The sequence below is a fragment of the Ideonella aquatica genome (genome assembly GCF_018069755.1).
Lineage (GTDB): Bacteria > Pseudomonadota > Gammaproteobacteria > Burkholderiales > Burkholderiaceae_C > Ideonella > Ideonella aquatica.
This window is the reverse complement of record NZ_JAGQDE010000002.1, coordinates 113,447-225,046: the sequence shown is the minus strand read 5'-3', so window position 1 is coordinate 225,046 and position 111,600 is coordinate 113,447. Positions and strand designations below refer to the sequence as shown.

The window sequence follows — 111,600 nt, the reverse complement described above, 5'->3', positions numbered from 1 at the left end:
CCCGTCGTCCAGGCGCACGCCGCACACCCGTCCGGCGCGCAGCATGATGCGCTCGACCGAGGCGTTCGACAGCACGGTGCCGCCACGTTCCTCGACGGCTTCGGCCAGGGCGTCGGGCAGACGGCCGGTACCGCCTTCGGGGTAATAGCCGCCGACGAAGTAGAAGCGGAACAGGTCGGCGGCACGGGCCACGCTGAGCGTGTCGCGGTTCTCCGTCAGGTAGTGCGACAGGCGCAGCAGCAGCGCCGCCACCTGCGGGCGCGTCACGTGTCGCGCCAGCAGTTCGGTGACCGGTCGGTCCTTCCACTGGTGGGCGAAGGCGTGCCGCTCGGCGAAGCTGCGCAGCTCGGCCTCGCCACGCGGCTGGCGCGGGACGCCACCGTTGTGGGGCGCCAGGCTATGGCGGGCGTCGGCGACCAGGCGCATGGCATCGAAGAAGCCGCGGATGCCCTCGGCCTCTTCAGGGAACTGGCCGCACAGCGTGTCCTGCCATTCACGCCAGTCGTGCGGCACATCCAGCGACAGACGGCCCTGACGGTAGGTGTGCTCCAGCGGCCGCCAGCGCACTTTGTCGTCGGCGCCCACGCGTTGCAACACCGCGCGGATGGTGCCGCCCGGGTGGGCGCCGGAGAAGTCCATCGCGCCGGCATCGAAGCGAAAGCGCTTCATCTCGCCCTGGTGGCGGACCTTCCGGTACCAGCTGTGGCAAAAGCCGCCCAGCACAGGCTGGCGCTCGACCACCAGCACGCGCGCACCGGCCTCGGCCAGCAGCGCGGCCGAGGTCAGGCCACCGACGCCTGCGCCGACAACGACCACGTCGTAGCTGGCAGCCAGCCGGTCGCGGTGTCGCCGCGAGGCGCTGGCTTGCGGAAGGTCCGCCGCGCTCACGCCGACGCTCCCTTGGCGGTGCGGGTGACGAACATCGGCGCCGATACCGCGCGCGCCACGGCCTGGCCGTCGGCAGTGCGGGCGACGAAGGACACGCCGACCCAGCCGAACTCCGGCTCGATGTAGGCCACGCCCACCGACCGACCCAGCGTGTGCGAGAACTGGACGCTGGCCAGCACACCGACGTCGCGCTCGCCGATGTACAGGCGGCTGTTCGCCGCCGGTGCCGGCGAGCCCTCGTCGAACATCACGGACACGCAGCGCGCACGCGGTGCCTGACGGGCCACGGTCAGCGCCTCGGCGGCAGCCAGATGCGCCTTGCCGAAGTGGACCATCCAATGCAGCCCCGCCTCGATGGGCGAGTAGCCCGCAGGGATGTCCCGCGCGACCAGCGAGCGCATCTCCAACTGAAGCGCGTCGAGCACCTCGGCGCCGACGCGGGCGATGCCGAACGGGCGGCCGGCCGCCTCCAGTGCCGACCAGGCGGCCTCGGCATGCTCGGCGGGCACCAGCACGCGGTACTCGAACTCACCGGTGCTGCCCATGCGGAAGATGGTGCCGCGCAGCAGCGCGTTGGCCTCGGCCGACAGGTAGGGCAATCCGACGATGTCGTCGCTGGCGGCGCTGATCATCACGTCCTGGGCCACCGGGCCGAGCGTGGCGATCCACGCGTGGCTGCGCCGCTGGTCGACCAGGGTGGCGCCGCGCGCCGCCAAGGCCTGGGCCAGGTGGTCGTGGAGGCGTTCGGCCGCCGCGGCTTCGGTGAAGACCTGGAAGCCGCCATCGACGCGAAAGACGGTGGCGATGGCCACGATCGAGGCGTCCTCGGCCAGGAACAGCGCCGAGATGCCGCGCCACGGGCGCAGGCGCGAGAGGTCCACGCTGACCAGCTCATCCAGCGCAGCCTGGGCGGTGGCGCCGGTCACCAGGAAGCGACCCTCGGTGTCGAGGTCGATCAGCGCAGCCGATTCGCGGCACAGGTCGTAGCTGCTCTTCATGCCGCCACCTCCGCCGCCTGGGTGCGCTGTTCGACCAGGTCGACCAGCGTGTTGATGGAGCGGAACGATGCCAGCTCGTCATCCGACACGGGCACGTCGAACTCCAGCTCGATCAGGATCGCGATCTCCAGCGCGTCGACCGAGTCCAGGCCCAGGCCGGTGCCGAACAGCGGGCTGTCGTCGGCGATCTCGTCAGGCGTCAGCTGCAGTGACAGCCGCTCGATCAGGGCCTGCTTCATGCGGGCCGTCAGGCCGCGTCGGCGCTCGGCGATCTCGCCGGCTTCCTCAAGGGTCAGTTGGTGACTCATATGTAAGCTCCTCCGCTCACGTTGATTTCCGTTGCAGTCAAATAGGACGACATCTCCGAAGCCAGGAACAGGCAGACGTCGGCCACCTCACGCGGCTGTCCCACCCGCTGCAGCGGGACCATGGCAGCGATCTCTTCCAGGGTGTCCCTGGGAATCTGACGGGTCATCCGCGTGTCGACGAGGCCCACCACGGCGGTATTGACCAGCACGTTGTAGGGCGCCACCTCGCGTGCCAGCGACTTGGCGAAGCCGATCAGGCCGGCCTTGGCGGCGCTGTAGTTGGCCTGGCCGGGGCGGCCCGAGAGGGCCGAGATGGACGACACATTGATGATCCGGCCCCAGCGGCGCTTCATCATGCCCTTCACGAAGGCCTTGCTGCAGTGGAAGGCGCCGTCCAGCGAGACGCCGAGCACTTCGCGCCACTCCTCCTCCTTCATGAAGGCCAGCGGCTTGTCGCGGATCACGCCGGCGTTGTTGACCAGGATGTCCACGCCACCGAAGCGTTCCTGCGCTGCCGCCGCCAGGCGAGCCACGTAGGCGGCGTCGCTGACGTCGCCGACGCTGGCCAGCACCGGGGCACCCAGCGCGCTGATCTCCTCGATGGTCTGCGCCAGCTCGGCGCTGTCGGTGCGCGCGTTGACCACCAGCTGCGCACCGTGTCGTGCCAGATTGACGGCGATGGCGGCACCGATGCCGCGCGCGCCGCCGGTGACCAGGGCAGTCCGGCCCCGGCACAGGTCACTTGTCCAATTCACGCTCAGTCCCTCCCTTGTCAATGGATGTCGGCCACCGCGGCGGCCGGTTCGCTGGACTGGCCCTGCTGCAGCAGCGCCAGCAGATCCGCGCGGCGCAGCTTGCCGGCCGCGTTGCGCGGCAGGCTGTCAGCAACGATCAGCGGACGCGGCAGGAAGACGTCGTCGACCGTGCCGCGCAGCGCGTCGAGCACCTCCTGCGGCGCATGGCCGGGCCTGAGCACGACCACCGCCGCAGGCCGGTCGGCCTCGGCGCGCTCACCGGGCTCGGGCATGAAGTAGGCCGCGTCGGCGACCATCGGCAGCGCCGACAGCTTCTGGTTGAGCGCGGCCAGCGAGTGGCGCTTGCCGAACACCTTGAGCAGGTCACCTTGGCGGCCGATGATGTGGAAGCCGTCGCCGCAGGGCTCCAGCAGGTCTGCCAGCGGCACCGGCCCGGGCAGGTGCGGGGCGACGAAGGCATGCCCTTCACCCTGCGGCAGCACACACCCGCCTGGCAGCGGTTGCCAGGGCGGCATCACCTGTTCGTCGACATGGCGCTGGCGGAAGGCGATGCTGCCGGTTTCGGTGCTGCCATAGCATTCGGTGATGGGTACGCCAAAGCAGTGCGCGGCCGCGCGCGCCAGTTCGCTCGACAGCGGGCTGGTGGCGCTCACCACCCCGGCCACGTTGGCCACGCGCAAGCCCAGCTCGACGCAGCTCTTCATGTGCACCGGCGTGGTGATCAGCCACAGCGGCCTGTCGCTGTCCTGGCCCAGCCGGCGCAAGCGCGCCGGCGTGACAACGCGCTCGGGCACGCACTCGGCGCCGGCCAGGCGCGGCAGCCAATAGGCGAAGCTGTAGCCGAAGGTGTGCTCCAGCGGCAGCGTGGTGACAAAGCGCGCACCGTTCAGGCTGGGGCCCAGCACCTCGATCACCGCCGCCAGCTCGGTGCGCAGGCGTTCGAGCGTCTTGGCCTGTGCGCTGGGTGCGCCGGTGCTGCCGCTGGTGAACAGCAGGGCCAGCGGCTGCGGCGCGGCGGTCGGCCAGTCCGCTGCCTCGGGCAGGCTCGCAACATCGATCGGTGACCACGCCGCCAGGCGCGGATCCTCAGGCCGGTCGGTGAGCACCACCACGTCGGGCTGGTCGCGCAGCAGCGTGGCCAGCTGCTGCCAGTCACCGGCAGGGATCAGCCAGGCACTGCGGCCCTGGTTGCTCGCCCACCGGTGGGCGCGGTCGAATGCGGTGTGGGTGGTGCAGCACAGCGCCGCGGCGCGGAGGGTGTCAGGCATGGAGGGAGTCCTCGAGCGAATCCAGGGCGGCGACCTGCGCCGCGGTGAAGGTGCGCTGCCAGGTGGCGCTCTGATCGACGCGGTAGGTCCAGGCCCGCTCGCCCTGCGCGCTGAGTGCACGCGCGTCGGCCAGCCATCCGGCGGCGGCGCACAGGCGCTCGACGAGGGGGCCGGGCTCGGCGCGCAGGTCGTCGAAGCGGACCCGGTGCAGGTCGGCGGACGGCGCCAGGCGCGCCCATTGGCGCGCCTGCTCGGCCAGGATCGGGGCGTAGACCTCGCACACCAGGGCGGCGACGCGCGCCGGGTCATCCAGCCGGATCAGGCGCGATCGGCCGTCGAGCAGGAACTGCACCAGCGAGTTGGCGACCGATTTCAGGTCGCGCTGCAGGTAGCCCACCTGCAGCCCACGCGCGCGCGCCCAGGCCATGACCTGGGCAGGCGGCAGCAGGTCGTCGTGGGTGGGTTGCACGATGAAGCGCGCGAAGCTGCGCAGGCCGTGATCGGCGACCAGGCGCGGCGCCTCGGCGCCACCCTCGCGGTGCCGCGCCAGGTACTGGCCGTAGCGCTGGGCCAGCAGCCTGTGCGACGGGCTGTCGGCGCTCAGCAGCTCCTGCACCCGCGGATGCCAGCCGCTGGCCTGCAGCTGCGCCAGCAGTTCTGCCGGCCCCGGGTGTTCAATGCCGAACACCGCATGCAGGCCGCTGGCCCGCTCCAGGCAGCGGGTCAGAAACATCGTGCCCGACTTCGGGCTTGACACCACCAGCAGGCCGGTGCTGCGCACGCCCGGCCTGGACAGAGGTTCGCGCAGGGCATTCATCGCAGGCGCTCTCAGCAGGCACCGGCCAGGTCGGCCGCGCTGGCGGGGCTCAGCGCGCCGCTGCGCAGCAGGCCGCCGACATCCTTCAGGCCGCTGCCGGTGACCACCACGACGGCGGTCTCGTCGCGCTCGTGGGCGCCGTAGCGCTTCGCGCCGGCATAGGCGGCCGCGGCGCCCGGTTCGGCGAAGACGCCCGAGAGCCGCGCCAGCTCGAGCAGGGCCGTGAAGATCTCGTCGTCGCTGACGCGCAGGAACTCGCCCTGGCTGTCCTCGATCGCCCGCAGGGCCTTGATGCGATCGCGCGGCAGCGCCACGCTGATGCTGCTGGCGGCGGTCTTGCAGGGGCGCCGCTCGGCCCGGTGCGGGCCGGCGCCTTCGCGCCAGGCGCGGTACATGTAGTCGCTGCCCTCGGCCTGCACGCCCATGATGTGCGGCACGCGATCGGTCAGGCCCATTCGACGCAACTCGTCGAAGCCCTTGTAGACCGCGCCGACGATGCAGCCGTTGCCCACCGGCACGAAGACCCGATCGGGCAGCGTCCAACCCATCTGCTCAAAGATCTCGAAGGCCACCGTCTTCTTGCCTTCGGTCATGTACGAGTTGATGCCGGTGCTGCGGTTGTACCAACCGTTGTCGCGGCAGGCGGCGTGGCAGGCAGCGAAGGCTTCGTCGTAGCCGCCCTCGACCTCGATCACCTCGACGCCGTAGGCGCGAATCTGCGCGAGCTTTTCTCGTGCGGCGCTGGTCGGCGCAAAGATCACGCAGCGCAGGTCACTGCCGGCAGCCATGCAGGCCAGCGCCGCGGCGGCGTTGCCGGTGCTGGCGGCCGCCACGGTGCGCACGCCCATGTCGCGCGCCAGTGCCACGGCCAGCGCGCTGGCGCGGTCCTTCAATGAGCCGCTGGGGTTGCGGCTGTCGTCCTTGACCAGCACCCGGCCGATGCCGCGTGCCGGAAGGCGGTACAGCGGACTGCCGCCGGTGTGGGCCGGTGGCAACTGCGCGCCGCGGACCGGCAGCAGGGCGCGGTAGCGCCACATGTCGAAGCCCGGATGCGACAGCACCTCGTCCTTGAATCCGCGGCCGATGGCACGGTAGTCGTACTCGACATCGAGCGCGCCGTCGAGGTCGCAGTGCGGGCAGCTGTAGCCGATCTGGTCCGTGAAGAAGCGCGCCTCGCAGCGCAGGCAGCGCATCGTGGCTTGGCTGGCATGACTCATCGTGATTCCTGTCCTTCAGGTGGGCTGGCCTGACCATCGACGCAGGCTGGCGCTGCAGGGCCGTCTGGAACGGCCCCGGCGGTCGGGTCGAAGGGGGCGTGGGGCGGGGCCCCGCGGCTCAGCGGGGGGCGGCCATGATGGCGTCGATCGCCACCAGCGTGCCGCGTGCCAGCGTGGCCGCACCGACGGTGGTGCGTGCCGGGTAGGGCTGCGGGAAGTACTCGGCCATGATCGCGTTCATGGTCTGGAACTTCGAGATGTCGGTGATGTAGACGGTGACCTGGACCACGTCTGCCAGCGTGCCGCCGCAGGCCTCGGCCATGGTGCGCAGGTTGCGGAAGGTCTGGTGCACCTGGCCCTCGAAGCCGCCTTCGGCGATGTCGTTGGTGCCGGGGACCACCGGGGTCTGTGCCGCCAGGAAGATGATGTTGCCGACTTTCACGCCTTGCGAGTAGGTGCCCAGCGGCACCGGCGCCTTGTCGGTGTAGATGATGCTGCGCTCGTCATCGGCGCGGCGGGCGGCTTGCTCGACGGCGTCGAGTTCGGTGGTGCGTGCGATCTGGTTCATGAGTTTCCCTGAGCAGTTGAAGTGTCGAAGGACCGTCTGCGCGGCCTCGTCAACGGTGATGGCGGTATTCCCTCGTTATTCCAGTTCGGCGACCGCGACCACCTTCTGGTCGCGGGCCTTGTCCATGCGTTCGGGCGCCACGTCGGCGCGGTCGATGCCAGCCAGGTCGTCCGGCAGCGCCGAGCCAGTGGCCAGCGCCGCACACAGGCGGGCCATGGCCGGTGCGGTCTGGATGCCGTAGCCCCCCAGCGCGGCGCACCAGATGAATTCGGGGCGCTGCGCGTCGGGCCCGATCACCGGCGAGCGGTCGGGGGCGAACACGCGCAGGCCGGCCCAGCGGTTGAGCACGCGACGCGGGCGCAGCGTCGTGGCGCGCTCCAGGCGGTCCATCGTGATGGCCACGCCGAGCTCGTCGGGCAGGGCGTCGCAAGGCTCGCTGGGCGTTTCGTCGCAGGGCGACACCAGCAGACGGCCGACGTCGGGCTTGATGAAGACCTGCTCGTCGACGGTGCCGATATAGGGGCAGCGGCTGACGTCTTGCTGCGGGTCCACCACCACCACGGTGCGCAGCAGCGGTCGGATGCCCAGCGGCGCCACGCCGCTGCGGCGGGCCAGCTCGTCGGCCCAGGCGCCGCCGGCGTTGACGATGCGCCCGGCGTGGACGCGCTCGCCGTTGTCCAGCGTGATGCACCAGCCGCTGCCCTGCCATTGCGCGGCGACGATGCCGGCACCGGTGCGCACCATGCCGCCGCGTTGGCGCAGACCGCGCAGGAAGGCGGTGTGGATGGCGTGCACGTCGAGATCGAAAGCGCTGGGCTCGTGGATGCCGGCCACCCAGCGCGGGTCGAGGAAGGGAACCAGCTCGGTCATCGCCGCCCGGTCCAGCCATTGGGCGCTGGGCACCTGGGCCCGCACGGCCTGGTAGCGTGCCTGCAGCTGGCCCCAGTGCTCGGCGTCGCCAACGATCAGTGCGCCGCGCGGCGCCTTCAGCGCCTGCGAGGTCCACTCGGCCGGCGGCTGCTCATAGAACGGCCGAGAGGCGCAGGTCAGCTGGCGGATCAGCGCATTGCCGTAGCTTTCCATCGAGATGGCCGCCGAGCGACCGGTGGTGTGGTAAGCCATGCTGGTCTCGCGCTCGAGCAGCAGGACGCGGCTGTGGCGGGCCAACTCGGCGCCGACGGCGACGCCGGCAATGCCGCCGCCGATGACGGCGAAATCGATGGGTCCTTGCATGGTGTGGTCTCTTGGGTCAGGTTGCGAGCGGGGGCTCAGGCCTTGTTCAGGCTGGCTGGCGGCGCCAGCGGCGCGGCCTGCCAGGGCCGGTGCAGCACCAGGTAGGCGAGGCCGCCGATGACCAGGCCCCAGAACGCGGCACCCAGGCCCAGGAAGCTCATGCCCGAAGCGGTCACCAGGAAGGTGATCACACTGGCGTCGCGGTGCTTGTCGTCCTGCACGATGCCGGTCAGGCCGGTGGTGATGGCGCCGATCAGGGCCAGGCCGGCCAGCGCGGCAATCATTTCGGCGGGCAGCGATCGGAACAGCAGGGCCAGCGCACCGCCGAACAGTCCGATGACGATGTAGATCAGACCGCAGGCGATGCCGGCGATGTAACGCTTGTCTGGGTCCTCATGGGCTTCCTTGCCCGTGCAGATGGCAGCGGTGATCGCCGCCAGGTTGACGCCGTGCGAGCCGAAGGGCGCCAGCAGCAGCGAGCACAGACCGGTCAGCGCGATGATGCCGCGGGCGGGCACCGTGTAGCCCGAGGTGCGCAGCACCGCCATGCCTGGCACGTACTGGCCGGTCAGCGTGACCAGCGCCAGCGGCAGGCCCAGGCTGAGCACGGCGTGCCACGACCACTGCGGCGCCACGAACACCGGGGCGACCAGGGTCAGCTCCAGCTGCGACAGGTGGGTGCTGCCCGCGGCCATGGCGATCGCGATGCCGATCGCCATCACTGCGGCGATGGCATAGCGGGCCCAGACGCGCTTGAACACGACGAAGGTGGCCAGCATCGCCAGCACCAGCAGCGGGCTGCTGCCGACCGAGGCGAAGACCTGGGTGCCAAAGCGCAACAGGATGCCCGCCAGCAGCGCCGCAGCGATGCCCTTGGGAATGCGCTCGATGAAGCGGTCAAAGGCACCCGACAGGCCGATCGCGGTGACCAGCAAGGAGCTGACCACGTAGGTGCCGATCGCCTGCGGCAGCGGCAGGCCCGGCAGCATCACCACCAGCAGCGCAGCGCCGGGCGTGGACCAGGCGGTGATCACCGGCGTACGCAGGTGCCAGCTCAGCAGCAGGCCCGAGATGCCGCTGCCGATCGAGATGGCCCAGATCCACGACGAGGTCTGCTCGGTGCTCAGGTGCGCCAGACTGGCGGCCTGGAACACCACCACCAGCGGTCCGGCATAGGAGATCAGCACGGCCAGCAGGCCGGCCACGATGGCGGACAGTGAAGCGTCTGCGCGCCATTGACGCAAGGTGTTGTGCATGATGTTCAGCGGTAGACGGGAAAGCGGTCGCACAGGGTCTGGACCGCCGCGCGCACGCGCTGGCGCACGGCCTCGTCCTGCGGCGCCTGGACGATGTCGGCCACCAGGTGGGCCACCTGGCGCGACTCCTCGATGCCGAAACCGCGGGTGGTCATCGCCGGGCTGCCCAGGCGAATGCCGCTGGTGACCATCGGCTTGTTCGGGTCCTTGGGGATCGAGTTCTTGTTGCAGGTGATGCAGACCGCGCCCAGCGCCTGCTCGGCGTCGCGGCCGGTGATGCCCTGGGCCTGCAGGTCGACCAGCATCAGGTGGCTCTCGGTGCGGCCGGAGACGATGCGCAGACCGCGCGCCGTCAGGGTCTGCGCCATGGCACGGGCGTTGTCCAGCACCTGTTGCTGGTGGCGTCGGAACTCGGGCCTGGCGGCCAGCTGGAAGGCGACCGCCTTGCCAGCCACCACATGCACCAGCGGACCGCCCTGGATCCCAGGGAAGATGGCCGAGTTGATCGCACGCTCGTGCTCGGCCTTCATCATGATGACGCCGCCCCGCGGGCCGCGCAGGCCCTTGTGCGTGGTGGTGGTGACGAAGTCCGCGTGCGGCACCGGATTGGGGTACACGCCGCCAGCCACCAGGCCGGAGTAATGCGCCATGTCGACCATCAGGTAGGCGCCGATCTCACGAGCCACCCGGGCAAAGCGCTCAAAGTCGATGCGCAGCGCGTAGGCCGAGGCGCCGGCGATGATCATCTTCGGGCGCAGCTGGCGCGCCGTGCGCTCCATGGCGTCGTAGTCGATCTCTTCGCGCGGATCCAGACCGTAGCTGGCGACCTTGAACCACTTCCCGCTGATGTTCAGCGGCATGCCGTGGGTCAGGTGGCCGCCCTCGGCGAGGCTCATGCCCAGGATGGTGTCGCCCGGCTGCAGCGCGGCGAAGAACACCGCCTGGTTGGCCTGCGAGCCCGAATGCGGCTGCACGTTGGCGGCCTCGGCGCCGAAAAGTGCCTTGAGGCGATCGATGGCCAGGCGTTCGGCCTCGTCGATCACTTCGCAACCACCGTAATAGCGCTTGCCGGGGTAACCCTCGGCGTACTTGTTGGTCAGCTGCGAGCCCACGGCCTGCATCACCGCCGGCGAGGTGTAGTTCTCGGAGGCGATCAGTTCAATGTGTTCTTCCTGGCGGCGGCACTCGCGGCGAACGATCTCCCAGATCGCCGGATCGGTGCGCTCCAGGCTGTCCCGGCGCATGTCGTACATCGGTCTCTCCCTATTGCATCGATGCAAATTGATCTAATGAATCAAACGCATCGATGTGAACTCTATTTGAATCGATTCAATCGGTCAACATGTCCGACCATTAACCTGTGGCATTGGCCTCATCGGTGCACCAAAGGTGTGAATAACCGGGGATCCAGCGAGGTCGACACATTGCACTGTTTCAAATAAACTACGAATCTGCTAACATTGCATCAGTGCAAGGAGCCCAGAACCCCATTTGGTCGCCGAACATCCAGAACCTTGACGGAGCCATCTACGAACGCATCGCGGCGGCCCTTGAGCGCGACATCCGCGCCGGCGTGCTGCGGCCGGGCAATCGACTGCCGACCCTGAAGGAGTTGGCTGCGCTGGTCGGCGTGACGCCAGGCACCGTGAATCGGGCCTACGAACTGGCCCAGCGCCGCGGGCTGGTGGAAGGGGAAGTCGGTCGCGGCACCTTTGTCCTCGACAGCGTCCAGGCGCCGGCCTACCCGGCGCCCTCGCCAGCGCCGGCGCCCACACCGCTGTCAGAGATCGGTCAGGAACTGGTGGATCTGTCGATCGTGAAGCCCAATCTGTTGCTGCAGGAGCCCCATGTGCGTGCGGCACTGGGCGAGCTGGCGCGGTCCTCGTCCCTGCCCGACATGCTGGACTACACCCCCGACGGCGGCCACCCGCTGCACCGCCAGGCCGGAGCGGCCTGGATGCACACCGGCGGCTTTCCAGCGCGTCCTGAGCAGGTGCTGCTGACGGCCGGGGCGCAGCACGGCCTGTGGGTGGCTGTGAACGCACTGACCCAGCCGGGCGACCTGGTGCTCTGCGAGTCGCTGTGCTATCCGGGCGTGGCCTCGGTCGTGCTGAGCCTGGGACGGCGTGTGCGCGGCGTGCCGCTGGACGCCGAAGGCATGCGGCCGGACGCCCTGCGCGAGCTGTGCCAGCAAGAGCGCCCGGCCATGGTGATCGTGATCGCCAACTACCAGAACCCGACCACTTCGGTGATGTCGGTCGCCCGGCGCCATGACATCGCGCAGCTGGCCCGCGAGTTCGACACGATCCTGCTGGACGACGACCTGTATGGCTTCCTGTCGCCCACACCGGTGGTGCCGCTGGCCACGTTCGCCCCCGAGCGCACCGTCTACCTCACCAGCCTGTCGAAGTCGGTGGCCTCGACCATTCGCCTGGGCTACATGCACTGTCCGCCAGAGTGGCTCTCGCGCATGACGGCTGCGGTGCGGACCAGCGTCTGGATGGTGTCACCGCTGGCCGCACAGCTGGCCACCAACCTGATCAACAGCGGTCGCGCGGCCGAGATGGCCCGCGCGCAGCGTGAGGAGGCGCGGGCACGCCAGCTGATGGCGCGCGAGGTGCTGGGCCAGTTCGAATACCGCGCGCAACCCACCGCGTTCCACATCTGGCTCCGATTGCCTCCGCGCTGGTCCAGCGGCGAGCAGTTTGCCGCGCTGGCTCGTGGTCATCAGCTGCTGATCGCGGGTGGCGATGCCTTCGCCGTCAATCGCGACGACGAGGCGCGCCACCATGTGCGTGTGGCCATCATGGCGTCCACCCGAGACCGCATGCGTTTCGTGCTGACCAAGCTGGCCGGCCTGGTGGACACCCCGGAGTCCACCTGGCTCTGAGGCAGGGCGCGGACCGCTTCGCAGGCGCTGGCGCGGCCGCGCTCGGCGGACACCGGGTTGGTACAGCCTGCAGTCCTGCCCTGCCAGCGGCCCATGGCGCTCGTCACGCCATCGACACGCCAGGTCGCGACGATGCACAGCGTCGTCACCATCTCCGCAAGGATCAAGACATGACCATCAAGACCTGTGCATGGGCCGCTGCGATGCTGCTGGCCTGTGGCGCGCACGCGCAGACCTTGACCGGCTGGGCGCTGATGCCCGCCGCCACCTTTGCCGATGGCCCCACCTCGGGCCAGTTTGCGGCGCCCAACCCCTACGGCACCCACCTGCCGCCCTATCTGGACCAGCAGCCGGTGCAGGGCTTGTCGGGCGTGCTGCCGGGGCCGCGGCGCCACAGCTTCCTGTTCCTGGTGGACAACGGCTTTGGCGCCCAGGCCAACTCGGCCGATGCGGTGCTGCGCGCCTACACGCTGAAGATCGACTGGAAGACGGCGCGCGGCGGCAGCGGCAGCGTCAGCCCGGCCGACCTGGCGTCGGACCGCCCGCGCGATGCCTTTGATGCCCGCACCCGCCTGGAATTCAACGACGCCCAGCACCAGGTGCCCTGGGCCATCCAGGCTGATTTTGAGCATTACTACAACGACCCAGCCAAGCCGGAAGTGGATGCCGCGGTGCGCGAGCGCCGGCTGCTGACCGGCGCTGATTTCGACATCGAGTCGATCCGCCGCGACCACAACGGCCACTACTGGCTGGGCGATGAGTTTGGCCCCTACCTGCTGAAGACCGACGCCCAGGGCACGCTGCTGCGCGCGCCGATCGCGCTGCCGGGCGTCTACGCGCCCGAGAACCACGAGGTGCTCAGCGGCCAGGCCAACGCCAACCTGCCGGGCAGCGGTGGCTTTGAGGGCATGGCGCTCAACGCCAGCGGCACCCAGCTCTACACGCTGCTGGAGAAGACCGTGGCGGGAGACCCGGCCAAGACGCTGCGCATGGACCAGTTCGACCTGGTCAACGAGGCCTACACCGGTGTGCGCTTCCACTATGTGCTGGAGGCCGCGGGCACCAACATCGGCGACATGGTGGCCGTCGATGACCAGCGCTTCATCGTGATCGAACGCAACGGCGCCACCAACACCGGTGGCGGCACGCCCTTCAAGAAGCTCTTTATGGTGGACCTGAACGGCGTGGCGCCGGGCGGCACCGTGCAGAAGACCGAGCTGGTCGACCTGATGAACCTGGCCGATCCGCATGACCTGAACGGCGACGGCAGCCAGGTCTTCACGCTGCCCTATGTGACGATCGAGAACGTCACGGTGATCGACGACCGCACGCTGCTGGTGGCCAACGACAACAACTTCCCCTACGGCGGTGGCCGCGCGCTGGCGGCCGATGACACCGAGTTCCTGCGGATCAAGCTGCCGGTGTCGCTGAGCGGGCGCTGATGCCCACGCACGGCGGGCCGGCGCACCGGTCCGCCGTGACCCATCTGACAAATGCCCCGGCAAGAGGGCTCAATTCCAGCCGCCAGCTGCCGACAAAGTGGCGATCATCGATCGCCCCTTTCTCGCCCGCATCGCATCCCAAGCGAGCAGCCGGGCCATTCCCAAGACCTGGAAACGGCGCTGGAGACACGCATGCTGAACAACCTGAAGATCACGACGCGCCTGACCGCGACCTTGGCGCTGCTGGTGGCGCTGCTGATGGCCCTGTCAGGCCTGGCGCTGTGGCAGATGGGCGCGATGCGCGCCTCCACGCACGAGATCACCGCCAACTGGCTGCCCAGCGTCTCGCGGGTGAACGCCATGAACACCAACACCTCGGACTTCCGCCTGGGCGAGGTGCGGCATGTGCTGAGCACCGACGACGCCGAGATGGCGCGCCTGGAACAGGAAATCGCCGCCGTCAAGGCCGACTTCGACAAGAACCGCGACGCCTATGTGGCGCTGATCAGCAGCGCGCAAGAGCGCCAGCTCTACGACAGCTTCGCCGCCGACTGGAAGACTTACCTGGCGATGCACGACACGCTGCTGGCGGCTTCCCGCAAGAACGATACCGACACCGCCCGCAGGCTGCTGGAGACCGAGAGCCGGCAGGTCTACGACCGCGCCAGCGCCACGCTGCTGAAGCTGATCGAGCTGAACAACGCGGGAGCCGCCACTGAAAGCGCCAAGGCTGAAGCGGCCTACTCCGAGGCCCGCTGGTCGCTGGCGACAGGTGTGCTGGTGTCACTGTCCGTGGCGGTGGTGGCCGGCCTGTGGCTGGTGCGCTCCATCGCCCGGCCGCTGGCACGCGCCGTGGAGGCCGCCGACCGGGTGGCCGCGGGCGACTTCAGTCAACCCATCCAGGCCGATGGCGAGGACGAGGCCGCGCGCGTGCTGCAGGCCTTGGTACGCATGCAGAACAACCTCTCGACAGTGGTGTCCGGCGTGCGCGCCAACTCCGAGAGCGTGGCCACCGCCAGCGCGCAGATCGCCCAGGGCAATGCCGACCTGAGCCAGCGCACCGAGGAACAGGCCAGCGCGCTGGAGCAAACCGCGGCCACGATGGAACAGCTCGGCTCCACGGTGCGCAACAACGCCGAGAACGCCAAGCAGGCCAACCAGCTGGCGCAGGGCGCCTCCAGCATCGCCGCTCAGGGCGGCGAGGTGGTGGGCCGGGTGGTGAGCACGATGCAGGGCATCAGCGACAGCAGCCGCAAGATCGGCGACATCATCGGCGTGATCGATGGCATCGCCTTCCAGACCAACATCCTGGCGCTGAACGCGGCGGTGGAAGCCGCGCGCGCCGGCGAGCAGGGCCGCGGCTTTGCCGTGGTGGCCAGCGAGGTGCGCTCGCTGGCGCAGCGCAGCGCCGACGCCGCCAAGGAGATCAAGAGCCTGATCGGCCGCAGTGTCGAGCAGGTGGAGCAGGGCACGGTGCTGGTCGACCAGGCCGGCAAGACGATGGACGAGATCGTCGGCTCGATCCGCCGCGTCAGCGACATCGTGGCCGAGATCTCGTCGGCCACGGTCGAGCAGAGCTCGGGCATCGCCCAGGTGGGCAATGCAGTGGGCCAGATGGACCAGGTCACGCAGCAGAACGCCGCGCTGGTCGAGGAAAGCGCCGCCGCCGCTGAAAGCCTGAAGACACAGGCACAGCAGCTGGTGGAGACGGTGTCAGTGTTCAAGCTGTCGCACGACGCAGCCCGGCCCGCGGTCAGCCCGCGCGCCATGCCGGCGCCGGTGGCAAAGCGCCCGGCCGCGCCACGCGCGGCAGCCGTCCGCGCCCCAGCCGCCACACCCGCCGAGGCCGTTGCCACTGCCCACGCAGACGACGACTGGGCCTCGTTCTGACACCCATGAAAAAGGGGCGCCTCGCGGCGCCCCTTGTGCGTTGTGGTGACCCGAAGGATCAGCGCACCACGGCGATCTGGTCGCGGTTGCCACCCTTGTAGGTGTAGAGCGTCAGCGCGCCGTTCTTGACGTCACCCTTCTCGTCGAACGAGATGGTGCCGGTCACGCCCTTGTAGCCCGAGGTCGCGGCCAGCGCCGGCAGGTACTTGGCCGGATCGGCCGAGCCGGCCTTGACCATGGCCGCCACCAGCACGTTGGTGGCGTCGTACACGTAGGGCGCGTAGACCTGCACGTCGGCGTTGAACTTCTTCTTGAAGTCGGTGCGGAACTTCTCCATGCCCGCCTTCTGCTCGCCCTCGACACCACCGGCCTCGGCGCACACCACCTGGCCGTCGGCCATCGCGCCGGCGGCCAGCTTGGGCAGCTCGCTCGAGCAGATGCCGTCGCCGCCCATGAACTTGGCGTTGATGCCCAGCTGCTTCATCTGGCGGATCATCGGGCCGGCCACGGCGTCCATGCCGCCGAAGAAGACCACGTCCGGCTTGACGGCCTTGATGTTTGTCAGGATGGCGGTGAAGTCGGTGGCCTTGTCGTTGGTGAACTCGCGCTTGGCAATCGCGCCGCCCTTGCCCTTGACGCCCTTTTCGAACTCATCGGCCACGCCTTGGCCGTAGGCGGTGCGGTCGTCGATCACGGCGATGACCTTGCCCTTGAGCTGGTCCACCGCGTAGCGACCCAGCGTGCCACCCAGGTGCACGTCATCGGCCACGACGCGGAAGGTGGTCTTGTAGCCCTGGCGGGTGAACTTGGGGTTGGTGGCCGACGGGCTGATCTGCGGGATGCCGGCGTCGGAGTAGACCTTGGAGGCGGGGATCGAGGTGCCCGAGTTCAGGTGGCCCACCACGCCGTTGACCTTGCTGTCGACCAGCTTCTGCGCGGCGGCGGTGCCTTGCTTGGGGTCACCCGCGTCGTCTTCAGCCAGCAGCTCGAACTTGGCCTTCTTGCCGCCGATCATCACGCCCTTGGCATTGAGCTCGTCGATCGCCATGCGCGCGCCGTTCTCGTTGTCCTTGCCCAGGTGGGCGATGGCGCCGCTGGTGGGGCCCACGTGGCCGATCTTGACCACCATGTCCTGGGCGAAGGCCACGCCCACCGAGACCATCAGCAGCGCACCAGCGCTCAGCTTCCATTGCGACTTCATCAGCTGTCTACTCCTGCATAGGAAGCCACCCACCCTGCGCCGGCTGGCTCGCTGCGGTGCAGGGCACGCCCCACACCGCAGCAAACCGCCGGACCGGGGTGCGCGGGCGGCTCACCCCAGGACAGGCAGCGGGAAACCCGCTCAGTCAAGCATCTTGTGGGCTCATTCGCCCAGATAGGCCTCGCGCACGCGCGGGTCGTGCAGCAGGGCCTTGGCCTCGCCACTCATCGTGACCAGGCCCGAATCCATCACATAGCCGCGGTCAGCCAGGCTCAGCGCGCGGCTGGCGTTCTGCTCCACCAGCAGCATGGTCACACCCTGCTGGTGGATGGTCTCGACCACCTCGAAGATCTTGTCCACCATGATGGGCGACAGGCCCATGCTGGGCTCGTCGAGCAGCAGCACCTTGGGGCGGGCCATCAGCGCGCGGCCCATGGCCAGCATCTGCTGCTCGCCGCCGCTCATCGTGCCGGCCAGCTGTTCGGCGCGCTCCTTCAGGCGGGGGAAGATGCCGAAGACCTTCTCGATGTCGGCATCGATCTCGTCGTCGTCGCGGTTGTACGCGCCCATCTGCAGGTTCTCGACGATGGTCATGCGGGTGAAGGTGCCGCGGCCCTCGGGGATCATCACCAGGCCCTGGCGCGCCAGGTCCCAGGCGCCCTGCCCCTTGATGGGCTTGCCGAGGTATTCGATGTCGCCCATCGCCACCGGCTGCAGACCGGTCACCGCCTTCAGCGTGGTGGTCTTGCCGGCGCCGTTGGCGCCGATCAGGCTGACCAGCTCGCCCTCATGCACTTCGAAGTCGATGCCCTTGACGGCCTGGATGCCGCCATAGGCGACCTTGAGACCGCGGACCTTGAGCAGAGTTGCTGCCATGTTCGTGTTGCTCCTGCTCAATGCTGACCGGCGCCGAGGTAGGCCTCGATCACCTTCTCGTTCTTCTGCACCTCGGCCGGCGTGCCTTCGGCGATCTGCTTGCCGTAGTCCAGCACGGTCACGCGGTCGCACAGGCCCATCACCAGCTTCACGTCGTGCTCGATCAGCAAGATGGTGCGGCCGTCCTTGCGGATGCGGTCGATCAGCTCGCGCAGCACCACCTTCTCGGTGGCGTTCATGCCGGCGGCGGGCTCGTCCAGCGCGATCAGCTTGGGGTCGGTGGCCAGCGCGCGGGCGATCTCCAGGCGGCGCTGGTCGCCGTAGCTGAGGGTGCGCGCCTTGTACTCGGCGTAGCGGCCAATGCCCACGTAGTCCAGCAGCTGCTGGGCGCGGTCACGGATGGCGGCTTCCTCGGCCTTGAAGCCGGGGGTGCGGAACACCGCGCCCAGCAGGCCCGAGCCGGTGCGCACATGGCGGCCCACCATCACGTTCTCGATGGCGGTCATCTCGGCGAACAGGCGGATGTTCTGGAAGGTGCGGGCAATGCCCTGCTTGGCCACCTCGTGAACCGCGGTGGGGCTGTAGGGCGTGCCACCCAGCTCGAAGCTGCCGCCATCGGGCGTGTACAGGCCGGTGATGACGTTGAAGAAGGTGGTCTTGCCGGCGCCGTTCGGACCGATCAGGCCATACACCTGGCCGGCGTTGATCTGCATGTTCACGTCGGACAGCGCCTGCAGACCGCCGAATCGCTTGGAGGCCCCCTGGACCTTGAGTACCGTCGTCATGGGTGGGTGCTCCTTACTTGGTGACCTGCGGCGCGGCCTTGCCGTGCTCGGGGCTGGGCCACAGACCGCGCGGGCGCATCAGCATGATGGTGATCATCGCCAGCGCCACCAGCAGCTGGCGCAGGATGGCGGCGTCCAGGCGGCCGTCGGTCATCTGCTGCAGCGGGCCGGCCACATAGCGCAGCACCTCGGGCAAGGCGGCCAGCAGCAGCGCGCCCAGGATCACGCCGGGGATGTGGCCCAGGCCACCCAGCACGATCATCGCGACGATCATCACCGACTCCATCAGCGTGAACGACTCGGGCGAGACGAAGCCCTGGAAGGACGCAAACATCGCGCCCGACACACCGCCAAAGGTGGCGCCCATGCCGAAGGCCAGCAGCTTCAGGTTGCGGGTGTTCAGGCCCATGGCCTTGGCGGCGATCTCGTCCTCGCGGATGGCCATCCAGGCGCGGCCGATGCGCGAATCCGCCAGGCGCAGGCAGATCAGCACCGAGCCCACCACCAGCGCCAGGAACAGCCAGTAGTACAGCGTCACCGACGGAAAGGTGTGGCCGAACAGCTCCAGCGGCTTGCCGAAGTCGACCGGACCGATCTTGATCGGGTCGATCTGGCTCAGGCCGCGCGGGCCGTTGGTGATGTTGATCGGGTGCTCCATGTTGTTCATGAAGACGCGGATGATCTCGCCGAAGCCCAGCGTCACGATCGCCAGGTAGTCGCCGCGCAGCTTCAGCGTGGGCGCGCCCAGGATCACGCCGGCCAGACCGGCCAGCAGCGCGGCCAGCGGAATGACCAGCCAGATCGGCGTGTGCAGGCCGTTGGGGAAGGTGTTGCGGAACCACTCGAAGTTCTCGGCCAGGTGCGGGCTGGCCATCAGCGCGTACAGGTAGGCACCCACCGCGTAGAAGGCCACGTAGCCCAGGTCGAGCAGGCCGGCATAGCCCACCACGATGTTCAGGCCCAGCGCCAGCAGCACATACAGCAGGGCCAGCGCCATGATGCGCACCCAGCCCTGGCCGAACGGGGCCACGAACATCGGCAGCGCGATCAGCAGCGCTCCCGCCACCAGGAACAGCACCAGCTTGGTCTGTTTGCTCATGTCATCGAACATGTTGTCTCCCTTGGTCAGGCGCGGTCAGCGACGCGTTCGCCCATCAGGCCGGACGGCCGCAGCGTCAGCACCAGGATCAGCACCAGGAAGGCGAAGATCTCCACGTAGTGGCTGCCGAACACGCCGCCGGTCAGGTCACCCAGGTAGCCGGCGCCCAGCGCCTCGATCAGACCCAGCAGCACGCCGCCCACCATGGCACCGGTGAGGTTGCCAATGCCGCCGAACACCGCGGCGGTGAAGGCCTTCAGGCCGGGCAGGAAGCCCATGGAGTGCTGCACCGTGCCGTAGTTCAGCGCCCACATGATGCCGGCCAGCGCGGCCAGCGTGGCACCGATCACGAAGGTGGCCGAGATCACGAAGTCGGGCTTCACGCCCATCAGGCTGGCCACCTTGGGGTTCTCGGCGGTGGCGCGCATCGCGCGGCCGAGCTTGGTCTTGTTGACCAGCCACAGCAGGCCGGCCAGCACCACCACCGTGGTCACCAGGATCAGGATCTGGGTGATGGTGATCACCGGACCGTCGGCCCAGAGGAAGAAGACCTCGGTGGGCAGCAGCGGCGGGAAGGGCTTGGGGTTCGGCTTCCAGATGATCATGGCCAGCGTCTGCAACAGCAGGCTCATGCCCATGGCGGTGATCAGCGGTGCCAGCCGCGGCGCATTGCGCAGCGGCCGGTAGGCGACCTTCTCGATCACGAAGTTCAGCGCCGACGCCACCAGCACCGCGCAGGGCAGCGAGATGAGCAGCAGCGCCCAGCCCGGCAGCCCCGAGTCGGCCAGCAGCGTGACCACGGTCCAGGACACCATGGCCCCGACCATCAGGATCTCGCCATGGGCGAAGTTGATCAGCGAGATGATCCCGTACACCATCGTGTAGCCCAGCGCGACCAGGGCATACATGCTGCCCAGCACCAGACCGTTGATGATTTGTTGAACGAAGATGTCCATCGGACCCCTTGATGCGCCACGGCGCCGGTTTGCGATGGCGTGATTGATTGCACGGGCCGTGCCAGTCAGGCCGCGCACCGGGATGGTTCAGGGAAAGCCCCGAGGGTTTGGAGGTGAAGCGGACCGCGATCGACCCCGCCAGCCCTGCGCCGGTGCGGCCATGCCCCCCCGGGGTGCGGGCCGAGGGCGGAAATCCGCACTCATCCCCAGGACCCCAGTGCGGAGGTCCGCACTCGAAGGGCAGGTCGCCGCAAGGCACACTAGCGGGCGATGCCCGGCCTCAGCGACCTGCCCCCTCCATCCGCCACGCGCTGGCTGCGCCCCCTGGTATGGGCCCTGCTGCTGGCTGCACCCATGGGCCTGGGCAGCCTGCTGGCCTTCAACCTGAACGAGCGGGCCGGCCTGGCGCAATTGGTGGCGGTCAGCAACGAGCGGCTGGAGCTGTACGCGGCGACGCTGGACGCCGAGCTGCGCCGCTGCGCCTTCGTGCCTGGCCTGGTGGCGGGTGACGGTGACGTGCGCGCGCTGCTGGCCGCACCGCAGGACGAGGACCTGCGCCGACGCGCGTCCAGCACGCTGGCGCGCATTGGCGTGCGCTCCGGCGCCAGCCTGGTGGTGGTGGCCGACGCCGCCGGCCGCCCGCTGGCCAGCAGCCAGGGCGCCAGCGCGCCGCTGCCGGCCACCGCGCTGCGGGCGCTGCAGGACGAGGCCAGCGACTACTTCGTGGCCAACCCGCAGGACGGCTCCACCGACTTCGTCTACCTGCTGCCGGTGTCGCCCGGCGGCGAGGCCCTGGGCCGGGTGCTGGTGGTGCTGAACCTGGCGCCACTGGAAGCCACCTGGATCGACCTGGGCCTGCGCTCGCAGAGCGAGCGACTGCTGGTGGTGGATGAACGCCAGGTGGCCGTGTTGTCCTCGGTGCCGGCCTGGAAGTACCGGCGCATGGACGACGCCGAGGTGGCCGACGCCGCGCGCTATCCCGGCGCGGCGCTGGAGTCGCTGCGCCTGCCGGTGCAGCGCCTGCTGGAGGCCGGGGCCACACTGGTGCGCGCCCCCGACCCCGCCAACCCGCGGCGCGAAACGCCCTTCGTGGCCCAGGAGCGGCCGATCGTGCCGCTGGCCGCCCGCCTGCTGGCGCTGTCCGACCCGTCGGAGGTGTGGCGCCAGGCGCGCCAGGCGGCCTGGGCCGGTGCCGCGGTGGGCGCCTTGCTGGGCGGCCTGGTGCTCTACCTGCTGCAGCGCCGCCGCGCCATGCGCCAGCTGCTGCAGGCGCGCAATGCACTGCAGTCGGCCCACGACCAGCTGGAGCAGCAGGTGGACGAGCGCACCGCCGAGCTGCTGAGCGCCAACGACGAGCTCAAGCGCCAGATCGCCCAGCGCGAGCTGGCCGAGGACGAGCTGATGCAGGCCGGCAAGATGGCGGTGCTGGGCCAGATGTCGGCCGGCATCTCGCACGAGATCAACCAGCCGCTGACCGCGCTGCGCGCGCTGTCGCGCAATGCGTTGCGGCTGCTGGAGGGCGGGCGCCAGCAGGCCGTGTCCGACAACCTGCGCAGCATCGATGAGATGGCCGAGCGCATGGGCCGCATCGTCAACCAGCTCAAGTCCTTCGCCCGCAAGGACAGTCTGCACGCCCAGCCAGTGCCGCTGGAGCGCGCCGCCCGCAATGTGCTGCTGATGCTGGAGCACCGCCTGCACCACGAGCCGGTGACGGTGGACCTGGACGTGCCCGACGGCCTGCAACTGCGCGCCGACGCCACCCGGCTGGAGCAGGTGCTGCTGAACCTGTGCGGCAACGCGCTGGACGCGCTGGCCGGCCGGCCCGAGGCCCGCATGACGGTACTCGGTCGGCCGCTGGGCGACCGTGTCCTGGTGCAGGTGATCGACAACGGCCCCGGCGTGGACGAGGCAGCGATGGCGCGCCTGTTCGAGCCCTTCCACACCACCAAGCCCGCGGGCGAAGGCCTGGGCCTGGGCCTGGTGATCTCGTCGAAAATCGTCGGTGAGATGGGCGGCTCGCTGCGTGCGCACCGGGGTGCAGCGGGCGGCATGGTGTTCGAGTTTGATCTGCCCGCGATGGAAGACAGTCATGTTTGAAGGCTTCAAGGTCCTCTTCGTCGAGGACGACCCGCCGGTGCGTGCCAGCCTGGTGCAGACGCTGGAGCTCTCGGGCCTGGAGGTGCAGGCCTTCGGCACCGCCGAGCAACTGCTGCCGCAGCTGGCCGCTGGCCTGCCGGCCATCGTCATCACCGACGTGCGCCTGCCCGGCATGGACGGCCTCACGCTGCTCGACCGCATCAAGGCGATCGACCCCGAGATGCCGGTGGTGGTGGTGACCGCGCACGGCGATGTGTCGATGGCGGTGCGGGCGATGCGCTCGGGCGCCTACGACTTCATCGAGAAGCCCTTCTCGCCCGAGCGCTTCGTGGAAACCGCCACCCGCGCGCTGGAGCGGCGCATGATGCGCGTGGCGCTCGATGAGCTGCGCGAGCAGCTGGCCGAGCGCAGCGGGATTGAGTCGGTGCTGCTGGGCCAGTCGGCGGCGATGCAGGAGGTCAAGCGCATGATCCTGCGCCTGGCCGCCACCTCGGCCGACGTGATGATCCACGGCGAGACCGGCACCGGCAAGGAGGTGGTGGCGCGCTGTCTGCACGACCACAGCCCGCGCCGCGACCGCCACTTCGTGGCGATCAACTGCGGCGGCCTGCCCGACACCCTGCTCGACAGCGAGCTCTTCGGCCACGAGGCCGGCGCCTTCACCTCGGCGGCCAAGCGACGCATCGGCCGCATCGAGCATGCCAACGGCGGCACGCTGCTGCTCGACGAGATTGAATCGATGCCGATGCCCATGCAGATCAAGCTGCTGCGCATCCTGCAGGAGCGCCGCCTGGCGCGCCTGGGCTCGAACGAGGAGCTGCCGGTCAACCTTCGCGTGGTGGCCGCCACCAAGTACGACCTGCTGACGCTGTCCGAGCAGGGGCGTTTTCGCGCCGACCTCTACTACCGGCTGAACGTGGCGGTGCTGCGCCTGCCGCCGCTGCGCGAGCGGCGCGAGGACATCCCGCTGCTGTTCACCCACTTCGTGCGGGCTGCCGCCGAGCGCTACGGCCTGCCGCCGCCCGAGCCCAGCGCCGAGCGCCTGCGCGAGCTGATGGCGCACGACTGGCCCGGCAATGTGCGCGAGGTGCGCAACGCGGCCGACCGTTTCGTGCTGGAGGGCGAGGCCTCACCCCTGCCCGGCGCCGACGAGCGCACGCCGGTGGTGCCGCTGGCGCAGCAGATGGAGCGTGTGGAAAAGGCGCTGATCGAGCAGGCGCTGCGGCGCTGCCAGGGCCGGATGCAGGACGTGATGCAGCAGCTGGGCACGCCCAAGAAGACGCTCTACGACAAGCTGCACCGCCACGGGATCGACCCCGAGCGCTTCCGCTGATCAGGAGGCCGCGCGTTGCAGCGCCTGGCGCGCGGCCTGCTCGGCCGCCAGCGCGGCGTCCAGCGGATGCCGGCACAGGCCCGCGTGCTCGTAGTGGCTGTTCTCGTACAGGTCACTCAGCACCGGGAAGGCGTGCAGCAAGCTGTCCAGCGCCGGGCCGGGCGTGGCCCCGTCCAGCAGGGTGCGCGCCTGCTGGGCCAGCGCGCGGTACTGCTGCGGCGCCATCGGCTGCCCGCCCGCCTCGAAGCGCTGCAGCAGCGCGGCGGTGACCACCAGCGGCTGCCATTCGATCGGCAGCCGCAGAACCTGGGAGGAAGAGGTGTCGGCCATGATGTTGCCGCAGGTGGCGGCAGCCCGGCCGGTTTTCAAGAGGCGGCGGAGGCCGGTGCGGAGGCCGCTGCAGCCGCCGGGGCCGAGGCCGCGCGGGCCGGCGCGGCCATGGGCGGCGGCTCGATCAATGGCGCCGGGGCGCTTTCCTCGGACGCATCCTCGAGGTAGCGCTGCATCAGGCCGAAGAAGCGGTCGTAGAAGGGGCCGGCAGGGATGGTCTCGCTGGCCACCTTGACCAGCGAATCGTCGGTGGCCGCCACCGGGATCGACAGGCTGCCCAGCGCGCCCACGCCCAGGCTGGCCGAGTTGGAGTTCTTCTTCAGCGCGTAGCGGTCCTGGATCGCGCTGACGAAGGCGGTGGCGATGCGCCCGCCACGGCCCTCGGGCAGGCAGACGATGTTGAAGGTGATCTGCATGTGCACCTCGCCATCGGGCTGGAAGCTCTTGCTGCCAGCCACGCTGTCGGGCCGCTGGCTGCCGATCAGGTAGCCCTGACTCAGCAGCGCGCGGCGCGCGGCCTCGCAGGTCACGGCCACCGGAGCATCGAACAGGCGCGAGTAGGTTTCCGTGGTCTCGAAGCCCTCGCGCTGGTAGACCGAGACCTTCTTGGCCTCGCGGGTCGCACAGCCGGCCAGGGCGGCCAGCGTCAGCACAGCGATCAGGGGAGTCAGGCGCATGCGGTGGGACACAGGTTTCATCATCACCGGGCTCAACGCCGCACAGGCGCGGCCGGCGGACCGGGCGTGCCATTATCCCTGCGTGAACGCTTCCGAACGCCTGCCCCACGCCAGCCGCCGCGCGGTCTGCGCACGCTGCCTGCGTCCGCAAGCCACGTGCCTGTGCGATCTGATCCGCCCCACGCCGCACCGCAGCGAGGTGCTGGTGCTGCAGCATCCGCAGGAGCAGCGCCAGGCGAAGAACAGCGTGGCGCTGCTGCGCCTGTCACTGACCGACTGCGAGGTGGTGGTGGGCGAGCGCTTTGACGCCGTGACGCTGGCCGCGCTGCTGCACCGTCCGGGCCGCGTGACGCGCCTGCTGTACCCGGATGTGCCGGCCGCGCCAGCGCCGCTGGAGGGGCCTCGGGTGACCGAGGCGCCCACCCGCCTGGTGGTGATCGACGCCACCTGGCGCAAGAGCCTGCGCCTGCTGCTGGAGCACCCAGCGCTGCAAGCGCTGCCTCGGCTGGCGCTGGCCGCGCCGCCGCCCACCCGCTACCGGGCGATCCGTGCGGCGCGGCGCGTCGACCAGATCTCGACGCTGGAGGCCACGGTGCAGGCGCTGGGGCAGCTCGACGGCGCAGCCTTCGACGGCGCGCCGCTGCTGCAGGCCTTTGGCGTCTTCGTCGAACGTGTGGCGGCGCGGCACCTGGGCGGGGCGCTGCCACGCAGTTAGCATCGGCCACCATGCACCCGACCCAGGCCGCCCTGCGCGACGCGCTGCTGACCGCGCGACGCCAGCAGCGCGCGCTGGAGCCTGCCAGCCATTGGACGCTGGCCCTGCCCGACGCCGAAGCCGCTTACGCGCTGCAGCAGGCCGTGGGCGTGGCGCTGGGCGAATGGTCCGCCGACGAGCTGCCGCGCTGCTGGAAAAGCGGCAGCGCCGCCTGCGATGTGCCGTTGACGCACGCGCCGCTGCTGCCCTCGGGCGTCCACGGCGATGGCGCCGACCTGCGCTCGCAGTCCTGGCTGCTGCAGCCGGTGCTGGTGGAAGCCGAGATCGCACTGCGCCTGGGCCGGTCGGTCGATCCCGCCACCGCCCAGGGCCTGCACCCCGACGAGGCACCGGCACTGGTCGATGCGCTGGCGGTGGCGATCGAGGTGGTCGACAGCCGCTGGCGCGAGCTGACCCACACGCCGCCGCTGCTGAAGCTGGCCGACTTTCAGGTGCATGGCGCACTGGTCCTGGGGCCCTGGCGGCCCTGGTGCGCGGTGGACTGGACGGCGCAGGCCGGCCGCCTGCGGGTGGGCGGCGATGCACCGATCGGGTTCCGTGGCAGTCACCCCTTGGGCGCGCCCACCTGGCTGCTGCCGGGCTGGCTGCGCCACCTCACACGGCATGGTGCCACCGTGCCTGCCGGCACCGTGGTCAGCACCGGCGCCTGGTGCGGCGGCGTGCCGGTGTCGCGCGGCCAGCGGGTGCAGGCGCAGTTCGATGGGCTGGGGGAGGTGGGACTGTGGCTGTGAACCGCTGCGTGTATGGGATGCTGGCCCTGCTGATGCTGGCCGCCGGCCCGGCCTGGGCCGCCGAGCCCCAGGAGCTGCGCCTGTTCAACCGCCCGGTGGTCGAGCTGCGCGCGCCGCAAGGCGGGCTGGATCCGGCCGAGCGCGTCACCCGGGCGCAGCGCCGATTCCAGACGCTGGACGAGGCGGCGCTGGCCGGCGAGGTCCAGGTCCGCCCGGTGCCGCAGGCCGATCCGCCAGCGGTGCTGCTGACTGTTGGCGAGCAGCCGGTGTTCACGCTGCAGACCAGCGATCTGGACCCCGAGGAACACGCCGGCCTGATGGCCGCCGCCGAGCGCGCGCGCCACCGGCTGATCGATGCCGTGCAGGCGCGCCGCGCCCAGGCCGAGCCGGCGCTGTGGTGGCGCGGTGGCGCGGTGGTGGCCGGCGTGCTGCTGCTGTGGGGCCTGGGCGGCTGGGGCCTGGCGCGGCTGTACGGCACCTGCCACGACCGCGGCAATGCCGCGCGCCTGCGCCGCGACGGCGGCCGCAGCGCCTACCTGCGTCTGATCGGCTGGCGCCTGGGCGCCGCCGCTTGCTGGCTGTTGGCCGCCGGGGGCCTGTGGGCCGGCACGCTGGCCGCGCTGGCCGCCTTCCCCTGGACCCAGCCCTGGAGTCAGCAGGTGGCTGGCTTCGTCCAGCAACTGGGCGGTTGGGCCGTGGCCGGCATGCTGGGCGCGATCCCCGGCCTGCTGACGGTGGCCCTGGTGATGGTGCTGGCCCGCGCGGTACACGAGGGCCTGGGCCTGCTGTTCCGTCAGGTGCAGGACGGCAAGCTGCGCCTGCCCTTGCTGCACGCCGAAACCGTGGGCGCCACGCGCCGCCTGACCGCGGTGATCGTCTGGGGCCTGGCGCTGGCCGCCGCCTATCCCTACCTGCCCGGCGCCGGCACCGATGCCTTCAAGGGCCTGAGCGTACTGCTGGGCGTGATGGTCACGCTGGGCTCCAGCGGGGTGGTGACGCAGCTGATGAGCGGTCTGGTGGTGGTGTACTCGCGCAGCCTGCGCAAGGGGGACTTCGTGGCGGTGGGCAGCACCGAGGGTGTGGTCAGCGAGGTGGGCGCGCTGGCTGTCAAGCTGGTGACCATGCGCAATGAAGAGGTGACGCTGCCGCACAGCCTGCTGACCAGCCAGCCGATCCGCAACTACTCCAAGCTGGCCGGCACCCAGGGCACGCTGCTGAGCACCACCGTGTCGGTGGGCTACGACACGCCCTGGCGCCAGGTGCATGCGCTGCTCACCGAGGCCGCGCACGCCACGCCCGGCGTGCGCACCGAGCCGGCGGCCTTCGTGCACCAGCGCGCGTTGAACGACTTCTACGTGGTCTACGAGCTGTTCGCGCACATCGACCAGCCGCTGGAGCGCGTGGCCATCCTGTCGGCGCTGCACGCGGCGATCCAGGACGCCTTCAACCGGCATGGCGTGCAGATCATGTCGCCGCACTTCCTGGCACAGCCGGAGCAGCCGGTGCTGGTGCCGCCGGCCCACTGGTGGCGCGCGCCGGCGCGGCCGCCGCAGCACGAGGACATCCCCAGGTGAGCACCGAGGCCCAGGCCGCCGCCCGCGTACTGCGGCGCTTTCGTGCGGTGTTCAATGCCGTGAAGCGCCACTTCCAGCAGGTGGAGCGCGAGGCCGGCATCGGCGGCGCCCAGCTGTGGGCGCTGAGCGTGGTGCAGGCGCAGCCAGGCCTGGGCGTGGGCGAGCTGGCGCGGGCCATGGACATCCACCAGACCACCGCCAGCAACCTGGTCAAGTCGCTCTCGGCCTTGTCGCTGCTGGAGGCCCGGCGCGCCGCCAGCGACAAGCGCGCCTTGCAACTGCACCTGCTGCCCGCCGGTCAGGCGGTGCTGGCGCGCGCACCGGGTCCGTTCAGCGGCGTGCTGCCCGATGCGCTGGCCGGTCTGGATGCCGACACCCTGGCCCGCCTCGACCACGACCTGGGCCTGCTGCTAACCCGCCTGGCGCCGGCCCGCAACGCGGGGGCGATCCCGCTGGCCGACCTGGTCAGCGCGGCAGGCGCGAGCGCTGCGCCTCGGCCAGACCGGCGTACAAAGGCCGGGTGACCAGGCGCGAGACGCCGCTGGCCACCAGCGCGCAGGCCATCAGGCTGAGCACCATCTGGTGGCCGTCGACCATCTCCATGACGATGATGAAGGACGTCAGCGACGCCTGCGTGGCCGCTCAGCACCGCCACATTGCTGCCCAGCGCCGCACCGATTGCCAGCGAGGGCGCGAAGATGCCCGCCGGCACGCCCGACCAGGCGGTCCACCAGGTGGCCACGAACTTCAGCAACACATGAACCAGCGGCAGCACCCGCGTGGAGGCCTAGCCGGTGCCCCAGAGCGGCGCGTCACCCACTCGAGGCCCGCGGCCAGCGCAGGTGTCACCAGCAAGGGTAGCCACCAGGCCTGGCCAGATGACACGGCCGCCCGCAGCACCACGCCGCGCGTCCACCAGCGGCGCCAGTCCAAGGCTTCACGCTGCAGGCGGGCCAGCGGCCGGGGTGGGGGCTTGAGTCTCATCGTCGCGCGCATTGTCGCCAACGCGCGCGCTGCAGCCTCACATGTGGCCGTCGGCCAGGTAGCGTTGGTGCCAGGCCAGGGCCTCGCCCAGCAGGTGCGGCGTGTGCAGACCCGGCGCGCCGCGACAGGCGCGGTCGAAGTAGTCGTGCAGCGCGGGGCGGTAGTCGGGGTGCGCGCAGCGCTCGATGATCAGCGCGGCGCGCTTCTTCGGGCTCAGGCCGCGCAGGTCGGCCAGGCCCTGCTCGGTGACGATGACCTGCACGTCGTGCTCGGTGTGGTCGACATGGCTGACCATGGGCACGATGCAGCTGATGCGCCCGCCCTTGGCGGTGCTGGGCGTCATGAACACGCTGAGGTAGGCGTTGCGGGCAAAGTCGCCCGAGCCCCCGATGCCGTTCATGATCGAGCTGCCCATCACATGGGTGGAGTTGACGTTGCCGTAGAGGTCGGCCTCGATCATGCCGTTCATCGCGATCAGGCCCAGGCGGCGGATCAGCTCGGGGTGGTTGCTGATCTCCTGCGGGCGCAGCAGGATGCGGCCGCGGTAGGACGCCAGGTCGGCGTTCAGCCGCGCCAGCGCCTCGCTGCTGAGCGAGAAAGCGGTGGCCGAGGCGCTTGTCAGCGTGCCGCTTTCCAGCATCTCCAGCATGCCGTCCTGCAGCACCTCGGTGAAGGCGGACAGGCCCTGGAACGGGCCCTTGTTCAGCCCCGCCAGCACCGCGTTGGCGATGTTGCCCACGCCGCTCTGGATCGGCAGCAGCGCGGGCGGCAGCCGGCCGGCCTTGACCTCGTGCTGCAGGAACTCGATCAGGTGCGCGGCGATGGCCAGCGAGGTGTCATCGGGGGCGCTGAAGGCGGTCTGGCGGTCGGGGTGGTTCGTCTCCACCACCGCCACCACCTTGGCCGGATCGATGCGGAAATAGGGCTCGCCGATGCGCTGGTCGGGGCGGGTCAGCGGGATGGGCTGGCGCTGCGGCGGCAGGGCGGTGCCGTAGTAGATGTCGTGCAGGCCATCAAGCGCCGGGTTCTGCCAGGCGTTGACCTCCAGGATGATCTTGTCGGCCTGGTCCAGCCAGGTCTTGTTGTTGCCCACGCTGGACGAGGGCACCAGCCGGCCGTCCTCCAGCACGCCCGAGACCTCGACCACCGCGGTATCGAGCTTCCCGAAGAAGCCGAACCAGGCGTACTGCGCCACATGCGACAGGTGCAGGTCGATGTAGTCCATGTCGCCATGGTTGATGCGGTCGCGGCAGGCCGGGTCGCTCTGGTAGGGCAGGCGCAGGTCCACGCCGTTGGCGCGGGCCAGCGCGCCGTCCAGCTCGGGCGCCGTGGACGCACCGGTCCACATGCCGATCTTGAAGGGCTGGCCGGCGGCGTGCGCCGCGTCCATGCGCCGGGCCAGCGCCAGCGGCACGGTCTTCGGATGGCCGGCGCCGGTGAAGCCGCTCATGCCGACGTGGTCGCCGTCGTGGATCAGGGCGGCGGCCTCGTCGGCCGACATGCGCTTGTCGCGCAGCGCGCGGTTCAGAACTCGGGAAGACATCGGTGAAAGTGAACGGTCGTTCGGAAAGCTGGCGATTGTCGCCGACAGATGAGGGTTTACCCTGAATTCCAGCGACCCAATCGCAGGAACAGGCCCTCAAACCCCGCTTGCACCATCTCTGTATTTCCAGTATTCTGGAATTATGGATGAACAAGACGTGCTGCGCGCTCTGGCCGCGCTGTCCCAGCAACACCGGCTGCGGGCCTTCCGTGCGCTGGTGGTGGCCGGCCCCGCGGGCCTGAACCCCGGCCTGCTGGCCGAGGCGCTGGGCATCCCGCCCAACACCCTGTCCTTCCACCTGAAGGAGCTGTCGCAGGCCGGCCTGGTGCAGGCCACCCGCGACGGCCGCAGCCTGGTCTACCGCGCCGCCTACGAGCGCATGGACGCGCTGCTGTCCTTCCTCACCGACCACTGTTGCGCCGGCGCTGCCGCCGCCTGCTGTGAACCCGCCCCCCTCGCCCAACCGGAGACCCCATGAAGCGCTTCCACGTCCACCTGCATGTGCAGGACCTGAACGCCAGCATCGCCTTCTACTCGCGCCTGTTCGCCGCCCAGCCGGCGCGCGTCGAGCCCGACTACGCCAAGTGGATGCTCGACGACCCACGCATCAACTTCGCCATCTCCACCCGCGGCCACGCGCCCGGCATCGACCACCTGGGCTTCCAGGCCGACAGCGCCGAGGAACTGGCCGAGCTGCGCGCCCGCGCCGAGGCCGCCGATGCGCCCTTGCTGGACGAAGGCGCCACCACCTGCTGCTATGCCCGCAGCGACAAGCACTGGGTGACCGACCCGCAGGGCATCGCCTGGGAGCACTACCACACGCTGGGCGACATCCCGGTCTTCAGCGAGGCGCGTGCGGCCAGCGCCGAGTCGGCCTGCTGTGCGCCGAAGTCCGAGGCCGCGCCGGTGACGCGCGGCAAGCCGATCGGCATCCCGTTGGCTGCCGCCGGCCCGAAGTCCTCCTGCTGCTGAGCGACTCAGCGCGCCGCCAGGGCCGCCAGCGCATCGGCGCCCACCGGCGCCTCGCACTGCCAGGGCAGCAGCGCCGTGCGGCGCGCCGCGCGCTGCAGCACCTGGGCAATGAACGGCGCCTCGCGCGCGGCGCGGTCGGCCAGCACCGCGTCGGCCGTGCCGCTGGCCAGCAGGCTTTGGTTGATGACCCAGGCAAAGGGCTCGATGCCGGCGCGCCGCAGCTCGTGCTGCAGGTGCTCGGCCTCGTGCACCGGCGTGGCCTCGGGCAGGGTGACGATCAGCACCCGCGTGTAGGCCGGATCGCGCAGCCGCGGCAGCAGTTGACGCACGGCCTCGGGCAACTCGCCCTGGTTGCGCAGCACCTCGCGGTGGTAGGCCTCGGCGGCGTCCATCAGCAAGATGGTGTGGCCGGTGGGCGCGGTGTCGAGCACCACGAAGCGGCCCTGGGCCTGCGCCACCGTGGCGGCAAAGGCGTGGAAGACCGCGATCTCCTCGGTGCAGGGCGAGCGCAGGTCCTCATCGAGCAAGGCGCGGGCCGCGGCGTCCAGGCCGGCGCCGGCGCGGTCCATCACTGCCGCGCGGTAGCGCGCCACCTCGGCCGCCGGGTCGATGCGCTGCACCTGCAGGCCCGGCACCGCAGCGCCCAGCGCGCCTTCCAGGTGCGCTGCGGGGTCGGTGGTGGACAGCAGCACCGGATGGCCGCGCCGCGCCAGCGCCACCGCCAGCGCCGCCGCCACCGTGGTCTTGCCCACGCCGCCCTTGCCCATGGTCATCACCAGGCCATGGCCGCCGGCCTCGATCTCGGCCAGCAGCGGGCCCAGGCCGCCGGGCATGTCCACAGGCTCAGCGGCCGTCACTGATTCGACCTGCGCCACCGGATGCAGAAAGGCCCGCAGCGCCGCCAGTCCCACCAGGCCGCGCGGGATGAAGCCGGTCTCGCTGCGCGGCAGCGCCGCCAGGCCGGCGGGCATCGCCGCCAGCGCCGCCTGCTGGCGCGCGGCCATGGCCTGCGCCACCGCGTCGGGGCCAGGCACCTGCAGCAGGCCGTTGAGCGCCAACGCCAGCGAGCGCACACCCAGGTCGGCCAGTTCATGGCGGGTGCGCTCGGCCTCGCGCAGCGCGGCGGTGTCGGGGCGGGCCACCAGCACCAGGGTGGTCAGCGTGGGGTTGGTCAGCGCCGCCAGCGCCTGGGCGTACAGCGCGCGCTGCGCCGCCAGGCCCGACAAGGGCCCCAGGCAGGACGTGCCGCTGCGGTTGTCCTGCAGGAAACCGCTCCAGGCCGAGGGCAGGCTCAGCAGGCGCAGGGTGTGGCCGGTGGGCGCGGTGTCGAAGACCACGTGATCGAAGCCGGCTGCCGCACCCTGGCCGGCCAGCAGCGCAGCAAAGGCGTCGAAGGCAGCAATCTCGACCGTGCAGCTGCCGGAGAACTGCTCCTCCATGCTGCGCAGCGCGGCCTCGGGCAGCACCCCGCGGTAGGGGCCGACCATGCGCTCGCGGTAGGCGGCCGCAGCCGCCTCGGGGTCGATGTTGAGCGCGCTCAGGCCCGGCACCGCTGTCACCGGCGTGGGGTCGCCGCTCAGCGGAGTCTCCAGCACCTCGTCGAGGTTGGAGGCCGGGTCGGTGCTGACCAGCAGCACGCGCCGGCCAGCCTCGGCCAGCCGCCAGGCGGTGGCGCAGGCCAGCGAGGTCTTGCCGACGCCGCCCTTGCCGGTGAAGAACAGGCAGCGGGTGTCGGCCTGCGGCAGCCGCGGCGCCACGCTCAGCACTGGCCGGGCGCGCAGCCGCAGGCGCCCAGCTTGATGTGCGGTTTGTCAGCGGTGCTGATGGGCAGGCCCAGCAGGCGCATCATCTGCAACTTGCCGGGGTAGACGCCGGTGGAGGCGATGCGGCCATCGACCACGACGATCGGCAGCCGCTCCACACCGGCCTGCAGCTCGCGCAGCACCTCGGGGTGGGCCGCAAAGGCCTGCGGCGCGTGGCTCAGGCTGTGGCGCTGCACCGTCACGCCGGCCTCGGCCAGCGCCTGCAGGTCGGCGCCGAACTGGGCCAGCACCGGGTCCACGTCCACGCCGCACACCCCGCTGGGGCAGCACATCGCGGGTTCGAAAACGTCCAGTGTGCTCATCGTGTCTCCTGTGGGTAGGCCTTGATCTTGCGCCAGGCCGCGCCGCCGGGCTTGATCCGGCGCAGGTTCAGCGCGCGGCGCCGGCGGCCTCGTACCAGCCCTTGCTGCGGTTGACCCAGCGCACCACCAGCAGCATCACCGGCACCTCGATCAGCACGCCCACCACCGTCGCAAGTGCGGCGCCCGATTCAAAGCCGAACAGGCTGATCGCCGCCGCCACCGCCAACTCGAAGAAGTTGCTGGCGCCGATCAAGCAGGACGGCGCTGCCACGCAGTGGGCCTCGCCCAGCCAGCGGTTCAGGCCGTAGGCCAGGCCGGCGTTGAACAGCACCTGGATCAGGATGGGCACCGCCAGCATCGCGATCACCAGCGGCTGCGCCAGGATGGCCCGGCCCTGGAAGGCGAACAGCAGCACCAGCGTGGCCAGCAGCGCACCGATCGACCACGGGCCGATGCGCGCCAGCGCGGCGTCAAACGCGGCCTGGCCGCGCGCCAGCAGCGCCCGGCGCAGCCCCTGCGCGATCAGCACCGGCACCACGATGTACAGCCCCACCGACACCAGCAGCGTGTCCCAGGGCACGGTGATGCTGGCCAGGCCCAGCAGCAGGCCCACCAGCGGCGCGAAGGCGAACACCATGATCAGGTCGTTGAGCGCCACCTGGCTGAGCGTGAACAGCGGATGGCCATTGGTCAGCCGGCTCCACACAAAGACCATCGCGGTACACGGCGCCGCGGCCAGCAGGATCAGGCCGGCGATATAGCTGTCGAGCTGATCGGCCGGCAGCCAGGGTGCGAAGACCTGGCGCACGAACAGGCCACCCAGCAGCGCCATCGAGAAGGGCTTGACCGCCCAGTTGACGAACAGCGTGACGCCGATGCCCTTCCAGTGCTGGCGCACCTGGTGCAGCGCGCCGAAATCGATGCGCAGCAGCATCGGGATGATCATCACCCAGATCAGCGCGCCCACCGGCAGGTTGACCTTCGCGACTTCCATCGCACCGATGGCCTGCACCGGACCGGGCATCACCTGGCCCAGTGCAATGCCGGCGACGATGCACAGGAAGACCCAGACGCTGAGGTAGCGCTCGAAGAAACTCATGCAACGCTCCCGCTCAGCTGCGCGCGATGCGCTCGAAGGCCGCCTGCAGCTCGGGCCGCGGCAGTGTGGCCAACGGCAAGTCCAGCAGTTGCAGCATCTTGTAGCCGATGGCCTGGCGCGTCAGTTCGAAGGCGCGGGGCTTGTCGGCCTCGGCGGCGTTGGACGGATCGGGGTAGCCCCAGTGCACCTTCAGCGGCTGCTGGCCGGGCCCGCCGAAGAACACCGGGCAGGTCTCGGCCGCGGCGCTGTCGCACACCGTGATGACGATCGACAGCGGCGGCGCCTCGGGGCCTGTGAACTCGTCCCAGCTCTTGCTGCGGTAGCCGGCGGTATCCACCCCCGCCGCCTGCAGCGCCTGCAGCGCATACGGGTTGATGCGGCCGCTGGGCGCGCTGCCGGCGCTGTGGGCGCGCACATCAGCGCCGCGCTGGGCGGCCAGGTGGTTGAGCATGCCTTCGGACAGCACGCTGCGGGCCGAGTTGTGGGTGCACAGGATCAGGACGTGGGTGGTCATCTCAGTGTTGTCCGATGGCTCGGATCTCGTGTTGCAGGGACAGGGGGGCCAGCGAAGCGATGGGCAGGGCCAGCAGCAATTCGATGCGTCGCTTGAGCACCAGCGCCACCTCCAGGAAGCGGCGCCGCTGGCGCTGGGCGTCGTCATCGGGCGCGGCGGGGTCCTCAACGCCCCAATGCGCCGTCATCGGCTGGCCCGGCCACAGCGGGCAGGTCTCACCGGCCGCGCGGTCGCAGACGGTGAAGGTGAAGTCCAGCACCGGGGCCTGGGGCCCGGCAAACTCGTCCCAGGACTTGGAACGCAGACCCTGCTGGGGCACGCCCAGCTCGGCCAGCGTGGCCAGCGCCAGCGGGTGCACCTGGCCGGTCGGGTGACTGCCCGCCGAATGGGCGACGAAGCGGCCACCGCCCAGGTGGGCCAGCAGCGCCTCGGCCATGATGGAGCGGGCGGAGTTGCCGGTGCAGATGAACAGCACCTGGTAGGGGGCATCGGACATGGCAGGACCTCAGCAGGAACAGGAGAGGGTTGCCGCCGTGCTGAGCTCGCAGGGCTGGCCGGCACAGCAGCTGGCGGTCAGGAAGGCGAGCAGCGCGTTCATGCGGGTGAAATCAGCGCGGTAGACCAGGTGTCGGCCATCGCGCGTGGCATCGACCAGGCCGGCGTGGGTCAGCGCCTTCAGGTGAAAGGACAAGGTGGCCGGCGGCAGGCCCAGTTGTTCGGCCAGCACGCCGGGTGTCAGCCCGTCGGGCCCGGCCACCACCAGCGCACGGAACACGGCCAGCCGGTGCGGCTGGCCCAGCGCAGCCAGGAGGTGCGCGGCGTCTTTGTTTTCCATCCTTCCATTATCGTGAAAATGTTTGACGGTTCGGTGACAGCCCCCGCACCGCCACAATCGCGGGCCATGCCCCACGCCCTGCCCGGACTCGACCTGCTGCGCGCCGTGGCCATCGTCTGGGTGATGCTGTTCCATTCGTGGATCGTCGGCGGACTGGGACCGGACTGGTCCTGGCTGTCGCGCCACGGCTGGATGGGGGTGGATCTGTTCTTCGTGCTCAGCGGCTACCTGATCGGCGGGCAGGTGCTGGCGGTCCTGCAGCGCGGTGAGCGGCTGTCGCTGGCGGGCTTCTACCGGCGCCGGGCCTGGCGCATCCTGCCGGCCTACCTGGCGACGCTGCTGCTCTACTTGAGCTGGCCCGGCTGGCGCGAGGCGCCGGGCCTGGAGCCGGCCTGGAAGTTCCTGAGCTTCACCGTCAACCTGACGATCGACTACAGCGTGAACCAGGCCTTCTCGCATGCCTGGTCCTTGTGCGTGGAGGAGCATTTCTACGCCCTGTTCCCGCTGATCGCGCTGGGCCTGTGGCGCTGGGGATCGGCGCGCAGCGCGTGGGCGCTGGGCCTGGGCCTGCTGCTGGGTGCCATGGTGCTGCGCGCGGCGCTGTTCCAGCACGGCACCGCCACCGACCCGGACCTGACGCGCAACTGGTTCCTGGAGGACCTGTACTACCCCAGCTGGTGCCGGCTCGACGGCCTGCTGTGCGGCGTGGCGCTGGCCGCGGTGCAGCAATGCCGGCCGGTCTGGTGGCAGCGCGCACGGCGCTGGGCCGATCTGGCGGCGCTGGGGGGCGCGGCCGGCCTGGGCGTGGCGTTCTGGGTGCTGCAGGAGCGCGTCAGCCTGCTGGGTGTCAGCCTGGGCTGGCCGCTGCTGTCGGTGGCGCTGGCCGCACTGGTGTTTGCCGGCGCCGGGCGCGACAGCCTGATCGGTCGCTGGTGCGTTCCCGGTGCGGGCGCCTTGGCCGCGGTCTCCTACAGCCTGTACCTGGTGCACAAGCCGGCCTATCACCTGGTGCAGTGGCACTGGGGTACCGCGCTGCAGGGCCGCGGGCTGCTGGCCTTCAGTGTCTATGGCGCGGCGGCACTGGTGGCCGGCGCGGCGATGTACGCGCTGGTCGAGCGGCCCGCGCTGCGCTGGCGCGACCGGCCCGCTTGAGCCGATACTCGGCCTTCCATCTGGTGGAGCCCCCCATGCCCGACAACGCCAAGCTCAAAGGCCCAGCGTCCTACTTCCCCTCGATCGAGAAGACCTATGGACAGCCCGTCGAGCATTGGCTGGGCGTGCTGCGTGCAGCCGGCCCGATGAAGCACATGGAACTGGTGGCGCTGCTCAAGAGCCAACACGGCCTGGGCCACGGCCACGCCAATGCACTGGTGGCGCACTTCATGGCGGGGCGCTGAGATGACCCGCCCGTCACGCTGGATCGCCATGCTGCTGTGCGCTGCCACATCGGCCGCGGGAGCCTTCGATTACAGCGGCACCAAAACCCTGCTGGCGATCACCGGCGATGGCCAGCGCACCCCGATCGGCACCATCACCTTCACGCCCGCGTCAGGCGACACGCGCCAGTTCAGCATCCGCTGGCGCCACGAAGCCTTCACCGACCATTTCCTGTCGATGCGCGAGTTCAAGTGCCTGCCCGGCGGCCCCGAGATCAGCTGCCAGGTGCCCTACCCCTACGCGCAGCCCGGCACGGTGGCGCCGGGGCAGCTGGCCTGGCTGGAGCACAGCCTGCTGTTCCTGCACAAGAGCCCGGCCGAGTTTGGCGCCAAGCTGTGGAACGGCCTGTACTTCGCGTTGCGCGAGCAGGGCAACACGCTGGTGGGCACACCGCAGGCCGTGGACCTCAACGCCATCGGCGCGCCACCGACGCGGCTGGACGTGCCGCCCTTCGGCCCGGCGCAGCGCCACGAGGTGCCAGCGGGCGCGCGCTGGCTGCGGCAGTTGGTCATCGAGTGATCAGCCGGCCTCCACTGGCAGGGCCACCACCGCCTTCACTTCCTTCAGCACGATGGCCGAGCGCACATGCGCCACACCCGGCAGCTTGAACAGGGTGTCGTGCAGGAAGCGCTCGTACGAGGCCACATCGGCCACCAGCACGGTCATGATGTAGTCGCTCTGGCCGGTGGTGGCCAGGCAGCGCACGATGGCCGGGCATGCGGCCACTTCCTGCTCGAAGCGCTGCACCACGGCTTCGGCGTGTTCGCCCAGGTTGACCTCCACCACCACCGCCAGGCCCAGACCCACCTTCTCGCGGTCGACCAGCGCGGTGTAGCCGCGGATCACGCCGGCGGCTTCCATCTCCTTGACCCGTTTCCAGCAGGGCGTGGACGACAGGCCGACACGCTCGGCCAGCTGCTGCACGGTCTGGCGCGAGTCACGCTGCAGTTCGGCCAGGATGCGCAGGCTGTAGCGGTCGAGGGAGGGGGCGTTGCGGGCCACGGCGGTCTCACGATGACGATGCCCCAGTGTAGGCCCGCGCCTCACGCACGGAACTGCTGCAGCGCAAGGTCGACCATGGCCTCGGCGCAGCCGGCCTGGCGGGCGCGCTCGCGCAGGCGCTGGGCGTCGCCCTGGCCGGCCAGCACGCGTTCGATGTGGTCCAGTGCGGCCATCGCGCCCAGGTCATGGGCCTCGGTGCGCAGCCGAGCCAGGGTGTCAGCGATGTCGCTGCGCAAGGGCCGCTGGACCGCATCGCGCGGGTCGACGATCACGCCGTCCAGCCCGAAGCGGCAGGCCTGGAAGCGGTTGTAGCCGTAGACCAGGTAGTCGCTCTCGCGCGGCGGGTTTTCGCGCCGCTCCAGCAGGTGCAGGCACAGGCACTGCAGATAGGCCGCCAGCGCGGCGGCGTGCTCCACGCTCAGCGGCGTGTCGCACACCCTCAGCTCGATCGTGCCGTACTCGGGCTTGGGCCGGATGTCCCAGTAGAAGTCCTTCATGCTCGAGACAATGCCGGTGCGCTCCATCGCCGCGAAGTAGCCGTCCACAAATCCCTGCCACGACAGCTCGAAGGGCGCGCGCCCACTGAGCGGGAACGCATTCACGGCGTTCAGCCGCGACGAGTGGAACAGCGTGTCGTGCCGCTGCACGAAGGGCGACGAGGCCGACAGCGCAATGAAGTGCGGCACGTAGCGCGACAGCGCATGCAGCAGGTACAGCGCGTCGTCGCCGCTGGCGCAGCCCACGTGCACATGCTGGCCGAAGACCGTGAACTGCTTGGCCAGGTAGCCATACAGCGCCGACACCTCCAGAAAGCGCGGCTTGTCGAAGATGCGCCGCTCGCTCCACTGCTGGAACGGGTGCGTGCCGCCGCCGCAAACGCCCACATTGATGCGGTCGCCCACCGCCACCAGCCGGTCGCGGATGCGCTGCAGCTCGAGCAGCAGGCTGCCGTGCTCGTGGTGGATGCTGGTGGAGACCTCGATCATGCTTTGCGTGATCTCGGGCACCACCTGGCCCGGCGGCGGGTCCTCGCGCAGCAGCGTCAGCATGTCCGGGCTGGCGCTGACCAGGTCATGGTCGCTCAGGCTGACCAGTTGCAGCTCCAGCTCCACGCCCAGGCTCAGGGCGCGCGAGGTGGCAAAGCTTGGCAGGGGCATGGCAGGCTCCGGTTCAGCGGCCCTCGGGCGGGGCCAGTTCGTTGGCGCGCTTGAGCGCCCAGCGGGTCAGGGCCGGGCCGGCGATTTCCAGCAGCCAGGTGGCAGCCGCCAGCGGCGCCACCACGCCCAGCACGTCCAGCCCCATCACCCGTGCCTGCTCCAGCAGCAGAATCACGAAGACCGAGATCGGCGTCGACGCCACCCCGGCGAGCAGCGCCTTGTCGCGGCCCATGCCGTCACTGCGCGCGCCCACCCAGGCCACGCCCAGTTTCACGCCCAGGCGCAGGCCCACGATCAGCAGGCCGATCCACCAGCCCTGCAGCACCTGCGCGCCGTCCAGCGCCGCGCCGGCGAAGATGAACAGCAGCACCGCCATCACATCACCCAGCGCACCGAAATTGCGCTGCGCGCTGGTCAGGCCGATGCGCCGATGGCGCGCCATCAGGCCGAAAACCAGCGTGGCCAGCACGGGGGAGAGCTTCCAGGCCAGCGTCACCGAGACCAGCAGCATCACCGCGATCGCGAAGGGCAGCGTGGTGTCGGGCACCGGCGGCCCCAGGCGGTGGATCAGCCAGGGCAGGAACACGCCGAACAGCACCCCCAGCGCGGCCGAGCCGAGCAGCATCACGAAGCTGTTCCACAGCGCCTGGCCCCAGTCGCCCAGGCTGCTGAGCGTCCAGGCGCCGGCCGCCAGCTTGAACAGCAGCACCGCGATCACGCACTGCACGGCCGACGCATGCAGCGAGCGCTCGGTGACGATGCCCGAGGCGCGTCCCTCATTGACCACCCGCATCAGCCCAGCAGGCGACCCGCTGGCGGCCAGCGCTGCCACCATCCACGACACCAGCGGATCCATGCCCAGCAGCCCGCAGGCCAGCCACACCAGCAGAAAGATCAGCGCGGCCTCGACCACCACCTGCAGCGTGAAGCCCGGATTGCGCCACAGCCAGTTCAGGTTGATGCGAAAACCGAACTCGAACAGCGTCAAGCCGAAGGCCACGTGCACCAACCACAGCAGATCCGTCTGGTGCGCATCACCCAGCCAGCCCAGCTGCGTGCCACCCAGCACGAAGCCCAGCAGGCCATAGGCCGCCACGCGCGGCACGCCCCAAGCGCGGTAGACGATCTCGCCCACCACCCAGCCCAGGCCGATGGCCACCGGCCAGGCCAGCGACGACAGCACGTGCATCAGATCCATCTTCTTCCGTTCCTCCGGCGCTTGGCCGGAACGTCCCACGAGCCAATTACATTGGTACCAATGTAATTCATCACCAGACCGGGATTACCCTGAAGTCGCCGGAATCCGGAATTCAGACCCGCATCCGCCTGCAGAAGGAGAATGAGCTTCTCCATATTCGACAAGTACAGAAACAAATCAGCGATAACCCAGGGTTGATCCCGAACCAGCCAGGAAGATCATTCCCCCACCCCGGCCTCAGGATCTCGCCATGGACCGCCCGATGCCCACCCCTGCGCTTGCTCGCCCCGACTACCAGCTGCCCGACGGCCTGTGGGCCCCGAGTGGCACCGTCTTCTTCAGCGGCACCCAGGCCCTGGTGCGGCTGCTGCACATGCAGCGCCAGGCCGACGCGGCCGCTGGGCTGAACACCGCCGGTTTCATCAGCGGCTACCGCGGCTCGCCGCTGGGCATGGTCGACCAGGCGGTGTGGAAGGCCGGGCGCACGCTGCAGGACGCCGGCATCCGCTTCGTGCCGGCGATCAACGAGGAGCTGGCCGCCACCCAGGTGCTGGGCACCCAGCGCGTGCAGAGCGACCCCGAGCGCACCGTCGAGGGCGTGTTCGCGCTGTGGTACGGCAAGGGCCCCGGCGTGGACCGCGCCGCCGACGCGCTCAAGCACGGCAACGCCTATGGCAGCTCGCCGCTGGGCGGCGTGCTGGTGGTGGCCGGTGATGACCACGGCTGCGTGTCGTCGAGCATGCCGCACCAGAGCGAGCACGCGATGATCGGCTGGCAGATGCCGATCGTGGCCCCCGCCGATGTGGCCGAGATCGTCGAGTTCGGCCTGTATGGCTGGGCGCTGTCGCGCTACAGCGGCGCCTGGGTGGGGCTGACCGCGCTGTCGGAAGTGGTGGAGAGCGCCGGCACGGTGGACCTGGACCTGATCGCCGCGCGCCGCGCCGCCTGGGTGGACGCCGACACCGTGCGCGCGATGACCGGCCACCAGCCGCCGCCCGATGGCCTGCACTACCGCTGGCCCGACCTGCCCTCGCTGCGCATTGAGTCGCGCCTGGCCGACAAGCTGGCCGCGGTGGCCGCGTTCGCGCGCGTCAACACCATCGACCGCGAGGTCATCGCCAGCGTCGACGCCACCGTGGGCATCGTCACCTGCGGCAAGGCCCACCACGACCTGATGGAGGTGCTGCGCCGCCTGGAGATCAGCCCCACGATGCTGGCCGAGGCCGGCGTGCGCCTCTACAAGGTGGGCCTGTCCTGGCCGCTGGAGACCACACGCCTGCGCCACTTCGCGCGCGGTCTGAAGGAGATCCTGGTCATCGAGGAAAAGGGCGCGATCGTCGAGCAGCAGCTCAAGGAGCTGTTCTACAACGCGCCCAGCCACGCTCGGCCGGTGATCGTGGGCAAGCACGACCGCCAGGGCAAGCCGCTGGTGTCGGCGCTGGGCGAGCTGCGGCCCTCGCGCCTGATCGAGATCGTCGCGCACTGGTTTGCCGAACACTTCCCGCGCCAGGAGACCTTCCGCAACCACCTGCGCCATCTGCTGCCGCACGTCCATGACTTCACGCCGCCCGCGCTGCTGTCCAACGCGGGCGACAGCGTCAAGCGCCTGCCCTACTTCTGCGCCGGCTGCCCGCACAACACCTCGACCCGCGTGCCGGAAGGCAGCACGGCGCGCGCCGGCATCGGCTGCCACTTCATGGCCAACTGGATGGACCGCAGCACCGCCGGCCTGATCCAGATGGGCGGCGAGGGCGTGGACTGGGTCTCGCATGCGATGTTCACCAGGACACCGCACGTCTTCCAGAACCTGGGCGACGGCACCTACTACCACTCGGGCTACCTGGCGATCCGCCAGGCCGTGGCCGCCCAGGCCACGCTGACCTACAAGATCCTGTTCAACGACGCGGTGGCCATGACCGGCGGCCAGCCGGTGGACGGCATCATCACCGTGGACGCGATCGCCCGCCAGGTGGAGAGCGAGGGCGTGAAGCGCGTGGTGGTGGTCAGCGACGACATCGGCAAGTACGACGCGATCAAGGGCCGATTCCCCGCCGGCACGCAGTTTCACCCGCGCGAGGCGCTGGATGCGGTGCAGCGCGAGCTGCGCGAGGTGGCCGGCGTCACCGTGCTGATCTACGAGCAGACCTGCGCGGCCGAGAAGCGCCGACGTCGCAAGCAGGGCAAGCTGGCCGATCCGCCCAAGCGCCTGTTCATCTACGACGCGGTCTGCGAGGGCTGCGGCGACTGCACCGTGCAGAGCAACTGCGTGGCCGTGCTGCCGCACGAGACCCCGCAGGGCCGCAAACGCCGCATCGACCAGACCGCCTGCAACAAGGACTACAGCTGCGCCAAGGGCTTCTGCCCCAGCTTTGTCAGCGTCAGCGGCGGCACGCTGCGCAAACGCAGCGGGGCGATTGCGGCAGACCCCGCGGCCTTCGATGCGCGCGTGGCCGCCCTGCCCCAGCCCGCCGCCCACACCTGGACCGGCCCCTGGGACCTGCTGGTCACCGGCGTGGGCGGCACCGGTGTGGTCACGGTGGGCGCCGTCATCGCCATGGCGGCGCACCTGCAGGGCCACCGCGCCAGCGTGCTCGACTTCATGGGCTTTGCGCAGAAGGGCGGCTCGGTGCTGAGCTTCGTGCGCCTGGCCGACACGCCAGAGCGCCTGCACCAGGTGCGCATCGACACCCAACAGGCCGACGCCCTGCTGGCCTGCGACCTGGTGGTGGGCGCCAGCGCCGACGCGCTGCAAACCGTGCGCCACGGCCGCACCCGCATCCTGGCCAACACCCACCCGGTGCCGGTGGCCGAGTCGCTGCGCGTGCCCGATGCCTCACTGCAGATCGACGCGCTGCTCGAGAAGATGCGCTTTGCCGCTGGCGACGAGCGCGTCGAGACCTTTGACGCACAAAGCCTGGCCGAAGAGTTCCTGGGCGACACCATGACCAGCAACATCCTGGCCATGGGCTGGGCCTGGCAGCGCGGCCTGGTGCCGGTGAGCCTGGACGCGCTGACCCACGCCATTCGTTTGAACGGCGTGGCGGTGGAGGCCAATCTGCGCGCCTTCGGCCTGGGCCGCCTGGCCGCTGCCGATCCCGCGGCCTTGGCGGCGCTGCGCGCTGCGCCCGCCGCCGCGCCGCTGAACGAGGCGCTGGACGTGCTGCTGACCCGTCTGGAAGCGCAGCTGAGCGCCTGGCAAAACCCCGCCTGGGCCGCGCGCTTCCGCGACCGCATCGCCCGGCTGCGCGCCGCCGAAGCGGGCCTGGGCCGCGACCCCGCGCTGCCGCTGACCCGCACCGCCGCCACCAGCCTGGCCCGGCTGATGAGCTACAAGGACGAGTACGAGGTGGCGCGCCTGTACAGCGACCCCGGCTTCGAGGCCGCCCTGCGCGAGCAGTTCGACGGCGATCTGCAGCTGGCATTCCACATGGCCCCGCCGCTGCTACGCCCGCCACGCGGCGGCGTCGCGCCGCGCAAGATCGTCATGGGCCCCTGGCTGCGCAGCGCGATGCGGGTGCTGGCCGGCCTGCGCGGCCTGCGCGGCAGTGCGCTGGACGTGTTCGGCCGCACCGAGGAGCGGCGCATGGAGCGGGCGCTGATCAGCGCCTTCGAACAGCGCCTGGACGAATTGGCCGCGGGTCTGAACGCCGACCGGCTGGCGCTGGCGCAGCAGATCGCCGCGCTGCCGCAACAGGTGCGCGGCTTCGGCCATGTGAAGCTGGCCAACCTGGCGCTGGCCCGCGCCCGCGAAGCCGAGCTGATGCACCGCTGGGACCCGCAGCGCTACCCGCAGCCGCAGGGGCCGGCCGCAGCGGGCCAGATCCGCGGGATTGCGGTGGTCAGCGGCTGATCGGCCGCTTCAGGCCACGGCGACCGCTGCGTCCCGGCGTGTGGCTGGCGCGGCGAGTGCATCGGCCGGCACCGGGCGGCCAAGCAGGAAGCCCTGGCCGCAGTCGCAGCCCAGGGCGCGTACATGGTCGCGCTGGGCCTCGGTCTCGATGCCCTCGGCGATGACGCGGCAGCTCAGCGCATGCGCCATGCCGATGATGGCCCGCACGATGGCGTCGGCGCGGTGGTCGGTGCCCAGTGCGCTGACCAGCGAGCGATCCACCTTCAGAATGTCCAGCGGCAGACGCGAGAGCTGCGACAGGTTCGAGAAACCGATACCGAAATCATCCAGCGCGATCATCACGCCGGCGGCGCGCAGGCGGGCCAGGCGCGCCGCCGTGGCGGCAAAGTCGGTCATCGCCATCGACTCGGTGATCTCGATCGACAGCAGCTCGGCCGGGATGCCCGCCTGCGCGATCGCCTCGAGCACCTCGGTGCAGAAATGCGGGTCGGAAAACTGCGATGGCGACACATTGACCGCCACGTTCAGCAACCGCCCCTGCGCCTGCCATTGCGCGCACTGCGCCACCGCCATGGACAGCACCTGGCGTCCGAGCTCGCCCATCAGGCCGCAGCGCTCGGCAATGTCGATGAAGGCGCCCGGCAGCAGCAGCCCGCGGGTGGGATGCTGCCAGCGCACCAGCGCCTCAACGCCACTGAGTTGGCCATCGTGCAGCTGGAACTTGGGCTGGAAGTGCAGGCACAGCTGCCCCTGCTCCAGCGCGGTGCGCAGCTCGGCCTCGATGCGGGTGGCCTCCAGCAGGGCCTGGCGCGCCTGCTGGTCAAAGAACTGGTAGCGCGACTTGCCTGCCTGCTTGGAGCCATACATCGCCAGGTCGGCAAAGGCCAGGATCTCCTTCGGGTCGACCGAGTCGTCCGGCGTGATCGCAATGCCCAGGCTGGCGCCCACCATCACGTCCTGGCCCTGGATGCTGAAGGGCGTGGCCAGCGAGCGCACGATGCGCTCGCCGATCTGGGCCAGCGCGGCGCGATCGGTGGTGCCCGGCAGAATGGCCACGAACTCGTCGCCGGCGAAGCGGGCGAAGACGACGTCGTTGGGCAGCCGGTCGCAGGGGGTGCCAAAGGCGTCCAGGCAGGTGTCGATGGTGTGCAGGTCGCGCCCCAGGCCCTGCTGCAGCAGGCGCTCGGCGGCCTGGGCCAGCAGCGCATCGCCACCGGCATGGCCCAGCGTGTCGTTGACCCGCTTGAAGCCGTCCAGATCGATGAAGATGATCGCGGCGCGGAAGGCCTCGCGGCGCGCCGGGTCGAGCGCAAAGTTCAGCAGCCGGTCCACCACGCTGCGGTTGGGCAGACGGGTGATCGGATCGGTGTAGGCCAGCAGGTTGATGCGCAACACGTTGTCATTGAGCCGCGTGCGCATGCGCCGGAAACTGTTGGCCAGGCCACCGATCTCGCAGGCGCAGTCCACCTCCACCGGCGCCGCGAAGTCGCCGTCGGCGATCGCCTCGGTGCTGCGCTGCAGCGCATCGACCAGGCTGGTCAGCCGGCTGGCCATCCAGTAGATGGCGGCACCCACGGCCAGCGCCGCCACGCACACCACCGCCCAGATCCGCGCCGTGTCTGCCGTCGGCCCGAGCGCGAGGACGGCGCCCAGGCTGGCCAGCGCGCCCAGCAGCCCACCGGCCAGCGCAAAGCGCCAGCGGATGCTGTTGAGTCCCTGACCGGGATCGAGTAGGCCCTTGATCATGTGCAGTGCCCCCCACCACCGGGCCACGGCCGGCCAAGGTCCGCGGTGCTGGGGGATGGGCGGGATATCGACCGCTGCGGCAGACAGTTGAGCGGGCTGCGCCAGCTGATACATTCGTTGCCGTTGCACAGAGACGCCGCCCAGGCGCCCGCCACGCACAGGGAGTCACCATGCCATCTCGCCACATCGGGCGCGCCGCACTGGCCGCCAGCCTCATCCTTGCACTGGCCGGCTGCGGCAAGCAGGGCGTCGAACTGGGCCAGGGCGGCTCGATCGTCAGCGGCAGCGGCGGCCCCACGGGCTCGCAGAATGCCGCGCGCCAGCTGCAGAAGTGCGACGCCCCCATCGCCGTGGTGGCGCTGGAAGAAAACCAGAACGGCTACATCGGCATCGGCCGCGGCGGCCTGCCGGAATCGCCGCTGCCGCTGGTGCGCGTGGTGATGCAGCAAAGCGGCTGCTTTCGCATCGTCGACCGCAACGCCGGCCTGAAAGCCACCAAGCGCGAGCAGGAGCTGAAGGACGAAGGCGTGCTGCGCGCCGACGGCGACGTCAAGAAAGGCCGCGGCCTTATGGCCCAGTACAGCGTGGTGCCCAGCCTGGTCTTCTCGGAACAGGACGCCGGCCGCCAGATCGGCGGCATCCTGGCCATGATCCCGGTGCTCAACAAGCTGGCCGGCGCCGCCGAACAGGTGCGCATCAAGGAAGCCCAGGTGGTGCTGCTGCTCACCGACAACGAGACCACCGAGCAACTCTCGTCCGCCACCGGCTCAGCCCGCACCACCGACCTGGGCCTGGGCGGCCTGGTCGCCGGCCCAGGCGGCGGCATCGGCGCGCTGGGCTGGAGCAACACCAACGAGGGCAAGGTGATCGCGGCGGCGTTTCTGGACGCGCACAACGCGTTGGTGGGGCAGTTGAGGATCTTGGAGGCGAAGGACTTGCCGGCGGGGGTGAAGACGAAGTCTTGATGTCGCAGGGCGTGAGAGCTTTGGCACCTCAGCCGGCAGTCAATGTCTGCCATTGGCGGCCTGGAGTTGAGTCACCCTTATGACATGTCGCTGCCGTTGGTAATCCCGTGGCCCCCAAACCTTCGGGGATCATGCCGCGCCTGCCCGTTGAACCCCTGCCACTCGCACGTCACTCATCAGTTTGGCACTGCACCGTCGGTGGCCGCCCTGTTGAGCGCCTCCTGCAGGAATAGCCGGGTCAGCAGGTAGCTGCCAAGTAGGCCGGTAGCGAGGAAGTACACCAGAAGCGCCAGCGCCAGCGACTCGGCTGGAGCGCTGTCTTCAGCGTTCCCCATGGACTTCGCCATGAAGGCGGCGGCGGCTTGCATCTTAATCAGCAGCGTATCGGCTTCGACGAGCGAAACGCCGACGATGATCTTCGTCAGCCAGTCGGAAATCTGCTCAAGGTTGGTATTGACCGACAGTGACGATCCCGCCGCCTTGCTTCCTTTGGGTCTGAGTTCTGCCAGCCTCTGCTTGGCGTCGCTGACCTCGATCTCGGCCCTGTCGGCGGCTTCCCTGGCCGTCTTCTCGGTAGAGACCATATCGGCCTTCGCGCTCTCATCGGTGCCGGCGTTAGCCGCGATCTTGTCCTGCGCGGCTTTGTTGGCAACCTCGCGCAGGCGCTTCGCGGCGGCATCAGCTTCCTCCAAGGTCTTTGTCGCACCTTCGAGGCCGACAGCATCGGGCGTCCTGGCGGTGTCGGTTGACAGGAAGCGTGGGATGCCGAAGAGGAAGCCCAAAAACCAGCCTACCGAGCTCCAGGCGCCCGCCCACATCAGGCTGTGCCAAATTGCCTTCGAGCTGTCAGAGTGGCCGAAGTAGATCGCGGCGATACCGAATATCAACGCACCGGCCATGGTCCAGGCGACCTGCTGCGCGCCGGTATCGGGCTTGATGCGGTAGGTGATGACGCTCATGTCTTCCTCCCATTTCCGTTGGCGGCAGTTTTTCCCCGTCGGCATTGTTCGGTACGCATAACCGCTCGCCAACCACAATCTGTAGGATGTCCGCTGTAACCGCTGCATCGATTCGAATACTGTTTAGGTTCGCGCGGCGATGTCTTGCCTGTGGCTCAGCGACTGAATGCGCTACCAGCCTCGCTCCTGCGTGAGCGTCATTTGTCGCCCAATTGCAAACTGAACTTACCAACCGGCAGGCGTGCATTCGTCGGTGACGGACCCAGGAGTCAGCACTCTGACCATGGGCATGTCAGCCGGTCGGCTGCACCCGCTGCACAGCCCCCTCCTGCGACACTCCCCCCATGCACCACCGCCTCTCCGCCGGCCTTCTCATCGAACAGAACGACCAGTTGCTGATGGTCCGCCATGTCCTTCCCGGCCGCTACGACTTCTGGGTCGCGCCAGGGGGTGGCGTACAGGGCTTGGAGACGCTGGCGCAGGCGGCCGAGCGCGAGGTGCGGGAGGAGACCGGGCTCACGGCCGAGGCGGGTCGGTTGGCCTATATCGAAGAGTTCCACCAGCCTGGGTTGCGGCACTGCAAGTTCTGGTTCATCGGCCGGGTGACGGGCGGGCAGCTGTCGGCCGATGCGCCTGAGGCGGTGGCAGAGCACATCCGCGAGGCGGCCTGGTTGCCGCGCGAAGCGCTGGCCGCGTCCACCTGCTTTCCGCTGCTGCTGCGGGGCGACTACTGGGCGGATCGTGTGCAGGGGTGGGCGGCGCCGCGCTTGCTGCCGCTGCGCGCGATGGACTTCTGGTGAGGCTGTTGACACCTCACACCGGATCCGGGCGCTGCATGATGGCCCGGGTGTCCTCGAAGCCGATGGGGGTGGAGGAGTGCTCGTGGATGATGCGCAGCACATGGCCACGGGTCCGGAGGACCCAGGTGATGCGGTTCTGCATGGACCGCAGTTCCTGGCCCTGGGGCGATACCGCGGCATACCGGGCGACAGCGCTCATGCAGGCGAAGTGGGGATTGGCGACGATGCGCACGTCGTCGAAGCTGACCCGGACCGTCTCGTGGCCCAGCGAGCTGAACCAGCCCTCAACGGCCACCCGCCATGCGGCGGCGCCTTCGTAGGACCAGACTCCCCAGGTGTCGAAGACCCGGACCTCGGCGTCGTAGAGATGCATGAAGGTCTCAGCGTTCCTGGACCACACGGCGGACCGGTAGGTGTCGAGCGCTGTGCGCACCTGCTGCTCGGTGTCATTCATGGGGCCTGCGGGTGACGGTGTTTGGACGCCGCAGTATCACCGTCAACGGCGACGCAGCGTCAGCCGCAGGCGGATCAGATCCTCCTCGCGCGACGAGGGGCCCACCTGGACCTCGAAGTCGCCCGGCTCGATCACCTCGCGGCCCCGGGCGTCGACGAGCATGAAGGCCTCGGGCGGCAGCGTGATCACCACCTCGCGCGACTCGCCGGGCGCCAGCTCGACCCGGGCGCAGCCCTTGAGCGCGCGCTGCACCCAGGTCACCGAGGTGACCAGGTCGCTGACATAGGCCTGCACCACCTCCACGCCAGGGCGCTCGCCCACGTTGCGCAGCGTCACACGCAGCGTCACCGGATCACCAATCGCCAGCTCGCCGGCGTCCAGCCGCGCCCCCTGCCAGGCAAAGCGGGTGTAGCCCAGGCCATGGCCAAAGGGCCAGCGCGGGGCCTGGGTCAGGTCGGCATAGCGGTGGCCGTGCTGGCCCCGCACCTGGCTGTAGAACACCGGCTGCTGGCCCACGTGTACCGGCATCGAGATCGCCAGGCGGCCGCTGGGGTTCAGCTGGCCGAACAGCGCCTCGGCCACAGCCTGGCCGCCGCACATGCCGGGGTTGAAGGCCTGCAGGATGGCGCGCGCCTGCCCGGCTGAGCGCGGGAGCACCAGCGGCTTGCTGTTGATCAGCACCAGCACGAAGGGGCGCCCGCTGGCCGCCAGCGCATCGAGCAGCGCCACCTGTGCGCCTTGCAGCTCCAGCGTGGCGGTGGACAGGGTCTCGCCGACCAGGCTCAGGTGGTCACCCACCACCGCCACCACCACGTCGGCCTGCGCCGCCATCGCCATGGCCGCGGCCACGCCCTCGGTGCCCTCGTCGGTGATGCGGCAGCCCGGCGCGTGCAGCACCTGCAGGCCGGGCGGTGCCAGCTGGCGCAGGCCGTCCAGGACGGTGGTGATGGTCTCGCGCGGGTGCTGGCCGGCCTCGGGCGGGTGCTGGCAGGAGCCCAGCGACCAGTCGCCCAGCTGCTGCAGCGGGTCGTCGGCGTTCGGCCCGATCACCGCGATGCAGCGCAGCGCGCCGGGGTCCAGCGGCAGCAGGCCGTCGTTCTCCAGCAGCACCAGGCTCTGGCGGGCGGCGTCCAGGTTGACGGCGCGGTGGGCCGCGCAGCCGGTGCGGCGCGCGGCCTCGGCCAGGTCGGCGCGGCGCGGCTGCTCGAACAGGCCCATCGCAAACTTCAGTGCCAGCAGGCGCGCGCAGGGGGCGTCCAGGTGGGCCTGGGTGATCAGACCGCGGTCCAGCGCCTCGCGCGCGCCGTCGAAGAAGTCGGGCGTGACCATCACCACATCGTTGCCGGCCTTCAGGGCCACGGCGGCCGCTTCGGCGCGGTTGGCGCAGACCTGCTGTTCATGGACCAGGCGGCCCACGTTGTCCCAGTCGGTCACCAAGACGCCGCGAAAGCCCCATTCGTCCTTCAACACCTCGGTCAGCAGCCAGCGGTTGGCGGTGGAGGGCACGCCGTCGATCGACTGGTAGCCGGTCATGAAGCTCATCGCGCCGGCCTGCACCGCGCGGCGGAACGGGGGCAGGAAGTAGCTGCGCAGCTTGCGCGGGCTGAGGTCGGCCTCGGAGGCATCGCGCCCGCCCTGGGTCTCGGAGTAGCCGGCGTAGTGCTTGGCGGTGGCCAGGATGCCTTCGGGATCGGCCAGGCCGGCGCCCTGGTAGCCGCGGATCATCGCCGCGCCCAGCTCGCCGATCAGCCACGGGTCTTCGCCGAAGGTCTCGCCGGTGCGGCCCCAGCGCAGGTCGCGGCTCAGGCACAGCACCGGGGAGAAGGTCCAGTGGATGCCGGTGGGCACCACCTCGCGCGCGGTGACGCGGGCCACCTGCTCCAGCAGCGCCGGGTTCCAGCTGCAGGCCAGCGCCAGCTGGGTGGGGAAGATGGTGGCGCCTGGCCAGAACGAGTGGCCGTGGATGGCGTCTTCGCCGATCAGCAGCGGGATGCCCAGGCGGGTGGTCGCGGCCAGGTCCATCGCCCGGTTGGCCTTGTCGCCCAGGATGTGCAGCAGCGATCCGGCGAGGCGGTCGGTGACGAAGGACAGGTCCTCGCCGCGCGCGTCCCACATCATCAGCTGGCCGATCTTCTCGTCCACCGTCATGCGACCCAGCAGGTCGGCCACGCGCGCGCTGATGGGACGCGACGGGTCTTGGTAGGGCAGCGTGGCGCTCATGGGCGTGCCTTTCATGCCAGCGGCACGCGCCGCCCGTCCGGTCCGAAGGCGTGCAGGCGCTGGGCCGGCAGGCCGAAGCGCACGGTGTCGCCCAGCCCCACCTGGGCCGGCCCGGGCAGCAGCGCACTCCAGCGGCGGCCGGCGCTGGCAATCCACAGCAGATGCTGGCTGCCCAGCGGCTCGACCAGTTCGACCGTGCCCTGCAGCGGCTGGTCGTGGCCGACGATCAGGTCTTCCGGCCGAACGCCCAGCGTCAGGGCAGCTGCATCGGCCGTGGCCAGTGGCCAGACCAGGCCGGGGACGTCGAAGCACCCACCGTGCACGGCGCCGTCGACCAGGTTGATCGTCGGCGAACCCACGAAGGCGGCCACATGCCGCGTGGCCGGCGTGTCGTAGACCTGGGCCGGCGTGCCGATCTGCTCGATGCGGCCCTGGTTCATCACCACGATGCGCGTGGCCAGGGTCATCGCCTCGACCTGGTCGTGGGTGACGTAGACCATGGTGTTGCGCAGCTGGGTGTGCAGCAGCTTGAGCTCGCGGCGCAGCTCGGCGCGCAGCTTGGCATCGAGGTTGGACAGCGGCTCGTCGAGCAGCAGCACCTGGGCTTCGCGCACCAGCGCCCGGCCGATGGCCACGCGCTGGCGCTGGCCGCCCGAGAGCTGGCCGGGCCGGCGCTCCAGCAGGGCCTCGAGCTGCAGCATGGCTGCGGCCTTGGCCACGCGCTCGGCGATCTGCGGCTTGGGCAGACCGGCCATGCGCAGCGGAAAGCCCAGGTTGTCGCGCACGCTCAGGTGCGGGTACAGCGCATAGCTCTGGAAGACCATGCCCACGCCACGTTGGCTGGGCTCGGCATGGGTCATGTCCTGGCCGCCGATGTCGATGCGGCCGCCGCTGATGGGGTTCAGGCCGGCGATGCTGTGCAGCAGCGTGGACTTGCCGCAGCCCGAGGGCCCCAGCAGCACCAGGAACTCGCCCGGCTGGACATCCAGATCGAGCTGGGGGATGACCTCGACATCGCCATAGCGGATCTGCAGGCCTTGGATGTGGACGCGGCTCACGGGCGGACTCTCAGCGTTCCTGGTAGATGCGGACCCAGTCGACCAGCATGCGCGCCGGGAAGACCGTGCTCCCATCCGGCGGACCCGGCCAGTCACCCCCGACGGCCAGGTTCAGGATGAGGAAGAAGGGCCGCTCGAACACCCAGGGCGCACCCGGCGGCAGCGAGGCCGGCGTGAGGCGGTGGTACTCGATGCCGTCCACCTGCCAGATGATCTCGTTGGGGCGCTTGATCAGCGTGAACACGTGGAACCTGTCGGCCACCGGCGTGCCAAATGGGCGCGGCCGGCCGATGCCGCTGCCGCCGGAGTAGCCCGGGCCGTGGGCCGTGCCGTAGGTGGTGTTGGGCTCCTTGCCCACGTACTCCATGATGTCCAGCTCGCCGGCTTGCGGCCATGGCAGATGGCTGTCGCCCAGGCTCCAGAAAGCCGGCCACAGGCCCACGCCCGCCGGTACCTTGATGCGTGCCTCGACCTTGCCGTAGGTGTAGCTGACCTTGCCCCGGGTCAGGATGCGTGCCGAGGTGAAATCGCAGGGGCGGCCGTTCCAGCAGGGGCCGGGGTTGACCGCCCGTTCGGCGCGCAGCACCAGGCGGCCTTTGCCATCGTGGAAGGCGTTTCTGGGCGCGGCGGTGTAGTACTGCAGTTCGTGATTGCCCCAGCCGTTGGCCTCGGCGTTGCCCAGGTCATCGCTCCAGGTGCTCCGGTTGGGCGGGCTGCCGGCCGCCGCGTTGAACTCGTCCGACCAGACCAGCGCCCAGCGGGCCGTGGCGGCGGCCCCGGCTGACGCTGCGCCATGGGCCACGCCGCCGCCGCCGCAGCCCAGCAGGGCAAGCGCCAGCAACGTGGCGAACAGTCGATGCGCGGGCCAGGCGCTGTGGTGTGCGGGAGGCGGTGTTGTGTCGGGCATGGGTTCTCCAGGACAGGACGTTCAGGCGCGGCGGGCCCGGCACTCGCGCAGAAAGGCCTGCCACCAGCGGGCGCTGGCCTTGGGCGTGCGCGCCAGGGTCTGGTAGTCGACATGGACGATGCCAAAGCGCTTGGCATAGCCGCTGGCCCACTCGAAGTTGTCCATCAGGCTCCAGACCATGTAGCCGGCCATCGGCACGCCGCGGTCGCGCGCATCGGCCACTGCAGCGATGTGGTGGCGCAGGTAGTCAAGGCGGTCGTGGTCATGGACCGTGCCGTCGGCATCCACCGCGTCGGCAAAGGCGCCGCCGTTCTCGGTGATGTACACCGGCGGCAGCCCGGGGTAGTCGGCCTTCAGCTGCAACAGCAGATGGGTGAGGCCTGGTGGGTAGATCTCCCAGTCCATCGCCGTCACCGGCCGGCCGGCCGCCTTGACGTTGACGGGCTGGCCGCTGGCGCTGACGAGGCTGCGGGTGTAGTAGTTGACGCCCAGGTAGTCCAGGGGCTGCGCGATGGCCGCGAGGTCGCCGGGCTGCACCAGGGGCGCGTCGGGGCCCAGGTCGGCCCAGACATCCTCGGGGTAGACCCCCTTGAACAGCGGGTCGGTGTACCAGCGGCGGCCTTGCCCGTCGGCCAGACGGGCTGCCGCGCGGTCCTCGGGGCTGTCCGTGGCGGGCTCGCAGGGCGAGATGTTGAGCACGATGCCCAGCGGCTCACGGGCGCCATCGGCGCGCAAGGCCTGCAAGGCCAGGCCATGGCTGAGCAGCAGGTGGTGCGAGACCTGCATGGCCAGACGGCGGCATTTCAGGCCCGGCGCGAAAAGGCCTTGCTCGTGGCCCAGCGTGGCCATCACCCAGGGCTCGTTGTGGGTGGTCAGGCCGGCCAGACGATCGCCGAAGCGCGCCTGGATGCCACGGGCGTAGTTGACGAAGCTGTGTACCGTATCGCGCGAGCCCCAGCCGCCCTCGTCCTGCAGCGCCTGCGGGAGGTCCCAGTGGTTGAGGGTGGCAAAGGCGCGGATGCCGCGGCGGGACAGGCCGTCGATCAGGCGGTCATAGAAGTCCAGACCCGCCGGGTTCCAGGCCCCCTGCCCCAGCGGCTGCACACGGGGCCAGCTGATCGAGAAGCGGTAGCAGTCCACCCCCAGCGAGGCGATCAGGTCCAGGTCCTGTTCCAGGCGGTGGTAGTGATCACAGGCCATGTCGCCGTGGCTGCCGTCGGCGATGGCACCGGGCTGGCGGCAGAAGCGGTCCCAGATCGACGCGCCCTTGCCATCCTTCTGGGCGGCGCCTTCGATCTGGAAGCTGCTGGTGGCCACGCCCCAGAGGAAATCGGGCGGAAAGCGTTGGGCCAGGCGCTGCAGAGAGTCGGGCATCACTTCACGGCGCCAGCGGTCAGGCCGGCGATCAGTTGACGGGAGAAGACCACGAACAGGATCAGCAGCGGCACCGTGGCGATGGCCGAGCCGGCCATCAAGGCTCCCCATTCGGTGTTGACCGTGCTTTGCAGGCTGCGCAGAGCCAGCGGCAAGGTGTAGCTGTCGGCCTGGCGCAGCACCACCAGCGGCGCCATGAAGTTGTTCCACGAGCCGATGAAGGTGATCAGGCCCAGCGTGCCCAGGGCCGGGCGCATCAGCGGCAGCGCCACGTGCCAGTAGATGCCCAGCTCGCTGCAGCCGTCGATGCGCGCGGCTTTCAGCAGCTCGACCGGTACGGCCGCAGCGGTGAACTGGCGCATCAGGTAGATGCCAAAGGCGCCAGCAGCGCCGGGCACATAGAGCGCGCGGTGGGTGTCGATCCAGCCCAGCGCGTCCATCACCATGAAGTTGGGGATCATGGTCATGAAGGGCGGCACCAGCATCGTCCCCAGCACCAGCGCGAACAGGGCCTGCTTGAAGCGGAACTCCAGCATGGCGAAGGCATAGCCCGCCATCGAGCAGAACAGCAGCGTCAGGCCGGTGGACATCAGCGCCACGTACAGGCTCCAGCCCAGGTTTTTCCAGAACGGAATGCGGCCGGCCAGCACGCCGATGTTGCCCAGCAACTCGCTGCCGAACCACAGCGGCGGCGGCAGGTTGAAGATGGCGGTCTTGCTTTGCGTGGCGAACACCGCCATCAGCCAGAACGGCGCCAGCATGACGAGAGCGCCCAGCCCGACGACCAGGTAGGCCAGGCCGCGCGACAGGGCCCGCGGTGCCGGACGTGGCCTCATGTCCGCTCCCGAAAGGCCCGGTTGGTGAGCCAGGTCAGCACCGCCAGCAGCGCGAACAGCAGCCAGGACATCGCGCTGGCGGCGCCGAAGTCGCTGAAGTCGAAGGCCAGCCGGTAGACGTACATGGCCACCGTCATCACCGCCTGGTCGGCGCCGCCACGGCCGTTGGTGAGGATGAAGGGTTCCTCGAACAGCTGCATGCCGCCGATGACGCTGAGCGTGACGGCAAACAAGGCCATCGGTCGCAGCGCCGGCAGCGTGATGAAGCGGAACTGCGCCCAGGCGCCGGCGCCGTCCAGGCGCGCGGCCTGGTAGAGCTCGCGCGGGATGGTCTGCAGCGCGGCGAGGTAGAGCACCAGGTTGAAGCCGAGGTAGCGCCAGAAGACCACCATCGCCACCGCCGGCTTGAGGGTCTGGGGTTGCCACAGCCAGTTCACCGGGTCGATGCCCAGCAGCCCGAGGCCGGCGTTGACCAGGCCGTAGTCGGTCGACAGCATCGAGGTGAACATCATCGCGATGGCCACCGACGAGGTGATGTAGGGCAGGAAGTACAGCGCCGAGACCCCGTGGCCCCAGCGCCCGCAGGCGCGGTCGATGAAGACCGCCAGCGGCAAGGCCAGCAGGTGCTGCGGCAGCGCCGACACCACGGCCAGCCACAGGGTGTTGCGCAGCGCCTTCCAGAACCAGCCGTCGCCCAGCACGAAGAGGATGTTGTCCAGGCCGCTGAAGCGCATGGCCTCGAGCCCGGCGGTGGGCTCCCAGGTCTGGAAGGCCATCCACAGGCTGAACAGCAGCGGAAACAGGCCGAAGGCGGCGAACAGCACCAGGAACGGCGCCACCAGCAGGTAGGGCGCGTATCGCTGATGCCAGGGGCGGACGCTGGGCGGGCTCATGGTCAGCGCTGGGCACGGTGGCGCAACAGGGCCTGGGCATCGGCCAGGGCCTGGGCCACCGGCTTGCCGTAGATCAGCACGTTGTCCAGCTCGCCGTTGACCACCTCCTCGGCGAACTTGTGCTGGCGGTGCAGCGGACGCGGCGGGATGCGGCGTGCGGCGTCGCGCCATTGCTGGCGCGCCAGTTGACCGCCCAGGAAGGGCACGGGCTGGTCGAAGAAGGGATCGTCCTGCGCTTCAAGCAGGGCCGGAAAGGCGTCCTGGCTCTTGAAGGCCCGCAGCTGCAGGCTGCGGTCCATGGTCAGCATCTGCACCAGCGACCAGGCCAGCGCGCGGCGGGCCGGGTCGGCGCGCCGCGGCAGCGCGTAGTAGGTGCCGCCGTAGCCGATGAAGACCCCCTCGGGCAGCGGGCTGCTGCGCCACAGGCCCTGGGTCTGCGGCGCGACCCAGTTGGCCAGTTGGCCGGCCATCCAGGCGCCCGTCAGCTCGGTGGCGATGCGGCCGCGCCGCAGGTGCTCGGCCCAGTCGTTCTGCCAGGTGTCGACCACGGCATCGAGCTTGGCGCGGCGCAGCTCGCGTGCCAGTTCGAAGGCGCGCCGGAAGATCGGTCCGTCCACCCGGGGTTGGCCCTGCTGGTCAAAGTACACGCTCTGGCCGGCCGGCGCGCCGGTCAGCGCGACGATGTCCTTCAGGTAGCGCGCATGGGCCATCAGGTAGGCGCCGGTGCGGGCCTTGATGCGCTCGCCGGCGCGCACATAGTCGTCCCAGCTGCGGGTGAGTTCGGCGATGCCCACGCCGGCCTGGGCCAGTACGTCCTGGCGGTAGAACAGGCAGCCGGGGCCGATGTCGGTGGGCAGCGCCACCAGTTCGCCCTCGCGGTTGCGCGCCTGCTCGAAGGCAAAGCTGACGAAGCGCGGCTTCAAGGTCTCGCCGTCATAGGGCGACCCGGACAGCGGCTGCAGGCCGGCGCCCATTGCGAAGCGGCCCAGGTAGCTGGCCTCCAGGGCCATCACGTCGGGCAGATGGCGTGACCCGCCGTTGGCGGTGGACAGCGCGGTCGTCATGGCCGTGTGGTGGTCGTCGTACTGGCGGCTGATGACTTCCACCTCGGCGCCGGGATGGCGCGCCAGCCAGGCCGGCAGCGCGTCCTTGACGATCTGGTCGACCAGCGGATACGCCGCCACGGACAGCTTGCCCACCGCCGCCGCCTGCGCCGCCCCCCCCGCCAGCGGCCAGCCCGCGGCCAGGCCCAGGGCCTGGGCCAGGCAATGGCGGCGGGAGCGGTGAACGGAGGGCATCAGGCGGGAGGGGAAAGTCGGCGTCGATCCGCGGGCTGAAAGCGCTTTCAATGATTGTGACGGTGGTGGCCAACCGTCGTCGACCGCAAAAACCCCAGGGCTGGTGGCGGCTCTGCCCGGGAGGTCACCCGGGGCATGGCGTCGCTTTTTCACCAAGACTGGGCGCGACCTAGGGTGATGCCCAATGTGAAAGCGCTTGCAGATGTTCCATGCTGTCAAGGCCTGAAAGCGCTTTCACCCTTCAATACAAGAAGCTGACTGGCCCACTCAACACAGGAGACATGACAATGCACCGACGCCACCACTTGGCCCGCCGCACCTGCGTGGCCAGCGCCGTGGGCCTGCTGTTCGCCAGCGCGGCCGCGCGGGCCCAGCAGGCGCCCGCCACCGACCCCGAGCCGCAGAAGATCGAGGTGACCGGCATCCGCAAGAGCCTGGAGACCTCGGTCGAGCTCAAGCGCGGCGCAGCGGGCCTGGTGGACGGCATCGTCGCCGAGGACATCGGCAAGTTCCCCGACACCAACCTGGCCGAATCGCTGAGCCGCATCAGCGGCGTCTCGATCGAGCGCAGCAACGGCGAAGGCACGCGCATCTCGGTGCGCGGCATGGGCCCCGACTTCAACCTGGTGCTGCTCAACGGCCGGCAGATGCCCGGCTCCAGCTTCGACGGCGCCGCACCCAGTTCGCGTTCGTTCGATTTCTCCAACCTGGCCTCCGATGGCGTCGCCGCGCTGGAGGTCTACAAGACCAGCCGCGCCAGCAGCCCCACCGGCGGCATGGGCGCCACGGTCAACGTCCGCACCCAGCGTCCATTCGACATCAAGGACACCATTGCGAGCGTGGGTGTCAAGCTGGTCAACGACGACACGGCCGGCAACCTGCCGATGGAGCTGCGGGGCAAGAAGCTCACCCCCGAACTCAGCGGCATCTACAGCACGCAGTCGGCCGACGGCACCTTCGGCATTGCGCTGATGGGCACCTACCAGGTGCGCGACTCCGGCTACAACCAGGCCTCGGTGACCAGCGGCTGGAAGTCCTTCGACGGCAAGGTGGACAACGACTGGAGCGGCCCCAACGCCCAGTGGGGTGGACTGCCGCCGGCCTCGTCGGGTGTCATCAAGAACCGGCCGACGGCGGACTCGATCTACAGCGTGCCGCAGAACATGAACTACTCGTTCACCAGCGTGCACCGTGAGCGCCTGAACGGCCAGGTGGTCCTGCAGGTCAAGCCAACGCAGGACCTGGTGGGCACGCTGGACTTCGTGATGTCGGAGCAGAAGTTCCGCCAGCGCCGCAATGACATCTCGGCCTGGTTCAACTATGGCGGACAGTTCGGCGAATACCAGACCGGCTCGCCGTCATCGCCGATCATTTACGGCGAGACCATGACCAACTCCGACGTGGCCATGGGCACGTCGCGCACCCAGACCAAGGTCAAGAACGAGCAGATCGGCCTGAACCTGAAGTGGAAGGCCAGCAACGTCCTGAACTTCGACTTCGACGTCCACCACTCCACTGCGACCTCCGGGGCCAACGATCCGCTGGGCACCAACGTCGTCATCGGCACCGCGTCGATGAACCGGGGCGACACCTACGTCGACTTCAGCAACAAGTTCCCGGTGCTGAACATCAAGGGCGGCGCCCTCAATCCCGCGCTGCAGCAGCTGCAGGGCTCGGTGTTCGGCAACAGCTACCAGAAGAACGAGATCGACCAGTTCCAGGCCAAGGGCAAGTGGAAGATCGACGGCGACAGCAGCCTCGACTTTGGCCTGTCGCTGACCCAGGTGAAGAACCGCTCGGCCTTCGCCAATGTGCAGCGCGACTCCTGGGGCGATGGCGCCGCGGGTGGCCCGGCCGCGATGCCGGACAACATCTGGCGCGCCGACTCCATCAGCCAGTACTTCAGCAGCATCCCCGGCTCGAACGACCCGCGCCTGTACAACCAGTTCTTCGCCTTCAACTTTGACGACGTGCGCAACGCCGCCATCAAGGCGCTGGGCTCCGACGCGCTGCTGAAAGCCTCGTTCAATTTCAAGGACGACTACCGCACCACGGAAAAGTCCGACGCGCTGTTTGTCCAGTACAACCGTGGCTTCGACTGGATCGTGCCGATCGACATCGCCGCCGGCCTGCGCTACGAGCGCACCAAGGTCAGCTCGCCCAGCGTGGAGTCGGTGCCGACCGTGGTGAGCTGGGTGGCCGACAACGAGCTGCCCATCACCTTCAATGGCACCACCTCGGGCCAGCGCTCGGGCAGCTACAGCTACGTGCTGCCGTCGATCGACCTGAGCGCTGACCTGACCACGGACTCCAAGCTGCGCCTGAGCTACGGCAAGACCATCGGTCGCCCGGGCTGGTCCGCCATCCAGGGCGGTCGAACGCTCAATGGCCTGGCCCGCATCGACGGTGGCTCCGGCTCGGTGGGCAACCCCAGCCTGAAGCCGCTGCAGGCCACGAGCCTGGACCTCGCGTTTGAGTACTACTACGCGCGCAGCAGCTACGCCGCGATCAGCCTGTTCAACAAGCGCGTCAAGGACTACAACGAAGGCGTGGTCACCACGCAGACCGTGCCCGGCCTGACCACGCCGATCGGCGGCGCCTATTACCGCCAGGCCATCGCGCAGGGCGGCTGCGCCGCCAATGACTCCGGCTGCATCCGCCAGTGGATCTTCACCAACCTCGCCGGCAGCCCGGGGGTCGATGCGGTCAACAAGATCATCACCGGCCAGCCGGGTGACCCGCTGATCAGCTTCAACCTCAGCACCTTCCAGAACAGCGCGCGCAAGAGCTCGATCAACGGCATCGAGCTGAACGCGCAGCACATCTTCGGCAAGACCGGTTTCGGCGTCTCGGCCAACTTCACCAAGGTGAAATCCGACCGCACCTACGACAACAACAAGGTGGGTGCGCAGACCGACGTGCTGACCGGCATGGGCGACTCGGGCAACCTGGTGGGCTTCTACGAGAACGACCAGGCCAGCGTGCGCCTGGCCTACAACTGGCGCGGCCAGTTCCTGGTGGCCAACTTCGGCGGCGCCGAAGGCGCCCAGCCGCTGTACGTTGAGCCCTACGGACAGTTCGACCTGAGCGTCGGCTACAGCCCGATCAAGAACCTGCGTCTGCAATTCGAGGCGATGAACCTGACCGATGCCTATGTGCGCACCCACCTGCGCAACGAGAACCAGCTGGGCTCGGTCACGCAGCTGGGCCGCCGCTACACGATCGGGGCGCGCTACAAGTTCTGAGTGGTGCAGCGCCAGCCCGTCCGGTCAGAATCCGCGGACGAGGAGACGATGCTGAGCGAGCGATTGCACACGGTGCTGGTGTTGGGGGGCGGGTCCGCCGGCTGGTTGGTGGCGGGCCTGCTGGCCGCCGAGCATCCCGACCTGCAGATCACGCTGGTCGAGTCCGACGACGTCCCCGTCATCGGCGTCGGCGAGGGCACCTGGCCGTCGATGCGCGACACGCTGCAGCGCATCGGCCTGTCGGAGTCGGACTTCATCCGGCGCTGCCAGGTCTCGTTCAAGCAGGGTTCGCGCTTTGACGGCTGGATGCGCGGCGCTGGTGGCGCCGATGGCGACCGCTACTACCACCCGTTCATGCTGCCCGTGGGCCATGGCGACGCCGACCTGGTGCAGGCCTGGCTGGCCACCGACCCGGCGCGCCCCTTTGCCGACCTGGTCAGCCCCTCGGTCCAGCTGTGCGAAGCCGGCCGCGCGCCCAAGCAGGTGCAGACGCCCGAGTTCGGCGCGGTGGCCAACTACGCCTACCACTTCGACGCTGGCCTGTTCGGCCAGCTGCTGCGCGAGCATGCCGTGCAGCGGCTGGGCGTGCGGCATGTTGTGGACCACGTCGACGCCGTGCTCAGCGCCGACAACGGCGACATCGCCGCGCTGCGCACGCGTGGCCACGGCGAGCTATCGGCGGACCTGTTCATCGACTGCTCGGGCCTGGCGGCGCGCCTGATCGGGCAGCACTTCGGCGTGCCGCTGAACAGCGAGCGCGAGGTGCTCTTCAACGACGCCGCGATGCCGGTGCAGGTGCCCTACGCGACGCCGGACCAGCCGCTGGCCACCTGTACCATCGCCACCGCCTGGGCCAAGGGCTGGATCTGGGACATCGGCCTGCCGTCGCGGCGCGGGGTGGGCTGCGTGTTCTCGCGCGCCCACGCCAGCGAGGACGAGGCCCAGGCAGCGCTGCAGGTCTACCTGGAGGCCACCGGCGCCCCGCGCGAGCGACCCGCGCCACGCGTCATCCGCTACGACCCGGGCTACCGCCAGCAGTTCTGGGTGCGCAACTGCGTGGCGATCGGCCTGTCCAGCGGCTTCATCGAGCCGCTGGAGGCCTCGGCGCTGGCCCTGGTCGAGCTGTCGGCCCAGCGCCTGTGCGCCGAGCTGCCGATGTCGCGCGCCAGCATGGACACGGTGGCGAGCCGCTTCAACGACGACTTCAGCTACCGCTGGGCGCGGGTCATCGACTTCCTGAAGCTGCACTATGCCCTGACCCAGCGCGACGACAGCGACTACTGGCGCGCGCACCGAGACCCGTCCACCTGGCCGGGGCGGCTGCGCGAGTTGCTGCCGATGTGGCGCCTGCGCGCCCCGGCGCGGCACGACTTCGGTCGCATTGACGAGGTCTTCCCGGCGGCCAGCTACCAGTACGTGCTGTACGGCATGGGTTTCCGCCCTGTCCTGCAGCCCCCCAGCGCTGCCAAACTGCAGGACGCCCAGGCCTGCTTTGACGAGGTCGCGCGCCAGGCCCGCCGCTTCGTGCCCGGCCTGCCCGGCCACCGCAGCCTGATCGATCACCTGCTCAAGACCGCCGCATGACCCGCCCCGCGCTGCTCGACAACATCACCCACCGGCACCTGCGCCTCCACACCGGACGCTCGGCCGCGCTGGGCGACGCCCGCAACTCGGCGCTGGCCCTGCCGGCCGAGTTCCGCCTCCTGCAGGCGCACTATCCGATCGTCTTCCAGCTGGTCGATGGCGACGGCGGCTTCCAGCCCATCGCGCTGTTCGGTCTGGAGGACGGACAGAACCTCTTCCTCACCGACCAGGGCTGGGACGCCACGGCCGTGCCGATGGCCGTGCAGCGCGACCCCTTTCTGATCGGCCGTGCCCCGGACGACACGCTGCAGCTGCACATCGACCTCGACAGCCCGCGCATCGTGCGGCCCGATGAGGGCGAGGTGGGCACCGCGCTGTTCATGCCCCACGGCGGCTTCAGCGAGTACCTCGACCACATGGTGAAGCTGATGGAGAGCCTGCACGCCCACGCCCAGCAGCTGCCGGCCTTCACCGGGGCGCTGAAACAGCACCAGCTGCTCGAGCCCATGGTGCTCGACCTGGAAACCCGCAGCGGCGAGCACAGCCGCCTGACGGGCCTGTTCACGATCAATGAAGAGCGGCTGGCAGCGCTGCCCGGCGTGGCGCTGGAAGATCTGGCGCGGCAGGGTTACCTGCTGCCCTGCTACATGCAGATCGCCTCGCTGGCGCAGCTGCCCGTGCTGGCCGAGCGCGCCGCGCGCCGCTGACACCGATGCGCAACGTCCCGGTCTGGCCTGGTCCTTTCGACCCCGCAGCGCTGCCCGATGCGCTGCTGACCGCGGCGCGGCCTTACGTGGTACGGGGCGGCTTCGCCCACTGGCCGGTTGTGCAGGCGGCGCGCCAGTCCGACACGGCGCTGGCGCACTACCTGATGCGCCAGTACAACGGCGTACACGTCGGTCTGTTCCAGCTGGCGCCCGAGGCCCGGGGCCGCGTCTTCTACGCCGACGAGACGCTGCAGGGCTTCAACTTCAGCCGCCACACCACCACGCTGGACCAGGTGCTGAGCGGCCTGCTGCACCTGGCCGCCACGCCCGCACCGCCCGCGCTGTATGTCGGCTCGACCACGGTGGACGCGGTGCTGCCGGGCTTTCTGGAGGCCAACGCGATGGCGCTGGGCGCGCGCGACGCCCTGGTCAGCCTGTGGCTGGGCAACCGCACCCGCATCGCCGCGCACTACGACCTGCCGGACAACCTGGCCGTCGTCGCCGCTGGCCGGCGCCGTTTCACGCTGTTCCCGCCCGAGCAGTTGCACAACCTGTACATGGGGCCGCTCGATCCCACGCCGGCCGGCCAGCCGATCAGCCTGGTCGATTTCGCCCGCCCCGACCTGGAGCGCTTTCCGCGCTTCGCCCAGGCCTGGGAGGCCGCCGAGGTGGTCGAGATGGACCCCGGCGACGCGCTGTTCATTCCCAGCATGTGGTTCCACCACGTCGAGGGCCTGGCACCGATCAACCTGCTGATCAACGCCTGGTGGCGCTCGACGCCCGACTACATCGACTCGCCGCTGAGCGCGCTGCGACTGGCGCTGCTGACGCTGCGCGACCTGCCCGAGCGCGACCGGCGCATCTGGCAGCACCACTTCCAGCATTTCATCTGGGACGCCGATGACAGCACCTGGGCCCACCTCCCCGCCGCAGCCCGCGGACTGCTGGGCCCGATCGACGAGACCGTCGCGCGCCAGGCGCGCACCCAACTCCTGAACCAACTCAAGCGATGAACACCCCCCTGAAGGCCTTCCACCGCGTTGTCATTGCCGGCGGCGGCACCGCCGGCTGGATGATGGCCGCGCTGATGAGCAAGCTGCTGGGCAAGCAGCTGGACATCCGGCTGGTCGAGTCCGAGGAGATCGGCACCGTCGGCGTGGGCGAGGCCACCATCCCGGCGCTGCACACCTTCCACAACCTGCTGGGCCTGAACGAGGCCGAGTTCATGGCCGCCACCAACGCCACCTTCAAGCTGGGCATCCAGTTCGAGGGCTGGAAGGCCATCGGCGAAGACTATTTCCACTCCTTCGGCAGCACCGGCAACGACCACTGGAGCGCCGGCTTCCAGCACTTCTGGCTGAAAGGGCGGGCGCTGGGCCTGGCGCGGCCCTACACCGACTACAACCCCGAGACGGTGGCGGCCCATGCCAACCGCTTCGCCCACGTGCCCAACCAGGCGCTGAACTACGCCTACCACCTGGATGCCGGCCGCTATGCCCGTTTCCTGCGCGGCCTCAGCGAGGGCTACGGGGTGCAGCGCATCGAAGGCAAGATCGCCCGCGTGCTGCAGCACGAGACCGACACCGCCACCGCCCGCGCCGGCGACATCGCGGCGCTGCAGATGATGGATGGCAGCCGCATCGAGGGTGACCTGTTCATTGACTGCACGGGCTTTCGCTCACTGCTGCTGGGCGAGACGCTGGGCGTGGGCTACGAGGACTGGTCTGACTGGCTGCCCTGCGACCGCGCGGTGGCGGTGCAGACGGCGTCGGTGCGCGAGGCCTGGCCCTACACCCGCTCGATCGCCCACCCCTTTGGCTGGCAGTGGCGCATCCCGCTGCAGCACCGCGTCGGCAACGGCCTGGTCTACAGCAGCAAGGAACTCAGCGACGCCGATGCGCCAGAAGTGCTCAAGCGCCACGTGGAGGGCGAGCTGCTGATCCAGCCGCGCCTGATCAGGTTCGTGCCGGGTCAGCGCCACCAGGTCTGGCAGCGCAATTGCGTGGCCGTGGGCCTGGCCGGCGGCTTTGTCGAGCCGCTGGAGTCCACCAGCATCCACCTGATCCAGCGCCACGCGATCCGGCTGATGCAGCTGTTCCCGGCCGGCGGCATCCAGCAGGCCGATGTCGACGAGTTCAACCTGCAGTCCCGGCGCGACCTCGAGCACATCCGCGACTTCATCGTGCTGCACTACCACGTCAACGCGCGCACCGATTCGGCGCTGTGGACGCATGTGCGCGAGATGACACTGCCGCCCACGCTGCGCCACCGGATCGAGCTGTTCCGCGAGACGGGGCGCGTCTTCCGCCCCAGCGACGAGCTGTTCGCCGAGAACTCCTGGATCCAGGTGATGATGGGCCAGGGCCTGATGCCCGCACGCTACCACCCGGTGGCCGACCTGATGGGGCCCGACGAGCTGCAGCGCTTTCTGGAGGACATCCGCGTGCGGGTGCAGCGCATCGTGGCCGGCCTGCCCGCGCACCAAGCCTATGTCGAGCAGCTGTGCGCGCCGTTTCGGGCCCAGGCGCATGCCTGAGGCCGCCTCGGCGTCCCAGGCGGCACACGAGCGATCAGCGCAGCCAGCCCGCCGACGCCCCCCGGCGCGCCCACACCCACTGCACCCCCGCCAGCACCACGATCAGCAGCGAGAACAGCATCGCCCCCGTGCCACCCAGGCCCGCCGGGGGCTGGGTCAGCAGGTGGTTCTGCACGAACACCAGGGCTGAGGCCACGAGTGACGCCGCGTAGGGCCACACGGCCGCGCGCAGTCCGATCAGCATCAGCACCGCGCCGGCCAGACCGCCCCAGGTGCCCACGCCCCAGGCGGCGTGGACCCAGCCGGGCAGGCTGTCGATGTAGGCCATCATCTCCGGCGGAAAGTCGGCCAGGTAGCTGGCATTGCGCGTCTGGGTCATCGTGAAATCCAGGGCGCCCACCGCGTTCCACAGCAAGGCCAGCACGGCCAGGGGCACGCGGCGGCGGGCATACCAGGGCAGATCTGCGGCGAGCGTGGTCATGCGTATCTCCTGAAGGAACGGCGTCGATTCTGCGGCGCGCGGGGCCGCGGGTCAGCCCCCCAGTTTCCGAGGGCAGCACGGCGCACCAGGGTCTTCCCGTGGGCAGGCAGCGGCGTGACGCAGCGCTGCCTACACTCGCCGGCATGAGCGAGCCCTACACCCCTCCCCGCGTCTGGACCTGGGACCGCGCCAATGGCGGTCGCTTTGCCAGCATCAACCGGCCGATCGCCGGGCCCACCCATGACCAGGAACTGCCGGTGGGCCGGCACCCGCTGCAGCTGTACTCGCTGGCCACGCCCAATGGCGTGAAGGTGACGGTGATGCTGGAAGAGCTGCTGGCCCTGGGCCACACCGGCGCCGAGTACGACGCCTGGCTGATCCGCATCCAGGAGGGCGACCAGTTCGGCAGCGGCTTTGTGAACGTCAACCCCAACTCCAAGATCCCGGCGCTGATGGACCGCAGCGGACCGCAGCCGGTGCGGGTGTTCGAGTCGGGCGCGATTCTGCTGTACCTGGCCGAGAAGTTCGGCGCGCTGCTGCCCGCTGGTGCGCAGCGCGCCGAGTGCCTGTCCTGGCTGTTCTGGCAGATGGGCAGCGCGCCCTACCTGGGCGGCGGCTTCGGTCACTTCTATGCCTACGCACCGGAGAAGTTCGAGTACGCGATCAACCGCTTCTCGATGGAGGCCAAGCGGCAGATGGATGTGCTCAACCGCCGCCTGGCCGAGAGCCGCTATCTGGCGGGCGACGACTACAGCATTGCCGACATCGCCGTGTGGCCCTGGTACGGCGCGCTGGCCAAGGGCCAGCTCTACGAGGCCGGCGAGTTCCTGTCGGTGCACGAGTACACGCATGTGATCCGCTGGGCCGACGAGATCGCGCAGCGCCCGGCGGCGCAGCGTGGGCGCATCGTCAACCGCACCTGGGGCGCGGCCGATGCGCAACTGGCCGAGCGGCACGAGGCGGCCGACATCGACCGCGCGCGCTCGCAGGGGGCCGCATGACGGGCGCGCTGACGCTGTACGACTGCCTCACCGCGCCCAGCCCGCGCCGCGCCCGCATCCTGCTGGCCGAGAAGGGCGTGCCGCACAGCACGGTGGCGGTGGACCTGCGCCAGGGCGAGCAGTTCACCGAAGCCTTCCGCGCCATCAACCCGCTGTGCACGGTGCCGGCGCTGCGCATCGACGGCGGCCTGGTGCTGACCGACAACGCCGCCATCCTGGCCTACCTGGAAGCGCGCTTTCCCGAGCCGCCGCTGAGTGGCCGCACGCCCGAGGAGAAGGCCGAGGTGGCGCACTGGCACTGGCGCGCCGAGTTCGAAGGCCTGCTGGCGGTGGCCGAGGTGCTGCGCAACAGCTCGCCCGCGATGCGCGGCCGCGCCCTGCCCGGCCCGGTGGACTATGCGCAGATCCCCGAGCTGGCCGAACGCGGCGTGTTGCGCCTGCAGCAGTTCTTCACCGCACTGGACACCCGCCTGGTTGACCGGCCCTACCTGGCCGGCGAGCATTTCAGCGTGGCCGACATCACCGCGGTGGTGGCGGTGGACTTTGCGCGCGCCGCCAAGCTGCGGCCCGATGAGCGCCATCCGCAGCTGCTGCGCTGGCGCGCCCGGCTGGCCGAGCGGCCGGCGATCGGGCCGGTCTGAGCCGCTGAGGTTCAGCGCGCGGCGCGGGCCCCCGGCACCAGCGCCAGCGCCGCCAGCACCACCGCAATCAGCGCCAGCCGCAGCCCCCAGGCCTCGGCCAGCGCGCCGATCAGCGGCGGGCCGCCGACAAAGCCGATGAAGCTGACCGCCACCACCGCCGAGATGCCGGCGGCCGGCGTGACCCCGGGCTGCTGGCTGGCCACGCGGTAGATCAGCGGCGCCACATTCGCCAGGCCCAGGCCGACGGCGGCCAGACCCAGCAGCGCCGGCACCGGTGACTGCATGGCCAGCACCGCGGCCATGGCCACCGCCGCGAGCAGGCCATGCGCCGCGAGCAACTGGTGCGCCGGCCAGCGCTGGCGCAGCCAGTCGCCGCCGAAGCGGGCCGCCGCCATCGCCCCGGCAAAGGCGGCGTAGCCCAGCGCGGCGATGTCGGGTGGGGCCTGCATCACGTCGCGCATCAGCACCACGCTCCAGTCGTACATCGCGCCCTCGGCCAGGAAGCCGGCGCCGGCCAGCAGACCCAGCGCCAGCAGCCGCCCGCGTGGCCATTGCCAGCGCGCGTGCTCGGCCTGACCGTGGCCGGCCTGCGAGAGCATGGCGCCGCAGGCCCACAGCATCGCGACCCACAGCAAGGCGGGTAGCAGCGCCAATTGCACGCTGGGCGACACCGCGGCGCGCAGCAGCAGCGCCACCGCGCCCGCAGCCGCCATGCCGCCGACGCTGAACATCGCGTGCAGGCCGATCAGGCAGGGGCGGCCCAGGCGCTCCTCGATCAGCACCGCCTCGGCGTTGACCGACACGTCCAGCAGCGAGGCCCCGGCGCCCAGCAGCGCCGCCAGCAGCGCCAGCGCCACCATGCCCGGTGCGTGCAGCAGCAGCGCCATGGCCAGCGCGATCATGCTGGCGCTGACACGCGCCAGGCCGCGCGGTCCGAAGCGGTGCACCAGCGGCGCGGTGAAGGGCAGCATCGCCGCCGAGCCCAGTGCGGCGCACAGCAGCACCGCGCCCAGCTGGCCGTCGCTCAGCGCATGGGCGGATTTCAGGCTGGGCACATGGGCGCCCCAGGCGCCCATGAAGCCGCCCAGCGCCAGGAACTGCACCCGGCTGGCACGCAGCGCGGCCGGCGTCATGCCTGGGCGATGCAGCGGGCCAGCTGCTGGCGCTGGGCGCGCTGCAGGCGCTCCAGCAGCGCATGGTCCACCGCGCGCTCGCCCAGCTCGGCGGCGAAGCGGCGCTCGACATCGCGCTGCAGCCGGATCAGCAACTGCGCGGTGAGGTCGGCATCGGACATCGCGCGGTGCGCGCGGCCATCGCGTTCCAGCCCCAGCCAATCGCCCAGCGCGCCCAGCTTGCGGCTGGGCGCCTCGGGGTACAGGCGGCGCGACAGCAGCACGGTGCAGGCAAACTGGTGGGCCGGGTCGGGCGGCACGTCGGCACGCGCCATCTCGGCCTGCCAGAAGCCGCGGTCAAAGGCGGCGTTGTGGGCCACCAGCGGCAGGCCACGGGTGAACTCGGCCACCTCGCGCATCACCTGCTCGGCGGGCGGCGCGTCCTGCAGCATGGCATTGCTGATGCCGGTCAGCTGCACGATGAAGGACGGGATATAGACGCCGGTGTACATCAGGCTCTGGTAGCGGTCGATGATGCGGCCATCCTGCACCAGCACCACGGCAATCTCCGTGGCGCGCGCGCCCTGGGCCGGGCCCATGCCGGTGGTCTCGAAGTCGACCACGGCGATCGGGGGAGCGGCACTCATTGGTAGGCGGCGGCGTCGGCCGTGTCGGTGGGCTGGCGGATGACGCGGCGCAGGGCCTCGCTCATCGGCATCTTCAGCGTGATGCCGCGCGGCTCGATCGGCTGCTCGAACCAGCGCTGGTAGAGGGTCTCGATCTCGCCGCTGCGGTACAGGCGCGCCAGCACGCCATCCACCAGTTGCTTGAACGCCGGGTCGTCCTTGCGCAGCACCAGCGCGTAGGGCTCGGTGGTCAGCGCCAGTGGCGCGATGCGCAGGCTGGCGGCGGCGGGGTGGGTGGCCTTCATGCTGTAGAGCAGCACGTCGTCCATCGCATAAGCCACGGCGCGGCCATTGAGCACCATGCGCATGCCCTCGACATCGTCCAGGCCGGCCAGGATGCGCATCTCCAGCTGGCGCGACTGGTTGAGCTGGTGCAGGAACTGGATGCTGGTGGTGGCCAGCGTCGAGGCCACCGGCTGTTCGCGCAGGTCCTCGATGCTGCTGATCGACGAGTCCTCGCGCACCAGCAGCCGGCTGGCGGCGACGAAGGTGGTCAGCGAGAAGGCCACGCTGCGCTGGCGCTCGGCGGTGTTGGTGGTGACGCCGCACTCGATGTCCACCGTGCCGTTGGCCACCAGCGGAAAACGGGTGGCCGAGCTGACCAGCATGTGGCGCACCTCCAGGTCGGGCAGCTTCAGCCGCTGGCGCACCGCCGCCACCACGTGGTGGCACAGATCCAGCGAGTAGCCCACCGGGCGGCGCTTGGCGTCCAGGTAGGAGAACGGCACCGACGCATCGCGGTAGCCCAGCGTGATCAGGCCGGTGTCGCGGATCTTGCGCAGCGTGGGCGACGTGGCGTCGTCGGCCGCCGACACGGCCAAGGCCGCACCGGCCAGGGCCAGGGCAGCGATCAGACGGGGCAACAGGCGGTGCGGGCGCATCGCCCGGATTGTCTCAGGCGGCGCGTTTGGCCAGCAGCGCCCGCGCCACGCGCGAGCCGTTGGGCTGGCCCAGCGCGCCGCGGATGAACTGGCCGGCGTCGATCAGCGCATCGAGGTCGATGCCGGTGGCGATGCCCAGGCCGTGCAGCAGGTAGACCACGTCCTCGGTGGCCACATTGCCGGTGGCGCCCTTGGCATAGGGGCAGCCGCCCAGGCCGCTGACGCTGGTGTCGAAGGTGGCAATGCCCAGTTGCAGGCTGGCGTGCACATTGGCCAGCGCCATGCCGTAGGTGTCGTGGAAATGGCCGCTGACCTCGTGCAGCGGGTAGTGCTGCAGCGCCGCGTCCAGCGCGCGTTGCACCTTCAGCGGCGTGCCCACGCCAATGGTGTCGGCCACGCCCACATGCTGCACGCCGATCTGCGCCATCAGCCGCGCCACCAGCGCCACCCGCTCAGGCGCGATCTCACCTTCATACGGGCAGCCCACCGCGCAGGAGATGGCGCCGCGCACCTTGACGCCGGCGGCGCGTGCTGCGGCCACCACCGGCGCGAAGCGCTCGATCGACTCGGCGATGCTGCAGTTGATGTTCTTCTGGCTGAAGGCTTCGGACGCGGCGCCGAAGACGACGATCTCGTCGGGCCGCGTGGCGGCCGCCGCTTCCCAGCCCTTGAGGTTGGGCGTCAGCACGCTGTAGCGCACGCCGCTCTGGCGGGTGATGCCGGCCATCACCGCGGCGTTGTCGGCCATCTGCGGCACCCACTTGGGGCTGACGAAGCTGGTGGCCTCGATCTCACGCAGGCCGGCCGCTTGCAGGCGGTGGATCAGCTCGACCTTGACGGCGGTGTCGACCGCCTGCTTCTCGTTCTGCAGGCCGTCACGCGGGCCGACCTCGACGATGGTCACATGGCTGGGCAGGCTCATCGTGCTCAATCCTCGGCCAGCTTCAGCAGCTCGGCGCCTTCGGCGACCTGGTCGCCCACCGCGTAGAGCAGCTCGGCCACCACGCCGTCGCGCGGCGCGGCCAGCGTGTGCTCCATCTTCATCGCCTCCATCACCGCCAGCGCCTGGCCGGCCTTGACGGCGTCGCCAGGCTTGGCGTGCAGCGCGATGACCTTGCCGGGCATCGGCGCGGTCAGGCGGCCGCCTTCACCGGCGTGGTCGCCGGCGTGCGCGATCGGGTCGATGTCGAGCAGTTCCAGGCTGCCGCCGTCGGCAAACACCGTGGCGCGCTCGCCCTGGCGATAAACCGTCAGCGTGTGGCGCTGGCCGCCCAGCAGCACGTCGTAGCGGCTGCCGCCCAGTGGCTGGGCGCTGAAGGACCAGAACTCGCCCGCCACGCCCAGGCGCAGCGCGCCGTCGTGCAGGCGTTCGAGCGTGGCGCCGTGCGCCGTCTTGCCCACCAGCAGGTCGAAGCGGCGGCGCGCGCCACCATGCAGGCGCCAGCCGTTGCGGCGGCTCCAGGGGTCAGCGCCTTCGGCCGCGGTCTCAGCGGCCAGCGCTTGCGCGGCCACACCGGCGGCGGCCAGCGGCAGCGCCAGGCCGGGCTGGTTCAGCACCTGGGCACGCTCGCGCTCGATCAGCGCGGTGTCCAGATCGGCGGTGCTGAAGGCGGTGCTGTTCACCACCCGGCGCAGGAAGGCCACGTTGGTGGCCGGGCCGACGATGTGGGTGGCTTGCAGCGCGGCGTCCAGCCGGGCCAGGGCCTGCGCGCGGTCCTCGCCCCAGACGATCAGCTTGGCGATCATCGAGTCGTAGAAGGGGCTGATCGCATCGCCCTCGCGCACGCCCGCATCCACCCGCACAGCGGCGCTGGGGCCGGCATCCTGCGCGGCGTTGCGCTGGAAGGCCACATGGGCCGGCCAGCGCAGCACGGCCAGGCGGCCGGTGGCGGGCAGGAAGCCGGCGTCGGGGTTCTCGGCGCAGATGCGCGCCTCGATCGCGTGGCCGTGGAGGCGCAGGTCGTCCTGCCGGGCCGGCAGCGGCTGGCCGTCGGCCACGCGCAGCTGCCACTCGACCAGGTCGTGGCCGGTGATCGCCTCGGTCACCGGGTGCTCCACCTGCAGCCGGGTGTTCATCTCCATGAAGTAAAAGCGAAGGTCCCCATCGTCCAGTTCCTCGGCGATGAACTCCACCGTGCCGGCGCCCACATAGCCCACGGCCTGCGCGGCAGCCACCGCGGCCTGACCCATCTCGGCGCGGCGCGCGGCGCTCATGCCAGGCGCGGGGGCTTCCTCCAGCACCTTCTGGTGGCGGCGCTGCACCGAGCAGTCGCGCTCGAAGAGGTACACGCAGTTCCCTTGGGTGTCGGCGAACAGCTGGATCTCGATGTGGCGCGGGCGGGTGACATAGCGCTCGACCAGCACATGGTCGTTGCCGAAGCTGGCTTTGGCCTCGCGCTGGCAGCTGGCCAGCGCAGCGGCAAAGTCCTCGGCCTGATCGACACGGCGCATGCCGCGACCGCCGCCGCCGGCGCTGGCCTTGATCAGCACCGGGTAGCCGATGCGATCGGCCTCGCGCGCCAGCAGCGCGGGGTCGTTGTCCTGGCCGTGGTAGCCGGGCACCAGCGGCACGCCGGCCTGCTCCATCAGCGCCTTGGCCGCCGCCTTGGAGCCCATCGCCGCGATCGCCTCGGGCGGCGGGCCGATGAAGACCAGACCGGCGGCAGCGCAGGCGCGCGCGAAGTCTTCGTTCTCGCTCAGGAAGCCGTAGCCGGGATGCACCGCTTGCGCGCCGGTGGCCTGGGCGGCATCCAGGATGCGCTGCCACTGCAGGTAGCTGTCCTTGGCGGCGTTGCCGCCGATGTGCACCGCCTCGTCGCAGGCGCGCACATGGGCGGCGTCGGCGTCGGCATCGGAGTAGACGGCCACGGTGCGCACGCCCAGGCGGCGTGCGGTCTTCGCCACCCGGCAGGCGATCTCCCCGCGGTTCGCAATCAGGATCTTCTTGAACATCGTCGTCTCCCATCAGGCCTGCGCTGCGGCAGGGCTCAGCATCTGGCGCACACGGCCGAAGGCGCGGCGCGCAAAGCGCATCAGCATCACGGTCATCACGGCCATCACCATCACCACCAGCGTCAGCAACATCAGGAACCAGCCCGGATGGCTCCAGGCCATCCACAGCATGGCCGGCACCGCGGCATCGCCCAGCAGCGACAGGGCGATGTTGGAAAAGGGCTCGGGCGAGGTGTTGACCGCCGCGCGCGTGGTGGCCTTGGCCACATGGGCGGTGGCGGCCAGCGTGCCGCCCAGCAGCGCGGCGATCAGTTGCCACTGGCCAGCATCGGCGCCCATCACGCCAGCGGCCAGCGCGGCCCCGGCGGGGATGCGGATCACGGTGTGCACCGCGTCCCAGGCCGAGTCGATCCAGGGGATCTTGTCGGCCAGAAACTCCACCACCAGCAACACGCCAGCCACGCCCAGCACCAGCGGCTGCTGCAGCAGCTGCAGCCCTTCCGGCAGCGGCACCCAGCCCAGACGGCCGGCCAGGCCGGTGAGGAACACCACCGCGTACAGGCGCAGGCCGCTGGCCCAGCCCAGCGCGGCGGCCAGCGCCACCAGGTGGCTGGTGTCCCAGGTGGCCGTGGCCTGACCGACGCCGGCGGCGACCGCGGAGGCGGCGGCAGTGACAGGACTCAGATCCATGCGGGGGCCCGGCGTTGCAGGAACGAGGACACGCCCTCCTTGCCCTCGGGGCTGGAGCGGATGTCGGCGATGCGGCGCGCGGTGTCTTCACGCAGCGAGTCGGTGATCGGCTGGCCGCTCAGGTCCTGCACCAGGCGCTTGCAGGCCTTGACCGCGGCCGGGCCGTTGGCGGTGATGGCCGTCACCAGCGCGGCCACGCGTTCGTCGAGTTGCTCGGCAGCGCACAAGGCCTGCACGAAGCCCAGCCGGTGCGCCTCGGCGGCGCTGAAGCGCTCGGCCGTGGTGAAGTAGCGCCGCGCCGCCTGCTCGCCCAGCGCCCGCACCACATAGGGACCGATGGTGGCGGGCAGCAGGCCCAGCTTGGCCTCGCTGAGGCAGAAGCCCACGTTGTCGGACGCCACCAGCACATCGCACACCGCGGCCAGGCCCACGCCGCCGGCATAGCAGTCGCCCTGGATGCGGCCGATCACCGGCACCGGGCAGCTGTAAACCGTCCACAGCATGTCGGCCAGGGCCTGGGCATCGGCCTTGTTCTGCTCCCAGCTGTAGTCGGCCATGGCGCGCATCCAGCTCAGGTCGGCACCGGCGCAGAAGGCCTTGCCGTGGCCGCCCAGCACCACCACGCGCAGCGCAGCGTCCTGGGCGAAGCCGGCGAAGGCGGCGGTCAGCTCGGCGATCACCCCATCGTTGAAGGCGTTGCGCACCTCGGGGCGGTTGAGCCAGACCTCGGCCACGTGGGGCGAGGGACGACGGATCTCCAGCGTATTCATGGGCACGTGCTCAGCAGTGAATGTCAAGGGATTGGCGCGGATCCGGCTCCGCCGGTCCGCTGCCAAAGCCCCCTCGGGGGGCAGCGACCGGCAGGGAGCGTGGGGGCTTCGTTCACATTCTGAACACGCCGAACTTGGCGTCGGGGATGGGCGCGTTGAGCGCCGCCGACAGCCCCAGCGCCAGCACGCGGCGGGTGTCCTGCGGGTCAATCACGCCGTCGTCCCACAGCCGGGCGCTGGCATAGTAGGGGTGGCCCTGGACCTCGTACTGCTGGCGGATCGGCGCCTTGAAGGCCTCTTCCTCGTCGGCGCTCCAGGCGCCGCCCTTGGCCTCAATGCCATCGCGGCGCACCGTGGCCAGCACGCTGGCGGCCTGTTCGCCGCCCATCACGCTGATGCGCGCGTTGGGCCACATCCACAGGAAGCGCGGGCTGTAGGCGCGGCCGCACATGCCGTAATTGCCGGCACCGAAGCTGCCGCCAATGATGACGGTGAACTTGGGCACGTTGGCGCAGGCCACGGCGGTCACCATCTTGGCGCCGGCACGGGCAATGCCTTCGTTCTCGACCTTGCGGCCGACCATGAAGCCGGTGATGTTCTGCAGGAAGACCAGCGGCACCTTGCGCTGGCAGCACAGCTCGATGAAGTGCGCGCCCTTTTGCGCGCTCTCGGTGAACAGGATGCCGTTGTTGGCGACGATGCCCACCGGCATGCCCTCGATGTGGGCGAAGCCGCAGACCAGGGTGCTGCCGTAGCGGGCCTTGAACTCGTCGAAGTCGGAGCCGTCGACGATGCGGGCGATGATCTCGCGCACATCGAAGGGCTTGCGGGTGTCGGTGGGGATCACCGCCAGCAGTTCCTCGGACGGGTACTTCGGCGGCTGCGCCGGCTGCAGCTTGACCGGCACATCCTTGCGCCAGTTCAGCGTGCCCACCACCTGGCGGGCCAGGGCCAGCGCGTGCAGGTCGTTCTCGGCCAGGTGGTCGGCCACGCCCGAGAGGCGCGTGTGCACGTCGCCGCCGCCCAGGTCCTCGGCGCTGACCACCTCGCCGGTGGCGGCCTTCACCAGCGGCGGGCCGCCCAGGAAGATGGTGCCCTGGTTCTTGACGATGATGGTCTCGTCGCTCATGGCCGGCACATAGGCGCCGCCGGCGGTGCACGAGCCCATGACCACCGCGATCTGCGGAATGCCCTGGGCGCTCATCGTGGCCTGGTTGTAGAAGATGCGGCCGAAGTGGTCGCGGTCGGGGAAGACCTCGTCCTGGTTGGGCAGGTTGGCGCCGCCCGAATCCACCAGGTAGAGGCAGGGCAAGCGGTTCTGCTGGGCGATCTCCTGCGCGCGCAGGTGCTTCTTGACCGTCAGCGGGTAGTAGGTGCCGCCCTTGACCGTGGCGTCGTTGCAGACGATCACGCACTCCACGCCACCCACCCGGCCGATGCCGGCGATCATGCCGGCGCAGGGCGCCGCATCGCTGCCGTCCTTCTCGGGGTACATGCCCAGCGCGGCCAGCGGCGCGATCTCGAGGAAAGGCGTGTCGGGGTCGAGCAGCATCTCCACCCGCTCGCGCGGCAGCAGCTTGCCGCGGCCCAGGTGCTTGGCGCGGGCGGCCTCGCCGCCGCCCTCGGCGATCCTGGCGAGCTTGGCGTTGAGGTCCTCGACCAGCGCGCGCATCGCGGCGGCGTTGGCCTGCGCGTCGGCGCTGCGGGCGTTGAGCTTGGTCTGGATGATGGCCATGGTGCCGCTGCCTCAGCAGGTTTCGGAAAACAGCTCGCGGCCGATCAGCATGCGGCGGATCTCACTGGTGCCGGCGCCGATCTCGTAGAGCTTGGCGTCGCGCCACAGGCGGCCGGTGGGGTACTCGTTGGTGTAACCCACGCCGCCCAGCGCCTGGATCGCCTCGCCGGCCATCCAGGTGGCCTTCTCGGCGGTGTAGAGGATCACCCCGGCGGCGTCCTTGCGCAGCGTGCGGCTGTGATCGCCGCGGTCAGCCGCCTGGGCCACCGCGTAGCCGTAGGCGCGGCAGGCCTGGAAGGTGGAGTACATGTCGGCCAGCTTGCCTTGCATCAGCTGGAACTCGCCGATGCTCTGGCCGAACTGCTTGCGCTCGTGCACGAAGGGCACCACCACATCCAGGCAGGCGGCCATGATGCCCATCGGGCCGCCCGACAGCACGATGCGCTCGTAGTCCAGGCCGCTCATCAGCACCTTGGTACCGTTGCCCTCGCCGCCCAGCACGTTCTCGTCGGGCACCTCGCAGTTGTCGAAGAACAGCGGGTAGGTGTTGGAGCCGCGCATGCCCAGCTTGTCCAGGTGCTCGCCCTTGCTGAAGCCCTTGAAGCCCTTCTCGATGATGAAGGCGGTCATGCCGCGCGCGCCCATGTTGGGCTCGGTCTTGGCGTAGACCACCAGGGTGTCGGCGTCGCCGCCGTTGGTGATCCACATCTTGCTGCCGTTCAGGCGGTAGCCGCCGTCGATGCGGTCGGCGCGCAGCTTCATGCTGACCACATCAGAGCCCGCATTGGGCTCGCTCATCGCCAGCGCGCCCACATGCTCGCCGCTGATCAACTTGGGCAGGTACTTGTGCTTCTGCGCCTCGGTGCCGTTGCGCTTGATCTGGTTGACGCACAGGTTGGAGTGGGCGCCGTAGCTCAGGCCCACCGAGGCGCTGGCGCGCGAGATCTCTTCCATGGCCACCATGTGGGCCACATAGCCCATGCCCATGCCGCCGTACGCCTCGGGCACGGTCAGGCCATGCACGCCCAGCTCGCCCAGCTTGCGCCACAGGTCGGCCGGAAAGAGGTTGTCCTTGTCGATCTGCGCGGCGCGCGGCGCGATCTGCTCCTGGGCGAACACGCGGACCGCCTCGCGCAGCGCGGCGATGTCCTCGCCCAGGGGGAATTGGAAGGTGGATTCGAACATCGCTGTCTCCGCGGTGGAGGCTCTGGCTTGAGCCTTACTCAATACAAACCCTGAGCCGCCGTGGGCAACCCCGCCCAGCAGCAGCAAACCGGCGAAATCTACCAGCCGGCGACTTGCCTCGCAAGAAGTTTTTGAGTCATACTCAATTTCATGAACACCGCCGCCGCTCCCGCCCGCCGCGCCGCCGCCAGCGCCAAGAGCGAACAGCGCATCCGCGACATCCTGCGCGTGGGCCGCGAGGTCTTCGCCGAGAAGGGCTATGAGCGGGCCACCACGATCGAGATCGCCCAGCGCCTGGGCATCTCCGAGGCCACGGTGTTCACCTACTTCAGCGGCAAGCGCGAGCTGTGCGTGCGCGTGCTGGGCGACTGGTACGACGAAATCATCGCCGCCATGCAGGCCAACCTGCCGCGCGAACGCAGCGTGCGCGAGCAGCTGATGGTCTTTGTCGAGACCCACCTGCGCCTGTTCCTGATCCACGGCACCGGCCTGTGCGCGCTGGTGCTGAGCGAGGGCCGCAGCCGCGGCCAGGCGCTGGGCGAGAGCTTCCTGCCGCTGCAGCGCCGCTACACCGCGCCGCTGATGGACCTGCTGGCGCGCGGCCAGGCCAGCGGCGAGGTCCGCGCCGACGTGCCGCTGCGCCTGCTGCGCCCGATGGTGCTGGGCCCGATGGAGCACATCCTGTGGGAGGTGGTGGGCCAGCCCGACAAGCCGCTGGATCTGGCCGCCACCGCGCGCGCCGTGGGCGAGATGGCCTGGAGCGCGATCGCCGCGCCCGAGGCCGAGCTGGCGGCGCTGCGGGCGCTGCGCAGCGAGCTGCGCGAGGCGCTGGCCCGCAGCGGTGCTTGAGGCATCCTCAGGGCACCAGCGCCAGGAACAGGAAGGCCGCGAAGATCACCAGGTGCACCGCGCCCAGCATCAGGTGGCTGCGGCCCGAGGCCAGTGTGACCGCCGAGACCAGGAAGGTCAGCACCAGCAGCGCCAGGTCCTTGGGGCTCAGGCCCAGGGTCAGCGGCAGGCCCAGCCACAAGGAGGCCACCGCCACCACCGGAATCGTCAGGCCGATGCTGGCCAGCGCCGAGCCAAACGCCAGGTTCATACTGGTCTGCAGGCGGTTGGCCAGGGCAGCGCGCAGCGCCGCCACCGTCTCGGGCAGCAGCACCAGCATCGCGATGACGATGCCGATCACCGCCCGCGGCGCACCGGCGGCACGCACCGCTGACTCGATCGCCGGCGAGAGCTGCTTGGCCAGTCCCACCACGCCCACCAGCGCCACCAGCAGCAGCGCGACGCTGGTCCAGGCCGCCCGCGCAGACGGCGGCTCGGCATGCACGTGCGGATCATCGCGCACCTCGCCCGGCGGCAGGAAGTAGTCGCGGTGGCTGATCGTCTGCACGAAGACCCAGACCAGCCACAGCACCAGCGACGCCACCGCCGCGAAGCCCAGCTGCGAGGCGGTGTAGGTCGGGCCGGCCGAGCTGGTGGTGAAGGTGGGCAGCACCAAGGTCAGCGTGCACAGAGCGATCAATGCCGCCAGGCCGGCATTGGCGCCCTCGATGCGGAACTGCTGCTCGTGGTGGCGCCAGCCGCCGGCCAGCAGGCACATGCCGACCACGCCGTTGCAGATGATCATCACCGCCGAGAAGATGGTGTCGCGCGGCAGCTCGGCCTCGGCACCGCCGCCGGCCAGCATCATGGTGACGATCAGCGCCGCCTCGATCACCGTCACCGCCAGCGCCAGCACCAGCGTGCCCAGCGGCTCGCCCACGCGGTGGGCCACCACCTCGGCGTGGTGCACGGCGGCCAGCACCGCGCCCATCAGCGCCGCGGTGGGCAGCAGCAGCATCGCGCCGCCCTGCCAGGCAGGTGGCAATGCCAGGAGGGCCACGGCCAGCGGCGGCAGGGCGTGGGTCCACAGGTTCATCGAGGCGCACTCCGGTTCGGGGGATGGTCCATGGTAGTGTGCTGGCGCGAACATGACGGCACCGATGGACAAGACCCTCAGCACGCTGCTCGACAGCCCCACCAGCTTTGATGCCTCGGCCTACCAGGCGCGGCTGGGCCTCGACGCGCCGCAGGACTGCTCGCTGGGCACGCTGGCCCAGCTGCTGCTGGCCCATATGCGCAGCATCCCCTTCGAGAACCTGGACGTGCTGCTGGGCCGCCCGCCACGGCTGGACCTGCCCTCGCTGCAGGACAAGCTGGTGACCCGCCGCCGCGGTGGCTACTGCTTCGAGCACAGCGCGCTGCTGGGCGCGGCGCTGCGCTACTACGGCTTTGCGGTGCGCGACCACCTGGCCCGCGTGATTGTTGAGCGCCCGCGTGAGCAGGCCGGTCGCACCCACCATTTCCTGGTGGTGACACTGACCAGCGGACCGGTGATCGTGGACGCCGGCTTCGGCGGCCTGGCACCTCAGGTGCCGGTGCCGCTGGTCGACGGCGCGCGGGTGCGCGCCGGGGGTGTGACCCACCACCTGCGGCGCGACGGCGGCTGGTGGACCCTGACGGCCCAGGCACCGGACCTGAGTGGCGAGCGGCCGATGTGGACCACGGCGCTGGAGGACTGCTGCCCACCCGACTTCGACATGGGCAACCACTTCACCGCCACCCACCCCAGTTCGCCGTTCCGGCGGCGGCTGTCGTTGCGTGCGCTGATCGACGGCGGCCGGGTGTCGGTGTTGAACCGCGAGGTCACGCTGCGCCAGGGCCGGGTGGTCCAGCGCTGGTCGCTGCGCCACCGCGCCGCGTTGCACGCGCTGCTGCGGCGGCAGTTCGGCATCGAGCTGCCCGAGGTGCAGCAGTTGGTGGTGCCTGACATCCCTGGTTGGGAGTGAGTTGCGTTCGCAGATTGATGCGAATCAAGACGCCCGGTACGACGTACTGGTGCAATCGAGGCCCTTTCAGCGCTCGCTGCACCCATGCCCCACCAGGTCGACGATGCCTTGTCCAGCGCCCGCGCCGCATGGCGCGTGACGCTGGCCTACGTGCTGTTCGGGGTGGCCTGGATCCTGGCCTCGGACGCGCTGATCCAGGCCTTGTCCGGCGACCGCGATTGGCTGGACGCCGCCCAGCAACTCAAGGGCCTGGCCTTCATCGTGCTGACCGGCACGGGCCTGTTCCTGTTCCAGCGTCACGAGTACCGGCGCATGCGCTCGGCGCTGGCGCTGCAGCAGCGCCAGTTCCGCCAATTGCATGAGAGCCTGGGCGAAGTGCTGTGGATCGGCAGCGCCGACGGCCAGCATTTGCACTACGTGAGCTCGGCCTTCGAGCAGGTTTACGGGCGGCCGGTGGGCGACATCCTGCACCGCCCGGCGCTGTGGCGCGAATCGGTCCACCCCGAGGACCTGGACGCGGCCCGGGCGCTGGACCCGCGCCGGGCGGATGGCCACCTGGTCAGCTGCGAGTACCGCATCGTGCGGCCCGATGGCAGCGTGCGCTGGGTCGAGGACCGCAAGCGCATGATCCTGGACGCCAACGGCCGGCCGGTGCTGATGGGCGGCATTGCCGAGGACATCACCGCCCGGCGCGAGCGCGACGCCGCCCAGACCACGCTGCACGTCGACCTGCAGCGCCTGGTGGATGAGCGCACCGCCGAGCTGCAGGCCACCAACCTCGAGCTGGAGGCCTTCTCGCGCACGGCCGCCCATGACCTGAAGAGCCCGCTGTCGGGCATCGCCGGGCTGTCGCAGCTGCTGCGTGCCCAGCATGCCCAGGGCATGGACGCGGTGGGCCTGGGCTTTCTGGAGCAGATCGAACGCTCGGCGCGCGACATGTCGGAGCTGGTCAATGACCTGCTGGGGCTGTCGCGCGCCGGCAGCGTGGCGCTGGCCTGCGGCTGGAATGACCTGGCCCCGACCGCCACCCGCGTGCTGGACGACCTGCGCCGCATCGAGCCCTGGCGGCCCGTGGTCCTGCAGCTGCCCGACCAGATGTCGGCCTGGTGCGACGCCGGCCTGATGCGCTCGGTGCTGGCCAACCTGCTGGGCAATGCCTGGAAATACAGCGCTCGGCGCGAGCCCGCCCGCATCACCGTGGAATGGCAGGAGGACGCGCATGGCACGCGGCTGACGGTGATCGACAACGGCTCGGGCTTCGATGCCGGGCGCGTCGTGGACGGCGTGTTCCGCCCCTTCCAGCGCTTCCACACCCAGGCGCAGTTCCAGGGCTCGGGCCTGGGCCTGGTGACCTGCCAGCGCATCGCCCAGCGCCATGGCGGCCGGCTGGAGGTGCAGTCGGCCCCCGGCGAGGGCACGCGCGCCAGTCTGTGGCTGCCGCTGCCGGCGGCCTGATCAGGCCGGTGCGAGGTCGCGCAGCGCGTCGCTGATCAGCGCCTCCACGCGCTCGCGCTGGCCCAGCTCGCGCGCCAGCAGCAGCGCCAGCTTCACCAGCATCAGCTCGCTGTGGCCCTCGGCCTGGTCGATCGCCTCGGCCAGCCGGTCATAGACCTGTTCCAGGTCGGCGGTGCTCAGTTCGGACATGGGGTGGTCTCCGCGGGCGGGGTTCAACGGGCGGTCGCGCGGCACAGCGCGCGCTCCAGGCGGCGGGCGTCCAGCGACAGCCAGCGCGCGCAGACATGCTGGTCCGGGCGCAGCAGGTAGCAGCTGCCGGACTGGCGCACGCCGTAGCGGCCATGCACGCGGCCGTCGCGGTCGTCGATCAGCACATCGGCGCCGTCAGCGGCAGCACCGCCGCTGCGCACCGCGACGATCTGCAGCGGCACGCCGCGCTCCCGCCAGCGGCGGGCTTCGGCCTGCAGCGCCTGGGGCACCGCGCCGTCACGGTGGAAGTGCATCAGCCAGAAGGCGGCGCCAAAGTGGTCCATCAGGTGCTGGTCGGGGCCCAGGCGGACATTGGGCATCGGCGCGCCGTCGCGCGGGCCGGCGCCGAACAGCGCGTCATCGTCGTCGTGGCTGTTGAGTGGTGAATCGGCGTAGTCGTGCGGCCGCGAGGTGCGCCAGTGGAACAGCGGACCGACGAAGGGCTGGCTCAGCGACAGGCTCAGCACCGCGTCACGCAGCAGCCGAAAGCCCCGGCTGGGCGGCGTCATGAAGCGCGTGCTCTTGCTGGCCTCGTCGATGATCTCGCGGGCCGCCGCCACCCGCTCGTGGCTGTAGCTGTCGAGCAGCGCGGGGCCGCTGAGGCCCTTGAGCACGAAGGCCAGCTTCCAGCCCAGGTCGTGTGCGTCCTGCCAGCCGGTGTTGGCGCCGCGCACGCCGAAGATCGGCAGCATGTGGGCAGCGTCGCCGCAGAACAGCAGGCGCTGGTGGCGGTAGTCGGGCAGGGTCATGGCGCGGGCTGAGTAGACCGAGCACCAGTCCATCTCCCAGGGGGCACCGGCGTGGCCGATCATCGCCAGCTGGGCGTCGATGCGGGCCTTCAGCGACTCGGGCGCCAGGGCCTGCTCGGGCGTCTCGCCGGGCGGCAACTGGTAGTCGATGCGCCAGATGCCGTGCGGCTCGCGGTGCATCAGCACGGTGTTGCCAGGGTTCCAGGGCGGGTCGAAGAAGGCCAGGCGTTCGGTGGGCAGTGGCAGATCGACGCGGATGTCGGCGATGACGAAGCGGCCCTCGTACGAGGCGCCCTCCATGCGCAGGCCGCACATCTGGCGCAGCTCAGAGCGCGCGCCGTCACAGGCCACCACCCACTCGGCGTCCTGCTCATACAGGCCGCCCGGGGTGTCCACCTCCAGGCGCACCCCGACACCATCATCATTGCGCAGGATCCGGGTGACCTTCTGGCCCCAGCGCAGCTCGATCAGCGGCTGCGCGGCGATCTGGTCCAGCAGCGCTTCCTCCAGGTACTGCTGCTGCAGGTTGATCATCGGATGGAAGCGGTCGTTGTCGTCATGCGGCGCCTCCATGCGAAAGACCCGCTGGCCGCGGAAGAAGGAGTTGCCGCTGCGCCAGGGCAGGCCGGCCGCGGTGATCGCGCGGTCAGCGCCCACCTGCTGCAGGATCTCCATCGAGCGGCGGGTGAAGACGATCGCCCGGCTGCCCTCGGACACCTGCTGCTGCGCCTCCAGCAGCAGCACCGGCAGGCCGTGGCGCGCCAGGTCCAGCGCCAGCGCCATGCCGATCGGGCCGGCGCCCACCACCACCACGCGGGCCGGCGGGCTGCCCAGCGACGGCGGCGTCCAGGCCGGGTGGACGCGGTAGTCGTAGTAGATCGAGCGGCGCGGGGTGGTGTCGGGCTGGTGCATGGCGGCGGGAACGGCGACTTTCGTTGTGTGCGCAACTATTGTTGCCACCCACCCCCAGCCCCGGCAATGGGGTTTTCGATAGTTGAGTGCGCAACCATTGATCTATATGGTTGCACCCGCAACAGAAAGTGTGCTGACGAATACAGGCACACCCGCCCCATTGGCCTACCGACTGGAGACAACGATGACCATCCGCCTTGGCGCCCTCGCCTGTGCCGCCGCCACCCTGCTGCTGGGCGCCCTGCCCGCGCAGGCCCAGGTCACGACGATCAAGTTCTCGCACTTCCTGGCGCCGAACTCGAACTTCCACAAGAACGTGGCCGAGCCCTGGTGCGCAGCGATCGAGAAGGACTCGGGCGGCAAGCTCAAGTGCCAGCTCTACCCCGCGCTGCAGCTGGGCGGCACGCCGCCGCAGCTGGCCGACCAGGTGAAGAACGGCGTGGCCGACGTGGTCTGGACCTCGCCGAGCTACTCCACCGGCCGCTTCCCGCGCACCGAGGCGCTGGAGCTGCCCTTCTCGCTGCCGCCGGGCGGCCTGGCCGGCTCCAAGGCCATGTGGGAGTACTACCAGAAGCACGGCCAGGAGGACTTCAAGGACTTCAAGGTGCTGGCCATCTTCAGCGCCTCCAACGTGGTGATGAGCACCGCCAGCAAGCCCATCCTGACGGTCGACGGCTTCAAGGGCGTGAAGCTGCGCAGCCCCTCGCGCTTCTCCTCGCTGTTCCTGACCGCCCTGGGCGGCACGCCGGTGAACATGCCGATCGCCCAGGTGACCGAGTCGGTCAGCAAGGGCGTGATCGATGGCGCCATGGCGCCCTGGGAGGTGCTGCCCGCCACCAAGATCGACGAGGTCACCAAGTACCACATGGAAGGCCAGCCCAACCAGCCCGGCTTCACCCAGACCCCGATGGCCGTGCTGATGAACAAGGCCAAGTTCGAGAGCCTGCCGGCCGATCTGAAGGCGGTCATCGACAAGCACAGCGGCGCCGCGCTGGTGGAGCTGACCGGCAAGGTCTGGGACACCGGCAACGACGAGGCCCGCAAGAAGATGACCGCCCAGGGCAACAAGGTGCTGGTCATCAAGGACGCCGATTACGCCGCGATGAAGACGGCCGCTGCCTCGGTCGAGGCCGACTGGATCAAGCAGGCCACCGCCAAGGGCCTGGACGGCAAGAAGCTGGCGGCCGAGGTGCATGCCATCGGCGCCAAGTACATGAGCAAGTAAGCCGGCCTGACAACACGCACTGGCCCGCTCCGGCCCCTTGCCGCACGCCCGCACCGGGACGCCGCGAGGGGCTTTTTCTTCCCTGAAAGGTCTGACCATGAAGTCCGCCCACCTCCTCGCCGCGCTGCCGCTGGCGCTGGCCGCCGCTACCGCCGCTGCGCAGGTCACGACGATCAAGTTCTCGCACTTCCTGCCCTCGACCGGCAATTTCCAGCGCTTCATCGCCGAGCCCTGGTGCGCCAGCATCGAGAAGGACTCGGGCGGCAAGCTCAAGTGCCAGATCTACCCCTCGCTGCAGCTGGGCGGCACGCCCGCGCAGCTGATCGACCAGGTCAAGAACGGTGTGGCCGATGTCATCTGGACCTCGCCGTCCTTTGCCACCGGCCGCTTCCCGCGCACCGAAGCGCTGGAGCTGCCGTTCACGATGCCGCCGCAGGGCCTGGCCGGCTCCAAGGCGATGTGGGAGTACTACCTGAAGAACGGCCAGGAGGACTTCAAGGACTTCAAGGTGCTGGCCATCTTCAGCGCCTCCAACGTGGTGATCAGCACCGCCAGCAAGCCGGTGCTCACCGTGGAGGGCTTCAAGGGTCTGAAGCTGCGCAGCCCCTCGCGCTTCTCGTCGCTGTTCCTGCAGTCGCTGGGCGCCACGCCGGTGAACCTGCCGGTGGCGGCGATCACCGAATCGATCAGCAAGGGCGTGATCGACGGCGCGATGGCGCCGTGGGAGATCCTGCCCACCACCAAGGTCGACGAGGTCACCAAGTACCACATGGAGGGCTTCCAGAACCAGCCCGGCTTCACGCAGACGCCGATGGCCATTCTGATGAACAAGCAGAAGTACGAGTCGCTGCCGGCCGATCTGAAGGCGGCGATCGACAAGAACAGCGGCAAGGTGCTGTCGGAGCTGGCTGGCTCGGTCTGGGACCAGGGCAATGACGCCGCACGCAAGAAGATGACCGCCCAGGGCAACCGCGTCCTGGTCATCAAGCCCGAGGACTACGCGGCGATGCAGAAGGCCTCGGCCGGCGTCGAAGCCGAGTGGATCCAGCAGGCCGCCGCCAAGGGCCTGCCGGCCAAGCAGCTGGCCGCCGACGCGCGCGCCATCGGCGCCAAGTACCTGCCCAAGTGAGCTCCTGCCATGGCTGAACTGGTTCCCGACGACGCCCACGTCGACACGCCACCCAAGAGCGGCCTGCTCGGGCTGTTGAGCACGGTGGTGACCTGGTGGGCGATGGCCGGCGGCGCGGTGTTCTGCGCGCTGGTGGTGATGTCCATCGTGTCCATCGTCGGCCGCAAGCTGTTCGCCACGCCGATCCAGGGCGACATGGAAGTCCTGATGATGGGCGCCGCGATCGGCTCGGCGGCGTTTCTGCCGGTGTGCGAACTGCACGACCACCACATCAAGGTCGATGCGCTGACCACCTGGATGAGCGAGCGCGCCCGCGCTGCGCTGGACGTGCTGGGCCATGGCCTGCTGCTGCTGGCTTCGGTGGTGCTGACCTGGCGCACCGGCCTGTACGTCGAGGAAGCCAAGGAAAGCATGGAAGTCTCGCCGCTGCTGCTGATCCCGATCTGGTGGTGCGTGCTGCTGATCGTGCCCAGCTTCGTGCTGCTGGCGCTGACGGCGTTGCACCGCACGATGCACTCGCTGAACATCGCGCTGGGAGTCAAGGCATGAGCGGTATGCAGATCGGTCTGCTGATCTTCGCGGGGCTGATGGCCCTGCTGGCGATCCGCGTGCATGTGGGCGTGGGCATGCTGATCGGCGGCGCCGCGGGCTTCCTGGCGATGAACGCTGGCGACCCGAACGCGCTGCTGTTCACGATGAACCACCTGGCCTATGCGCGCTTCTCGAACTACGACCTGGCGGTGATTCCGCTGTTCATGCTGATGGGCCAGTTCGCCACGCATGGCGGGTTGAGCAAGGCGCTGTTCCGCTTCGCCGCAGCCTTCCTGGGCCACTGGAAGGGTGGCCTGGCGATGGCCGCCACCGGCGCCTGCGCGGGCTTTGGTGCGATCTGCGGCTCCTCGCTGGCCACCGCCGCCACGATGGCCCAGGTCGCCCTGCCCGAGCTGCGCCGCCATGGCTACTCGGGCCGGCTGTCCACCGGCACGCTGGCGGCGGCCGGCACGCTGGGCATCATGATCCCGCCGTCGGTGCCGCTGGTGATCTATGCGGTGCTGACGCAGGAGTCGATCGGCAAGCTCTTCGTCGCCGCGATGATCCCGGGCCTGATTGCGATGCTGGGCTACATGGTGGTGATCCGCATTCTGGTCACGCTGAACCCGAACGCCGGCCCGGCGGGCGACAAGGCGCCCTGGTCCGAACGCCTGGCGGCCACGGTGGCGGTGCTGCCGGTGATGTTCGTCTTCGTGGTGGTGATCGTCGGCATCTACGGCGGCTGGGCCAACCCCACCGAGGCGGCGTCGATCGGCGCCGCGGCCTGCGGTGGGCTGGCGATCATCAAGGGCGGCATGCGCTGGGCCGGCATCAAGGCCAGCCTGATCGGCACGGCCCATGCCACGGCGATGATCTTCCTGGTGCTGCTGGGCGCCGACCTGCTGAACTCCGGCCTGGCCATCACCCAGCTGCCCACCGAACTGGCCGAGTGGGTCAAGAACAGCGGCATGCCGCCGCTGCTGGTGCTGCTGGCCATCCTGGTGGTCTACGTGCTGCTGGGCTGCGTGATGGACTCGCTGGCGATGATCCTGCTGACCATCCCGATCTTCTACCCAATGATCATGGGCCTGGATTTCTACGGCATGTCGGCCAATGACAAGTCGGTGTGGTTCGGCATCCTGGCGCTGATGGTGGTGGAGATCGGCCTGGTGCATCCGCCTGTGGGCATGAACCTGTTCATCATCCAGAAGATGGCCAAGGACGTGCCCTACCTGGAGACCGCCAAGGGCGTGATGCCCTTCCTGGCCTCGGACTTCATCCGCATCGGCTTCCTGGTGGCCTTCCCGACCTTGTCGCTGTGGCTGGTCCACAGCATGGCAGGCTGATCGACGCATGGGCAGCAGCCGCTTCAACCGGACCGCCGGGAACCTGCCCACGCTGGACCGGTTCCTGACCTACCGCCTGCACATGCTGCACAAGCTGAGCGACCGCTCCAGCCATGAGCTCTACCTGAAGGAGAGCGGGCTGGGCCTGGGCGAGGCGCGCTGCCTGGCGGCCGTGGGGTCCTTCGATGCGCTGTCGGTCAACCGCCTGGCCTTCGAGGCCAACCTCGACAAGGGCCAGGCCAGCCGCGCGGCGCAGTCGCTGGTCGACCAGGGCCTGATCAGCAAGAACGCCAGCGAGAACGACGCCCGCAGCGTGGATCTCAAGCTCACCGAGGCCGGCCGCCAGCGCTGGACCCAGGTGATGGACCTGATCAACCGGCGCAACCACGAGATCTTCGGCTGCCTCACGCTGGAGGAGCGCCGCCAGCTGGGCGACTTCTTCGACCGCCTGATCGACCACGCCCGGGGCCTGAACCAGCCCGAGGCCTGAGCCCGCCATCGGCGACAATCCGCCGGTGATGTATGCCCTGTTCGATGATGCCGGCAAGTTCCTCGCCGGCCGCGTGATGTCCGAGGCCGACAGTTCGATGCAGATCGAGCTGGATTCGGGCAAGCGCGTCAAGGTGAAGACCGCCAACGTGCTGCTGCGCTTTGACAAGCCGCAGCCGGCCGAGTTGCTGTCGTCTGCGCAAGCCCAGGCCGTCGGCATTGACCTCGACCTGGCCTGGGAGTTCGCCCCCGAAGGCGAGTTCGGCTTTGCCGAGCTGGCGCGCGACTACTTCTCGGCCAGCGCCGGCCCCGAGCTGCAGGCGGCGATGCTGTTCAAGCTCTTCGAGGCGCCGCACTATTTCCGCCGCGCCGGCAAGGGCCAGTTCAGGAAGGCCCCTGAAGAAACGGTCAAGGCCGCGCTGCTGGCGATCGAGCGCAAGGCCCAGCAGGCCGCGCAGATCGAGGCCTGGGCCACCGAGCTGGCCGCCGGCGCCTGCCCGCCGCCGATCGCCGAGCAGCTCTACAAGATCCTGTTCCGTCCGGACAAGAACGCGCCCGAGTACAAGGCCGTGGTCGAGGCCGCGCGCCGCAGCCAGCGCGCCCCGCTTGACCTGCTGAAGAACGCCGGCGCGATCACCAGCCCCTACCAGTTCCACTGGCGCCGCTTCCTCTTCGAGCAGTTCCCCAAGGGCCACGGCTTCCCGGCGCTGGAGGCGCCGCAGATCCAGGACAAGCTGCCGCTGGCCGCGGTGCAGGCCTTCTCGATCGACGACTCGCAGACCACCGAGATCGACGACGCGCTGTCGGTCACCGGCCTGGGCAGCGGCAGCGTGGTGCTGGGCATCCACATCGCCGCGCCGGGCCTGGCGATCACGCCCGATTCGGCGGTTGACAAGGTGGCGCGCGAGCGCCTGTCCACCGTCTACATGCCGGGCTGGAAGATCACCATGCTGCCCGACGCCGTGGTGCAGGCCTACACCCTGGACGAGGGCCGCGACTGCCCGGCGGTGAGCCTGTATGTCACGCTGGACGAGGCCACGCTGGCCATCACCGCCACCGAGACCCGGCTGGAGCGCGTGCCGATCGCCGCCAACCTGCGCCACGACCAGTTGGACGAGGTCATCACCGAAGCCAGCCTGACCGGCGAGGCGCTGGCCGAGTACCCGTTCGCGCCCGAGCTGGCCTTCTGCTTCCGCCTGGCGCGGCACCTGAAGGCCGCGCGCGAGGTAGTGCGCGGCAAGCCCGAGCTGTTCAACCGGCCCGACTACAGCTTCAAGCTCGACGGCCCCGGCACCGAGCCCAGCGGCGACGAGACCGTGCGCATCACCGAGCGCCGCCGCGGCGCCCCGCTGGACCTGGTGGTCTCCGAGGCCATGATCCTGGCCAACAGCACCTGGGGCGGCTGGCTGGCCGAGCTGGGCGTGCCCGGCATCTACCGCAGCCAGGCCAGCCTGGCGCCCGGCGTGAAGGTGCGCATGGGCACCAAGCCGGCGCCGCATGCCGGCATGGGCGTGGCGCAGTACACCTGGGCCACCTCGCCGCTGCGCCGCTACACCGACCTGGTCAACCAGTGGCAGATCATTGCCTGCGCGCGCCATGGCCGCACCGCCGCGCTGGCCGCGCCCTTCAAGCCCAAGGACGCCACGCTGTTCTCGGTGATCTCGGCCTTTGACGGCGCCTACTCGGCCTACAACGGCTTCCAGCAGGCGATCGAGCGCTTCTGGACGATGCGCTGGCTGGCGCAGAACGGCGTGACCGAGTTGGACGCCGCGGTGATGAAGGACGGCCTGGTGCGTGCCGACACCCTGCCGCTGGTCTTCAAGGCCCTGGGCTGCGAACCGCTGCCGCGCGGCACCCGTGTGCGGGTGCGTGTGACCGGGCTGGACCTGCTGACGCTGGATGTGCATGCCAGCCTGCTGGCCCGGCTGGATGACACGGCCGCGGCCGACGCGGCCGATGACGGTGACGAGGACGACGCCCCTGCCGCCAGCCTGTCGCTGGCGATTGACGTGGCCGACGCCGAGCCGCCACCCGCCAGCGCCTGAGCACGATGCGGCGGATCGCCCTGCCTGCCTGGACCCGGCGTCTGAGCACGCTGCAGTGGGCGCTGCTGTGCTCGCTGGCGGTGCATGGCGCGCTGCTGACGGTGCGCTTCGTCGATCCCGAGGGCTTCAACCGGCTGTTTGAGGACACGCCGCTGGAGGTCATCCTGGTCAACGCGCGCTCCGATGAGCGGCCGCAAAAGGCGCAGGCCATCGCCCAGGCCAACCTGGCCGGCGGTGGCGACAACGAGGAGGGTCGCGCCACCACGCCGCTGCCGCCGTCGGCCTTCCAGCAGCCGGGCGATGACCTGGAGGAAGCGCGCCGCCAGGTCAATGCGATGCAGGACATCCAGCAGCAGTTGCTGGCGCAGATCCGCCGCGAGATCGCCCTGCTGCCGCCACCCGACCCCAGCAAGGCCGCCACCTCGCCCGAGGAGCAGCAGCGCGAGGAGCGCCGGCGCCAGATGCTGCGCATGCTGGCCGAGATCGAAAAGCGCATCAATGAAGAGAACGCGCGACCCAAGAAGCGCTACATCAGCCCGGCCACGCGCGAAGAGGTCTATGCGATCTACTACGACAACCTGCGCCGGCGCATCGAAGACCGCGGCACCCGCGATTTCCCCGAAATCGCCGGCAAGAAGCTCTACGGCGAGCTGACGATGAACATCACCATCGACGCCACCGGCCGGGTGATCGAGGCCGAGATCGTGCGGCCCGCCAAGTCGGCGGTGCTGAACCGGCGCGCGCTGGCCATCGTCCACGCCGCCGGGCCGTTCGGGGCCTTCAGCGATGCCATGCGGCGCCAGGCCGACCAGATCGTGGTCACCTCGCGCTTTCGCTTCACCCGCAGTGACGGGCTGGAGACCAGCCTCAGCAACAACGCCCCCTGACCTGTCTGCCGGCATGAGTTTCCCTGACCGCTACGCCGTCGTCGGCCATCCTGTCGAGCACAGCCGCTCGCCGGCGATCCACGCCGCCTTTGCCGCACAAACCGGCGACGAGATCATCTACGAGCGCCTGCTGGCGCCGCTGGACGGCTTTGCCGACACCGTGCGCCGCTTCGCCGCCGAGGGCGCGCGCGGCTGCAATGTCACCGTGCCCTTCAAGTTCGAGGCGCTGGCGCTGGCCACCCGCGCCACGCCGCGCGCCACGCTGGCCGGCGCGGCCAACACGCTGCGCTTTGATGCCGACGGCTGGCTGGCCGACAACACCGACGGCATCGGCCTGCTGCGCGACATCGAGCAGGGCGCCGGCCGGCCACTGGCCGGGCAGCGCGTGCTGCTGGTGGGCGCGGGCGGTGCCGGTGCCGGCGTGCTGGGTCCGCTGCTGGAGGCCCGGCCCGCCCAGGTGGTGCTGGCCAACCGCACGCTGCAGCGGGCCGAGGCACTGGTGAAGCGCCATGCGGCGCTGGCGCAGGCCCAGGGGGTGACGTTGTCGGCCAGCGGTCTCGAGGCCCCGGGCCAGGCCTTCGACCTGGTGATCAACGCCAGCGCCTCCAGCCTGGGCGGCGCGGCCGCGCCGGTGCCGGCCGCCACGCTGCGGCCGGGCGCACTGGCGGTGGACCTGATGTATGGCGCCGCCGCCCGTCCCTTCCTGGACTGGGCCCTGGCCCACGGCGCCGAGGGCCGCGACGGCCTGGGCATGCTGGTCGAGCAAGCGGCCGAGGCCTTTGCGCTGTGGCGCGGTTGCCGCCCTGACACCGCGCCGGTGCTGGCCGCGCTGCGCGCCAGCCTGGCGGGCGCGGCATGAAGCGTCTGGTGCTGCGCCTGCTGGCGCTGCTGCTGCTGTCGGCCCTGTCGCTGCAGCTGTTCTTCCTGGCGCGCATCGCGCTGATGGTGGTGGTCGACCCGCAGTCCACCGCCTTCCAGCGCTCGGAAGCCTGGCGCCTGCTGGTGGAAAAACACGAGCTGGCCTGGAGCCAGGCGTGGTCGGACCGGGTCTCGCCCCATCTGGGCCGGGCGGTGATCGCCAGCGAAGACGCCGGCTTTGCCGAGCACGGCGGCGTGGAATGGGACGCGATCGAGAAGGCCTGGGAGCGCAACCAGAAGTCCGAGGCGCGCGCCGAGAAGCTCAATGAGCAGGCCGAGAAACGCGCGGCCAACGGCAAGGTGGCCACGCCCCCACGCAAGGTCGAGGCCAAGGTGGTGGGCGGCTCCACCATCAGCCAGCAGCTGGCCAAGAACCTGTTCCTGTCGGGCGAGCGCACCGCGCCACGCAAGGCGCAGGAGTTCCTGATCACCTTCATGCTCGAAGCCCTGCTGGGCAAGCAGCGCATCCTGGAGATTTACCTCAACAGCGTCGAATGGGGCGAAGGGGTCTTCGGCGCGCAGGCGGCGGCGCGGCATTACTTTCGGGTGGATGCAGCGCAACTGGGCCCGGCCCAGGCGGCGCGGCTGGCGGTGATGCTGCCAGCGCCCAAGCGCTTCGAGAAGAACCCGGGGTCGGCCTACGTGGCCGGGCGCTCGGCCACCATCCAAGCCCGCATGGGCGCTGTGGAACTGCCCTGATCAGGCACACTGCCACCCCGTGAGCGCATTGACCGACGAGATCGCCCAGGCCGCCGCCCGGCTGGTGGTGGACGAGGGTATGGACTACCCCGGCGCCAAGCGCCGTGCCGCCGCCGACCTGGCGCGCCATGGCGTGGGCCGGGCCGAGCTGCCCAGCAACGAGTTGGTCGAGGACGCGGTGCGCGAACACCTGGCACTGTTCCACGCCGACACCCAGCCGCAGGAGCTGCGCGCACTGCGCCGCCACGCGCTGACCTGGCTGGAGCGCCTGGCCGAGTTCCGCCCGCACCTGGGCGGCGCGGTCTGGCGCGGCACGGCCACCCGGCTCTCGCCGATCGTCATCGACCTCTACGCCGACGACCCCAAGGCGCCTGAGATCAGCCTGCTCAACCGCGGCATCGACTACGACAGCGCTGGCGACGAGGACGCCCAGGTGCTGTCGCTGGCCGACCGCTGCCCTGGCCTGGCAGCGCCGGGTCCGCGGCCGGACGACTGGATCACGGTGCACCTGGTGGTGCACGACCACGACGGGCTGCGCGGTGCGCTCAAGCCCGACTGCCGAGGCCAGTCCTGGCGCGGTGATGTCCGCGCGCTGCGCGCCCGCCTGGCCCAGGAGCCTGACGCATGAACCGCCGCAGCGCACTGCTGACCGGGGGTGGCCTGGGCCTGGCCGCCGTGGCCGGCGCCGGCCTGTGGTGGCGACAGCGGCGCGACCCGGCCGACCTGGCGCTGGCCGAGTTTCTGCAAGGCCAGTGGCCGCGACCTGACGGCCAGCCCTTGTCGCTGGCGGCCTTTGCTGGCCAGCCGCTGCTGCTGAACTTCTGGGCCACCTGGTGCCCGCCTTGCGTGCGGGAATTGCCCGAACTGGACCGATTCGCCCAGGAGTGGTCGAATGCAGGCGGCCGGGTGCTGGGTGTGGCGATCGACCGCGACGCGTCGGTGCGCGAGTTTCTGGTCCGCACGCCGGTGAATTTCCCGATGGTGGTGCCCGGCTTTGCTGCCATGCCCTGGCTCAGCCGCCTGGGCAACGGCGGCGGCGCCCTGCCCTACACCCTGCTGGCCGGGGCCGACGGCCGCATCCGCCAGCGCCGGCTGGGCGCCACCTCGCTGGAGGAACTGCGCCGCTGGGTGGCCTGAGGACCGGCGCCAGGCCCGGGCGCGTGCCAGCCCAGCGAAAAGATGTCAAGGCGGCTTGACCTACGCGAAGTTGTCGCGAAAAGGTTTCGATCTTGACGCATTTCGTCGTAAAGTGCGCCCCTGACCTGATGAAGCCGCCCTCAGCCTGGGGGTCGGCAGGGCAGCAGCCTCCAAGCCAGAAGAGGCGGCGCCCGGTCGTTGGTTCCTGCGGATAGTCGCGCGATGCGCGACGTTGCCGGCAAATGGCCGCATATCCACAGGGAAGTTCCTGCCAGTCAGTCGACTGGCGCGGAGGCGCCTGCACCCAGGCGCCTCCACTGTCCAGACGAGGAGAAGCCATGGACCTGCGCAAGCTCAAGACCTTGATCGACTTGGTGTCGGAGTCGAACATTTCCGAACTCGAGATCACCGAGAACGAAGGCAAGGTGCGCATCGTCAAATCGGCCGGCGTGGCCATGGCCGCGCCGATGATGGCCATGCAGGCCGCCCCCGCCATGATGGCCGCCCCGGCACCCGCCATGGCCGCCGCCCCGGCCGCCGAAGCCACCGCGCCCGCCGCGGAGCCGACCGGCCACGTCGTCAAGTCGCCGATGGTGGGCACCTTCTACGCCTCGTCCACCCCCGGCGGCAAGCCCTTTGTCGACGTGGGCAGCGTGGTCAAGGAGGGCGAGGCCCTGTGCATCATCGAGGCGATGAAGATCATGAACGAGATCGAGGCCGACAAGTCCGGCACGATCACCAAGGTGCTGGTCGAGAACGGCCAGCCGGTCGAGTTCGGCCAGCCGCTGTACGTCATCGAGTGATCGGCGGTTTGCGATGTTCAAGAAGATTCTGATCGCGAACCGGGGAGACCAGGCCGCAGGCCTGGCGGCGCAGCCACATTGCCCCGCGGGCGCAGCCCGCAAGGGCGATTGAGCCGAGGCACCCATGTTCAAGAAAATTCTCATTGCCAACCGAGGCGAAATCGCCCTGCGGATTCAGCGAGCCTGTCGCGAGATGGGCATCAAGGCCGTGGTGGTCTATTCCGAGGCCGACCGCGACGCCAAGTACGTCAAGCTGGCCGACGAGGCGGTGTGCATCGGCCCGGCCCAATCCAGCCACAGCTACCTCAGCATGCCGGCCATCATCTCCACCGCCGAGGTGACCGACGCCGAGGCCATCCACCCCGGCTACGGCTTTCTCAGCGAGAACGCCGACTTTGCCGAGCGGGTGGAGCAGAGCGGCTTCACCTTCATCGGCCCGACGCCCGAGTCGATCCGCATCATGGGCGACAAGGTCTCGGCCAAGCAGGCCATGATCAAGTCGGGCGTGCCCTGCGTGCCGGGCTCGGAAGGCGCGCTGCCGGATGACCCGAAGGAGATCATCCGCCAGGCCCGTGCGATCGGCTACCCGGTGATCATCAAGGCCGCTGGCGGCGGCGGTGGCCGCGGCATGCGCGTGGTGCACACCGAGGCGGCCCTGATCAACGCGGTGCAGATGACCAAGGCCGAGGCCGGCGCCGCTTTCGGCAACCCGGCCGTCTACATGGAAAAGTTCCTCGAGAACCCGCGCCATGTGGAGATCCAGATCCTGGCCGACGAGCACCGCAACGCGGTGTGGCTGGGCGAGCGCGACTGCTCGATGCAGCGCCGCCACCAGAAGATCATCGAGGAGGCGCCGGCGCCGGGCATCCCGCGCCGCGTGATCGAGAAGATCGGCGACCGCTGCGCCGCCGCCTGCAAGAAGATCGGCTACCGCGGTGCGGGCACCTTCGAGTTCCTCTATGAGAACGGCGAGTTCTACTTCATCGAGATGAACACCCGGGTGCAGGTGGAGCACCCGGTGACCGAACTGGTCACGGGCATCGACATCGTGCAGATGCAGATCCGCATCGCCGCTGGCGAGAAGCTGCCCTTCTCGCAGCGCCAGATCGCGATGCGCGGCCACGCCATCGAGTGCCGCGTCAACGCCGAGGACCCCTGGAAGTTCGTGCCCTCGCCGGGCCGCATCAGCATGTGGCACCCCCCGGGCGGCCCGGGCGTGCGGGTGGACAGCCACGCCTACACCAACTACTTCGTGCCGCCCAACTACGACTCGATGATCGGCAAGATCATCGTCCATGGCGACACCCGTGAGCAGGCGCTGGCGCGCATGCGCACCGCGCTGGCCGAGACCGTGGTCGAGGGCATCCAGACCAACATCCCGCTGCACCGCGAGCTGATGGTCGACAAGGGCTTCTGCAGCGGCGGCACCAGCATCCACTACCTGGAAGGCTGGCTGGAACACCACCGCCGCTGAGGACCCGACGATGGCGCTGTTTGAGCTGGCGATGACCGCACCGCAGGCCCTGGTCGAGCCGGTGTCCGAGGCCTTGATGGACGAACTTGAGGCGCTGTCGGTCTCGGTCGAGGACGCCGACGCCGACACCGAGGCCGAGCACGCGCTGTTCGGCGAGCCCGGCATGCCGCCGCCCCGGGCGGGCTGGGACCGCTCGGTGATCAAGGCCCTGTTCGCCGATGAGTTGCTCGCCCAGCAAGCCCTGACGCTGCTGCTGGCCCAGGACTGGACCACCGGCCTGCATCCCCAGGGCCTGACCGAGATGGCCGAGCAGGACTGGGTGCGTCTGACGCAATCGCAGTTCGCGCCGGTGCCGGTCACCGAGCAATTCTGGATCGTGCCCACCTGGCACGAGGTGCCCGCGGGCGCCACCCGCGTGATGCGCCTGGACCCGGGCCTGGCCTTTGGCACCGGCACCCATCCGACCACCCGCATGTGCCTGCGTTGGATCGCGGCCCATGCCCAGCCGTGGCCGCGTGTGCTCGACTACGGCTGCGGCTCGGGCATCCTGGCCATCGGCGCGGCACTGCATGGCGCCCAGGTGATCGATGCGGTCGACATTGACCCCGCCGCGGTGGAGTCCAGCCGTGCCAATGCCGTGGCCAACGGCGTCGCGCTGAACGCTGGTCTGCCCGACGCCGCCCAGGGCGTCTACCCGCTGGTGCTGGCCAACATCCTGGCCACGCCGCTGAAGCTGCTGGCGCCGCTGTTGTGCGCGCACCTGGCGCCGGGCGGCCACCTGGTGCTGGCCGGCATCCTGGCGCGCCAGGCCGACGAGCTGCGCGCGGCCTATGCGCCATGGCTGGCGCTGGAGGTCAGCGACGAAGACGATGGCTGGATCCTGATGACCGGCCAGCGCGCCTGAGTCGGCCGCCGCGGCGGCTGTGGCATCATCATCCGACATGAGTCTCGCCACCCGTTGCCCCGCGTGCGGCACGGCCTTCCGCGTGGTGCAGGACCAGTTGCGGGTGTCCGGCGGGTGGGTCCGTTGCGGCATGTGCCAACAGGTCTTCAACGGCCTGGAGGCCCTGATCGCCGAGCCGACGGAGCTGGCTCAGAGCCCGCCGCCCGCAGCACCGCGGTCACCGCCGCCCGCGGCAGCGCCCGCCCCTGCACCACCATCGACAGCGCAAACGCCAGTCCCTGAGCCCGCGCGCAGCGTGATCCCCACCGGCGAGGCCTGGGAGGCCGACGCCGGCTGGTCGATGTTCGGTCCTGGCGTAGGCGCGGCCGAACCCGCAGGCGCCGACAGCCTGCCTGCGCCCTCACTGCCGCCGTCGGATTTCGACCCGGTGCTGCGCGGCGTCACGCTGCCGCCCGGACACAGCGGCATCAGCACCTTCGGCGAGATCACGGCAGCCACTGCCCGGCGCAGCCCACCCACCCAGCCGCCCAAGGACCTGCGTGTCGATCCGCCGCCATCGGGCCGGCGCCGTCGACGCAAGCCGCAGTTCATGCGCCAGGCCGAGCGCGAGGCCCAGTGGCGCACGCCCGCGATGCGCGCCGTGCTGGGCATCACCGCCGCGCTGCTGGGTGGCGTGCTGCTGCTGCAGGTGGCTCACCACGAACGCGACCGCCTGGCCGCCCACTGGCCTGCCAGCGTGCCAGCGCTGCAGGCGTGGTGCGAGCGGGTGCGCTGCCGCCTTGAGCCGATCCGCGCCATCGAGCAGCTGGCGATAGACAGCAGCACGCTGCAGCGCACGGCCGCGCCCGATGTGCTGCGCTTCGAAGCCGAGTTGCGCAACCAGGCCGCCCACCCGGTGCGCGCGCCGGATCTGGAGCTCAGCTTCACCGACAATCAGGGCCGCCTGCTGGCCCGGCGCGTACTGCCGGCACAGTCGCTGGACGCACCGACCGGCGGCATCGCCGCCGACGCACACTGGTCGGTGCGCGCCGAGCTGCGTGTGCGCGAGCTGCCGGTCACCGGCTTCAGCGCCGAATTGTTCTACCCCTGACACGGGCCTGTGAGCCCGCACTGCCATGGCCAGTCTCGTCTGCGGCTCTCTTGCCTTCGACACCATCACCACCTTCGGCGGCCGCTTCGCCGAGCAGATCCTGCCCGAGCAGGTGCACATCCTGAACGTGTCCTTCCTGGTGCCCACGCTGCGCCGCGAGTGGGGTGGCTGTGCCGGCAACATCGCCTACACGCTCAAGGCCCTGGGCGGCGAGCCGGTGGTGATGGCCGCGCTGGGCAATGACGGCGCCGACTACCTGGCGCGCTTCCAGCAGCTGGGCATCGACACCTCCTGCGTGCTGCAGGTGGCCGACACCTACACCGCGCAGGCGATCATCATCACCGACGCCGACAACAACCAGATCACGGCCTTCCACCCGGGCGCGATGCAGCAGGCCCACCAGATCGAGCTGCCGGCGCGCAGCGACCTGCGCCTGGCCATCATCGGCCCCGACGGCCGCGACGCGATGATCAAGCGCGCGCGCGACCTGGCCGCCGCCGGCATCCCCTTCGTCTTCGACCCGGGCCAGGGCCTGCCGATGTTCGACGGCGCCGAGCTGCGCGCCTTCATCGCCCAGGCCAGCTGGGTGGCGGTGAACGACTACGAAGGCCGCATGCTGTGCGACCGCACCGGCCAGAGCCTGGCCGAGCTGTCGCGCTCGCACCTGCGCGGCGTGATCGTCACGCTGGGCCACGAGGGCTGCGATGTCTGGGTAGGCGGCGAGTGCACCCGCGTGCCGGGCGTGCCGGCCACCGCCGTGGTCGACCCCACCGGCTGCGGCGACGCTTTCCGTGGCGGCCTGCTCTACGGCCTGGAGGCCGGCTGGGACCTGGTGCGCTGTGTCGAGCTGGGCAACCGCCTGGGTGCACTGAAGATCGCCCAGCGCGGCGGCCAGAACCACCAGATCGACCGCGCCGCACTGGGGGGCTCTGACGCTGTGGGATCAGGCGCCGGGCAGGCAGCGACCCAGCCAGGCCTGAACCGCGTTCAGCGGCACATCGACCTCCAGCTGCTTGCTGCGCGAAGCCGGCCCGCGCTTGAGGCGCACCGCGCGTCGCGGTAGGCCCAGCTCACCCGCCACCCAGGCCACCAGTGTGTCGTTGGCCTTGCCGTCCACCGGCGGCGCGGCCAGGCGCACGCGCAGCGCGCCGTCGTGCAGGCCGACGGCTTCGGTCTTCTTCGCATTGGGCACCACCGACACGCTCAGCACACAGGCCTCGGCGCCGTCGGCCCGCACGCATGGCCACAACGCTGGGCTCATCGGGTGGACGGTTGAACAAGAAAAAAGCCCGGCCGAGGCCGGGCTGCGGTCATCGGGCCGCGGTCACCCGCGGCCGTCAGCCTCAGGGCTTGTTGCCGGTCGGGAAGGGCCAGGCAGCTGCCGGGCTCAGTGCCGTCTTGGCCGCAGGCGCAGGGGCAGCAGCAGGGGCAGGGGCAGCGGCCTTCTTGGCCGCCTTCTTCGCCGCCGGCTTCTTCGCCGCAGGCTTGGCAGCGGCCTTCTTCGGCGCGGCCTTCTTGGCAGCCGCGGCCTTCTTCGGCGCAGCGGCCTTCTTCGGCGCGGCAGCCTTCTTCGGGGCAGCGGCCTTCTTCGCCGGTGCCGCCTTCTTGGCCGGAGCCGCCTTCTTCGCCGGTGCCGCCTTCTTGGCCGGAGCCGCCTTCTTCGCCGGTGCCGCCTTCTTGGCCGGAGCGGCCTTCTTCGGGGCAGCCTTCTTCGGAGCGGCGGCCTTCTTCGGGGCCGCAGCCTTCTTCGCCGGGGCCGCCTTCTTCGGAGCCGCCTTCTTCGGGGCAGCGGCCTTCTTCGCCGGGGCGGCCTTCTTCGGGGCGGCCTTTTTCGCAGTTGCCATATCAAACTCCTTGATCAAGTTGCAAGAACACCGGTCCGCTCGATACAGGCCGGCGATTCATCGACCGGAGGTGGGAGGGTGGCGAAACCACCGACCGTCCCCCGTACCGATGAATGGGGTGTGGCACGGACAGCTGCTTCGCATGGCAGCCTGATTCCGCACCGGGAATCTCGATCCATCATCAGCTGGAGCCCACAGCCTGCGGCCCCCGAAGGACCGCCAGGACATCAGTCCCAGCTCAGCGCGCCACCGGATTGGTATTCGATGACGCGGGTTTCAAAGAAATTGCGTTCCTTCTTCAGGTCGATCATTTCGCTCATCCAGGGGAACGGGTTTTCCTCGTTCGGGAAGAGCGGCTCCAGGCCGATCTGCGTGGCCCGCCGGTTGGCGATGTAGCGCAGGTAGCCCTTGAACATCGAGGCGTTGAGCCCCAGCACGCCGCGCGGCATGGTGTCCTCGGCGTAGCGGTATTCCAGCTCGACGGCCTTTTCGAACAGCGTGCGGATCTCGGCCTTGAACTCGGGCGTCCACAGCTGCGGGTTCTCAAGCTTGATCTGGTTGATCAGGTCGATGCCGAAGTTGCAGTGCATCGACTCGTCGCGCAGGATGTACTGGTACTGCTCGGCCGCGCCGGTCATCTTGTTCTGCCGACCCAGCGCCAGGATCTGCGTGAAGCCGACGTAGAAGAACAGGCCTTCCATCAGGCAGGCGAAGACGATGATCGAGCGCAGCAGCGTCTGATCGGCTTCGAGCGTGCCGGTCTTGAAGGTCGGGTCCATGATCGCGTCGATGAACGGGATCAGGAACTCGTCCTTTTCGCGGATGCTGGCCACCTCGTGGTAGGCGTTGAAGATCTCGCCCTCGTCCAGGCCCAGCGACTCGACGATGTACTGGTAGGCGTGGGTGTGGATGGCTTCTTCAAACGCCTGGCGCAGCAGGAACTGGCGCGCCTCGGGGGCCGTGATGTGGCGGTAGGTGCCCAGCACGATGTTGTTGGCGGCCAGCGAATCGGCGGTGACGAAGAAGCCGAGGTTGCGCTTGATGATGCGGCGCTCGTCTTCGGTCAGGCCGTTGGGGTCCTTCCAGGTCGCGATGTCACGCGACATGTTCACCTCTTGCGGCATCCAGTGGTTGGCACAGGTGGCGAGGTACTTTTCCCAGGCCCACTTGTACTTGAACGGCACCAGCTGGTTGACATCGGTCTGGCCGTTGATGATGCGCTTCTCGGCCACGTTGACGCGGCGCTCGCTGCGCGCGACCACCGACGACGCGGCGGTGTGCTCGGCATGCGCCGCCGCGGCCACAGCGTGAGAAGAAGGAGAGGAGACCGCGGCCCGCGCGCTGCCGAGAGCTTGTTCGGGCGCGGTGCGAGGGACAGGTGTCGGGACGGTGCGAGAGTCGTCTTCCCAGACCAGCATGTGCGTGTTTCCTATGGGTGCGAATTATCGGAGTGTTGTGTTCAAACACCAAGCACTTATTGACATCGTCGCGACATCGTTGTTGCCGATGTGCATCGTGCTCGGTGTCTGTTCACGCGAGGTCACTGGCAGGCTTCGCAGGTCGGATCGTCGACGCCGCAGAACTTGATGTCGGTGGCCGGCGAGGCATCGGCCGCGAGCATGGCCTGCGCCTGCTGCGCCGCGGCTTCAAGCGCCGACAGACCACCCACGCCGCCACTGCTGGGCACCGCGTTGAGCGCCCCCGCGCTGATGGTCGACTTCTCGGCATGCGTGGCCGCCATCGTGCGCAGGTAGTAGGTGGTCTTCAGGCCGCGCACCCAGGCCAGCTTGTAGGTGTCATCCAGCTTCTTGCCCGACGCGCCAGCGATGTAGATGTTCAGCGACTGCGCCTGGTCGATCCACTTCTGGCGGCGCGACGCGGCCTCGACCAGCCACTGCGCCTCGACCTCGAAGGCGGTGGCATAGAGCGACTTCAGCTCCTCGGGCACGCGGTCGATGCGGCGCAGCGAGCCGTCGTAGTGCTTGAGGTCCATGACCATCACCGAGTCCCACAGGCCCAGCTTTTTCAGGTCGCGCACCAGGTACTCGTTGACCACGGTGAACTCGCCCGACAGGTTGGACTTGACCGACAGGTTGCCGAAGGCCGGCTCGATCGAGGCATCAACACCGATGATGTTGGAGATGGTGGCCGTGGGCGCGATCGCCACGCAGTTGCTGTTGCGCATGCCGTGGGCGGCGATGCGCTGGCGCAAAGCGGCCCAGTCCATCGTCATGCTGCGGTCGACATCCACATAGCCGCCGCGCTGTTCGGCCAGCAGGTCCAGCGAGTCGATCGGCAGGATGCCGCGGTCCCACAGCGAGCCGCGGTAGCTGCTGTAGCGGCCGCGCTCGGCGGCCAACTCGGTCGAGGCCCAGTAGGCGTAGTAGCAGACGGCTTCCATCGAGCGGTCGGCAAACTCCACCGCGGCCTGGCTGGCGTAGGGCGTGCGAAGCTGGTAGAGCGCGTCCTGGAAGCCCATGATGCCCAGACCCACCGGGCGGTGGCGCAGGTTGGCGTCGCGCGCCTTCTTGACCGCGTAGTAGTTGATGTCGATGACGTTGTCGAGCATGCGCATCGCCACCGTGATCGTCTTCTTCAGCTTGGCGTGGTCGATCTGACCGTCCAACAGATGCTGGGCCAGGTTGACCGAGCCGAGGTTGCACACCGCGATCTCGTCATCGCCGGTGTTCAGCGTGATCTCGGTGCACAGGTTGGACGAGTGGACCACGCCCACGTGCTGCTGCGGCGAGCGCACGTTGCAGGCGTCCTTGAAGGTGATCCAGGGGTGGCCGGTCTCGAACAGCATCGAGAGCATCTTGCGCCACAGGTCCTTGGCCGGCATGCGCTTGAAGAGCTTGATCTCGCCGCGGTCGGCCTTGGCCTCGTAGGCGGTGTAGGCCTTTTCGAAGGCAGTGCCGACCAGGTCGTGCAGGTCGGGACAGGTGCTGGGGCTGAACAGGGTCCAGTCGCCGCCTTCCATGACCCGGCGCATGAACAGGTCGGGGATCCAGTTGGCGGTGTTCATGTCGTGCGTGCGCCGACGGTCGTCACCGGTGTTCTTGCGCAGCTCCAGGAACTCTTCCAGGTCCAGGTGCCAGGTCTCCAGGTAGGCGCAGACCGCGCCCTTGCGCTTGCCGCCCTGGTTGACCGCCACCGCGGTGTCGTTGACCACTTTCAGGAAGGGCACGACACCCTGGCTCTTGCCATTGGTGCCCTTGATGTACGAGCCCAGCGCGCGCACATTGGTCCAGTCGTTGCCCAGGCCGCCGGCGAACTTGGACAGCAGCGCGTTCTCCTTGAGGGCCTCGTAGATGCCGTCCAGGTCATCGGCCACGGTGGTCAGGTAGCAGCTGCTGAGCTGCGAGCGGCGGGTGCCGGCGTTGAACAGCGTGGGCGTGCTCGACATGAAGTCGAAGCTGGAGAGCACCTGGTAGAACTCGATCGCGCGGGTCTCGCGGTCGATCTCGTTCAGCGCCAGGCCCATGGCCACGCGCATGAAGAAGGCCTGCGGCATCTCGATGCGCTGCTCGTCGATGTGCAGGAAGTAGCGGTCGAACAGCGTCTGCAGGCCCAGGTAGTCGAACTGCAGATCGCGGCTGGCGTCCAGTGCGGCGCCCAGCTTGGCCAGGTCGAACTGCATCAGCTTGTCGTCCAGCAGCTCGGCCTCAACCCCCTTCTTGATGAACCTGGGGAAGTACTCGGCGTAGCGCGCAGCCATCTCGGCCTGGGTGACTTCCTCGCCCAGGATCTCGCGGCGGATGGTGTGCAGCAGCAGGCGCGCGGTGGCGCGGGTGTAGGCCGGCTCCTGCTCGATCAGGGTGCGGGCAGCCAGGATGGCGGCCTTGTAGACCTCGTCGATCGGCACGCCGTCATAGAGGTTGCGGCGGGTCTCGGCCAGGATGGGCTCGGGGCGCACGTCGGCGCCCAGGCCGGCGCAGGCGGATTCGACCAGCGACTGCAATGCGGCCTCGTCCAGCGGCACGCGCTGGCCCTTGTCGGTGACGCTGAGCTGGTGCGAGATCGCGGCCTCAGCCACCTGGCCCTGCTTCAGACGCTCCTGCGAGCGGCGCTCGCGGTACAGCACGTAGGCGCGCGCCACCTCGTGGTGACCGCCGCGCATCAGGCCCAGCTCGACCTGGTCCTGCACGTCCTCGATGTGGAAGGTGCCGCCGCCCGGGCGCGAACGCATCAGGCCGCGCACCACCAGCTCGGTCAGGCCGTCCACCGTCTCACGCACGCTGGCCGAGGCCGCGCCCTGCGTGCCATGCACCGCCAGGAAGGCCTTCATCAGCGCGATCGCGATCTTGTTGGGCTCGAACGAGACCACGGCGCCATTGCGGCGGATGATCTGGTAGCCCTGGTAGGCGCTGGCGGCGGCCTGGCTGCTGGTGGCGGCGGGCGTGGCCAGGCGCGCGGCGGCGCCGGTGTCGGTCAGGCTGGACGGGACAGCTTGCATGGATTCCCCTCAGTTGGATGTGTCGGTGTGGAGGGCGCGGGGTCGCGCACGGAAGGTGCCGTTGGGAGACGGCCGGCAGGGCCGTCGATCGCTCAGGTCAGGGACGGGAGGCGTCGGTGCCGGTGTCTCATCGTCGTCGCAAGCCACCGCGGCCCGCAGGGGGCGACGCGCTGTCCTGTGGCGGCCCCGATGGGCGTGTGTGGCACGCGGCAACGGGGTGAACAGGCAGGGCGAGGTGGCTCATCGACGTTTGGCTGAAGGCCGAAGGTTAGCACAAGGGGACACTATATCTGGGGGTCCGGAGCACCTCAAGCACTACCGATAGCGTGCTTCCACGCCCTTGACGACCAGCCGGAAATGGCCTTGCGATCACACCGCACGACGGCGCACACAGCGCATCGCCGGCACACGCCCACCATCTGCGGTGCGGCGGTCACCAACCCAGTCAGGGCGCGGCTCGCGCAGCGAAATGCGCCGCCAGGCCTTGTGGCGCGGGGCTGTGCGCGGTGCGCATCAAGCCTGGCCGAGGATCTCCGGCGCAACCTGCGCTCGGCAGCCCGCCAGGCTTGCGTGCAGGCGGGCCCAGTCGAAGCCCACGCCCGGGTCGGCCTTGCGCCCCGGCGCCACGTGTTCATGGCCGACCACGTCGCCAATCGGGTGATGCCGAGCCAAAGTCCTGATCAGCGTCGACAAAACGCTGTACTGGTACGTTTCGAAACACTCTCCCTCGAGACCCTCGAGCTCGATGCCGATCGACCAGTCATTGCAGTTGTCGCGGCCGCGCCAGCTGGAGCGGCCGGCATGCCAGGCGCGTTCGCGGGTGGACACGAACTGCAGCAATTCGCCATCGCGGCGCAACAAAAAGTGCGCCGAGACCTGCAGACCGCGCAGCGTGTCGAAGTAGGGGTGCGCGTCGCAGTCCAGGCGGTTGGTGAACAGGCGCTCGATCGCGTCGCCGCCGTACTGACCGGGCGGCAGGCTGATCGAGTGCAGCACCAGCAGGCTGGGCTCAACCTGTGGCGGGCGGGGACCGACATTGGGCGAGTCCACACGGCGTGCGCCGCCCCACCAGCCGTCGCGCCAGCGGGGCGCGCTCACCGCTCGCCAGCCTCGTCGCCCGCAACGTTCTCGGAGATGCCCAGCCGGGCCATGCGGTAGCGCATCTGCCGCAGCGACAGGCCCAGGCGCGCGCCCGCCGCCGTGCGGTTGAAGCCGTGCTGGTGCAGCGCGCGCTCCAGGATGCGGCGCTCGACATCGTCCAGGTGGCGCGCCAGGTCGCCGGGCAGCGACTCGTCGTGCGCCGTCGCCACCACGGCCGGGGTGCCGGCCGGCGCGCTGGTCTCGGGTTCATCGTCCAGCAGCGAGCGGCCCACCAGCTGCTCGGGCAGGCCCAGATCCAGCGGTGTGATCTCGTCGCCCGCCGACAGCGCCACCGCGCGGTGCAGCAGGTTCTCCAGCTCACGCACATTGCCCGGGAAGGCGTAGCTGGCCAGGCGCTCACGCGCGGCCAGCGCCAGTACCGGCGCCGGGCTGACGCCGGCCTCGGCAGCAATGCGCTCAAGCAGCACATCGCAGATCAGGCCCAGGTCCTCCATGCGCTCGCGCAGCGGCGGCACCGGGATGCGGATCACATTCAGCCGGTAGAACAGGTCCTGGCGGAAGCGGCCCTGCGCCACCTCCTGCGCCAGGTCCTTGTGGGTGGCGCTGACCAGACGCACGTTGGTGGGCTGTTCGGCGGTGGCGCCCACCGGCCGCACAGCGCGCTCCTGAATGACTCGCAGCAGCTTGCTCTGCATCGCCAGCGGCAGGTCACCGATCTCATCCAGGAACAGCGTGCCCCCGGCCGCAGCCTGGAAGAAGCCCTCGCGGTCTTCGGTGGCGCCGGTGAAGGCGCCCTTGCGGTAGCCGAAGAACTCGGCCTCGAGCAGGGCCTCGGGGATGGCGCCGCAGTTCACGGCCACGAAGGGGCCGCTGGCCCGCGCGCTGGAGTCATGGATGCCGCGTGCCACCAGTTCCTTGCCAGTGCCCGACTCGCCATGCACCAGCACCGGCGCCATGCTGCGCGCCACCTTCTCGACCAGCTCGCGCACCTGCTGCATGCCGCCCGAGCGGCCCGCCAGCCGCTGCAGCGGCCCGCCGCGCGACGGCACCGCGCCCGCAGCGGCCGGCGCCACGCGGCCCATGGCCGAGGCCACGACGGTGCGGAACTGGCGCAGGTCCACCGGCTTGGTCAGGTAGTCGAAGGCACCCACCTTCAGGGCCTCGACCGCGTTCTCGGCCGAGCCGAAGGCGGTGACGACGATCGCCTTCTCGTTGCGCCGCTGCTTCTCGAGCCAGCGCAGCAGGTCCATGCCGCTGCCGTCGGGCAGCCGCATGTCGGTGATCACCAGGCGGAACGGCGACTGGGCCAGCGCCTCCAGCGCCTCGCCCACGGTGGACGCGGTCTCGACGCTGTGGCCTTCGCGCAGCAGCGTCAGTTCGTAGAGGGTCAGCAGGTCCGGCTCGTCATCGACCACCAGCACCCGCCCGGCAGCGGCATCGTTCATAGGTAGAGGCGGCCGCCGGCATCGATCGGTGCGCTGCGCATCACCACCTGGAACACGTTGGCATGGCGGTCACCGGGGCGGCGCAGGTAGTCGATGCTGGCGCCGTGGCGCTCGCAGAGTTCACGGCAAATATACAGGCCCAGCCCGGTGCCGCGGCTGCGGGTGCTGTGGAAGGGCTCGAAGAGGTGGGCCTCGACATCGGGCGCGATCGGCTCGCCGTCGCTGGCCACGCTGATGCGCACCAGCGCGTCGCCCAGTACCTCCAGGCTCAGGCGCACCGCACCGGGCTCGCGACTGGCGTGGCGCAGTGCGTTCTCCAGCAGGTTGATCAGCACGCGGCGCAGGTGGTCGGAGTCGAACACGCCGCCCATGGGCTCGCCGGGCAGACGCACCTGCAGCCGGCTGTCGCTGCCCAGCACCACACCGGCGGTGCGGGCCCATTCGCCACAGATCGCTGCCACCTCGGCGCACAGGTCGATCACCCGCGAGGGCACGGGTGCCGACGGCGCCACCTCCATCACGTCGTTGACGATGCGCTTGAGGCGCTCGACGTTGTCACTGATGATGCGCGCCAGACGCTGCTGGTCGGCGGGCAGGTCGTCTTCCTGCAGCAGCGCATTGGCCTGCGAGATGGCGGCCAGCGGGTTGCGGATCTCGTGCGCGATGCCGGCCGAGATACGACCCATGGCCACCAGCCGCTCCTGGCGCTGGCGCGCCAGCACGTTCTTGAGCTCCTCGACGAAGAGCACCGCCAGCACCTCCTCGGCGCCATCGTGGCCGTCGCCGGCGCGGCGTGTGAAGCGGGCCCGCACCCGCACCGAGCGCGGTGACTCGCGGTCGAAGGCCAGCGTCAGGTCCATGCCACCTGCCGGCCATTGGCCGTTCTCATAGGCCGACTCGATCGCGCCCAGCAGCGGCAGCCAGCCCCGTTGGCCATGCAGTGAAAACGGCGCGCGCGGACAGCGATCGCCCTCGGCCAGCAAGGCGCGCGCGGCCGGATTGGCAGCGCGCACGCCGCCGCGGCCGTCGACCACCAGCACGCCGTCGGTCATTTCGTCGATCACCAGGCGGTTCAGCTCGGCCTGCTGCAGCGCCAACGACAGGTTGTGGCGCGCCGAGCGCTCCTGGCGCGCCAGCCGCGTGGCCAGTTCGCCCGCCAGGATGGCGATCATGAACAGGCCAATGCCGACCAGGCCCGCCTGCGACAGCAGCGCCGGCAACTCGCCCGGCGAGGCCTTCAGCGCACTGGCGGCCAGCAGGCCCAGGGCCGCCAGCGAGGCCGTGGCCAGGGCGATCGTGCGGCTGCTGAGGATGCCCGACATCAGCGCCGGCAGCACCAGCAGCGCCGCGTGGCTGAGACTGCCGGACGGCGCCAGCCAGTGCATCGCGCCGAAGGCCACCAGATCCCAGGCCACGGTGGCCCACCACAGCCAGCGGTTGTTGACCACATGGGCCAGGCTGCGCACCCGGGCGCGCAGCCATTGCCAGCACAGTGCCGCCTCCAGCAGATTGGCCACCACCAGGATCAGCGGCACATAGCGCAGCGAACCGTTGTCGATCACCGCGATCTGCGTCAACAGCAGCGCCACGCCGATGACCACCCGGGCCGCGGTGTAGCTGCGCAGCACCCGCAAGCGGGTGCCCGCCTGCTGCAGGTCGGGCGCGCCGCCCGCCTCGCCGGCGCGGGCCAGGCCGCTGAGCTGGCTGCTGTCACCAAAACCCGGGCCGAAGCCGGTCAGCCCGTCCTCAGCCAAGTCCGGACCCAGACCCAGCGCGCCCAGGCGCGAGTCATCGCGGTAGACCGGCGCGCTGCGCGAGCGGCTCACCGCGCGCTCCCGCCCGCAGTCATGGACGGGGCCCCAGGTGACGGTGCTCGGCACCGCAGAAGGCGCGGCCCTGCTCGTCGCGCCAGGCCTCGCCCTGCGGCAGCATCAGGCCGCAGTGCGCGCAAGCACACATGGGCGTGGGAGCCGGCGGGGGTACGGGCGCGGACGAGGCGGGCGGCGGCACCGGCCGCGTCGGGCGCTTCTGGCGCGACAGCCACCACTTCACCGCGATCACCAGGACCGCCAGGGTCAGCAGGAACTTCATGCGACCGGGCGGTGCAGCAGCACCTCCAGCACGAAGCGCGAGCCCACATAGGCCAGCAGCAGCAGCAGCGTGCCCGCATACAGCCAGCGCGTGGCCTGGCGACCGCGCCAGCCGCGCCACAGGCGCCCAGCGATCAGCGCCGCAAAGGTGGCCCAACCCAGCAGCGACAGCACGGTCTTGTGGTCACGCCAGCTCCAGTTGGGCGAGGCCAGGCCCAGCACCAGCGCCAGCGTCAAGACCACAAAGCCCGCCTCAACGAAGCGAAAGGTCAGACGCTCCAGCTTGAGCAGCGGCAGCCCCAGCGCGGTGGCCGGCCCCGGACCCTTGCCGCGCAGGCGCTGGTCGGCCGAGTCCAGCATCAGCGCATGCAGCACCGCCGCACCGAACAGACCGTACGAGGTGAGACCCAGCACCCAATGCAGCGGCGCCCAGCGCGAATGGGCGACGGCACGCACCTCGCCAGGGAACAGCCAGGCCAGCGCCACCGCGGCCACGCCGCACCAGGCCAGCAGGCGGCGCAGCTGGCCGACCGGCATCAGCCGGCTTTCGATGCCATGCACCCCCAGCACCAGCCACAGCGTGAACGACAGCACCGGCGCGAAACCAAGCCGCAGGCCGCCGTGGCTGCCCAGAAAGTCGGCCCCGGCCAGCAGCAGCAGACCGTGCAGCAGCCAGGCCGCCGTCAGCGCCTGCGCCGGCCAGCGCTGCCCCTCGGCCGCGGGCAGGCTGGCCAGCAGGTAAGCCAGCACGGCAGGCGGCGCCAGCCAGGTCACGGAGGCGGCAGATAAAATCATGCGCAGAGTGTACCGGCGCCCCCGCACGCCCGACGCACGGCCTGTCACCTCCGCGGAGCGCTTTCTGCCCATGGCTTCCACCCTCACCGATCGCCTGTCGCACCTGGTCAAGACCATGCGCGGCCAGGCCCGCATCACCGAATCCAACGTGCAGGACATGCTGCGCGAGGTGCGCATGGCCCTGCTCGAGGCCGACGTGGCCCTGCCGGTGGTGCGCGACTTCATCGCCCGCGTCAAGGACAAGGCGCTGGGCCAGGAGGTGGTGGGCTCGCTGAACCCCGGCCAGGTGCTGGTGTCCATCGTCCAGAAGGAGCTGGCCGCGACGATGGGCGAAGGGGTGGCCGACATCAACCTCGCCGCCCAGCCGCCCGCCGTGATCCTGATGGCCGGTCTGCAGGGCGCCGGCAAGACCACCACCACCGCCAAGCTGGCCAAGCACCTGATCGAGCGCCGCAAGAAGAAGGTGCTGACGGTCTCGGCCGACGTCTACCGCCCCGCCGCGATCGAGCAGCTCAAGACGGTGACCAGGCAGGCCGGCGCCGAGTGGTTCCCGTCCGCCCCCGACCAGAAGCCGCGCGACATCGCACTGGCCGCACT

Annotated in this window: 104 protein-coding genes and 1 pseudogene (2 of these 105 only partly in view); 44 read left to right on the top strand and 61 right to left on the bottom strand. The window is 69.9% G+C overall.

Annotated features, from left to right (window positions below; all coding sequences use genetic code 11):
• The 11 genes from KAK06_RS03190 to glyA all read right to left on the bottom strand — a co-directional run.
• Nucleotides 1-888 carry the 5' portion of a phytoene desaturase family protein gene (locus KAK06_RS03190; protein WP_210800355.1) on the bottom strand. It extends 708 nt beyond the left edge of the window, so 888 of the gene's 1,596 nt are visible here — the first part of the coding sequence; the start codon lies at nt 886-888; the stop codon falls past the left edge of the window.
• The gene (locus tag KAK06_RS03185; protein WP_210800354.1) at nt 885-1,886 is read right to left on the bottom strand and encodes a glycine cleavage T C-terminal barrel domain-containing protein; all 1,002 of its coding nucleotides are present in this window, start codon (nt 1,884-1,886) and stop codon (nt 885-887) included. The genes KAK06_RS03190 and KAK06_RS03185 overlap by 4 nt, the downstream gene beginning before the upstream one ends.
• Nucleotides 1,883-2,194: an acyl carrier protein gene (locus KAK06_RS03180; protein ID WP_375140871.1), complete on the bottom strand. Its 312-nt coding sequence runs from the start codon at nt 2,192-2,194 to the stop codon at nt 1,883-1,885. Before KAK06_RS03180 ends, KAK06_RS03185 begins: the two co-directional genes overlap by 4 nt.
• Complete coding sequence (locus tag KAK06_RS03175; RefSeq protein WP_210800353.1) at nt 2,191-2,949, bottom strand: 3-oxoacyl-ACP reductase family protein; 759 nt, start codon at nt 2,947-2,949, stop codon at nt 2,191-2,193. Before KAK06_RS03175 ends, KAK06_RS03180 begins: the two co-directional genes overlap by 4 nt.
• A gap of 17 nt (nt 2,950-2,966) precedes the next feature.
• Entirely contained in the window at nt 2,967-4,217 is a 1,251-nt protein-coding gene (locus KAK06_RS03170; protein ID WP_210800352.1) for an AMP-binding protein, read from the bottom strand.
• A complete protein-coding gene (locus KAK06_RS03165; RefSeq protein WP_210800351.1) occupies nt 4,210-5,034 on the bottom strand; it encodes a hypothetical protein in 825 nt (274 codons plus the stop codon). Before KAK06_RS03165 ends, KAK06_RS03170 begins: the two co-directional genes overlap by 8 nt.
• Nucleotides 5,035-5,045: 11 nt before the next feature.
• The gene (gene thrC / locus KAK06_RS03160) at nt 5,046-6,251 is read right to left on the bottom strand and encodes a threonine synthase (protein WP_210800350.1); all 1,206 of its coding nucleotides are present in this window, start codon (nt 6,249-6,251) and stop codon (nt 5,046-5,048) included.
• 118 nt (nt 6,252-6,369) lie between these two features.
• Nucleotides 6,370-6,819, bottom strand: a complete 450-nt coding sequence (locus KAK06_RS03155) for a Rid family detoxifying hydrolase (RefSeq protein ID WP_210800349.1) — start codon at nt 6,817-6,819, stop codon at nt 6,370-6,372.
• 75 nt (nt 6,820-6,894) lie between these two features.
• Nucleotides 6,895-8,052: an NAD(P)/FAD-dependent oxidoreductase gene (locus tag KAK06_RS03150; protein WP_210800348.1), complete on the bottom strand. Its 1,158-nt coding sequence runs from the start codon at nt 8,050-8,052 to the stop codon at nt 6,895-6,897.
• 35 nt (nt 8,053-8,087) lie between these two features.
• On the bottom strand, nt 8,088-9,308 hold the full coding sequence (locus KAK06_RS03145; RefSeq protein ID WP_210800347.1) for a benzoate/H(+) symporter BenE family transporter: 1,221 nt from the start codon (nt 9,306-9,308) through the stop codon (nt 8,088-8,090).
• A 5-nt stretch (nt 9,309-9,313) separates the two neighbouring features.
• Nucleotides 9,314-10,561 carry a serine hydroxymethyltransferase gene (gene glyA / locus KAK06_RS03140; RefSeq protein ID WP_210800346.1) on the bottom strand — a complete coding sequence of 416 codons (1,248 nt, stop codon included), beginning with the start codon at nt 10,559-10,561 and terminating at the stop codon, nt 9,314-9,316.
• A 215-nt stretch (nt 10,562-10,776) separates the two neighbouring features.
• Here glyA and KAK06_RS03135 point away from each other — a divergent pair, with 215 nt between their 5' ends.
• From KAK06_RS03135 to KAK06_RS03125, 3 genes are all read left to right on the top strand, one after another.
• Nucleotides 10,777-12,198 (top strand): aminotransferase-like domain-containing protein, encoded by a 1,422-nt coding sequence (locus KAK06_RS03135; protein WP_210800345.1) that lies wholly within the window; start codon nt 10,777-10,779, stop codon nt 12,196-12,198.
• A gap of 170 nt (nt 12,199-12,368) precedes the next feature.
• Nucleotides 12,369-13,640, top strand: a complete 1,272-nt coding sequence (locus KAK06_RS03130) for an esterase-like activity of phytase family protein (RefSeq protein WP_210800344.1) — start codon at nt 12,369-12,371, stop codon at nt 13,638-13,640.
• 192 nt (nt 13,641-13,832) lie between these two features.
• Nucleotides 13,833-15,530 (top strand): methyl-accepting chemotaxis protein, encoded by a 1,698-nt coding sequence (locus KAK06_RS03125; protein ID WP_210800343.1) that lies wholly within the window; start codon nt 13,833-13,835, stop codon nt 15,528-15,530.
• A 58-nt stretch (nt 15,531-15,588) separates the two neighbouring features.
• Here KAK06_RS03125 and KAK06_RS03120 read toward each other — a convergent pair whose 3' ends face one another.
• From KAK06_RS03120 to KAK06_RS03100, 5 genes are all read right to left on the bottom strand, one after another.
• Nucleotides 15,589-16,692, bottom strand: coding sequence for a branched-chain amino acid ABC transporter substrate-binding protein (locus tag KAK06_RS03120; protein WP_247652634.1), 1,104 nt, complete (start codon nt 16,690-16,692; stop codon nt 15,589-15,591).
• A gap of 201 nt (nt 16,693-16,893) precedes the next feature.
• Entirely contained in the window at nt 16,894-17,607 is a 714-nt protein-coding gene (locus KAK06_RS03115) for an ABC transporter ATP-binding protein (protein WP_210800341.1), read from the bottom strand.
• A gap of 17 nt (nt 17,608-17,624) precedes the next feature.
• Nucleotides 17,625-18,392: an ABC transporter ATP-binding protein gene (locus KAK06_RS03110; RefSeq protein WP_210800340.1), complete on the bottom strand. Its 768-nt coding sequence runs from the start codon at nt 18,390-18,392 to the stop codon at nt 17,625-17,627.
• Between the two features lie 13 nt (nt 18,393-18,405).
• On the bottom strand, nt 18,406-19,428 hold the full coding sequence (locus KAK06_RS03105; protein WP_375140874.1) for a branched-chain amino acid ABC transporter permease: 1,023 nt from the start codon (nt 19,426-19,428) through the stop codon (nt 18,406-18,408).
• A gap of 89 nt (nt 19,429-19,517) precedes the next feature.
• Nucleotides 19,518-20,447, bottom strand: coding sequence for a branched-chain amino acid ABC transporter permease (locus tag KAK06_RS03100; protein ID WP_210800338.1), 930 nt, complete (start codon nt 20,445-20,447; stop codon nt 19,518-19,520).
• Between the two features lie 270 nt (nt 20,448-20,717).
• Here KAK06_RS03100 and KAK06_RS03095 point away from each other — a divergent pair, with 270 nt between their 5' ends.
• Together KAK06_RS03095 and KAK06_RS03090 are read left to right on the top strand one after the other, a co-directional pair.
• A complete protein-coding gene (locus tag KAK06_RS03095; RefSeq protein ID WP_210800337.1) occupies nt 20,718-22,544 on the top strand; it encodes a sensor histidine kinase in 1,827 nt (608 codons plus the stop codon).
• Complete coding sequence (locus tag KAK06_RS03090; protein ID WP_210800336.1) at nt 22,537-23,877, top strand: sigma-54-dependent transcriptional regulator; 1,341 nt, start codon at nt 22,537-22,539, stop codon at nt 23,875-23,877. The genes KAK06_RS03095 and KAK06_RS03090 overlap by 8 nt, the downstream gene beginning before the upstream one ends.
• Here KAK06_RS03090 and KAK06_RS03085 read toward each other — a convergent pair whose 3' ends face one another.
• Both KAK06_RS03085 and KAK06_RS03080 read right to left on the bottom strand, forming a co-directional pair.
• The gene (locus KAK06_RS03085) at nt 23,878-24,207 is read right to left on the bottom strand and encodes a hypothetical protein (protein WP_247652613.1); all 330 of its coding nucleotides are present in this window, start codon (nt 24,205-24,207) and stop codon (nt 23,878-23,880) included.
• Nucleotides 24,208-24,242: 35 nt separating this feature from the next.
• A complete protein-coding gene (locus KAK06_RS03080; RefSeq protein ID WP_247652612.1) occupies nt 24,243-24,884 on the bottom strand; it encodes a DUF2242 domain-containing protein in 642 nt (213 codons plus the stop codon).
• Nucleotides 24,885-24,966: 82 nt separating this feature from the next.
• On the opposite strand from KAK06_RS03080, the gene KAK06_RS03075 reads away from it, so the two are divergent.
• From KAK06_RS03075 to KAK06_RS03060, 4 genes are read left to right on the top strand one after another with little or no spacing between them, the layout of a single operon-like run.
• Nucleotides 24,967-25,599, top strand: coding sequence for a tRNA-uridine aminocarboxypropyltransferase (locus KAK06_RS03075; protein ID WP_310741022.1), 633 nt, complete (start codon nt 24,967-24,969; stop codon nt 25,597-25,599).
• Between the two features lie 11 nt (nt 25,600-25,610).
• The gene (locus KAK06_RS03070) at nt 25,611-26,390 is read left to right on the top strand and encodes a 2-keto-4-pentenoate hydratase (RefSeq protein WP_210800333.1); all 780 of its coding nucleotides are present in this window, start codon (nt 25,611-25,613) and stop codon (nt 26,388-26,390) included.
• Between the two features lie 17 nt (nt 26,391-26,407).
• Nucleotides 26,408-27,964, top strand: coding sequence for a mechanosensitive ion channel family protein (locus tag KAK06_RS03065; RefSeq protein ID WP_210800332.1), 1,557 nt, complete (start codon nt 26,408-26,410; stop codon nt 27,962-27,964).
• Nucleotides 27,961-28,488: a MarR family winged helix-turn-helix transcriptional regulator gene (locus KAK06_RS03060; protein WP_310741021.1), complete on the top strand. Its 528-nt coding sequence runs from the start codon at nt 27,961-27,963 to the stop codon at nt 28,486-28,488. The genes KAK06_RS03065 and KAK06_RS03060 overlap by 4 nt, the downstream gene beginning before the upstream one ends.
• On the opposite strand, the pseudogene KAK06_RS03055 reads toward KAK06_RS03060, so the two are convergent.
• Nucleotides 28,430-28,736: pseudogene (locus KAK06_RS03055) on the bottom strand (chloride channel protein); the annotation flags it as partial. The gene KAK06_RS03060 and the pseudogene KAK06_RS03055 overlap by 59 nt on opposite strands.
• A 249-nt stretch (nt 28,737-28,985) precedes the next feature.
• A complete protein-coding gene (gene scpC / locus KAK06_RS03050; protein WP_210800330.1) occupies nt 28,986-30,491 on the bottom strand; it encodes a succinyl-CoA:acetate CoA-transferase ScpC in 1,506 nt (501 codons plus the stop codon).
• A gap of 142 nt (nt 30,492-30,633) precedes the next feature.
• Here scpC and KAK06_RS03045 point away from each other — a divergent pair, with 142 nt between their 5' ends.
• Complete coding sequence (locus KAK06_RS03045; RefSeq protein WP_210800329.1) at nt 30,634-30,969, top strand: ArsR/SmtB family transcription factor; 336 nt, start codon at nt 30,634-30,636, stop codon at nt 30,967-30,969.
• The gene (locus KAK06_RS03040; protein ID WP_210800328.1) at nt 30,966-31,463 is read left to right on the top strand and encodes an ArsI/CadI family heavy metal resistance metalloenzyme; all 498 of its coding nucleotides are present in this window, start codon (nt 30,966-30,968) and stop codon (nt 31,461-31,463) included. Before KAK06_RS03045 ends, KAK06_RS03040 begins: the two co-directional genes overlap by 4 nt.
• A 5-nt stretch (nt 31,464-31,468) precedes the next feature.
• Here the strand turns inward: KAK06_RS03040 and arsA are convergent, their stop codons facing one another.
• The 6 genes from arsA to KAK06_RS03010 form a co-directional block, all read right to left on the bottom strand.
• Complete coding sequence (arsA, locus tag KAK06_RS03035; RefSeq protein ID WP_310741020.1) at nt 31,469-33,220, bottom strand: arsenical pump-driving ATPase; 1,752 nt, start codon at nt 33,218-33,220, stop codon at nt 31,469-31,471.
• 2 nt (nt 33,221-33,222) lie between these two features.
• Nucleotides 33,223-33,588, bottom strand: a complete 366-nt coding sequence (gene arsD / locus KAK06_RS03030; RefSeq protein WP_210800327.1) for an arsenite efflux transporter metallochaperone ArsD — start codon at nt 33,586-33,588, stop codon at nt 33,223-33,225.
• Between the two features lie 67 nt (nt 33,589-33,655).
• Nucleotides 33,656-34,687 (bottom strand): ACR3 family arsenite efflux transporter, encoded by a 1,032-nt coding sequence (gene arsB / locus KAK06_RS03025; protein WP_210800326.1) that lies wholly within the window; start codon nt 34,685-34,687, stop codon nt 33,656-33,658.
• A 13-nt stretch (nt 34,688-34,700) separates the two neighbouring features.
• Entirely contained in the window at nt 34,701-35,201 is a 501-nt protein-coding gene (locus tag KAK06_RS03020; RefSeq protein WP_210800325.1) for an arsenate reductase ArsC, read from the bottom strand.
• 1 nt (nt 35,202) lies between these two features.
• Complete coding sequence (locus KAK06_RS03015; protein WP_210800324.1) at nt 35,203-35,697, bottom strand: arsenate reductase ArsC; 495 nt, start codon at nt 35,695-35,697, stop codon at nt 35,203-35,205.
• 9 nt (nt 35,698-35,706) lie between these two features.
• Complete coding sequence (locus tag KAK06_RS03010) at nt 35,707-36,036, bottom strand: ArsR/SmtB family transcription factor (protein ID WP_210800323.1); 330 nt, start codon at nt 36,034-36,036, stop codon at nt 35,707-35,709.
• A 66-nt stretch (nt 36,037-36,102) separates the two neighbouring features.
• Between KAK06_RS03010 and KAK06_RS03005 the strand changes: the two genes are divergently transcribed.
• Genes KAK06_RS03005 through KAK06_RS02995 form a run of 3 tightly spaced genes read left to right on the top strand, consistent with a single transcriptional unit; the run spans nt 36,103 to nt 37,992 of the window.
• Nucleotides 36,103-37,188 carry an acyltransferase family protein gene (locus KAK06_RS03005; protein ID WP_210800322.1) on the top strand — a complete coding sequence of 362 codons (1,086 nt, stop codon included), beginning with the start codon at nt 36,103-36,105 and terminating at the stop codon, nt 37,186-37,188.
• Nucleotides 37,189-37,223: 35 nt separating this feature from the next.
• Entirely contained in the window at nt 37,224-37,433 is a 210-nt protein-coding gene (locus tag KAK06_RS03000; protein ID WP_210800321.1) for a DUF4287 domain-containing protein, read from the top strand.
• A 1-nt stretch (nt 37,434) separates the two neighbouring features.
• Nucleotides 37,435-37,992 carry a hypothetical protein gene (locus KAK06_RS02995; protein ID WP_210800320.1) on the top strand — a complete coding sequence of 186 codons (558 nt, stop codon included), beginning with the start codon at nt 37,435-37,437 and terminating at the stop codon, nt 37,990-37,992.
• Here KAK06_RS02995 and KAK06_RS02990 read toward each other — a convergent pair whose 3' ends face one another.
• The 3 genes from KAK06_RS02990 to KAK06_RS02980 are packed head-to-tail and all read right to left on the bottom strand — an operon-like array spanning nt 37,993 to nt 40,830.
• A complete protein-coding gene (locus KAK06_RS02990; protein ID WP_210800319.1) occupies nt 37,993-38,475 on the bottom strand; it encodes an Lrp/AsnC family transcriptional regulator in 483 nt (160 codons plus the stop codon).
• 41 nt (nt 38,476-38,516) lie between these two features.
• Nucleotides 38,517-39,632, bottom strand: a complete 1,116-nt coding sequence (locus KAK06_RS02985; RefSeq protein WP_210800318.1) for a YbdK family carboxylate-amine ligase — start codon at nt 39,630-39,632, stop codon at nt 38,517-38,519.
• Between the two features lie 13 nt (nt 39,633-39,645).
• On the bottom strand, nt 39,646-40,830 hold the full coding sequence (locus KAK06_RS02980) for a cation:proton antiporter (RefSeq protein WP_210800317.1): 1,185 nt from the start codon (nt 40,828-40,830) through the stop codon (nt 39,646-39,648).
• Between the two features lie 250 nt (nt 40,831-41,080).
• Between KAK06_RS02980 and KAK06_RS02975 the strand changes: the two genes are divergently transcribed.
• Nucleotides 41,081-44,680, top strand: a complete 3,600-nt coding sequence (locus KAK06_RS02975) for an indolepyruvate ferredoxin oxidoreductase family protein (protein WP_210800316.1) — start codon at nt 41,081-41,083, stop codon at nt 44,678-44,680.
• A gap of 9 nt (nt 44,681-44,689) precedes the next feature.
• Here the strand turns inward: KAK06_RS02975 and KAK06_RS02970 are convergent, their stop codons facing one another.
• Nucleotides 44,690-46,426 (bottom strand): bifunctional diguanylate cyclase/phosphodiesterase, encoded by a 1,737-nt coding sequence (locus tag KAK06_RS02970; protein ID WP_210800315.1) that lies wholly within the window; start codon nt 46,424-46,426, stop codon nt 44,690-44,692.
• A 170-nt stretch (nt 46,427-46,596) separates the two neighbouring features.
• Between KAK06_RS02970 and KAK06_RS02965 the strand changes: the two genes are divergently transcribed.
• Nucleotides 46,597-47,391, top strand: a complete 795-nt coding sequence (locus KAK06_RS02965; protein WP_210800314.1) for a CsgG/HfaB family protein — start codon at nt 46,597-46,599, stop codon at nt 47,389-47,391.
• Between the two features lie 176 nt (nt 47,392-47,567).
• Here KAK06_RS02965 and KAK06_RS02960 read toward each other — a convergent pair whose 3' ends face one another.
• Nucleotides 47,568-48,350, bottom strand: a complete 783-nt coding sequence (locus KAK06_RS02960) for a hypothetical protein (protein ID WP_210800313.1) — start codon at nt 48,348-48,350, stop codon at nt 47,568-47,570.
• A gap of 344 nt (nt 48,351-48,694) precedes the next feature.
• On the opposite strand from KAK06_RS02960, the gene KAK06_RS02955 reads away from it, so the two are divergent.
• A complete protein-coding gene (locus KAK06_RS02955; protein WP_210800312.1) occupies nt 48,695-49,150 on the top strand; it encodes an NUDIX domain-containing protein in 456 nt (151 codons plus the stop codon).
• A 13-nt stretch (nt 49,151-49,163) separates the two neighbouring features.
• On the opposite strand, the gene KAK06_RS02950 is transcribed toward KAK06_RS02955, so the two are convergent.
• The 8 genes from KAK06_RS02950 to KAK06_RS02915 are packed head-to-tail and all read right to left on the bottom strand — an operon-like array spanning nt 49,164 to nt 58,190.
• Nucleotides 49,164-49,604: a YybH family protein gene (locus KAK06_RS02950; protein ID WP_210800311.1), complete on the bottom strand. Its 441-nt coding sequence runs from the start codon at nt 49,602-49,604 to the stop codon at nt 49,164-49,166.
• Nucleotides 49,605-49,646: 42 nt separating this feature from the next.
• Complete coding sequence (locus KAK06_RS02945) at nt 49,647-51,824, bottom strand: glycoside hydrolase family 3 N-terminal domain-containing protein (RefSeq protein WP_210800310.1); 2,178 nt, start codon at nt 51,822-51,824, stop codon at nt 49,647-49,649.
• A gap of 11 nt (nt 51,825-51,835) precedes the next feature.
• Nucleotides 51,836-52,882 carry an ABC transporter ATP-binding protein gene (locus KAK06_RS02940; RefSeq protein ID WP_310741019.1) on the bottom strand — a complete coding sequence of 349 codons (1,047 nt, stop codon included), beginning with the start codon at nt 52,880-52,882 and terminating at the stop codon, nt 51,836-51,838.
• 10 nt (nt 52,883-52,892) lie between these two features.
• Nucleotides 52,893-53,789 carry a glycoside hydrolase family 16 protein gene (locus KAK06_RS02935; protein ID WP_210800308.1) on the bottom strand — a complete coding sequence of 299 codons (897 nt, stop codon included), beginning with the start codon at nt 53,787-53,789 and terminating at the stop codon, nt 52,893-52,895.
• 21 nt (nt 53,790-53,810) lie between these two features.
• A complete protein-coding gene (locus KAK06_RS02930; RefSeq protein ID WP_210800307.1) occupies nt 53,811-55,163 on the bottom strand; it encodes a GH1 family beta-glucosidase in 1,353 nt (450 codons plus the stop codon).
• Nucleotides 55,163-55,999, bottom strand: coding sequence for a carbohydrate ABC transporter permease (locus KAK06_RS02925; protein WP_210800306.1), 837 nt, complete (start codon nt 55,997-55,999; stop codon nt 55,163-55,165). Before KAK06_RS02925 ends, KAK06_RS02930 begins: the two co-directional genes overlap by 1 nt.
• Nucleotides 55,996-56,892 carry a carbohydrate ABC transporter permease gene (locus tag KAK06_RS02920; protein ID WP_210800305.1) on the bottom strand — a complete coding sequence of 299 codons (897 nt, stop codon included), beginning with the start codon at nt 56,890-56,892 and terminating at the stop codon, nt 55,996-55,998. The genes KAK06_RS02925 and KAK06_RS02920 overlap by 4 nt, the downstream gene beginning before the upstream one ends.
• 2 nt (nt 56,893-56,894) lie before the next feature.
• Nucleotides 56,895-58,190, bottom strand: coding sequence for an extracellular solute-binding protein (locus KAK06_RS02915; RefSeq protein ID WP_210800304.1), 1,296 nt, complete (start codon nt 58,188-58,190; stop codon nt 56,895-56,897).
• A gap of 287 nt (nt 58,191-58,477) precedes the next feature.
• Between KAK06_RS02915 and KAK06_RS02910 the strand changes: the two genes are divergently transcribed.
• The 5 genes from KAK06_RS02910 to KAK06_RS02890 are packed head-to-tail and all read left to right on the top strand — an operon-like array spanning nt 58,478 to nt 66,262.
• Entirely contained in the window at nt 58,478-61,435 is a 2,958-nt protein-coding gene (locus KAK06_RS02910; protein WP_210800303.1) for a TonB-dependent receptor, read from the top strand.
• Between the two features lie 48 nt (nt 61,436-61,483).
• Nucleotides 61,484-63,019: a tryptophan halogenase family protein gene (locus KAK06_RS02905; protein WP_210800302.1), complete on the top strand. Its 1,536-nt coding sequence runs from the start codon at nt 61,484-61,486 to the stop codon at nt 63,017-63,019.
• The gene (locus tag KAK06_RS02900) at nt 63,016-63,726 is read left to right on the top strand and encodes a SapC family protein (RefSeq protein WP_210800301.1); all 711 of its coding nucleotides are present in this window, start codon (nt 63,016-63,018) and stop codon (nt 63,724-63,726) included. The genes KAK06_RS02905 and KAK06_RS02900 overlap by 4 nt, the downstream gene beginning before the upstream one ends.
• A gap of 5 nt (nt 63,727-63,731) precedes the next feature.
• Complete coding sequence (locus KAK06_RS02895; protein ID WP_210800300.1) at nt 63,732-64,739, top strand: cupin-like domain-containing protein; 1,008 nt, start codon at nt 63,732-63,734, stop codon at nt 64,737-64,739.
• Nucleotides 64,736-66,262, top strand: a complete 1,527-nt coding sequence (locus KAK06_RS02890; RefSeq protein WP_210800299.1) for a tryptophan halogenase family protein — start codon at nt 64,736-64,738, stop codon at nt 66,260-66,262. The genes KAK06_RS02895 and KAK06_RS02890 overlap by 4 nt, the downstream gene beginning before the upstream one ends.
• 34 nt (nt 66,263-66,296) lie before the next feature.
• On the opposite strand, the gene KAK06_RS02885 is transcribed toward KAK06_RS02890, so the two are convergent.
• Nucleotides 66,297-66,743, bottom strand: a complete 447-nt coding sequence (locus tag KAK06_RS02885) for a hypothetical protein (protein ID WP_210800298.1) — start codon at nt 66,741-66,743, stop codon at nt 66,297-66,299.
• A 143-nt stretch (nt 66,744-66,886) separates the two neighbouring features.
• On the opposite strand from KAK06_RS02885, the gene yghU reads away from it, so the two are divergent.
• A complete protein-coding gene (gene yghU / locus KAK06_RS02880; protein WP_210800297.1) occupies nt 66,887-67,744 on the top strand; it encodes a glutathione-dependent disulfide-bond oxidoreductase in 858 nt (285 codons plus the stop codon).
• Nucleotides 67,741-68,385, top strand: a complete 645-nt coding sequence (locus KAK06_RS02875) for a glutathione S-transferase family protein (protein ID WP_210800296.1) — start codon at nt 67,741-67,743, stop codon at nt 68,383-68,385. The genes yghU and KAK06_RS02875 overlap by 4 nt, the downstream gene beginning before the upstream one ends.
• An 11-nt stretch (nt 68,386-68,396) precedes the next feature.
• Here the strand turns inward: KAK06_RS02875 and KAK06_RS02870 are convergent, their stop codons facing one another.
• The 9 genes from KAK06_RS02870 to KAK06_RS02830 all read right to left on the bottom strand — a co-directional run bounded on the left by KAK06_RS02870 (nt 68,397) and on the right by KAK06_RS02830 (nt 78,396).
• Nucleotides 68,397-69,518 (bottom strand): MFS transporter, encoded by a 1,122-nt coding sequence (locus tag KAK06_RS02870; protein ID WP_210800295.1) that lies wholly within the window; start codon nt 69,516-69,518, stop codon nt 68,397-68,399.
• Nucleotides 69,515-70,144, bottom strand: coding sequence for a 3'-5' exonuclease (locus tag KAK06_RS02865; protein ID WP_210800294.1), 630 nt, complete (start codon nt 70,142-70,144; stop codon nt 69,515-69,517). The genes KAK06_RS02870 and KAK06_RS02865 overlap by 4 nt, the downstream gene beginning before the upstream one ends.
• Nucleotides 70,141-71,064, bottom strand: a complete 924-nt coding sequence (locus KAK06_RS02860; protein ID WP_210800293.1) for an amino acid ABC transporter substrate-binding protein — start codon at nt 71,062-71,064, stop codon at nt 70,141-70,143. Before KAK06_RS02860 ends, KAK06_RS02865 begins: the two co-directional genes overlap by 4 nt.
• 13 nt (nt 71,065-71,077) lie before the next feature.
• Nucleotides 71,078-71,986 (bottom strand): hydroxymethylglutaryl-CoA lyase, encoded by a 909-nt coding sequence (locus tag KAK06_RS02855; RefSeq protein ID WP_210800292.1) that lies wholly within the window; start codon nt 71,984-71,986, stop codon nt 71,078-71,080.
• A 5-nt stretch (nt 71,987-71,991) separates the two neighbouring features.
• Nucleotides 71,992-74,016, bottom strand: coding sequence for an acetyl/propionyl/methylcrotonyl-CoA carboxylase subunit alpha (locus tag KAK06_RS02850; protein WP_210800291.1), 2,025 nt, complete (start codon nt 74,014-74,016; stop codon nt 71,992-71,994).
• 12 nt (nt 74,017-74,028) lie between these two features.
• Complete coding sequence (locus tag KAK06_RS02845; RefSeq protein ID WP_210800290.1) at nt 74,029-74,706, bottom strand: DUF4126 domain-containing protein; 678 nt, start codon at nt 74,704-74,706, stop codon at nt 74,029-74,031.
• Entirely contained in the window at nt 74,697-75,476 is a 780-nt protein-coding gene (locus KAK06_RS02840; RefSeq protein WP_210800289.1) for an enoyl-CoA hydratase/isomerase family protein, read from the bottom strand. Before KAK06_RS02840 ends, KAK06_RS02845 begins: the two co-directional genes overlap by 10 nt.
• A 112-nt stretch (nt 75,477-75,588) precedes the next feature.
• Nucleotides 75,589-77,211, bottom strand: a complete 1,623-nt coding sequence (locus KAK06_RS02835) for a carboxyl transferase domain-containing protein (protein WP_210800288.1) — start codon at nt 77,209-77,211, stop codon at nt 75,589-75,591.
• A gap of 12 nt (nt 77,212-77,223) precedes the next feature.
• Nucleotides 77,224-78,396 (bottom strand): isovaleryl-CoA dehydrogenase, encoded by a 1,173-nt coding sequence (locus KAK06_RS02830; protein WP_210800287.1) that lies wholly within the window; start codon nt 78,394-78,396, stop codon nt 77,224-77,226.
• Between the two features lie 150 nt (nt 78,397-78,546).
• On the opposite strand from KAK06_RS02830, the gene KAK06_RS02825 reads away from it, so the two are divergent.
• Nucleotides 78,547-79,245, top strand: coding sequence for a TetR/AcrR family transcriptional regulator (locus KAK06_RS02825; RefSeq protein ID WP_210800286.1), 699 nt, complete (start codon nt 78,547-78,549; stop codon nt 79,243-79,245).
• 7 nt (nt 79,246-79,252) lie between these two features.
• Here KAK06_RS02825 and KAK06_RS02820 read toward each other — a convergent pair whose 3' ends face one another.
• Complete coding sequence (locus tag KAK06_RS02820) at nt 79,253-80,320, bottom strand: calcium:cation antiporter (protein ID WP_210800285.1); 1,068 nt, start codon at nt 80,318-80,320, stop codon at nt 79,253-79,255.
• A gap of 64 nt (nt 80,321-80,384) precedes the next feature.
• Between KAK06_RS02820 and KAK06_RS02815 the strand changes: the two genes are divergently transcribed.
• Complete coding sequence (locus KAK06_RS02815; protein WP_210800284.1) at nt 80,385-81,230, top strand: arylamine N-acetyltransferase family protein; 846 nt, start codon at nt 80,385-80,387, stop codon at nt 81,228-81,230.
• Between the two features lie 84 nt (nt 81,231-81,314).
• Nucleotides 81,315-82,685 carry a sensor histidine kinase gene (locus KAK06_RS02810; protein ID WP_210800283.1) on the top strand — a complete coding sequence of 457 codons (1,371 nt, stop codon included), beginning with the start codon at nt 81,315-81,317 and terminating at the stop codon, nt 82,683-82,685.
• Here KAK06_RS02810 and KAK06_RS02805 read toward each other — a convergent pair whose 3' ends face one another.
• Nucleotides 82,686-82,874, bottom strand: coding sequence for a DUF2783 domain-containing protein (locus tag KAK06_RS02805; protein ID WP_210800282.1), 189 nt, complete (start codon nt 82,872-82,874; stop codon nt 82,686-82,688).
• Between the two features lie 23 nt (nt 82,875-82,897).
• The gene (locus KAK06_RS02800) at nt 82,898-84,595 is read right to left on the bottom strand and encodes an FAD-dependent oxidoreductase (RefSeq protein WP_210800281.1); all 1,698 of its coding nucleotides are present in this window, start codon (nt 84,593-84,595) and stop codon (nt 82,898-82,900) included.
• A gap of 184 nt (nt 84,596-84,779) precedes the next feature.
• On the opposite strand from KAK06_RS02800, the gene KAK06_RS02795 reads away from it, so the two are divergent.
• The 16 genes from KAK06_RS02795 to KAK06_RS02720 all read left to right on the top strand — a co-directional run bounded on the left by KAK06_RS02795 (nt 84,780) and on the right by KAK06_RS02720 (nt 100,335).
• On the top strand, nt 84,780-85,820 hold the full coding sequence (locus KAK06_RS02795; protein WP_210800280.1) for a TRAP transporter substrate-binding protein: 1,041 nt from the start codon (nt 84,780-84,782) through the stop codon (nt 85,818-85,820).
• A gap of 97 nt (nt 85,821-85,917) precedes the next feature.
• On the top strand, nt 85,918-86,949 hold the full coding sequence (locus KAK06_RS02790) for a TRAP transporter substrate-binding protein (RefSeq protein ID WP_210800279.1): 1,032 nt from the start codon (nt 85,918-85,920) through the stop codon (nt 86,947-86,949).
• Between the two features lie 9 nt (nt 86,950-86,958).
• A complete protein-coding gene (locus KAK06_RS02785; protein ID WP_210800278.1) occupies nt 86,959-87,498 on the top strand; it encodes a TRAP transporter small permease in 540 nt (179 codons plus the stop codon).
• The gene (locus tag KAK06_RS02780; protein WP_210800277.1) at nt 87,495-88,826 is read left to right on the top strand and encodes a TRAP transporter large permease; all 1,332 of its coding nucleotides are present in this window, start codon (nt 87,495-87,497) and stop codon (nt 88,824-88,826) included. The genes KAK06_RS02785 and KAK06_RS02780 overlap by 4 nt, the downstream gene beginning before the upstream one ends.
• 7 nt (nt 88,827-88,833) lie before the next feature.
• Nucleotides 88,834-89,316, top strand: coding sequence for a MarR family winged helix-turn-helix transcriptional regulator (locus KAK06_RS02775; RefSeq protein ID WP_210800276.1), 483 nt, complete (start codon nt 88,834-88,836; stop codon nt 89,314-89,316).
• 28 nt (nt 89,317-89,344) lie between these two features.
• On the top strand, nt 89,345-91,360 hold the full coding sequence (locus tag KAK06_RS02770) for a ribonuclease catalytic domain-containing protein (protein WP_210800275.1): 2,016 nt from the start codon (nt 89,345-89,347) through the stop codon (nt 91,358-91,360).
• A 5-nt stretch (nt 91,361-91,365) separates the two neighbouring features.
• Nucleotides 91,366-92,247 (top strand): energy transducer TonB, encoded by an 882-nt coding sequence (locus KAK06_RS02765; RefSeq protein WP_210800274.1) that lies wholly within the window; start codon nt 91,366-91,368, stop codon nt 92,245-92,247.
• Between the two features lie 13 nt (nt 92,248-92,260).
• Nucleotides 92,261-93,106 carry a shikimate dehydrogenase gene (gene aroE / locus KAK06_RS02760; RefSeq protein WP_210800273.1) on the top strand — a complete coding sequence of 282 codons (846 nt, stop codon included), beginning with the start codon at nt 92,261-92,263 and terminating at the stop codon, nt 93,104-93,106.
• Nucleotides 93,103-93,864, top strand: a complete 762-nt coding sequence (locus KAK06_RS02755) for a transglycosylase domain-containing protein (protein ID WP_210800272.1) — start codon at nt 93,103-93,105, stop codon at nt 93,862-93,864. Before aroE ends, KAK06_RS02755 begins: the two co-directional genes overlap by 4 nt.
• 19 nt (nt 93,865-93,883) lie before the next feature.
• Nucleotides 93,884-94,492, top strand: a complete 609-nt coding sequence (locus KAK06_RS02750) for a hypothetical protein (protein ID WP_210800271.1) — start codon at nt 93,884-93,886, stop codon at nt 94,490-94,492.
• Nucleotides 94,489-95,001: a TlpA family protein disulfide reductase gene (locus KAK06_RS02745; RefSeq protein ID WP_210800270.1), complete on the top strand. Its 513-nt coding sequence runs from the start codon at nt 94,489-94,491 to the stop codon at nt 94,999-95,001. Before KAK06_RS02750 ends, KAK06_RS02745 begins: the two co-directional genes overlap by 4 nt.
• 338 nt (nt 95,002-95,339) lie before the next feature.
• Nucleotides 95,340-95,804 carry an acetyl-CoA carboxylase biotin carboxyl carrier protein gene (gene accB, locus KAK06_RS02740; RefSeq protein WP_210800269.1) on the top strand — a complete coding sequence of 155 codons (465 nt, stop codon included), beginning with the start codon at nt 95,340-95,342 and terminating at the stop codon, nt 95,802-95,804.
• Nucleotides 95,805-95,928: 124 nt separating this feature from the next.
• The gene (accC, locus tag KAK06_RS02735) at nt 95,929-97,278 is read left to right on the top strand and encodes an acetyl-CoA carboxylase biotin carboxylase subunit (RefSeq protein ID WP_210800268.1); all 1,350 of its coding nucleotides are present in this window, start codon (nt 95,929-95,931) and stop codon (nt 97,276-97,278) included.
• Nucleotides 97,279-97,294: 16 nt separating this feature from the next.
• Nucleotides 97,295-98,182, top strand: a complete 888-nt coding sequence (gene prmA / locus KAK06_RS02730) for a 50S ribosomal protein L11 methyltransferase (protein WP_210800672.1) — start codon at nt 97,295-97,297, stop codon at nt 98,180-98,182.
• A 37-nt stretch (nt 98,183-98,219) separates the two neighbouring features.
• Nucleotides 98,220-99,272: a zinc-ribbon and DUF3426 domain-containing protein gene (locus tag KAK06_RS02725; protein WP_210800267.1), complete on the top strand. Its 1,053-nt coding sequence runs from the start codon at nt 98,220-98,222 to the stop codon at nt 99,270-99,272.
• 25 nt (nt 99,273-99,297) lie between these two features.
• Nucleotides 99,298-100,335 (top strand): carbohydrate kinase family protein, encoded by a 1,038-nt coding sequence (locus tag KAK06_RS02720; protein ID WP_210800266.1) that lies wholly within the window; start codon nt 99,298-99,300, stop codon nt 100,333-100,335.
• Here KAK06_RS02720 and KAK06_RS02715 read toward each other — a convergent pair.
• The 9 genes from KAK06_RS02715 to KAK06_RS02675 form a co-directional block, all read right to left on the bottom strand.
• On the bottom strand, nt 100,216-100,533 hold the full coding sequence (locus tag KAK06_RS02715; RefSeq protein WP_210800265.1) for a DUF167 domain-containing protein: 318 nt from the start codon (nt 100,531-100,533) through the stop codon (nt 100,216-100,218). The two genes, KAK06_RS02720 and KAK06_RS02715, sit on opposite strands and share 120 nt — an antisense overlap.
• 82 nt (nt 100,534-100,615) lie before the next feature.
• On the bottom strand, nt 100,616-101,116 hold the full coding sequence (locus tag KAK06_RS02710) for a histone (RefSeq protein ID WP_210800264.1): 501 nt from the start codon (nt 101,114-101,116) through the stop codon (nt 100,616-100,618).
• A gap of 227 nt (nt 101,117-101,343) precedes the next feature.
• A complete protein-coding gene (locus tag KAK06_RS02705) occupies nt 101,344-102,534 on the bottom strand; it encodes a ribonucleotide-diphosphate reductase subunit beta (RefSeq protein ID WP_210800263.1) in 1,191 nt (396 codons plus the stop codon).
• A gap of 122 nt (nt 102,535-102,656) precedes the next feature.
• Nucleotides 102,657-105,572, bottom strand: coding sequence for a ribonucleoside-diphosphate reductase subunit alpha (locus KAK06_RS02700; protein WP_210800262.1), 2,916 nt, complete (start codon nt 105,570-105,572; stop codon nt 102,657-102,659).
• A gap of 513 nt (nt 105,573-106,085) precedes the next feature.
• Nucleotides 106,086-106,670 (bottom strand): 1,6-anhydro-N-acetylmuramyl-L-alanine amidase AmpD, encoded by a 585-nt coding sequence (gene ampD, locus KAK06_RS02695; protein ID WP_210800261.1) that lies wholly within the window; start codon nt 106,668-106,670, stop codon nt 106,086-106,088.
• Nucleotides 106,667-108,118, bottom strand: a complete 1,452-nt coding sequence (locus KAK06_RS02690) for a sigma-54-dependent transcriptional regulator (RefSeq protein WP_210800260.1) — start codon at nt 108,116-108,118, stop codon at nt 106,667-106,669. The genes ampD and KAK06_RS02690 overlap by 4 nt, the downstream gene beginning before the upstream one ends.
• On the bottom strand, nt 108,115-109,944 hold the full coding sequence (locus KAK06_RS24480) for a sensor histidine kinase (RefSeq protein WP_210800259.1): 1,830 nt from the start codon (nt 109,942-109,944) through the stop codon (nt 108,115-108,117). The genes KAK06_RS02690 and KAK06_RS24480 overlap by 4 nt, the downstream gene beginning before the upstream one ends.
• A gap of 19 nt (nt 109,945-109,963) precedes the next feature.
• Nucleotides 109,964-110,209 (bottom strand): PP0621 family protein, encoded by a 246-nt coding sequence (locus KAK06_RS02680; protein ID WP_210800258.1) that lies wholly within the window; start codon nt 110,207-110,209, stop codon nt 109,964-109,966.
• A complete protein-coding gene (locus KAK06_RS02675) occupies nt 110,206-111,003 on the bottom strand; it encodes a cytochrome C assembly family protein (protein WP_210800257.1) in 798 nt (265 codons plus the stop codon). Before KAK06_RS02675 ends, KAK06_RS02680 begins: the two co-directional genes overlap by 4 nt.
• A gap of 70 nt (nt 111,004-111,073) precedes the next feature.
• On the opposite strand from KAK06_RS02675, the gene ffh reads away from it, so the two are divergent.
• Nucleotides 111,074-111,600 carry the 5' end (the start) of a signal recognition particle protein gene (gene ffh, locus KAK06_RS02670; RefSeq protein WP_210800256.1) on the top strand. The gene runs 862 nt beyond the window's last position, so the window shows 527 of its 1,389 coding nt (coding positions 1-527); its start codon is at nt 111,074-111,076; its stop codon lies beyond the right edge, outside the window.

Excerpts from the sequence above, each read along its gene's own strand:
- KAK06_RS03185 (WP_210800354.1), bottom strand. The coding sequence starts at position 1,886 with ATGAAGAGCAGCTACGACCTGTGCCGCGAATCGGCTGCGCTGATCGAC.
- KAK06_RS03180 (WP_375140871.1), bottom strand. The coding sequence starts at position 2,194 with ATGAGTCACCAACTGACCCTTGAGGAAGCCGGCGAGATCGCCGAGCGC.
- KAK06_RS03170 (WP_210800352.1), bottom strand. The coding sequence starts at position 4,217 with ATGCCTGACACCCTCCGCGCCGCGGCGCTGTGCTGCACCACCCACACC.
- KAK06_RS03165 (WP_210800351.1), bottom strand. The coding sequence starts at position 5,034 with ATGAATGCCCTGCGCGAACCTCTGTCCAGGCCGGGCGTGCGCAGCACC.
- thrC (WP_210800350.1), bottom strand. The coding sequence starts at position 6,251 with ATGAGTCATGCCAGCCAAGCCACGATGCGCTGCCTGCGCTGCGAGGCG.
- KAK06_RS03155 (WP_210800349.1), bottom strand. The coding sequence starts at position 6,819 with ATGAACCAGATCGCACGCACCACCGAACTCGACGCCGTCGAGCAAGCC.
- KAK06_RS03150 (WP_210800348.1), bottom strand. The coding sequence starts at position 8,052 with ATGCAAGGACCCATCGATTTCGCCGTCATCGGCGGCGGCATTGCCGGC.
- KAK06_RS03145 (WP_210800347.1), bottom strand. The coding sequence starts at position 9,308 with ATGCACAACACCTTGCGTCAATGGCGCGCAGACGCTTCACTGTCCGCC.
- glyA (WP_210800346.1), bottom strand. The coding sequence starts at position 10,561 with ATGTACGACATGCGCCGGGACAGCCTGGAGCGCACCGATCCGGCGATC.
- KAK06_RS03130 (WP_210800344.1), top strand. The coding sequence starts at position 12,369 with ATGACCATCAAGACCTGTGCATGGGCCGCTGCGATGCTGCTGGCCTGT.
- KAK06_RS03125 (WP_210800343.1), top strand. The coding sequence starts at position 13,833 with ATGCTGAACAACCTGAAGATCACGACGCGCCTGACCGCGACCTTGGCG.
- KAK06_RS03120 (WP_247652634.1), bottom strand. The coding sequence starts at position 16,692 with ATGGTCTCGGTGGGCGTGGCCTTCGCCCAGGACATGGTGGTCAAGATC.
- KAK06_RS03115 (WP_210800341.1), bottom strand. The coding sequence starts at position 17,607 with ATGGCAGCAACTCTGCTCAAGGTCCGCGGTCTCAAGGTCGCCTATGGC.
- KAK06_RS03110 (WP_210800340.1), bottom strand. The coding sequence starts at position 18,392 with ATGACGACGGTACTCAAGGTCCAGGGGGCCTCCAAGCGATTCGGCGGT.
- KAK06_RS03105 (WP_375140874.1), bottom strand. The coding sequence starts at position 19,428 with ATGTTCGTGGCCCCGTTCGGCCAGGGCTGGGTGCGCATCATGGCGCTG.
- KAK06_RS03100 (WP_210800338.1), bottom strand. The coding sequence starts at position 20,447 with ATGGACATCTTCGTTCAACAAATCATCAACGGTCTGGTGCTGGGCAGC.
- KAK06_RS03095 (WP_210800337.1), top strand. The coding sequence starts at position 20,718 with ATGCCCGGCCTCAGCGACCTGCCCCCTCCATCCGCCACGCGCTGGCTG.
- KAK06_RS03090 (WP_210800336.1), top strand. The coding sequence starts at position 22,537 with ATGTTTGAAGGCTTCAAGGTCCTCTTCGTCGAGGACGACCCGCCGGTG.
- KAK06_RS03085 (WP_247652613.1), bottom strand. The coding sequence starts at position 24,207 with ATGGCCGACACCTCTTCCTCCCAGGTTCTGCGGCTGCCGATCGAATGG.
- KAK06_RS03080 (WP_247652612.1), bottom strand. The coding sequence starts at position 24,884 with ATGCGCCTGACTCCCCTGATCGCTGTGCTGACGCTGGCCGCCCTGGCC.
- KAK06_RS03070 (WP_210800333.1), top strand. The coding sequence starts at position 25,611 with ATGCACCCGACCCAGGCCGCCCTGCGCGACGCGCTGCTGACCGCGCGA.
- KAK06_RS03065 (WP_210800332.1), top strand. The coding sequence starts at position 26,408 with ATGCTGGCCCTGCTGATGCTGGCCGCCGGCCCGGCCTGGGCCGCCGAG.
- scpC (WP_210800330.1), bottom strand. The coding sequence starts at position 30,491 with ATGTCTTCCCGAGTTCTGAACCGCGCGCTGCGCGACAAGCGCATGTCG.
- KAK06_RS03045 (WP_210800329.1), top strand. The coding sequence starts at position 30,634 with ATGGATGAACAAGACGTGCTGCGCGCTCTGGCCGCGCTGTCCCAGCAA.
- KAK06_RS03040 (WP_210800328.1), top strand. The coding sequence starts at position 30,966 with ATGAAGCGCTTCCACGTCCACCTGCATGTGCAGGACCTGAACGCCAGC.
- arsD (WP_210800327.1), bottom strand. The coding sequence starts at position 33,588 with ATGAGCACACTGGACGTTTTCGAACCCGCGATGTGCTGCCCCAGCGGG.
- arsB (WP_210800326.1), bottom strand. The coding sequence starts at position 34,687 with ATGAGTTTCTTCGAGCGCTACCTCAGCGTCTGGGTCTTCCTGTGCATC.
- KAK06_RS03020 (WP_210800325.1), bottom strand. The coding sequence starts at position 35,201 with ATGACCACCCACGTCCTGATCCTGTGCACCCACAACTCGGCCCGCAGC.
- KAK06_RS03015 (WP_210800324.1), bottom strand. The coding sequence starts at position 35,697 with ATGTCCGATGCCCCCTACCAGGTGCTGTTCATCTGCACCGGCAACTCC.
- KAK06_RS03010 (WP_210800323.1), bottom strand. The coding sequence starts at position 36,036 with ATGGAAAACAAAGACGCCGCGCACCTCCTGGCTGCGCTGGGCCAGCCG.
- KAK06_RS03005 (WP_210800322.1), top strand. The coding sequence starts at position 36,103 with ATGCCCCACGCCCTGCCCGGACTCGACCTGCTGCGCGCCGTGGCCATC.
- KAK06_RS03000 (WP_210800321.1), top strand. The coding sequence starts at position 37,224 with ATGCCCGACAACGCCAAGCTCAAAGGCCCAGCGTCCTACTTCCCCTCG.
- KAK06_RS02995 (WP_210800320.1), top strand. The coding sequence starts at position 37,435 with ATGACCCGCCCGTCACGCTGGATCGCCATGCTGCTGTGCGCTGCCACA.
- KAK06_RS02985 (WP_210800318.1), bottom strand. The coding sequence starts at position 39,632 with ATGCCCCTGCCAAGCTTTGCCACCTCGCGCGCCCTGAGCCTGGGCGTG.
- KAK06_RS02980 (WP_210800317.1), bottom strand. The coding sequence starts at position 40,830 with ATGGATCTGATGCACGTGCTGTCGTCGCTGGCCTGGCCGGTGGCCATC.
- KAK06_RS02975 (WP_210800316.1), top strand. The coding sequence starts at position 41,081 with ATGGACCGCCCGATGCCCACCCCTGCGCTTGCTCGCCCCGACTACCAG.
- KAK06_RS02970 (WP_210800315.1), bottom strand. The coding sequence starts at position 46,426 with ATGATCAAGGGCCTACTCGATCCCGGTCAGGGACTCAACAGCATCCGC.
- KAK06_RS02965 (WP_210800314.1), top strand. The coding sequence starts at position 46,597 with ATGCCATCTCGCCACATCGGGCGCGCCGCACTGGCCGCCAGCCTCATC.
- KAK06_RS02960 (WP_210800313.1), bottom strand. The coding sequence starts at position 48,350 with ATGAGCGTCATCACCTACCGCATCAAGCCCGATACCGGCGCGCAGCAG.
- KAK06_RS02955 (WP_210800312.1), top strand. The coding sequence starts at position 48,695 with ATGCACCACCGCCTCTCCGCCGGCCTTCTCATCGAACAGAACGACCAG.
- KAK06_RS02950 (WP_210800311.1), bottom strand. The coding sequence starts at position 49,604 with ATGAATGACACCGAGCAGCAGGTGCGCACAGCGCTCGACACCTACCGG.
- KAK06_RS02945 (WP_210800310.1), bottom strand. The coding sequence starts at position 51,824 with ATGAGCGCCACGCTGCCCTACCAAGACCCGTCGCGTCCCATCAGCGCG.
- KAK06_RS02935 (WP_210800308.1), bottom strand. The coding sequence starts at position 53,789 with ATGCCCGACACAACACCGCCTCCCGCACACCACAGCGCCTGGCCCGCG.
- KAK06_RS02930 (WP_210800307.1), bottom strand. The coding sequence starts at position 55,163 with ATGCCCGACTCTCTGCAGCGCCTGGCCCAACGCTTTCCGCCCGATTTC.
- KAK06_RS02925 (WP_210800306.1), bottom strand. The coding sequence starts at position 55,999 with ATGAGGCCACGTCCGGCACCGCGGGCCCTGTCGCGCGGCCTGGCCTAC.
- KAK06_RS02920 (WP_210800305.1), bottom strand. The coding sequence starts at position 56,892 with ATGAGCCCGCCCAGCGTCCGCCCCTGGCATCAGCGATACGCGCCCTAC.
- KAK06_RS02915 (WP_210800304.1), bottom strand. The coding sequence starts at position 58,190 with ATGCCCTCCGTTCACCGCTCCCGCCGCCATTGCCTGGCCCAGGCCCTG.
- KAK06_RS02910 (WP_210800303.1), top strand. The coding sequence starts at position 58,478 with ATGCACCGACGCCACCACTTGGCCCGCCGCACCTGCGTGGCCAGCGCC.
- KAK06_RS02905 (WP_210800302.1), top strand. The coding sequence starts at position 61,484 with ATGCTGAGCGAGCGATTGCACACGGTGCTGGTGTTGGGGGGCGGGTCC.
- KAK06_RS02900 (WP_210800301.1), top strand. The coding sequence starts at position 63,016 with ATGACCCGCCCCGCGCTGCTCGACAACATCACCCACCGGCACCTGCGC.
- KAK06_RS02895 (WP_210800300.1), top strand. The coding sequence starts at position 63,732 with ATGCGCAACGTCCCGGTCTGGCCTGGTCCTTTCGACCCCGCAGCGCTG.
- KAK06_RS02890 (WP_210800299.1), top strand. The coding sequence starts at position 64,736 with ATGAACACCCCCCTGAAGGCCTTCCACCGCGTTGTCATTGCCGGCGGC.
- KAK06_RS02885 (WP_210800298.1), bottom strand. The coding sequence starts at position 66,743 with ATGACCACGCTCGCCGCAGATCTGCCCTGGTATGCCCGCCGCCGCGTG.
- yghU (WP_210800297.1), top strand. The coding sequence starts at position 66,887 with ATGAGCGAGCCCTACACCCCTCCCCGCGTCTGGACCTGGGACCGCGCC.
- KAK06_RS02875 (WP_210800296.1), top strand. The coding sequence starts at position 67,741 with ATGACGGGCGCGCTGACGCTGTACGACTGCCTCACCGCGCCCAGCCCG.
- KAK06_RS02870 (WP_210800295.1), bottom strand. The coding sequence starts at position 69,518 with ATGACGCCGGCCGCGCTGCGTGCCAGCCGGGTGCAGTTCCTGGCGCTG.
- KAK06_RS02865 (WP_210800294.1), bottom strand. The coding sequence starts at position 70,144 with ATGAGTGCCGCTCCCCCGATCGCCGTGGTCGACTTCGAGACCACCGGC.
- KAK06_RS02860 (WP_210800293.1), bottom strand. The coding sequence starts at position 71,064 with ATGCGCCCGCACCGCCTGTTGCCCCGTCTGATCGCTGCCCTGGCCCTG.
- KAK06_RS02855 (WP_210800292.1), bottom strand. The coding sequence starts at position 71,986 with ATGAGCCTGCCCAGCCATGTGACCATCGTCGAGGTCGGCCCGCGTGAC.
- KAK06_RS02850 (WP_210800291.1), bottom strand. The coding sequence starts at position 74,016 with ATGTTCAAGAAGATCCTGATTGCGAACCGCGGGGAGATCGCCTGCCGG.
- KAK06_RS02845 (WP_210800290.1), bottom strand. The coding sequence starts at position 74,706 with ATGGATCTGAGTCCTGTCACTGCCGCCGCCTCCGCGGTCGCCGCCGGC.
- KAK06_RS02840 (WP_210800289.1), bottom strand. The coding sequence starts at position 75,476 with ATGAATACGCTGGAGATCCGTCGTCCCTCGCCCCACGTGGCCGAGGTC.
- KAK06_RS02835 (WP_210800288.1), bottom strand. The coding sequence starts at position 77,211 with ATGGCCATCATCCAGACCAAGCTCAACGCCCGCAGCGCCGACGCGCAG.
- KAK06_RS02830 (WP_210800287.1), bottom strand. The coding sequence starts at position 78,396 with ATGTTCGAATCCACCTTCCAATTCCCCCTGGGCGAGGACATCGCCGCG.
- KAK06_RS02825 (WP_210800286.1), top strand. The coding sequence starts at position 78,547 with ATGAACACCGCCGCCGCTCCCGCCCGCCGCGCCGCCGCCAGCGCCAAG.
- KAK06_RS02820 (WP_210800285.1), bottom strand. The coding sequence starts at position 80,320 with ATGAACCTGTGGACCCACGCCCTGCCGCCGCTGGCCGTGGCCCTCCTG.
- KAK06_RS02815 (WP_210800284.1), top strand. The coding sequence starts at position 80,385 with ATGGACAAGACCCTCAGCACGCTGCTCGACAGCCCCACCAGCTTTGAT.
- KAK06_RS02810 (WP_210800283.1), top strand. The coding sequence starts at position 81,315 with ATGCCCCACCAGGTCGACGATGCCTTGTCCAGCGCCCGCGCCGCATGG.
- KAK06_RS02805 (WP_210800282.1), bottom strand. The coding sequence starts at position 82,874 with ATGTCCGAACTGAGCACCGCCGACCTGGAACAGGTCTATGACCGGCTG.
- KAK06_RS02800 (WP_210800281.1), bottom strand. The coding sequence starts at position 84,595 with ATGCACCAGCCCGACACCACCCCGCGCCGCTCGATCTACTACGACTAC.
- KAK06_RS02795 (WP_210800280.1), top strand. The coding sequence starts at position 84,780 with ATGACCATCCGCCTTGGCGCCCTCGCCTGTGCCGCCGCCACCCTGCTG.
- KAK06_RS02790 (WP_210800279.1), top strand. The coding sequence starts at position 85,918 with ATGAAGTCCGCCCACCTCCTCGCCGCGCTGCCGCTGGCGCTGGCCGCC.
- KAK06_RS02785 (WP_210800278.1), top strand. The coding sequence starts at position 86,959 with ATGGCTGAACTGGTTCCCGACGACGCCCACGTCGACACGCCACCCAAG.
- KAK06_RS02780 (WP_210800277.1), top strand. The coding sequence starts at position 87,495 with ATGAGCGGTATGCAGATCGGTCTGCTGATCTTCGCGGGGCTGATGGCC.
- KAK06_RS02775 (WP_210800276.1), top strand. The coding sequence starts at position 88,834 with ATGGGCAGCAGCCGCTTCAACCGGACCGCCGGGAACCTGCCCACGCTG.
- KAK06_RS02770 (WP_210800275.1), top strand. The coding sequence starts at position 89,345 with ATGTATGCCCTGTTCGATGATGCCGGCAAGTTCCTCGCCGGCCGCGTG.
- KAK06_RS02765 (WP_210800274.1), top strand. The coding sequence starts at position 91,366 with ATGCGGCGGATCGCCCTGCCTGCCTGGACCCGGCGTCTGAGCACGCTG.
- aroE (WP_210800273.1), top strand. The coding sequence starts at position 92,261 with ATGAGTTTCCCTGACCGCTACGCCGTCGTCGGCCATCCTGTCGAGCAC.
- KAK06_RS02755 (WP_210800272.1), top strand. The coding sequence starts at position 93,103 with ATGAAGCGTCTGGTGCTGCGCCTGCTGGCGCTGCTGCTGCTGTCGGCC.
- KAK06_RS02745 (WP_210800270.1), top strand. The coding sequence starts at position 94,489 with ATGAACCGCCGCAGCGCACTGCTGACCGGGGGTGGCCTGGGCCTGGCC.
- accB (WP_210800269.1), top strand. The coding sequence starts at position 95,340 with ATGGACCTGCGCAAGCTCAAGACCTTGATCGACTTGGTGTCGGAGTCG.
- accC (WP_210800268.1), top strand. The coding sequence starts at position 95,929 with ATGTTCAAGAAAATTCTCATTGCCAACCGAGGCGAAATCGCCCTGCGG.
- KAK06_RS02725 (WP_210800267.1), top strand. The coding sequence starts at position 98,220 with ATGAGTCTCGCCACCCGTTGCCCCGCGTGCGGCACGGCCTTCCGCGTG.
- KAK06_RS02720 (WP_210800266.1), top strand. The coding sequence starts at position 99,298 with ATGGCCAGTCTCGTCTGCGGCTCTCTTGCCTTCGACACCATCACCACC.
- KAK06_RS02715 (WP_210800265.1), bottom strand. The coding sequence starts at position 100,533 with ATGAGCCCAGCGTTGTGGCCATGCGTGCGGGCCGACGGCGCCGAGGCC.
- KAK06_RS02710 (WP_210800264.1), bottom strand. The coding sequence starts at position 101,116 with ATGGCAACTGCGAAAAAGGCCGCCCCGAAGAAGGCCGCCCCGGCGAAG.
- KAK06_RS02705 (WP_210800263.1), bottom strand. The coding sequence starts at position 102,534 with ATGCTGGTCTGGGAAGACGACTCTCGCACCGTCCCGACACCTGTCCCT.
- KAK06_RS02700 (WP_210800262.1), bottom strand. The coding sequence starts at position 105,572 with ATGCAAGCTGTCCCGTCCAGCCTGACCGACACCGGCGCCGCCGCGCGC.
- KAK06_RS02690 (WP_210800260.1), bottom strand. The coding sequence starts at position 108,118 with ATGAACGATGCCGCTGCCGGGCGGGTGCTGGTGGTCGATGACGAGCCG.
- KAK06_RS02680 (WP_210800258.1), bottom strand. The coding sequence starts at position 110,209 with ATGAAGTTCCTGCTGACCCTGGCGGTCCTGGTGATCGCGGTGAAGTGG.
- KAK06_RS02675 (WP_210800257.1), bottom strand. The coding sequence starts at position 111,003 with ATGATTTTATCTGCCGCCTCCGTGACCTGGCTGGCGCCGCCTGCCGTG.